This window comes from Aquabacterium sp. TM01 (assembly GCF_057808345.1).
Map to the genome: position 1 here is coordinate 3,240,493 of NZ_AP046529.1, position 113,462 is coordinate 3,353,954.

General features: G+C 66.0%; 102 protein-coding genes (2 of these 102 only partly in view). 61 read left to right on the forward strand and 41 right to left on the reverse strand.

The window, feature by feature from the left end:
- Window positions 1-2, reverse strand: partial view of an IclR family transcriptional regulator domain-containing protein gene (locus tag AC3WW4_RS14970; protein ID WP_488829251.1) — a 2-nt sliver only. Its footprint begins 799 nt before the window's first position; a 2-nt sliver of its 801-nt coding sequence is all that appears in the window; its start codon straddles the left edge of the window (only 2 of its three bases are visible, at window positions 1-2); its stop codon lies beyond the left edge, outside the window.
- A 187-nt stretch (window positions 3-189) separates the two neighbouring features.
- Between AC3WW4_RS14970 and AC3WW4_RS14975 the strand changes: the two genes are divergently transcribed.
- Genes AC3WW4_RS14975 through AC3WW4_RS14995 form a run of 5 tightly spaced genes read left to right on the forward strand, consistent with a single transcriptional unit; the run spans window position 190 to window position 4,862 of the window.
- Window positions 190-888, forward strand: a complete 699-nt coding sequence (locus tag AC3WW4_RS14975; RefSeq protein ID WP_488829252.1) for a 3-oxoacid CoA-transferase subunit A — start codon at window positions 190-192, stop codon at window positions 886-888.
- A gap of 10 nt (window positions 889-898) precedes the next feature.
- A complete protein-coding gene (locus AC3WW4_RS14980; protein WP_488829253.1) occupies window positions 899-1,564 on the forward strand; it encodes a 3-oxoacid CoA-transferase subunit B in 666 nt (221 codons plus the stop codon).
- A 42-nt stretch (window positions 1,565-1,606) separates the two neighbouring features.
- Window positions 1,607-2,812 carry a 3-oxoadipyl-CoA thiolase gene (gene pcaF / locus AC3WW4_RS14985; protein WP_488829254.1) on the forward strand — a complete coding sequence of 402 codons (1,206 nt, stop codon included), beginning with the start codon at window positions 1,607-1,609 and terminating at the stop codon, window positions 2,810-2,812.
- Between the two features lie 13 nt (window positions 2,813-2,825).
- Window positions 2,826-3,635, forward strand: coding sequence for a 3-oxoadipate enol-lactonase (gene pcaD / locus AC3WW4_RS14990; protein WP_488829255.1), 810 nt, complete (start codon window positions 2,826-2,828; stop codon window positions 3,633-3,635).
- Between the two features lie 51 nt (window positions 3,636-3,686).
- On the forward strand, window positions 3,687-4,862 hold the full coding sequence (locus AC3WW4_RS14995) for a benzoate/H(+) symporter BenE family transporter (RefSeq protein ID WP_488829256.1): 1,176 nt from the start codon (window positions 3,687-3,689) through the stop codon (window positions 4,860-4,862).
- A 16-nt stretch (window positions 4,863-4,878) separates the two neighbouring features.
- Here AC3WW4_RS14995 and AC3WW4_RS15000 read toward each other — a convergent pair whose 3' ends face one another.
- Window positions 4,879-5,811: a LysR substrate-binding domain-containing protein gene (locus AC3WW4_RS15000; protein WP_488829257.1), complete on the reverse strand. Its 933-nt coding sequence runs from the start codon at window positions 5,809-5,811 to the stop codon at window positions 4,879-4,881.
- A 100-nt stretch (window positions 5,812-5,911) separates the two neighbouring features.
- Between AC3WW4_RS15000 and AC3WW4_RS15005 the strand changes: the two genes are divergently transcribed.
- From AC3WW4_RS15005 to nth, 15 genes are all read left to right on the forward strand, one after another.
- On the forward strand, window positions 5,912-7,039 hold the full coding sequence (locus tag AC3WW4_RS15005; protein WP_488829258.1) for a muconate/chloromuconate family cycloisomerase: 1,128 nt from the start codon (window positions 5,912-5,914) through the stop codon (window positions 7,037-7,039).
- 37 nt (window positions 7,040-7,076) lie between these two features.
- A complete protein-coding gene (catC, locus tag AC3WW4_RS15010; RefSeq protein WP_488829259.1) occupies window positions 7,077-7,367 on the forward strand; it encodes a muconolactone Delta-isomerase in 291 nt (96 codons plus the stop codon).
- Between the two features lie 52 nt (window positions 7,368-7,419).
- On the forward strand, window positions 7,420-8,334 hold the full coding sequence (gene catA / locus AC3WW4_RS15015; protein WP_488829260.1) for a catechol 1,2-dioxygenase: 915 nt from the start codon (window positions 7,420-7,422) through the stop codon (window positions 8,332-8,334).
- A 41-nt stretch (window positions 8,335-8,375) separates the two neighbouring features.
- A complete protein-coding gene (benA, locus tag AC3WW4_RS15020) occupies window positions 8,376-9,737 on the forward strand; it encodes a benzoate 1,2-dioxygenase large subunit (RefSeq protein ID WP_488829261.1) in 1,362 nt (453 codons plus the stop codon).
- Window positions 9,738-9,745: 8 nt separating this feature from the next.
- Entirely contained in the window at window positions 9,746-10,234 is a 489-nt protein-coding gene (gene benB / locus AC3WW4_RS15025; protein WP_488829262.1) for a benzoate 1,2-dioxygenase small subunit, read from the forward strand.
- Window positions 10,235-10,250: 16 nt separating this feature from the next.
- Window positions 10,251-11,258 (forward strand): benzoate 1,2-dioxygenase electron transfer component BenC, encoded by a 1,008-nt coding sequence (gene benC, locus AC3WW4_RS15030; RefSeq protein WP_488829263.1) that lies wholly within the window; start codon window positions 10,251-10,253, stop codon window positions 11,256-11,258.
- A gap of 65 nt (window positions 11,259-11,323) precedes the next feature.
- Window positions 11,324-12,094 carry a 1,6-dihydroxycyclohexa-2,4-diene-1-carboxylate dehydrogenase gene (locus AC3WW4_RS15035; RefSeq protein WP_488829264.1) on the forward strand — a complete coding sequence of 257 codons (771 nt, stop codon included), beginning with the start codon at window positions 11,324-11,326 and terminating at the stop codon, window positions 12,092-12,094.
- 95 nt (window positions 12,095-12,189) lie between these two features.
- Window positions 12,190-13,545, forward strand: coding sequence for an MFS transporter (locus AC3WW4_RS15040; RefSeq protein WP_488829265.1), 1,356 nt, complete (start codon window positions 12,190-12,192; stop codon window positions 13,543-13,545).
- A gap of 148 nt (window positions 13,546-13,693) precedes the next feature.
- Entirely contained in the window at window positions 13,694-15,049 is a 1,356-nt protein-coding gene (locus tag AC3WW4_RS15045) for a polyhydroxyalkanoate depolymerase (protein ID WP_488829266.1), read from the forward strand.
- Window positions 15,050-15,081: 32 nt separating this feature from the next.
- Window positions 15,082-15,738 carry an electron transport complex subunit RsxB gene (rsxB, locus tag AC3WW4_RS15050; protein ID WP_488829267.1) on the forward strand — a complete coding sequence of 219 codons (657 nt, stop codon included), beginning with the start codon at window positions 15,082-15,084 and terminating at the stop codon, window positions 15,736-15,738.
- A 112-nt stretch (window positions 15,739-15,850) separates the two neighbouring features.
- Window positions 15,851-16,066: a hypothetical protein gene (locus tag AC3WW4_RS15055; protein ID WP_488829268.1), complete on the forward strand. Its 216-nt coding sequence runs from the start codon at window positions 15,851-15,853 to the stop codon at window positions 16,064-16,066.
- 153 nt (window positions 16,067-16,219) lie between these two features.
- The gene (locus AC3WW4_RS15060) at window positions 16,220-16,798 is read left to right on the forward strand and encodes a LemA family protein (protein WP_488829773.1); all 579 of its coding nucleotides are present in this window, start codon (window positions 16,220-16,222) and stop codon (window positions 16,796-16,798) included.
- Between the two features lie 44 nt (window positions 16,799-16,842).
- On the forward strand, window positions 16,843-17,772 hold the full coding sequence (locus AC3WW4_RS15065; protein ID WP_488829774.1) for a TPM domain-containing protein: 930 nt from the start codon (window positions 16,843-16,845) through the stop codon (window positions 17,770-17,772).
- A 9-nt stretch (window positions 17,773-17,781) separates the two neighbouring features.
- Window positions 17,782-18,288, forward strand: a complete 507-nt coding sequence (locus tag AC3WW4_RS15070; protein WP_488829269.1) for a TPM domain-containing protein — start codon at window positions 17,782-17,784, stop codon at window positions 18,286-18,288.
- An 81-nt stretch (window positions 18,289-18,369) separates the two neighbouring features.
- Complete coding sequence (gene nth / locus AC3WW4_RS15075) at window positions 18,370-19,011, forward strand: endonuclease III (RefSeq protein ID WP_488829775.1); 642 nt, start codon at window positions 18,370-18,372, stop codon at window positions 19,009-19,011.
- A gap of 52 nt (window positions 19,012-19,063) precedes the next feature.
- On the opposite strand, the gene AC3WW4_RS15080 is transcribed toward nth, so the two are convergent.
- Window positions 19,064-19,981 carry an SDR family oxidoreductase gene (locus tag AC3WW4_RS15080; RefSeq protein WP_488829270.1) on the reverse strand — a complete coding sequence of 306 codons (918 nt, stop codon included), beginning with the start codon at window positions 19,979-19,981 and terminating at the stop codon, window positions 19,064-19,066.
- Between the two features lie 109 nt (window positions 19,982-20,090).
- Between AC3WW4_RS15080 and AC3WW4_RS15085 the strand changes: the two genes are divergently transcribed.
- Both AC3WW4_RS15085 and AC3WW4_RS15090 read left to right on the forward strand, forming a co-directional pair.
- Window positions 20,091-21,134 (forward strand): CDP-6-deoxy-delta-3,4-glucoseen reductase, encoded by a 1,044-nt coding sequence (locus AC3WW4_RS15085; protein WP_488829271.1) that lies wholly within the window; start codon window positions 20,091-20,093, stop codon window positions 21,132-21,134.
- A 45-nt stretch (window positions 21,135-21,179) separates the two neighbouring features.
- Window positions 21,180-21,599, forward strand: coding sequence for an HIT family protein (locus AC3WW4_RS15090; RefSeq protein WP_488829272.1), 420 nt, complete (start codon window positions 21,180-21,182; stop codon window positions 21,597-21,599).
- A gap of 30 nt (window positions 21,600-21,629) precedes the next feature.
- Here AC3WW4_RS15090 and AC3WW4_RS15095 read toward each other — a convergent pair whose 3' ends face one another.
- From AC3WW4_RS15095 to AC3WW4_RS15130, 8 genes are all read right to left on the reverse strand, one after another.
- Window positions 21,630-22,214: a uracil-DNA glycosylase family protein gene (locus AC3WW4_RS15095; protein WP_488829273.1), complete on the reverse strand. Its 585-nt coding sequence runs from the start codon at window positions 22,212-22,214 to the stop codon at window positions 21,630-21,632.
- A gap of 50 nt (window positions 22,215-22,264) precedes the next feature.
- The gene (locus AC3WW4_RS15100) at window positions 22,265-22,711 is read right to left on the reverse strand and encodes an SRPBCC family protein (RefSeq protein ID WP_488829274.1); all 447 of its coding nucleotides are present in this window, start codon (window positions 22,709-22,711) and stop codon (window positions 22,265-22,267) included.
- Between the two features lie 96 nt (window positions 22,712-22,807).
- On the reverse strand, window positions 22,808-23,557 hold the full coding sequence (locus tag AC3WW4_RS15105) for an ABC transporter ATP-binding protein (RefSeq protein WP_488829275.1): 750 nt from the start codon (window positions 23,555-23,557) through the stop codon (window positions 22,808-22,810).
- Window positions 23,558-23,567: 10 nt separating this feature from the next.
- Complete coding sequence (locus AC3WW4_RS15110) at window positions 23,568-24,344, reverse strand: ABC transporter ATP-binding protein (protein WP_488829276.1); 777 nt, start codon at window positions 24,342-24,344, stop codon at window positions 23,568-23,570.
- Entirely contained in the window at window positions 24,341-25,435 is a 1,095-nt protein-coding gene (locus AC3WW4_RS15115) for a branched-chain amino acid ABC transporter permease (RefSeq protein WP_488829776.1), read from the reverse strand. The genes AC3WW4_RS15110 and AC3WW4_RS15115 overlap by 4 nt, the downstream gene beginning before the upstream one ends.
- A 13-nt stretch (window positions 25,436-25,448) precedes the next feature.
- The gene (locus AC3WW4_RS15120) at window positions 25,449-26,372 is read right to left on the reverse strand and encodes a branched-chain amino acid ABC transporter permease (RefSeq protein ID WP_488829277.1); all 924 of its coding nucleotides are present in this window, start codon (window positions 26,370-26,372) and stop codon (window positions 25,449-25,451) included.
- Window positions 26,373-26,508: 136 nt separating this feature from the next.
- Window positions 26,509-27,984: an aldehyde dehydrogenase family protein gene (locus AC3WW4_RS15125; protein ID WP_488829278.1), complete on the reverse strand. Its 1,476-nt coding sequence runs from the start codon at window positions 27,982-27,984 to the stop codon at window positions 26,509-26,511.
- Window positions 27,985-28,047: 63 nt separating this feature from the next.
- On the reverse strand, window positions 28,048-28,629 hold the full coding sequence (locus AC3WW4_RS15130) for a hypothetical protein (protein ID WP_488829279.1): 582 nt from the start codon (window positions 28,627-28,629) through the stop codon (window positions 28,048-28,050).
- Window positions 28,630-28,784: 155 nt separating this feature from the next.
- On the opposite strand from AC3WW4_RS15130, the gene AC3WW4_RS15135 reads away from it, so the two are divergent.
- The 4 genes from AC3WW4_RS15135 to AC3WW4_RS15150 are packed head-to-tail and all read left to right on the forward strand — an operon-like array spanning window position 28,785 to window position 32,250.
- A complete protein-coding gene (locus AC3WW4_RS15135) occupies window positions 28,785-29,045 on the forward strand; it encodes an RNA-binding S4 domain-containing protein (protein WP_488829280.1) in 261 nt (86 codons plus the stop codon).
- A 58-nt stretch (window positions 29,046-29,103) separates the two neighbouring features.
- The gene (locus AC3WW4_RS15140) at window positions 29,104-30,750 is read left to right on the forward strand and encodes an acyl-CoA synthetase (RefSeq protein ID WP_488829281.1); all 1,647 of its coding nucleotides are present in this window, start codon (window positions 29,104-29,106) and stop codon (window positions 30,748-30,750) included.
- Window positions 30,743-31,519 (forward strand): class II aldolase/adducin family protein, encoded by a 777-nt coding sequence (locus AC3WW4_RS15145; protein ID WP_488829282.1) that lies wholly within the window; start codon window positions 30,743-30,745, stop codon window positions 31,517-31,519. Before AC3WW4_RS15140 ends, AC3WW4_RS15145 begins: the two co-directional genes overlap by 8 nt.
- Window positions 31,516-32,250, forward strand: coding sequence for a hypothetical protein (locus AC3WW4_RS15150; protein WP_488829283.1), 735 nt, complete (start codon window positions 31,516-31,518; stop codon window positions 32,248-32,250). Before AC3WW4_RS15145 ends, AC3WW4_RS15150 begins: the two co-directional genes overlap by 4 nt.
- A 16-nt stretch (window positions 32,251-32,266) precedes the next feature.
- On the opposite strand, the gene yihG is transcribed toward AC3WW4_RS15150, so the two are convergent.
- Window positions 32,267-33,145 carry a 1-acylglycerol-3-phosphate O-acyltransferase, YihG family gene (gene yihG / locus AC3WW4_RS15155; RefSeq protein ID WP_488829284.1) on the reverse strand — a complete coding sequence of 293 codons (879 nt, stop codon included), beginning with the start codon at window positions 33,143-33,145 and terminating at the stop codon, window positions 32,267-32,269.
- Window positions 33,146-33,355: 210 nt separating this feature from the next.
- On the opposite strand from yihG, the gene ppk2 (AC3WW4_RS15160) reads away from it, so the two are divergent.
- The gene (gene ppk2 / locus AC3WW4_RS15160) at window positions 33,356-34,273 is read left to right on the forward strand and encodes a polyphosphate kinase 2 (RefSeq protein WP_488829285.1); all 918 of its coding nucleotides are present in this window, start codon (window positions 33,356-33,358) and stop codon (window positions 34,271-34,273) included.
- A gap of 99 nt (window positions 34,274-34,372) precedes the next feature.
- Window positions 34,373-36,229, forward strand: coding sequence for an ABC transporter ATP-binding protein (locus AC3WW4_RS15165; protein WP_488829286.1), 1,857 nt, complete (start codon window positions 34,373-34,375; stop codon window positions 36,227-36,229).
- Window positions 36,230-36,275: 46 nt separating this feature from the next.
- Here AC3WW4_RS15165 and AC3WW4_RS15170 read toward each other — a convergent pair whose 3' ends face one another.
- On the reverse strand, window positions 36,276-37,310 hold the full coding sequence (locus AC3WW4_RS15170; RefSeq protein WP_488829287.1) for a MerR family transcriptional regulator: 1,035 nt from the start codon (window positions 37,308-37,310) through the stop codon (window positions 36,276-36,278).
- A gap of 138 nt (window positions 37,311-37,448) precedes the next feature.
- On the opposite strand from AC3WW4_RS15170, the gene AC3WW4_RS15175 reads away from it, so the two are divergent.
- Window positions 37,449-37,751: a high-potential iron-sulfur protein gene (locus AC3WW4_RS15175; protein WP_488829288.1), complete on the forward strand. Its 303-nt coding sequence runs from the start codon at window positions 37,449-37,451 to the stop codon at window positions 37,749-37,751.
- Window positions 37,752-37,882: 131 nt separating this feature from the next.
- Here AC3WW4_RS15175 and AC3WW4_RS15180 read toward each other — a convergent pair whose 3' ends face one another.
- Complete coding sequence (locus AC3WW4_RS15180) at window positions 37,883-38,854, reverse strand: Tim44 domain-containing protein (RefSeq protein WP_488829289.1); 972 nt, start codon at window positions 38,852-38,854, stop codon at window positions 37,883-37,885.
- Window positions 38,855-39,226: 372 nt separating this feature from the next.
- Here AC3WW4_RS15180 and AC3WW4_RS15185 point away from each other — a divergent pair, with 372 nt between their 5' ends.
- From AC3WW4_RS15185 to AC3WW4_RS15200, 4 genes are all read left to right on the forward strand, one after another.
- Window positions 39,227-40,027, forward strand: coding sequence for a PEP-CTERM sorting domain-containing protein (locus tag AC3WW4_RS15185; RefSeq protein ID WP_488829290.1), 801 nt, complete (start codon window positions 39,227-39,229; stop codon window positions 40,025-40,027).
- Window positions 40,028-40,208: 181 nt separating this feature from the next.
- Window positions 40,209-41,627, forward strand: a complete 1,419-nt coding sequence (gene dbpA, locus AC3WW4_RS15190; protein WP_488829291.1) for an ATP-dependent RNA helicase DbpA — start codon at window positions 40,209-40,211, stop codon at window positions 41,625-41,627.
- A gap of 168 nt (window positions 41,628-41,795) precedes the next feature.
- Window positions 41,796-43,598 carry a hypothetical protein gene (locus tag AC3WW4_RS15195; RefSeq protein WP_488829292.1) on the forward strand — a complete coding sequence of 601 codons (1,803 nt, stop codon included), beginning with the start codon at window positions 41,796-41,798 and terminating at the stop codon, window positions 43,596-43,598.
- A 134-nt stretch (window positions 43,599-43,732) separates the two neighbouring features.
- On the forward strand, window positions 43,733-46,300 hold the full coding sequence (locus tag AC3WW4_RS15200; RefSeq protein ID WP_488829293.1) for a YgiQ family radical SAM protein: 2,568 nt from the start codon (window positions 43,733-43,735) through the stop codon (window positions 46,298-46,300).
- Window positions 46,301-46,333: 33 nt separating this feature from the next.
- On the opposite strand, the gene AC3WW4_RS15205 is transcribed toward AC3WW4_RS15200, so the two are convergent.
- Both AC3WW4_RS15205 and AC3WW4_RS15210 read right to left on the reverse strand, forming a co-directional pair.
- The gene (locus AC3WW4_RS15205; protein WP_488829294.1) at window positions 46,334-47,536 is read right to left on the reverse strand and encodes a hypothetical protein; all 1,203 of its coding nucleotides are present in this window, start codon (window positions 47,534-47,536) and stop codon (window positions 46,334-46,336) included.
- 100 nt (window positions 47,537-47,636) lie between these two features.
- Entirely contained in the window at window positions 47,637-48,881 is a 1,245-nt protein-coding gene (locus tag AC3WW4_RS15210) for an MgtC/SapB family protein (protein ID WP_488829295.1), read from the reverse strand.
- A gap of 112 nt (window positions 48,882-48,993) precedes the next feature.
- Between AC3WW4_RS15210 and minC the strand changes: the two genes are divergently transcribed.
- The 4 genes from minC (at window position 48,994) to AC3WW4_RS15230 (ending at window position 51,742) form a co-directional block, all read left to right on the forward strand.
- On the forward strand, window positions 48,994-49,758 hold the full coding sequence (gene minC, locus AC3WW4_RS15215) for a septum site-determining protein MinC (RefSeq protein WP_488829296.1): 765 nt from the start codon (window positions 48,994-48,996) through the stop codon (window positions 49,756-49,758).
- Between the two features lie 28 nt (window positions 49,759-49,786).
- Window positions 49,787-50,602: a septum site-determining protein MinD gene (gene minD / locus AC3WW4_RS15220; protein WP_488829297.1), complete on the forward strand. Its 816-nt coding sequence runs from the start codon at window positions 49,787-49,789 to the stop codon at window positions 50,600-50,602.
- Between the two features lie 3 nt (window positions 50,603-50,605).
- The gene (gene minE, locus AC3WW4_RS15225; RefSeq protein WP_488829298.1) at window positions 50,606-50,866 is read left to right on the forward strand and encodes a cell division topological specificity factor MinE; all 261 of its coding nucleotides are present in this window, start codon (window positions 50,606-50,608) and stop codon (window positions 50,864-50,866) included.
- A 96-nt stretch (window positions 50,867-50,962) separates the two neighbouring features.
- Window positions 50,963-51,742: a ParA family protein gene (locus AC3WW4_RS15230; protein ID WP_488829299.1), complete on the forward strand. Its 780-nt coding sequence runs from the start codon at window positions 50,963-50,965 to the stop codon at window positions 51,740-51,742.
- A 60-nt stretch (window positions 51,743-51,802) separates the two neighbouring features.
- Here AC3WW4_RS15230 and AC3WW4_RS15235 read toward each other — a convergent pair whose 3' ends face one another.
- Window positions 51,803-52,741 carry a DUF808 domain-containing protein gene (locus AC3WW4_RS15235; RefSeq protein WP_488829300.1) on the reverse strand — a complete coding sequence of 313 codons (939 nt, stop codon included), beginning with the start codon at window positions 52,739-52,741 and terminating at the stop codon, window positions 51,803-51,805.
- Between the two features lie 60 nt (window positions 52,742-52,801).
- The gene (locus AC3WW4_RS15240) at window positions 52,802-53,683 is read right to left on the reverse strand and encodes an HDOD domain-containing protein (RefSeq protein WP_488829301.1); all 882 of its coding nucleotides are present in this window, start codon (window positions 53,681-53,683) and stop codon (window positions 52,802-52,804) included.
- A 139-nt stretch (window positions 53,684-53,822) separates the two neighbouring features.
- On the opposite strand from AC3WW4_RS15240, the gene AC3WW4_RS15245 reads away from it, so the two are divergent.
- The 4 genes from AC3WW4_RS15245 to AC3WW4_RS15260 are packed head-to-tail and all read left to right on the forward strand — an operon-like array spanning window position 53,823 to window position 58,738.
- On the forward strand, window positions 53,823-55,163 hold the full coding sequence (locus AC3WW4_RS15245; RefSeq protein WP_488829302.1) for a M48 family metalloprotease: 1,341 nt from the start codon (window positions 53,823-53,825) through the stop codon (window positions 55,161-55,163).
- A gap of 10 nt (window positions 55,164-55,173) precedes the next feature.
- Entirely contained in the window at window positions 55,174-56,157 is a 984-nt protein-coding gene (locus AC3WW4_RS15250; RefSeq protein WP_488829303.1) for a tRNA dihydrouridine synthase, read from the forward strand.
- Between the two features lie 35 nt (window positions 56,158-56,192).
- Window positions 56,193-57,173 (forward strand): ribosome biogenesis GTPase YlqF, encoded by a 981-nt coding sequence (gene ylqF, locus AC3WW4_RS15255; RefSeq protein WP_488829304.1) that lies wholly within the window; start codon window positions 56,193-56,195, stop codon window positions 57,171-57,173.
- Between the two features lie 59 nt (window positions 57,174-57,232).
- The gene (locus AC3WW4_RS15260; protein ID WP_488829305.1) at window positions 57,233-58,738 is read left to right on the forward strand and encodes an NYN domain-containing protein; all 1,506 of its coding nucleotides are present in this window, start codon (window positions 57,233-57,235) and stop codon (window positions 58,736-58,738) included.
- Window positions 58,739-58,763: 25 nt separating this feature from the next.
- Here the strand turns inward: AC3WW4_RS15260 and AC3WW4_RS15265 are convergent, their stop codons facing one another.
- The 4 genes from AC3WW4_RS15265 to AC3WW4_RS15280 form a co-directional block, all read right to left on the reverse strand.
- On the reverse strand, window positions 58,764-60,140 hold the full coding sequence (locus AC3WW4_RS15265; protein WP_488829306.1) for a sensor histidine kinase: 1,377 nt from the start codon (window positions 60,138-60,140) through the stop codon (window positions 58,764-58,766).
- A gap of 118 nt (window positions 60,141-60,258) precedes the next feature.
- Window positions 60,259-60,675 carry a YbaN family protein gene (locus AC3WW4_RS15270; protein ID WP_488829307.1) on the reverse strand — a complete coding sequence of 139 codons (417 nt, stop codon included), beginning with the start codon at window positions 60,673-60,675 and terminating at the stop codon, window positions 60,259-60,261.
- A 51-nt stretch (window positions 60,676-60,726) separates the two neighbouring features.
- A complete protein-coding gene (locus tag AC3WW4_RS15275; RefSeq protein WP_488829308.1) occupies window positions 60,727-61,386 on the reverse strand; it encodes a DUF1294 domain-containing protein in 660 nt (219 codons plus the stop codon).
- Between the two features lie 46 nt (window positions 61,387-61,432).
- Window positions 61,433-63,241, reverse strand: coding sequence for a glutamine--tRNA ligase/YqeY domain fusion protein (locus AC3WW4_RS15280; RefSeq protein WP_488829309.1), 1,809 nt, complete (start codon window positions 63,239-63,241; stop codon window positions 61,433-61,435).
- An 81-nt stretch (window positions 63,242-63,322) separates the two neighbouring features.
- Between AC3WW4_RS15280 and ppk2 (AC3WW4_RS15285) the strand changes: the two genes are divergently transcribed.
- The gene (ppk2, locus tag AC3WW4_RS15285) at window positions 63,323-64,210 is read left to right on the forward strand and encodes a polyphosphate kinase 2 (protein WP_488829310.1); all 888 of its coding nucleotides are present in this window, start codon (window positions 63,323-63,325) and stop codon (window positions 64,208-64,210) included.
- Here the strand turns inward: ppk2 (AC3WW4_RS15285) and AC3WW4_RS15290 are convergent.
- Together AC3WW4_RS15290 and AC3WW4_RS15295 are read right to left on the reverse strand one after the other, a co-directional pair.
- A complete protein-coding gene (locus AC3WW4_RS15290; RefSeq protein ID WP_488829311.1) occupies window positions 64,185-64,670 on the reverse strand; it encodes a DUF1289 domain-containing protein in 486 nt (161 codons plus the stop codon). The genes ppk2 (AC3WW4_RS15285) and AC3WW4_RS15290 overlap by 26 nt on opposite strands.
- A gap of 31 nt (window positions 64,671-64,701) precedes the next feature.
- Complete coding sequence (locus AC3WW4_RS15295) at window positions 64,702-66,048, reverse strand: tryptophan--tRNA ligase (RefSeq protein ID WP_488829312.1); 1,347 nt, start codon at window positions 66,046-66,048, stop codon at window positions 64,702-64,704.
- A 67-nt stretch (window positions 66,049-66,115) separates the two neighbouring features.
- Between AC3WW4_RS15295 and purN the strand changes: the two genes are divergently transcribed.
- The 3 genes from purN to AC3WW4_RS15310 are packed head-to-tail and all read left to right on the forward strand — an operon-like array spanning window position 66,116 to window position 68,794.
- Window positions 66,116-66,748, forward strand: a complete 633-nt coding sequence (gene purN / locus AC3WW4_RS15300) for a phosphoribosylglycinamide formyltransferase (RefSeq protein WP_488829313.1) — start codon at window positions 66,116-66,118, stop codon at window positions 66,746-66,748.
- Between the two features lie 44 nt (window positions 66,749-66,792).
- Window positions 66,793-67,422: a glutathione S-transferase gene (locus AC3WW4_RS15305; RefSeq protein WP_488829314.1), complete on the forward strand. Its 630-nt coding sequence runs from the start codon at window positions 66,793-66,795 to the stop codon at window positions 67,420-67,422.
- A 34-nt stretch (window positions 67,423-67,456) separates the two neighbouring features.
- Window positions 67,457-68,794: a leucine-rich repeat-containing protein kinase family protein gene (locus AC3WW4_RS15310; RefSeq protein ID WP_488829315.1), complete on the forward strand. Its 1,338-nt coding sequence runs from the start codon at window positions 67,457-67,459 to the stop codon at window positions 68,792-68,794.
- On the opposite strand, the gene gshA is transcribed toward AC3WW4_RS15310, so the two are convergent.
- The 3 genes from gshA to AC3WW4_RS15325 form a co-directional block, all read right to left on the reverse strand.
- On the reverse strand, window positions 68,761-70,278 hold the full coding sequence (gshA, locus tag AC3WW4_RS15315; protein WP_488829316.1) for a glutamate--cysteine ligase: 1,518 nt from the start codon (window positions 70,276-70,278) through the stop codon (window positions 68,761-68,763). The two genes, AC3WW4_RS15310 and gshA, sit on opposite strands and share 34 nt — an antisense overlap.
- A gap of 140 nt (window positions 70,279-70,418) precedes the next feature.
- A complete protein-coding gene (locus AC3WW4_RS15320; RefSeq protein WP_488829317.1) occupies window positions 70,419-71,465 on the reverse strand; it encodes a DUF2804 domain-containing protein in 1,047 nt (348 codons plus the stop codon).
- The gene (locus AC3WW4_RS15325) at window positions 71,462-72,493 is read right to left on the reverse strand and encodes an AraC family transcriptional regulator (protein WP_488829318.1); all 1,032 of its coding nucleotides are present in this window, start codon (window positions 72,491-72,493) and stop codon (window positions 71,462-71,464) included. The genes AC3WW4_RS15320 and AC3WW4_RS15325 overlap by 4 nt, the downstream gene beginning before the upstream one ends.
- A gap of 154 nt (window positions 72,494-72,647) precedes the next feature.
- Between AC3WW4_RS15325 and AC3WW4_RS15330 the strand changes: the two genes are divergently transcribed.
- Entirely contained in the window at window positions 72,648-73,625 is a 978-nt protein-coding gene (locus tag AC3WW4_RS15330; protein WP_488829319.1) for a sterol desaturase family protein, read from the forward strand.
- Window positions 73,579-74,844, forward strand: a complete 1,266-nt coding sequence (locus tag AC3WW4_RS15335; RefSeq protein ID WP_488829320.1) for an RsmB/NOP family class I SAM-dependent RNA methyltransferase — start codon at window positions 73,579-73,581, stop codon at window positions 74,842-74,844. The genes AC3WW4_RS15330 and AC3WW4_RS15335 overlap by 47 nt, the downstream gene beginning before the upstream one ends.
- A gap of 30 nt (window positions 74,845-74,874) precedes the next feature.
- Here AC3WW4_RS15335 and epsE read toward each other — a convergent pair whose 3' ends face one another.
- Together epsE and AC3WW4_RS15345 are read right to left on the reverse strand one after the other, a co-directional pair.
- A complete protein-coding gene (gene epsE / locus AC3WW4_RS15340) occupies window positions 74,875-75,687 on the reverse strand; it encodes a polysaccharide export protein EpsE (RefSeq protein ID WP_488829321.1) in 813 nt (270 codons plus the stop codon).
- 157 nt (window positions 75,688-75,844) lie between these two features.
- Window positions 75,845-78,217, reverse strand: coding sequence for a putative bifunctional diguanylate cyclase/phosphodiesterase (locus AC3WW4_RS15345; protein ID WP_488829322.1), 2,373 nt, complete (start codon window positions 78,215-78,217; stop codon window positions 75,845-75,847).
- A gap of 213 nt (window positions 78,218-78,430) precedes the next feature.
- On the opposite strand from AC3WW4_RS15345, the gene AC3WW4_RS15350 reads away from it, so the two are divergent.
- Together AC3WW4_RS15350 and AC3WW4_RS15355 are read left to right on the forward strand one after the other, a co-directional pair.
- The gene (locus AC3WW4_RS15350; RefSeq protein ID WP_488829323.1) at window positions 78,431-80,725 is read left to right on the forward strand and encodes an NADP-dependent malic enzyme; all 2,295 of its coding nucleotides are present in this window, start codon (window positions 78,431-78,433) and stop codon (window positions 80,723-80,725) included.
- Window positions 80,726-80,773: 48 nt separating this feature from the next.
- Complete coding sequence (locus tag AC3WW4_RS15355; protein ID WP_488829324.1) at window positions 80,774-81,673, forward strand: DMT family transporter; 900 nt, start codon at window positions 80,774-80,776, stop codon at window positions 81,671-81,673.
- Between the two features lie 88 nt (window positions 81,674-81,761).
- Here the strand turns inward: AC3WW4_RS15355 and AC3WW4_RS15360 are convergent, their stop codons facing one another.
- The gene (locus AC3WW4_RS15360; protein ID WP_488829325.1) at window positions 81,762-82,916 is read right to left on the reverse strand and encodes an acyl-CoA dehydrogenase family protein; all 1,155 of its coding nucleotides are present in this window, start codon (window positions 82,914-82,916) and stop codon (window positions 81,762-81,764) included.
- Window positions 82,917-83,091: 175 nt separating this feature from the next.
- On the opposite strand from AC3WW4_RS15360, the gene AC3WW4_RS15365 reads away from it, so the two are divergent.
- Complete coding sequence (locus AC3WW4_RS15365) at window positions 83,092-83,973, forward strand: SDR family oxidoreductase (RefSeq protein ID WP_488829326.1); 882 nt, start codon at window positions 83,092-83,094, stop codon at window positions 83,971-83,973.
- Window positions 83,974-83,994: 21 nt separating this feature from the next.
- Here AC3WW4_RS15365 and AC3WW4_RS15370 read toward each other — a convergent pair whose 3' ends face one another.
- Entirely contained in the window at window positions 83,995-86,157 is a 2,163-nt protein-coding gene (locus tag AC3WW4_RS15370; protein WP_488829327.1) for a PAS domain-containing protein, read from the reverse strand.
- A gap of 236 nt (window positions 86,158-86,393) precedes the next feature.
- On the opposite strand from AC3WW4_RS15370, the gene AC3WW4_RS15375 reads away from it, so the two are divergent.
- Complete coding sequence (locus tag AC3WW4_RS15375; protein ID WP_488829328.1) at window positions 86,394-87,377, forward strand: sodium-dependent bicarbonate transport family permease; 984 nt, start codon at window positions 86,394-86,396, stop codon at window positions 87,375-87,377.
- A gap of 24 nt (window positions 87,378-87,401) precedes the next feature.
- Here AC3WW4_RS15375 and AC3WW4_RS15380 read toward each other — a convergent pair whose 3' ends face one another.
- From AC3WW4_RS15380 to AC3WW4_RS15390, 3 genes are all read right to left on the reverse strand, one after another.
- On the reverse strand, window positions 87,402-89,123 hold the full coding sequence (locus tag AC3WW4_RS15380) for an isovaleryl-CoA dehydrogenase (RefSeq protein WP_488829329.1): 1,722 nt from the start codon (window positions 89,121-89,123) through the stop codon (window positions 87,402-87,404).
- Window positions 89,124-89,228: 105 nt separating this feature from the next.
- Window positions 89,229-91,016, reverse strand: coding sequence for a S8 family peptidase (locus AC3WW4_RS15385; RefSeq protein WP_488829330.1), 1,788 nt, complete (start codon window positions 91,014-91,016; stop codon window positions 89,229-89,231).
- Between the two features lie 193 nt (window positions 91,017-91,209).
- Complete coding sequence (locus tag AC3WW4_RS15390; RefSeq protein WP_488829331.1) at window positions 91,210-92,226, reverse strand: LLM class flavin-dependent oxidoreductase; 1,017 nt, start codon at window positions 92,224-92,226, stop codon at window positions 91,210-91,212.
- Window positions 92,227-92,354: 128 nt separating this feature from the next.
- Here AC3WW4_RS15390 and AC3WW4_RS15395 point away from each other — a divergent pair, with 128 nt between their 5' ends.
- From AC3WW4_RS15395 to AC3WW4_RS15425, 7 genes are all read left to right on the forward strand, one after another.
- The gene (locus AC3WW4_RS15395) at window positions 92,355-93,164 is read left to right on the forward strand and encodes a DODA-type extradiol aromatic ring-opening family dioxygenase (protein WP_488829332.1); all 810 of its coding nucleotides are present in this window, start codon (window positions 92,355-92,357) and stop codon (window positions 93,162-93,164) included.
- Between the two features lie 88 nt (window positions 93,165-93,252).
- Entirely contained in the window at window positions 93,253-93,987 is a 735-nt protein-coding gene (locus tag AC3WW4_RS15400) for a TetR/AcrR family transcriptional regulator (protein WP_488829333.1), read from the forward strand.
- A 6-nt stretch (window positions 93,988-93,993) separates the two neighbouring features.
- Complete coding sequence (locus AC3WW4_RS15405) at window positions 93,994-95,601, forward strand: carboxyl transferase domain-containing protein (protein WP_488829334.1); 1,608 nt, start codon at window positions 93,994-93,996, stop codon at window positions 95,599-95,601.
- An 11-nt stretch (window positions 95,602-95,612) separates the two neighbouring features.
- Window positions 95,613-96,395 carry an enoyl-CoA hydratase/isomerase family protein gene (locus AC3WW4_RS15410; RefSeq protein ID WP_488829335.1) on the forward strand — a complete coding sequence of 261 codons (783 nt, stop codon included), beginning with the start codon at window positions 95,613-95,615 and terminating at the stop codon, window positions 96,393-96,395.
- Between the two features lie 4 nt (window positions 96,396-96,399).
- Complete coding sequence (locus tag AC3WW4_RS15415) at window positions 96,400-98,394, forward strand: acetyl/propionyl/methylcrotonyl-CoA carboxylase subunit alpha (protein ID WP_488829336.1); 1,995 nt, start codon at window positions 96,400-96,402, stop codon at window positions 98,392-98,394.
- Between the two features lie 45 nt (window positions 98,395-98,439).
- Window positions 98,440-99,360 (forward strand): hydroxymethylglutaryl-CoA lyase, encoded by a 921-nt coding sequence (locus tag AC3WW4_RS15420; RefSeq protein WP_488829337.1) that lies wholly within the window; start codon window positions 98,440-98,442, stop codon window positions 99,358-99,360.
- A gap of 73 nt (window positions 99,361-99,433) precedes the next feature.
- On the forward strand, window positions 99,434-100,612 hold the full coding sequence (locus tag AC3WW4_RS15425; protein ID WP_488829338.1) for an isovaleryl-CoA dehydrogenase: 1,179 nt from the start codon (window positions 99,434-99,436) through the stop codon (window positions 100,610-100,612).
- Between the two features lie 71 nt (window positions 100,613-100,683).
- Here the strand turns inward: AC3WW4_RS15425 and AC3WW4_RS15430 are convergent, their stop codons facing one another.
- The 4 genes from AC3WW4_RS15430 to AC3WW4_RS15445 all read right to left on the reverse strand — a co-directional run bounded on the left by AC3WW4_RS15430 (window position 100,684) and on the right by AC3WW4_RS15445 (window position 106,981).
- Window positions 100,684-102,015, reverse strand: coding sequence for a diguanylate cyclase (locus AC3WW4_RS15430; RefSeq protein WP_488829339.1), 1,332 nt, complete (start codon window positions 102,013-102,015; stop codon window positions 100,684-100,686).
- Complete coding sequence (locus AC3WW4_RS15435) at window positions 102,012-102,935, reverse strand: ABC transporter substrate-binding protein (RefSeq protein WP_488829340.1); 924 nt, start codon at window positions 102,933-102,935, stop codon at window positions 102,012-102,014. The genes AC3WW4_RS15430 and AC3WW4_RS15435 overlap by 4 nt, the downstream gene beginning before the upstream one ends.
- A gap of 28 nt (window positions 102,936-102,963) precedes the next feature.
- Window positions 102,964-104,949, reverse strand: coding sequence for a TonB-dependent receptor plug domain-containing protein (locus tag AC3WW4_RS15440; protein WP_488829341.1), 1,986 nt, complete (start codon window positions 104,947-104,949; stop codon window positions 102,964-102,966).
- Window positions 104,950-105,028: 79 nt separating this feature from the next.
- Entirely contained in the window at window positions 105,029-106,981 is a 1,953-nt protein-coding gene (locus AC3WW4_RS15445; protein ID WP_488829342.1) for a TonB-dependent receptor plug domain-containing protein, read from the reverse strand.
- Window positions 106,982-107,269: 288 nt separating this feature from the next.
- Here AC3WW4_RS15445 and AC3WW4_RS15450 point away from each other — a divergent pair, with 288 nt between their 5' ends.
- Both AC3WW4_RS15450 and rpoH read left to right on the forward strand, forming a co-directional pair.
- Window positions 107,270-107,815, forward strand: coding sequence for a methyl-accepting chemotaxis protein (locus AC3WW4_RS15450; RefSeq protein WP_488829343.1), 546 nt, complete (start codon window positions 107,270-107,272; stop codon window positions 107,813-107,815).
- A gap of 328 nt (window positions 107,816-108,143) precedes the next feature.
- On the forward strand, window positions 108,144-109,070 hold the full coding sequence (rpoH, locus tag AC3WW4_RS15455) for an RNA polymerase sigma factor RpoH (RefSeq protein WP_488829344.1): 927 nt from the start codon (window positions 108,144-108,146) through the stop codon (window positions 109,068-109,070).
- A gap of 64 nt (window positions 109,071-109,134) precedes the next feature.
- On the opposite strand, the gene pgi is transcribed toward rpoH, so the two are convergent.
- On the reverse strand, window positions 109,135-110,781 hold the full coding sequence (pgi, locus tag AC3WW4_RS15460) for a glucose-6-phosphate isomerase (protein ID WP_488829345.1): 1,647 nt from the start codon (window positions 110,779-110,781) through the stop codon (window positions 109,135-109,137).
- A gap of 17 nt (window positions 110,782-110,798) precedes the next feature.
- On the reverse strand, window positions 110,799-111,746 hold the full coding sequence (gene tal, locus AC3WW4_RS15465) for a transaldolase (RefSeq protein ID WP_488829346.1): 948 nt from the start codon (window positions 111,744-111,746) through the stop codon (window positions 110,799-110,801).
- A gap of 165 nt (window positions 111,747-111,911) precedes the next feature.
- Here tal and zwf point away from each other — a divergent pair, with 165 nt between their 5' ends.
- Window positions 111,912-113,381 carry a glucose-6-phosphate dehydrogenase gene (gene zwf / locus AC3WW4_RS15470; protein ID WP_488829347.1) on the forward strand — a complete coding sequence of 490 codons (1,470 nt, stop codon included), beginning with the start codon at window positions 111,912-111,914 and terminating at the stop codon, window positions 113,379-113,381.
- A gap of 36 nt (window positions 113,382-113,417) precedes the next feature.
- Here the strand turns inward: zwf and AC3WW4_RS15475 are convergent, their stop codons facing one another.
- A protein-coding gene (locus AC3WW4_RS15475; RefSeq protein WP_339583123.1) for an STAS domain-containing protein crosses the window boundary here: on the reverse strand, window positions 113,418-113,462 show its end. Its footprint extends 243 nt past the window's final position; the window shows 45 of its 288 coding nt (coding positions 244-288); the start codon falls outside the window, past its right edge; the stop codon is at window positions 113,418-113,420.

Consider the following 113,462-nt stretch of genomic DNA (forward strand, 5'->3'; position numbering starts at 1 on the left):
ATGTCATAAAACCTCTCGGGGCATTTTCACAAGGCGAACGACACACCTAGGGTTAACCCCCACCAATCTTGACAGGCGTGTGACCGCTCTTTAAGCTGGCATTTGTTCGATTGGCGAATACTTGTTCGCAATTAGAACACGAATTAACAAGGCGGCCAAGCCGTTCGCCTCTTTTCCTGAGAGCCTTTCATGATCAACAAAATTGTGGCCTCGGCCACCGAAGCACTGGCCGACATCCGGGATGGCGCCACCGTCATGATCGGCGGTTTTGGCACCGCCGGTCAGCCCAATGAACTGATCGACGCCCTGATCGCCACGGGTGCCAAGGACCTGGTCATCGTCAACAACAACGCGGGCAATGGCGATGTGGGCCTGGCCGCGCTGCTGGCGGCAGGTCAGGTGCGCAAGATCATCTGCTCCTTCCCGCGTCAGGCTGACAGCCACCACTTCGATGGCCTGTACCGCAGCGGCAAACTGGAGCTGGAACTGGTGCCGCAAGGCAACCTGGCCGAGCGCATCCGCGCCGCTGGCGCCGGCATTGGCGGCTTCTTCACGCCCACGGGCTACGGCACCGAGCTGGCCCAGGGCAAGGAAACCCGTGAGATCGACGGCAAGATGTATGTGTTCGAGTCGCCCATCCATGCCGACTACGCCCTGATCAAGGCCGAAAAGGGCGACCGCTGGGGCAACCTGACCTACCGCATGACCGCCCGCAACTTCGGGCCGATCATGGCCATGGCCGCCAAGACCACCATCGCCTCGGTGCACGAGATCGCCGAGCTGGGCTCGCTCGATCCGGAAGCCGTGATCACCCCCGGCCTGTTCGTCCAGCGCATCGTCAAGATCGACCGCACCGCCACCACCGCCGGTGGCTTCAAGGGCGCCTGAGGAAACACACATGACCACATCCAACGCTACTTACACCCGCTGGACCCGCGACGAGATGGCCGCCCAGGTGGCCAACGACATCCCTGACGGCTCGGTCGTGAACCTCGGCATCGGCCTGCCCACCGCCGTGGCCAACCACCTGGGCGCCGACAAGGAAATCGTGCTGCACTCCGAAAACGGCGTGATCGGCATGGGCCCCGCCCCGGCCGAAGGCGACGAGGACTATGACCTGATCAACGCGGGCAAGCAGCCCGTCACCTTGCTGCCCGGCGGCTGCTTTTTCCACCACGCTGACAGCTTCGCGATGATGCGCGGCGGCCACCTCGACGTGTGTGTGCTGGGCGCCTTCCAGGTCTCGGCCACGGGCGATCTGGCCAACTGGCACACCGGTGCGCCCGATGCCATCCCTGCCGTGGGCGGCGCGATGGACCTGGCCATTGGCGCCAAGAAGACCTACGTGATGATGGAGTACCTGACCAAGAAGGGCGAGGCCAAGCTGGCACCTGCGTGCACCTACCCCCTCACCGGCATCGGGTGCGTCAGCCGCATCTACACGGATCTGGCCACCATCGACCTGGGCCCTGATGGCGCGACCGTGCTCGCCCTGGCCCCGGGCTTGACCCTGGCCGCCCTGCAGGACATGACCCCTGGCGTCACCCTGCGCATGGCCGCCTGAGCCGACGTCCGCCCCTCACAACCCCACCAAGGCTGAATCCACATGACCCGTCAAGCTTTCATCTGCGACGCCCTGCGCACCCCTTTCGGCCGCTACGGCGGCAGCCTGTCGTCGGTGCGTGCCGATGACCTGGGCGCCGTGCCCCTGAGGGCCCTGGCCGAGCGCAACCCCAACCTGGACTGGGAACAGGTCACCGACGTGCTGTTCGGTTGCGCCAACCAGGCCGGCGAAGACAACCGCAACGTGGCCCGCATGTCTCTGCTGCTGGCCGGTCTGCCCCAGATCGTTCCGGGCGCCACCCTCAACCGCCTGTGCGGTTCGGGCATGGATGCCATCGGCACCGCGGCCCGCGCCATCAAGTCGGGCGAAGCCGGCATCATGCTGGCGGGCGGCGTCGAAAGCATGAGCCGCGCACCCTTCGTCATGCCCAAGGCCAGCAGCGCCTTTGCCCGTGACAACGCGGTGTACGACACCACCATCGGCTGGCGCTTCGTCAACAAGCTGATGAAGGCCCAGTACGGCGTGGACTCGATGCCCGAGACGGCCGAAAACGTCGCCGACGACTTCAAGATCAGCCGTGAAGACCAGGACAAGATGGCCCTGGCTTCGCAGCTCAAGGCCGTGGCCGCTCAAAAGGCGGGCTTCTTCGACGCCGAGATCACCCCCGTGACCATCCCCCAGAAAAAGGGCGATGCCATCGTGGTGTCCAAGGACGAACACCCCCGCGAGACCTCGATGGAGGTGCTGGCCAAGCTGTGCCCCATCGTGCGCCCTGACGGCACCATCACCGCCGGCAACGCCTCGGGCGTGAACGACGGCGCCTGCGCGCTGATCCTGGCCGGTGAAGCCGAAGCCGCCCGCAACGGCCTGACCCCACGTGCCCGCGTGGTCGGCATGGCCACGGCCGGCGTCGCCCCGCGCATCATGGGCATCGGCCCGGCCCCCGCCACCTTGAAGGTGCTGGCCCAGACCGGTCTGAGCCTGGCCGACATGGACGTGATCGAGCTGAACGAGGCGTTTGCGGCGCAAGGCCTGGCCGTGCTGCGCCAGCTGGGCCTGCGTGACGACGACCCGCGCGTGAACCCCAACGGCGGCGCCATCGCCCTGGGTCACCCCCTGGGTGCCAGCGGTGCCCGCCTGGTGACCACGGCCGTCAACCAGTTGCACCGCACCGGTGGCCGCTATGCCCTGTGCACGATGTGCATTGGCGTTGGCCAGGGCATCGCCCTGATCGTCGAGCGCGTGTGAGCACGGAGGACCGATGAGCACAGCCCAGCTGACGAACAGCGCCCCGCGCCTGTTCTACACCGTGACGGAGCCGCGCAACGGCCAGGCCCCGCATCGCACCTTCCTGCTCAGCCACGCGCTGGGCTGTGATGTGACGATGTGGGATGAGCTGGTCGCGCACCTGTCGGCCGATAACCGCGTGGTCTGCTATGACCAGCGCGGCCACGGTCGCAGCGAGGCCCCGACCGGCCCCTACACCATGGCCGAACTGGCCGATGACGCCGCGCGTCTGATCGACGAGCTGAACCTGGGTGCCATCACCTGGATCGGCCTGTCGATGGGCGGCATGATCGGGCAGGAGCTGGCCTTGCGCCATCCGGCCAAGGTCCAGGCCCTGCTGCTGGCCAACACCACGTCCTTCTATCCGGAGGAGGCGCGTGCCGGCTGGGACCAGCGCATCGCCACCATCGCCCAGGGCGGACTCGCGTCCATCGTGGACGGGGCCATGCTGCGTTGGTTTCACGACGGGTTCCGTGCCGCCCAACCCAACACCGTGGCGTACTGGAAGCAGCGTGTGCTCGCCTGCAGCCAGGACGGCTACATCGCCTGCTGCCACGCGATCCGAGACATGGACACCACCGCCCGGCTACCCACCATCGGTGTGCCGACCCTGGTGATCGCGGGCGAGTTGGACCTGGGCACGCCCCCGGCGATGGCCCGCGCGATCGCGCACCACATCCCGGGTGCGCAACTGGCCATCCTGCCTCAGGCCTCACACCTGAGCGTGCTGGAACAGCCGGCCGCGTTCATCCACACTGTGGACCAGTGGCTCACGGCCCACTGAGCCACCCCGGAGACGGGGCCAGGCCTGCGCCCCCAGACTGACGACACATCCATGCTGCAACGCGACTGGTCCCTCTCCTCGATCACAGCCGGCTTCCTGGCCGTGGCCATCTCCTACGCTGGCCCGCTGATCATCTTTTTCCAGGCCGCGCAAGCGGCCCAGGTCGGGCCGGACATGATGGCCTCCTGGGTGTGGGCCATCTCCATCGGGGCAGCCGTCTCCGGGATCGCGCTGAGCTGGTGGCTCAAGGTGCCGGTGATCACGGCGTGGTCGGCCCCCGGCTCGGCGCTGTTGATCACACTGTTTCCGGGACTGTCGCTTCATGAGGCCGTGGGCGCTTACATCACGGCGGCGCTGATCATCCTGGTGATCGGGCTGTCTGGCTCGTTCGACCGCCTGATGCGACACATCCCCAAGGGGGTGGCCTACGGCATGATGGCCGGCATCCTGTTTCAGTTCGGGGCCCGCGGGTTCAAGGCGGTCGAGTCCATGCCGGCGCTGACCTTGTGCATGATCGCCGGCTTCCTGGTGTTCAAACGCTACTGGCCGCGCTATCACATGGTGCTGGTACTGGCCCTGGGTGTGGCGCTGACCGCCGCGCTGGGCAACATCCCCTGGCAGAACATCCCGTTCGTGGTCACCACGCCCGTCCTCATCTCGCCGAGCTGGTCGTGGGCCTCCACGCTGAGCCTGGCCATCCCGCTGGTGATGGTCAGCCTCACCGGGCAGTTCTTGCCGGGCATGGCCATCTTGCACAGCGCCGGCTACCCGACCCCGGCCCGCCCGATCATTGTCGCCACCGGCCTGACCTCGCTGTTCACGGCGGTGTTCGGCGGCATCACCACCGTGCTGGCCGCGATCACGGCCGCCCTGTGCACGGGCAAGGATGCCCACGAAGACCCCAGCAAGCGCTATGTGGCGGGCATCGCCAACGGCGTGTTCTACCTGATCGGCGGCACCTTTGGCGGCACCATCATCTGGCTGTTCACCTCGCTGCCCAAAGAGTTCGTGGCCGTGCTCGCCGGGCTCGCCCTGATCGGCGCCATCACCGCCAACGTGATGGGCGCGGTGAACGATGCCGAGCACCGCGAAGCCGCCATCATCACCTTCCTGGTGACCGCCTCGGGCATGAGCTTCCTGGGCCTGGGCGCGGCCTTCTGGGGTGTGGTGATCGGCGGGCTGGCCTATGTGATGCTGAGCCCGCGGCGACCGGCAACCCAGGCTTAAGATCCGCCGCCTGGGATCAACTCAAGAAGCGGCGCGTCATGGCGGCGCGCTGTCGCTCGTCGGCCCACTCCCGGTAAATCTCATCGATCAGCGAACGCAGCAGCACGAGGTCGGTGGACTGGTCCTGCAAGCGGGTGCTCATGATGATGGGCGACACCGCCTTGGCTTCCGCCACCGGCCGGTACACCACTTCATCGGGGCGCATCCGGTTGGCACTGGCCGGCACGAGGCACAAGCCCATGCCAGAGGCGACCAGCCCCAGGGCGGTCTGCAACTCTTGCACTTCGTGCACCGCGCGCGGCTCCAGACCCATGTCCCGAAACAGCGTCAGAACCTGATCGGCATAACTGGGACGCGGATTTCTAGGGTAAACCAGATGGTCATGTTTGGCAATTTCGGTCAGACTTATCGGCCCGCTCTCCGTCGCCAGTTCATGCTCCATAGGTATGGCCGCGACCAGGGATTCTTCGCGCAAAATCTCGCGCTTGACGGACGGGTCATCCAGCCTCACCCGCCCGAATCCCACATCGATCCGGCCGTTCTTCAGCGCCTCGATCTGCTCCACGCTTGACATCTCCACCAGCGCCAGTTCGGTCTGCGGTTGTGCCGCCCGAAACAGGCGCACCAGGCGTGGCAGCGCCCCGTAAATCGTCGAGGGAACAAAGCCGATCACCAGACGCCGCTGCATCTGCGCAATGCGCTTGGTGGTGCGGATCGCCTGCGCAGCCTGTTCTAGCAGGCGCGTGGCATGCCCGTAGAAAAACCGCCCCCCTTCGGTGAGCTTCAAGGGGCGTGAGCCCCGCTCGAACAAGGGCAGCCCCAACTCTTCCTCCAGATCCTGAATCTGCCGGCTCAGCGGCGGCTGGGAGATGTGCAATTTCTCGGCCGCTCGGGTGAAGTTCTGCTCGTCGGCTACCGCCACGAAGTAGCGAAGGTGTCTCAGGTCCATTCCATACCTTTTAGATATGGAGTGAGTCTAAAACCGTCTTGGACAGGAAGCAAGGGCGTTCTTACCATTCGCTCACCTTCCAATAAAACAACGTGTTGACATGATTTCCCAAGTCAAGATCCTGGCGGTTGAAACCCTGTTGGTGGACGTGCCCACCATCCGCCCCCATCGCCTGTCGGTGGCCACCATGAACCACCAGACCCTGGTGCTGGTGCGCGTCGAGACGAGCGATGGCCTGGTCGGCTGGGGCGAAGGCACCACCATCGGTGGTCTGGCCTACGGCGAGGAAAGCCCGGAGAGCATCCAGGTCAACATCAACACCTACATCGCCCCAATGCTGGTGGGTCAGGACCCCAGCTTCCCGGCGATGCTGATGGCCTCGGTCAACGGCCACATCCAGGGCAACCGCTTTGCCAAGTGCGCCATCGAAACAGCCCTGTATGACAACCAGGCCAAGCGCCTGGGCCTGCCGCTGAGCGAACTGTTCGGCGGCCGCGTGCGAGACAGCCTGCCCGTCGCCTGGACGCTGGCCAGCGGCGACACCGCCAAGGACATCGCCGAGGCCGAGCGCATGCTGGAACTGCGCCGCCACAACATCTTCAAGCTGAAGATCGGCCTGCGCTCGGTGAAGGGCGACGTGGCCCACGTCGCTGCCATCAAGCGCGCCCTGGGTGACATGGCCAGCGTGCGGGTGGACGCCAACCAGGCCTGGTCGGTGACCGAAGCCCTGGAAGGCATGGCCATGCTGGCCGATGCGGGCGTCGACATGGTCGAGCAGCCCATCACCGCCTCTGACAAGGTCGGCCTGCAGCGCCTGACCCAGGCCAACATCATCCCCATCATGGCCGACGAGGCCCTGCATGGCCCTCGCGATGCCTTCGTCGTCGCCAGCGCCCAGGCCGCCGACATCTTCGCCATCAAGATCAACCAGTCGGGCGGGCTGCGCGGTGCCGCCGAGGTGGCCGCCATCGGCAAGGCCGCCAACATCGCCCTGTACGGCGGCACGATGCTCGAAGGCGCCGTGGGCACGATGGCCTCGGCCCAGCTGTTCAGCACCTTCCACGACCTCGCCTGGGGCACCGAGCTGTTCGGCCCCCTACTGCTGACCGAAGAAATCCTGCGCGAGCCGCTGCAATACCGCGACTTTGCCCTGGAGATTCCCCGCCGTCCCGGCTTGGGAATCGACCTCGATGAAGAGAAGCTCGCCCGCCTGCGGCGCGATCGCTGATCTTTCGTATCCAAGCCCCCTGACCCGAAAGGCAACCATGCTCTTCAAAGTCGAAATGGTGGTGCGTTTGCCGGTTGACATGCCTGTCGCCCAAGCCGATGCCCTGAAGAAAACCGAGCGCGAACTGGCGCACTCGCTGCAACGCAGCGGCAAGTGGCGCCACCTGTGGCGCATCGCCGGCCAGTACGCCAACGTCAGCATCTTTGACGTGGACAGCGTGGACGAGCTGCACCAGCTGCTGACCAGCCTGCCCTTGTTCCCCTACATGGACATCGAAGTCACGGCCCTGTGCCGTCACCCGTCTTCGATCCACGAAGACGACCGCTGAGTTCCTTCCCCCGCCCACGTTCCTTTACAGCCCCACACCGAGGAGACACACCATGGACAAGAAGAGCATTGAAGCCCTGTATGACCGCTTCGAAACGACCGGCGTCACCGGTCCCGGCAACGCACGTGTGAAGACCATCGTGCGTCGCTTGATGATCGACCTGATGTGGGCGATCGAAGAGCTGGACATCCAGCCTGAAGAGTTCTGGACTGGCCTGAACTATCTGAGCGACGCTGGCCGCAACGGCGAGCTGGGCCTGGTCGTTCCTGGCGTCGGTCTGGAGCACTTCCTGGACCTGCGCACCGACGAAGCCGAAGCCAAGGCTGGCTTGACCGGAGGCACCCCCCGCACCATCGAAGGCCCGCTGTACGTGGCCGGCGCTCCTGTGTGCCAAGGCGAAGCCCGTCTGGACGACGGCACGCAGCCTGGCGAACTGGTGGTCATGTCCGGCCTGGTCCGTGACGAAAAGGGCAACCCGATCCCGGGAGCCAAGGTGGAAGTCTGGCACGCCAACCACCTGGGCAACTACTCCTACTTCGACCAGTCGCAAAGCGCGTTCAACCTGCGCCGCACCATCGTCACCGACGCCAACGGCCGCTACAAGTTCCGCTCGATCATGCCCGTCGGCTACAGCGTGCCTCCTGGCGGCTCGACCGACATCCTGCTGCAGCAACTGGGTCGCCACGGCCATCGCCCGGCTCACATCCACTTCTTTGCACACGCTGAAGGCAAGCGCAAGCTGACCACGCAGATCAACATCGAAAGCGATCCGCACCTGTGGGACGACTTCGCTTTCGGCACGCGTGAAGGCCTGGTGCCCCCAGTCAAGACCAACAGCGACGCCGCCGCCATGGCCGCGCTGGGCACCGACAAGCCCTTCTACGAAATCGAATTCAACTTCGACATGCAGCCCACCAAGGCCGAAGCCCCGGTCACGGACTTCGACCGCCCCCGCGCGGCCGCCTGATCGACCCGATCGTTCGCCCCCCAGACACGCTGAGACAAACCATGAGCCACACCGCATCACTTGAAGGCGTCAAGGAACGCCTGGCAGACATGCTCGTCGAAGACCACGACCAGCAGATCTACCAACTCAACCGCGCCGCCTTCACTGATGCGGAGCTCTTTGACCTCGAGATGAAACACATCTTCGAAGGCAACTGGATCTATCTGGCCCACGAAAGCCAGATCGCCAATGTCAACGATTACCTGACGACGTACATCGGCCGTCAGCCCATCGTGATCACACGCAACAAGGCGGGCGAACTCAACGCCATCATCAATGCCTGCTCGCACCGTGGCGCCACCTTGTGCCGCCACAAAAAAGGCAACAAGGCGAACTTCACCTGCACCTTCCACGGCTGGACGTTCAACAACAGCGGCAAGCTGCTGAAGGTCAAGGATGCCAGCAGCGCCGGTTACCCGGAGTCCTTCAACAAGGACTGCAGCCACGACCTGAAGAAGGTGGCCCGCTTTGAAAGCTACCGTGGCTTCTTGTTCGGCAGCCTGAACCCTGACGTCCAACCCCTCGCCGAATTTCTGGGTGAATCGACCAAGATCATCGACATGATCGTGGACCAGTCCGCCGACGGCCTGGAAGTGCTGCGTGGCTCGTCCACCTACACCTTCGACGGCAACTGGAAGCTGCAGACCGAGAACGGCGCTGACGGCTACCACGTCAGCTCCGTGCACTGGAACTACGCGGCCACCACCAACCACCGCAAGCAGTCCGAAGCGGGCGACACCATCAAGGCGATGGACGCCGGCAGCTGGGCCAAGCAAGGCGGCGGCTTCTACTCGTTCGAGAACGGCCACATGCTGCTGTGGACGAAGTGGGCCAACCCCGAAGACCGCCCAGCTTTCAAGATCCGCGACGAGCTGGTCGAGAAGTTCGGCCAGGCACGCGCCGACTGGATGATCAACCACTCGCGCAACCTGTGCCTGTACCCCAACGTCTACCTGATGGACCAGTTCGGCTCGCAGATCCGCGTACTGCGCCCCATCGCCGTCGACAAGACCGAAGTCACCATCTACTGCATTGCCCCTAAGGGCGAATCGGATGAGGCCCGTGCGCGCCGCATCCGCCAGTACGAAGACTTCTTCAACGCCACAGGCATGGCCACGCCGGACGACCTGGAAGAGTTCCGCGCTTGCCAGCAGGGCTACAACGGCATCGCGTTGAAGTGGAACGACATGTGCCGAGGCGCCACGCACTGGGTGCAAGGTCCGGATGAAGCCGCCAAGGAAATCAACCTGAACCCCAAGCTGAGCGGCATCAAGACCGAAGACGAGGGTTTGTACACCGAACAGCACCGCTACTGGCTTGAAACCATGCAGCGCGCCCTTGAAGCCGAGTCCAAGAAAGCCTGAGGCCCCCTATGAGCATGACCATCGAACAAGTTCAGGCCTTCCTGTTCCGTGAAGCCCGCCTGCTGGACGACAAGCAGTGGGACGAGTGGCTGGCCTGCTACCACCTCGACGCCGAGTTCTGGATGCCCTCGTGGGATGACGACGGCCAGCTGGTAAGCGATCCACAGCGCGAGATCTCGCTCATTTACTACCCCAACCGGGGTGGCCTGGAAGACCGCGTCTTCCGCATCAAGACCGAGCGTTCGGCTGCCAGCACGCCCGAGCCCCGCACGAACCACAACATCCACAACGTGGAGATCGTCTCGCAAGAGGGCTCCGAAGTGAAGGTGCGCTTCAACTGGCACACCCTGAGCTACCGCTACCACCACACGGACAGCTACTTCGGCACCTCGCACTACACGATCGACTTGAGCAACGGCCAGCCGCAGATCAAGCGCAAGTACATCGTGCTGAAGAACGACTACATCCACCACGTCATCGACGTCTATCACCTCTGATGCGGAGGATCAAACCATGAGCCACCACATTGCCCTTCAGTTTGAAGACGGGGTCACCCGCTTCATCGACGCCAACCCCACCGAGACCGTTGCCGATGCGGCCTTCCGCCAAGGCATCAACGTGCCGCTGGACTGCCGCGACGGTGCCTGCGGCACCTGCAAGTGCTTTGCCGAATCCGGCTCGTACACGATGGGCGACTACATCGACGACGCACTGAGCGAAGACGAAGCCAAGCAAGGCTTCGTGCTGACCTGCCAGATGCGTGCCACCAGCGACTGCGTGGTCCGCATTCCCGCCTCGTCCGCCGTGTGCCGCACCCAGCAGGCCAGCTTCGACGCCGCCATCAGCGACGTGCGCAAGCTGTCGGACAGCACCATCTCGCTGACCATCGAAGGCGAAGCGCTGAACAAGCTCGCCTTCCTCCCTGGCCAGTACGTGAACCTGAAGGTGCCTGGCAGCGACCAGACCCGCGCCTACTCGTTCAGCTCGATGCCGCGAGATGGCAAGGTCTCCTTCCTGATCCGCAATGTGCCGGGCGGCCTGATGAGCAGCTTCCTGACGGGGCTGGCCAAGACGGGCGACAGCATGACCCTGGCCGGCCCGCTGGGCAGCTTCTACCTGCGCGACATCAAGCGCCCGCTGTTGATGCTGGCCGGCGGCACGGGCCTGGCGCCCTTCACGGCCATGCTGGAGAAGATCGCCGAGCAAGGCAGCCCCTTCCCGCTGCACCTGATCTATGGCGTGACCAACGACAGCGACCTGGTCGATCTGGACAAGCTCGAAGCGTTTGCCCAACGGATCCCCAACTTCACGTTCACCGCGTGCGTGGCCAATCCGGAAAGCCCGTATCCCCACAAGGGCTACGTGACGCAACACATCGAGCCCCAGCATCTCAACGACGGTGAAGTGGACATCTACCTGTGTGGCCCGCCCCCCATGGTCGAAGCCGTCAGCCAGTTCATCCGTGAGCGCGGTCTGAATCCCTCGAACTTCTATTACGAGAAGTTTGCCGCCAGCGCCTGAGCCCCAGCGCGCCCTCACGCCCGTGTCCCTGCGGGCTTTTTTTTGCACAAATTGGGCCGTTTGACATGAATCAACGTTTCAACGACAAAGTGGCCGTGGTCACCGGCACCGCACAAGGCATCGGCCGCCGTGTGGCCGAGCGCATCGTGGCAGAGGGCGGCCGTGTGGTCGCGGTGGACCGCTCCGAGCTCGTGCACGAGCTCAAGGCCGAGTTCGGCGACAAGGTCCTGACGCTGACCGCCGACCTGGAACAGCACACCGACTGCCAACGCGTGATGGCCGAGGCCGTCCAGCACTTCGGTCGCCTCGACATCCTGGTCAACAACGTGGGCGGCACGATCTGGGCCAAGCCCTTCGAGCACTACCAGGCCCACGAGATCGAAGCCGAAGTGCGCCGCTCGCTGTTCCCGACCCTGTGGTGCTGCCACAGTGCCCTGCCCTACATGCTGGCGCAGGGCAGCGGCGCCATCGTCAACGTGTCGTCGGTGGCCACCCGTGGCATGAACCGCGTGCCTTATGGCGCGGCCAAGGGCGGCGTCAACGCCCTGACCGCTTGCCTGGCCATGGAAACCGCCGAACGGGGCGTGCGCGTCAATGCCACCGCCCCCGGCGGCACCGAAGCCCCACCCCGCCGCATTCCCCGCAACACCGCCGAGCAGTCCGCGCAAGAGAAGGTCTGGTACCAAGGCATCGTCGACCAGACGGTGTCGTCCAGCCTGATGAAGCGCTACGGGACCATCGACGAGCAGGTCGGCGCCATCCTGTTCCTGGCTTCTGACGAGGCCTCCTACATCACCGGTGTCACCTTGCCCGTCGCGGGCGGCGACCTCGGCTGAGTTCCGTTTCATCCCGGGGGGCTTCGCAGTCCCCCTTTTTTTGACCCTCGTGTCCGAATTTCCTAAGTATTAACCCTGATCCACAGAGGTAAGCCATGCAGAAAATAGACGCCAACCAAATCATCGACGAGGCCAAGTTCAACCCCTTCCACTGGATGGTGCTGTTCTGGTGTGCCCTCATCATCATCTTCGACGGCTACGACCTCGTCATCTACGGGGTGGTCCTGCCCGTGCTGATGAAGGAGTGGAACCTCAGCCCGCTGGAAGCGGGTGCACTGGGCAGCTATGCCCTGTTCGGGATGATGGCCGGGGCGCTGATCTTCGGCCCCCTGTCTGACAAGATTGGTCGCAAAAAGGCCATCACCATCTGCGTGACGCTGTTCAGCGGCTTCACGGTGCTCAACGGCTTTGCCAGCAACCCCACGGAGTTCGGCATCTGCCGCTTCATCGCGGGCCTGGGCATCGGCGGGGTCATGCCCAACGTGGTCGCCCTGATGAGCGAATACGCGCCCAAGAAGATCCGCAGCACGCTGGTGGCCATCATGTTCAGTGGTTACTCGGTGGGCGGCATGCTCTCGGCTGGTCTGGGCATGGTCATGCTGCCCAGCTATGGCTGGCAGTCGGTGTTCTTCATCGCCGGCATCCCCTTGCTGCTGCTGCCCTTGATCATGAAGTTCATGCCCGAATCGGTCGGTTTCATGGTCAAGCAGGGCCGCACCGACGAAGCCGCCGCCGTACTGGCCCGCGTGCAACCGGGCTTCTCGCTCAAGGCGGGGGAGCAACTGGAAGCTGCTGCCGGCGGCAAGGCCAAGGGCGGCAATGTGCTCGACCTGTTCCGTGAAGGCCGCGCCCTGCAAACCCTGATGCTGTGGGTCGCCTTCTTCTGCTGCCTGCTGATGGTGTACGCCCTGGCCTCGTGGCTGCCCAAACTGATGACCAAGGCCGGCTACGGTCTGGGCTCCAGCCTGAGCTTCCTGCTGGTGCTCAATTTCGGTGCCATCTTCGGTGCCGTGGGTGGGGGTTGGCTGGGGGACAAGTTCAACATGCCGCGCGTGCTGATGGTGTTTTGCACCATCGCCGCAACCTCGCTGTGCCTGCTGGGCTTCAAGAGTTCGACCGGCGTGCTCTACACCCTGATCGCCATCGCTGGCGCCACCACCATCGGCACGCAGATCCTGCTGTATGCCCTGGGCGCGCAGTTCTACAGCATGTCCATCCGCTCCACCGGTCTGGGCTGGGCCTCGGGCATCGGTCGCAATGGCGCCATCGTCGGCCCCATCCTGGGTGGTGCGCTGATGGCCGCTGAACTGCCACTGCAAGCCAACTTCCTGGCCTTTGCCGTACCCGGCGCCATCGCGGCGGTGGCGATGACGGTGTTCAGCCTGCGCGAACGCACACGCCTGCGTCAACCCACCCCGATGAGCCACACGCGTGCCGCCGCCATCGGTTGAGGGATAACGCGTAACAAAGGGGGCGACACCGAGAGGTGAGCGCCCCTTTTTCATGACAGATTGGTGTTGACTCTGTGCATTTGTGACGCAAGCGTGCTCAAAACTCCGCGTGCAATCTTGTCAAAAGTCATTTATGCTGCAATGCAACATGCTGGGTTTTCCCGGCATGTCCACAGACGCCACAGACACAGAAGGTCACGCCATGCTCTACCAACTCTACGAATCCAACCGCGCCTGGCTCAGCCCTTTCTCTGAATTCGCCAGCGCTGCGTCCAAGCTCTACAGCAACCCACTGTCGCCCTTTGCGCAAATGCCCTCGGCGCACCGTTTTTCGGCGGGGTTCGATCTGGCCAGCCGCCTGACCAAAGAATACGAAAAGCCTGAATTCGACATCAACCACGTCACCGTCGATGGCGTCGATGTGGTGATCCAGGAAAAGGTCGTGGAGGCCAAGCCCTTCTGTCGCCTGCTGCGCTTCAAGCGCTTCACCGACGACGCGGCCATGCTCACCAAGATGCGTGACCAACCTTCGGTGCTGGTCGTGGCGCCGCTGTCCGGTCACCATTCGACGCTGTTGCGCGACACCGTGCGCACCCTGCTGCAGGATCACAAGGTCTACATCACCGACTGGATCGACGCACGCATGGTGCCGCTGGAAGAAGGCGCCTTCCATCTGGACGACTACGTCAACTACGTGCAGGACTTCATCCGCAAGGTGGGCCCGAATGTGCACGTGATCTCGGTGTGCCAGCCCACGGTGCCCGTGCTGGCCGCCGTCTCGCTGATGGCCAGCCGCGGCGAACACACACCGCTGACCATGACCATGATGGGTGGCCCCATTGACGCCAGCCGCTCTCCCACTTCGGTGAACAACCTGGCCACCAACAAGTCGTTCTCGTGGTTCGAGAACAACGTGATCTACAAGGTGCCGCAAAACTACCCGGGCGCCGACCGTGAGGTCTACCCGGGCTTCCTGCAACACACCGGCTTCGTGGCCATGAACCCCGACCGCCACGCCACCTCGCACTACGACTACTTCTTGGACCTGATCCGGGGCGATGACGACAACGCCGAAGCGCACCGCAAGTTCTATGACGAGTACAACGCGGTGCTGGACATGCCGGCCGAGTACTACCTCGACACCATCCGGATCGTGTTTCAGGAATTCGCGCTGGTCAAGGGCACCTGGGAAGTGCGCAACCCCGCTGGCAAGAAAGAGTTGGTGCGCCCGCAGGACATCACCAGGACGTCCTTGCTGACCATCGAAGGCGAGCTCGACGACATCTCTGGTTCGGGCCAGACCCGTGCAGCCCAGGATCTGTGCAGCGGCATCCCAGCCAAAAACAAGAAGCACTACGACGTGGTCGGCGCCGGTCACTACGGCATCTTCTCGGGCCGTCGCTGGCGCGAGTTCGCCTACCCGGAAATCCGCGCCTTCATCCTGGCTCACAACAAGGCTGAAGACACCACCGAACGCAAGGCACTCAAGGGCATCGCCGCCTGATAAGCGCCGGGCTTGTACACTGCGGCGCCATCATGGACGCCGAACAGATCAACGCCCTCCTGCCGCAGACGCAATGCACGCGCTGCGGCTTTCCTGATTGTGCCAGCTACGCCCAGGCCATTGCCCAGGGCGAAGCGGGCATCAACCAGTGCCCCCCGGGCGGGGCCGAGGGCGTGCGCCGTCTGGCCGCCCTCACCGGCTTGCCCGAGGTGCCGCTGGACCCCACATACGGCGTCGAGGGGCCACGCACCCTGGCCGTCATCGATGAAGACTGGTGCATCGGCTGCACGCTGTGCATCCAGGCCTGTCCGGTCGACTGCATCATCGGCACCAACAAGCACCTGCACACCGTCATCGAAGATCAGTGCACCGGATGCGAGCTGTGCCTGCCCGTCTGTCCGGTCGATTGCATCACTTTGGTGCCTGTGCACCCTGATCCCGCCCCCACCGGCTGGGCTGCCTGGTCGACCTCGCAAGCCGATGAGGCCCGTGTGCGCCACACCTTCCGCACCGCACGCCAGGTTCAGGCCAAGGCCGACAACGAGGCCCGCCTGCTGGCCAAGGGAGAGCACAAACTGCAGGATCTGGCTGCGGCCTCCAGGCTCACCGATCCAGTTCAACTCGATCACAAGCGCAGCATGATTGAGGCCGCCCTGGCCCGTGCCCGCGCGCGTCGAGCGCCCGGCTGAACGCCCAGGCAAACCCTGGTATGGGGGTCATCCCGCTGTCATTCTTGGCGTGAAAAATGCATGCTATCGCCGTGAACAGCAACAGCGCTGCTGTTCAGCCACTGGAGAAGCCATGCGCGCCCTGATGAACCTTGCCATTGAACCCGCCCTCAAGCTGTTTGAAGTCTCGACCCTGGTCGTGATCACCCCTTCCCAGCAGGCGGTCAAACGCGTCCTCAAAGTGATGGCCGACACCCCGATGGGTGCGGTCAAGATTGTTCGAGACCGCTACCCTCGCTCGCGCCGCCACGAAGTGCTGTCCTGCATGGAGCTGGGCGCGGCATTCTGAACCCGTCCTTGAAAACGCGGTCGTCGACCTGATTTACTCTGTGGGTTGTCCGGCACGGTGTACGCTTGTGACACCGGCCCCTCCTGATCAGAAAGGTTTGCGATGCCCGCGTCCCGATTCGCCTCCGCGCCCCTCACCCGCCGCCTGGCCGGCATGAGCTTGGCAGTCGCCCTGGTCATGCCCCTGACCGGCTGCGGCTACAACGATTTCCAGCGGCTGGATGAAGCCTCCAAGGCTTCGTGGTCCGAGGTACTCAACCAGTACCAGCGCCGCGCTGACCTGATCCCCAGCATCGTCGCCACCGTCAAGGGTGAAGCCAACTTCGAGCAGGAAACCCTGACCAAAGTGGTGGAAGCACGTGCGAAGGCCACCAGCATCCAGGCCACGCCCGAGCTGATCAACAACCCTGAGGCCTTCAACAAGTTCCAGCAAGCCCAGGGTGAGTTGTCGGGCGCCCTCTCGCGCCTGCTGATGGTCACCGAGAACTACCCCAATCTCAAGGCCAACCAGGGCTTTCAGGACCTGCGCATTCAGCTGGAAGGCACCGAAAACCGCATCACCGTGGCGCGCAACCGCTACATCGAGTCGGTGCAGTCCTACAACGTGCTGGCTCGCAGCTTCCCGACCAACCTGACGGCCATGGTCTTCAGCTATAAGCCCAAGGCCAGCTTCACGGTGCAGAATGAAGCGCAGATCACCGTGCCACCCACGGTGGACTTTGGCAAGAAGTGATGTCCGCCCTGCTGCGCTGGCTGCCCCGGCGCCCGCTGGTTTCGATGCCGGACCGCCTGCTGGCGGTCATGCTGATCTGCCTGACTTTCAGCCTGACCTTGGGATGGATGCCGTCGGCCTGGGCTCAGGCAGGTGCCGAGACCGGCACCGGTGGCGTACTACCCGTGCCGGCCTTGAGCGCTCGCGTCATCGACCAGACCGGCACCCTGACGCCCGAGCAGGTGCGCGCTTTGAGCGACAAGCTGCAGACGCTGGAGACCCAGCGCGGCTCCCAGGTGGTCATACTCATGGTGCCCACCACGCAGCCCGAGGACATCGCGGCCTATGCGCAGCGGGTGGGCGACACCTGGAAAATCGGTCGCCGCGAGGTGGGTGATGGCCTGCTGGTGATCGTGGCCCTGCAGGACCGTCGCATGCGCATTGAGGTGGCCAAGACGCTGGAGGGCGCCATCCCCGACCTGATGGCCAGCCGCATCATCGAGCGCACGCTCAAGCCGGCCTTCCAGGCTGGGGCCTATGCGGATGGCCTGTCCACCGCCATCGACCAGATCGACAAGCTGATTGCCGGCGAAGGCCTGCCGGAGCCCGAAGCCGGCCAGGGTGAGCGCACGCAGGGCTTTGACCTCAACCACCTGCTGGTGTTCGGCCTGATGGGCGTGCCCATTTTGTTCGGGGTGCTGAGCGCCATCCTGGGCCGCAAAGCCGGGGCGCTGGGCACGGGCCTGGTCGGTGGTGGTCTGGCCTGGTGGCTCACGGCCAGCCTCTTCATCGGCGTGGTCGGCGCGGTGCTGGCCATCGTGTTTGCGCTGTCGCTGGGCAGTGGTGGTCGCGGGCGCGGTGGCTGGGGCGGCCCACCGGGTGGCTTGGGGGGCGGTGGCTTCGGCGGTGGCGGTGGCGGACTGGGCGGCGGCGGGGGATTCTCCTCCGGCGGCGGAGGCAATTTTGGAGGCGGTGGCGCCTCGGGACGCTGGTGAGGCCGCACGATGAACACGCTGCACCGATGGATGCGACACCTTTGGCTGGACGCCGCTGACAGCCGCCGTTGCCTGACCCGCGCGGGCCTGCAACGCCTGGAACAAGCCGTGGCGCGCAGCGAAGCGCGTCACCTGGGCGAATTGCGCCTGTGCGTGGAAGGCGGCCTGCGGGTGCCTGAGTTGTGGCGAGGCCTGGACGCGCGTGAGCGTGCCGTGCAGCTGTTCAGCCAGTTGCGGGTGTGGGACACGACGCACAACAACGGCGTGCTGATTTACCTGTTGCTGGCCGATCGGCGCATCGAGATCCTGGCCGACCGGGGCCTGCACGGCCGCACGGCCCCCGATTTCTGGACCACACTGGCCAACCACCTGTCCGACACCTTGCAGCAGGGCGACTTCGAGGCCGGCTTGTCGCTGGCGATCGAAGAAATCGGCCTGTTGCTGCACCAGCACTACCCCAACGATGGGCGCGTGCACAATCCTGACGAGCTGCCCAACGCCGTGGTGCTGCTCTGATCCTTCCCCTGTGCATCGCCGCTCCTGAGTGGCCTCACGCACACCCTGCCCCCTGCCCCCCCCAATCCCATGAGCACCCTCATGAAGGCCGCCGACATCGGCCACTTTTTTGCCACGCTGCAAGCCGCCAACCCGCACCCTGAAACCGAGCTGGAATACAGCACGCCGTTCGAGCTGCTGACCGCCGTGCTCCTGTCAGCCCAGGCCACCGATGTGGGCGTCAACAAGGCCACGCGCAAGCTCTACCCGGTGGCCAACACCCCGCAGCAGATCCTTGACCTGGGGCTGGACGGGTTGTGCGAGTACATCAAGACCATCGGCCTGTACAAGAGCAAGGCCAAGCACCTGCTGGAAACCTGCCGCATCCTGATCGAGCAGCACGGCGGGGAGGTGCCCCGCACCCGCGAGGCGCTGGAGGCGTTGCCCGGCGTGGGCCGCAAGACCGCCAACGTGGTGCTCAACGTGGCCTTTGGCGAGCCCACCATGGCGGTGGACACGCACATTTTCCGCCTGGGCAACCGCACGGGTCTGGCCCCCGGCAAGACGCCGCTGGAAGTAGAGCAAAAGCTGCTCAAGCGCATCCCGGCCGAGTACATGCTGCACGCCCACCACTGGCTGATCCTGCATGGGCGCTATGTGTGCCAGGCGCGCAAACCGCGCTGTTGGGAGTGCAGCGTGTCCACCTGGTGCAAGTTCAAGCCCAAGACCGCAGCGCCAGCCTGAGCGCCTCAACCGGCGCGCGCTCAGAGCGCTCTCAGGTCGGACTCACATTCGCCTACCCGCTCAGGCCTTCGCGGATCGTCGGGTAGCGCAAGGCCACCCTCAGCTCGGCTTTCAAACGCTGGTTGCGCAAGCGACGTGACTCGCCCATGAACGACAGTTGCATCGGGCTGAGTTGCTGAGCTGCCTCGGCCCGCGACAAACGGGGCGCGCGCGGCAGCCCGAAATGATCCGCCACCCAGTCGAAGTAATCGCCCATGCGCAACTCGGTGTCGTCGCACACGTGCACGACGCGGCCGGGCCGCCCGCGCCACAGCGCCGCCACGCAGGCGCGCGCCAGGTCATCGGCATGGATGTGGTTGGTGTAAACGTCGTCCTCGGGGCGCAGCAAGGGGCTGCCGCGTCGCACACGCTCACGCGGGTCGCCGCCCACGCGGTCGAGCGCATAGATGCCCGGGATGCGCAGCAGGCTCACCCGCGTGCCCCACTGAGCAGATTGCTGGCGCCCCCACCAGCGCAGACGCGCTTCGGCATCGACCCGACGGCGCCCGCGGTCAGTGGCCGGTTGCACCGCCCGCGTTTCGTCGAACCAGGCCCCGCCCGCATCGCCATAGACGCCCGAGGTGCTGCCGTACACCAGCGATTTCACGCCACCACGACGCCCCAAGGCTTGCAGCAGGCGGGCGGTGCGCGGGTCTTGCGTGCCTGCGGGCGGCGGCGGCGCCAGGTGCAGCACCCGTGTGGCCAGGCCCGCCAGACGCGCCAACGATCGGGGGTCGTCCAGATTGCCCACGATCGGCACCAGGCCTTGCGCCCGCAGCGCGCCCACCCGTTCAGGCTGCGAGGTCAAAGCCAGCACGCGGCACCGGGGGCGCAGCGCCTGAGCGGCACGCTGGCCCACATCCCCGCAGCCCACAATGAGGACACGGGTTTGACGAAATCGGGCCGGACGCGAGGGCTGAGGCTGGAACATGGCAGGTCTGAGCGAAAATCCAGCTTGAGATTCTGAGGCCTCGGGGCGTTTGCCCCGGTTTGTCGCGATGCGGCCTCAGCCGCCCTGTCGTCTTGAGTGTGAGTCCATCATGAGTTTTTCCGTTGCCATCCAGCCCAGTGGCCGTCACTTCACCATGGAAGCCGACGAAACGGTGCTGGGTGCCGCCATCAGTGCCGGCATCGGCCTGCCCTACGGCTGCAAGGACGGCGCCTGTGGCTCGTGCAAGTGCAAGCTGGTGTCCGGCCAGGTCAGCCACGGCCCCCACCAGGAAAAGGCCCTGAGCGCCGCCGACGAAGCCGCCGGTTACCTGCTGACCTGCTGCGCCAAGCCTGAAAGCGACCTCGTGATCGAGGCGCGTCAGGTGGTCGCCCTGGGTGAAAACCCGCCGGTCAAGATGCCCACCCGCGTGACCCGCCTCACCCGCGTCGCCCCCGATGTGATGGTGCTGCGCCTGCAACTGCCGGCCAACAACAGCTTCGGCTTTCGTGCGGGCCAGTACATCGAGTTCATCCTCAAGGATGGCCAGCGCCGCAGCTACTCGATGGCGAACGCGCCGCACGCCGTCAAGGAAGCCGGCCCCGAGGGCATCGAGCTGCACATCCGCCACATGCCCGGCGGTCTGTTCACCGACCAGGTGTTCGGCACGCTGAAAGAAAAAGACATCCTGCGCGTGGAAGGCCCCTTTGGCACCTTCTTCCTGCGCGAGGACTCCGAGCGCCCGATCGTGCTGCTGGGCTCGGGCACCGGCTTTGCGCCGCTCAAGGCCATCATTGAGCACATGCGCCATGCGGGGCTCACACGCCCCACCACGCTGTATTGGGGCTGCCGCAGCAAAGCCGACCTGTATCTGCATGACTGGGCTGCCCAACAGGCGGCCGAGCTGCCCTGGCTCACCTACGTGCCGGTGCTGTCCGATGCCAAACCCGAAGACCAGTGGAGCGGCCGCACCGGCTTCGTCCACCAGGCTGTGCTGGCTGACCTGCCGGATTTGTCTGCCCACGAGGTGTACGCCTGCGGTGCGCCGATCATGGTGCAATCGGCCCGCCAGGACTTCGTCGCCTTGGCCGGCCTGCCCGACGAGTTCTTCTACGCCGACGCCTTCACCAGCGAAGCCGACAAACACGGCGCTTGAGCGCCACCGCGCGCGCACGCCTGTCCATCCTCTTCAGGAGTTTCCATGTCCTACGACTCGAACAACATCTTCGCCAAGATCCTGCGTGGCGAGATCCCCTGCATCAAGCTGTACGAAGACGCCCACACACTGGCCTTCATGGACATCATGCCGCAGACCGACGGCCACGCCTTGGTGATCCCCAAGGAGCCAGCGACGACCCTGTTCGAGCTGTCGGATGCGGCTGCGCAGGCGTGCATGGCCACCGTGCGCAAGATCGGCCATGCGCAGAAAAAGGGCCTGGGCGCCGAGGGCGTGGTGCTGATGCAGCTCAACGGCGAAGGGGCCGGCCAGACCGTGCCGCACTTCCACATCCACGTGATCCCCGGCTCGATCGCCGACCTGCGCAAGCCGCACGCCACGCACATGGCCGACCCGGCCCACCTGAAGGCGCTGGCCGACAAGATCACGTCCGCGTTGGGCTGAAGCCGGTTTCGACCGTGCCGTGGCGGCGAGTCAGTCCGAAAGGACCTCCGCCACGCGGGTGCGCAATGCCGGCAAGACCTCCTCCTCAAACCAGGGGTTCTGTTTCAGCCAACGGTTGTTGCGCGGACTGGGGTGCGGTAGGACCAGCATCTGAGGCCAGTGGCTGCGCCATGCCATCACTGCCTCGGTGACCGAGGGCACGGTTTCACCGTCCGCGCGCGGCCAGTGCCAGGCCAAAGCGTACTGCCCGAGCACCAAGGTGAGCTGCACATGGGGCATGGCCGCCAGCAAGGCGGCGCGCCACGCGGGAGCGCACTCTGGCCGTGGCGGCAAGTCACCCGAAGTGCCGGTGCCCGGGTAGCAAAAGCCCATCGGCAGAATGGCCACGCGCCGCGGGTCGTAAAACACCTCGCGCGAGAGACCCAGCCAAGCCCGCAAGCGATCACCGCTGGCATCATCGAACGGGATGCCGCTGAGGTGCACTTTACGACCCGGCGCCTGCCCTGCGATGAGCAGCTGCGATGTCGCATGGGCCTGGAGCACCGGGCGCGGCCCCAAGGGCAAATGGGCCGCACACAGGGTGCAAGCCCTCACCTTGGGCAACAGGGTGTCCATGTGAGACATCGTCGGCTTCCCGATGCGCGATGTGCCGTCAAACGCCGGACTCAAACCGGGACGTCTGCCTCGACCAGCAGGGCCAGCAAGACCAGCGACTCCTGCCAGCCCAGGTGACACGACTCAGGCGGGATCATCTCGGGGATGCCCTCCTGCACGATGCTCAAGTCGGTGCCGCACGACACATGCGTGAGGTTCACCGTCACCCGCATGCTCCCGGGCAGATTGGGGTCATCAAAGGCATCGCTGTGGCAGATGCGGGTATGGGGCAACAGCTCCAGATATTCGCCGCCAAAGGAATGCGTCTGGCCACTGCCCAAGTGCGTGAACGACATCCGAAAGCGTCCACCCACCCGCGCGTCCATCTCATGGACCTCGCCGATGAAGCCGTGCGGCGGCAGCCACTTGACCATCGCCTTCGGATCCAGGAAGGCGCGATAGACCCGCTCGGGTGGTGCGCGCAGCACACGGTGAAAGTGAACGGTATGGCCTGGCATGGCGGCTCCTTTCGGTGCCTGAGGAGGCATTGCGTCGCAGCCTACCCCGCCATCCCCACCGGGTCAAGACGGCTCTTGGCGCTGCCCCCCTCGGCATCAACCGCCGAGGTACGCCGCCTGCACCTGAGGATTGCCCAATAGCTCGCGAGCCGGGCCTTCCAGCACACACTCACCGGAGTCGAGCACGTAGGCCCGGTCGGCCAGTTCCAGCGCACGATGGGCGTTTTGCTCGACCAGCAGCACGGTCACCCCCTGCTGCGACACCTCGCGCACCACCTCGAAAATGAGATCCACCATGATGGGCGACAGGCCCATCGAGGGCTCGTCAAGCAGCAGCAGCTTGGGGCGGGACAGCAGCGCGCGGCCCATGGCCAGCATCTGCTGCTCGCCGCCAGACAGCGTGCCCGCCAACTGCTTGTGGCGCTCTTTCAAGCGCGGAAAGCGCTGGTACACGGCCGCCAGGTCGGCCTCGACCTCAACGTCCTTGCGCAAGTAAGCGCCCATGCGCAGGTTCTCGTCGATCGTCATGCGTGCAAAGATGCCGCGCCCTTCGGGCACCATCACCAGGCCTTGGCTGACCAGATCCCATGGCCCCTGACCGAGCAGGCTCTGACCCTGGTAACGCACCTCGCCCGACTGGGGCTTGAGCAGGCCGCAGATGGCCTTGAGCGTGGTAGTCTTGCCCGCGCCATTGGCGCCGATCAGGCTGACCAGCTCGCCCGCCTGCAGCACCAGGTCCAGGTGCTTGACGGCCTGGATGCCGCCATAGGCCACGTGCAGATCGCGCACAGCCAGCAAGGGCTCGCTGGCGTTGGAAGAAGCAGAAACAGGAACAGACAGCGTCATCGCCAGGTCCTCAAGCAGGCTGGTGGGACTGGCCCAGGTAGGCCGCGATCACGACCGGATCGCGCTGCACATCGGCGGGCAGACCGTGGGCAATGCGCCGCCCCTGGTCCAGCACCGTCACCTGGTCGCACAGTCCCATGACCAGCTTCACATCGTGTTCGATCAGCAGCACCGCGCGCCCCTGGGCGCGGATGCGCTCGATCAGCTCGCGCAGTTGCACCTTCTCGGTGGCATTCATGCCCGCGGCCGGTTCGTCCAGCGCGAGCAGCTTGGGCTCGGTGGCCAGGGCACGGGCGATCTCTAACCGACGCTGGTCGCCGTAGCTCAGCGTGCGCGCCGTCTGGTGGTGCTTGCCCGACAGGCCCACAAAATCCAGCAAAGCCTGGGCATCGCGAGTGATCAGGTTTTCCTCGTGCACGAAGGCGCGTGTACGCAGCAGCGCCTGCCACCAGCCCACCTTCGTGCGCACATGGCGCCCCACCCGCACATTGTCGAGCGCCGACATGTCGGCAAACAGGCGGATGTTCTGGAAGGTGCGCGCGATGCCGGCCTGCGCCACCTTGTGCACCTCGGTGGGTCGGTAGGCCCGCCCGGCCAGCGCAAAACGACCGCGGTCGGCCGGCACCAGGCCGGTGATCACATTGAAAAAGGTGGTCTTGCCCGCGCCGTTCGGCCCGATCAGGCCGTGGATCTGCCCCGGCTGGATCGTGAGTTCGACCTCGCTGAGCGCCTGCAAGCCGCCAAAGCGCTTGGACACGCCGGAAACCGTCAGCAGCGGGGTGCTCATGCGCGGCCTCCCTGCGCCTCATCAGGAATCAAGCGATCCTCCGGATGTGGTGAGGGCCACAGCCCACGTGGCCGCGCCAGCATGATGCCGATCATGGCCAAAGCAATCAGCAACTGGCGCAAGATGGAAGCATCCAGGCGACCGCCGGTGAGCGCCTGCAAAGGGCCGGCCACATGGCGCAGCACCTCGGGCAAGGCGGCCAGCAGAAAAGCCCCCAGGATCACGCCGGGGATGTGGCCCAGGCCGCCCAGCACCACCATGGCCACCACCAGCACCGACTCCTGCAGGCTGAAAGACTCGGGCGAGACGAAGCCCTGGAAGCTGGCGAACAGCACCCCGGCCACGCCCCCGAACGAGGCTCCCAACCCGAAAGCCAGCAGCTTGAGGTTGCGCGTGTTCAGGCCCATGGCCTTGGCCGCGATCTCGTCTTCACGGATGGCCACCCAGGCACGCCCCAGACGCGAGTCGTGCAGGCGCAGGCTGATGACCACGGCCAGCACCACCACCGCCAGGAACAGGTAGTAATACAGCGTGACCGAATACAGCGTGAAGCCGCCGATCTGCAGCGACTCCCCCAGGTTGAGCGGCCCGATGTGGACAGGCTCGATGCTGGTGATGCCCTTGGGGCCGTTGGTGATGTTGACCGGTGCATCCAGGTTGTTCATGAACACGCGGATGATTTCGCCAAAACCCAGCGTGACGATGGCCAGGTAGTCGCCGCGCAGCTTGAGCGTGGGCGCACCCAGCAGCACGCCGGCCATCGCCGCCACGCCGGCCCCCAGCGGAATGGCCGCCCAAATGGGCAGGTGCAGGCCGTTGGGGAACAGGGCCGCCACGGCCGGCAGATTCTCGACCAGGTGCGGCGAAGCCAGCAGGGCAAACAGGTAGGCGCCCACCGCATAGAAGGCGATGTAGCCCAGGTCAAGCAGACCGGCAAAGCCCACCACGATGTTCAGGCCCAGGGCCAACAGGATGTAGAGCAAGGCGGTGTCGATGATGCGCACCCAAGCCTCACCAGCGCCCTGCAAGACCAGGGGCAGGATGGCCAGGGCAATGGCGCTGGCCAGGAAGACGTGCAGACGGCTCTTCAGCATGACTCGCCCCTCACGCCCGGTCGGCCACACGCTCGCCCAACAGGCCGCGTGGACGCAGAGTCAGCACCAGAATCAGCACCGCGAACGCGAAGATGTCCTGGTAGTGGCTGCCCAGCACGTCGCCGGTCAGCTCGCCGATGTAGCCCGCGCCCATCGCCTCGATGACGCCCAGCAGCACGCCGCCCACCATGGCGCCGCCCAGATTGCCGATGCCGCCGAACACCGCTGCCGTGAAGGCCTTGAGACCCGGCAGGAAGCCCATGGTGTGCTGCACCGAGCCATAGTTTGCTGCCCACATCACCCCGGCCAGCGCCGCCAGCGCCGCGCCAATGATGAAGGTGGCCGAAATGACCTTGTCCGGCTGCACGCCCATCAGCTGTGCCACGCGCGGGTTCTCGGCGGTGGCGCGCATGGCGCGACCCAGCTTGGTGCCATGGATCAGCGCCAGCAGCCCCGCCATGGTCAGCGCCGTCACCCCCAGGATCAGGATCTGCACCAGGTTGATGGTGGCGCCCAGGAACTCATAGGGCTCGTCGTTGAGCAGGATGGGGTAAGGCTTGTAATCGGGCTTCCACAGGATCATGGCCAGGGTCTGCAAGAGCAGCGACATGCCCATGGCCGTGATCAGCGGCGCCAGCCGGGGCGCGTTGCGCAGCGGTCGGTAGGCCAGCTTCTCGATGGCGTAGTTCAGGGCCATGCACACGGCCATGGCGGCCAGCAGCGACAAGGTCAGCAGCACCCAGCCCGGCCAGCCGGTGTCGCCCAGCAGGGTGACCACCGTCCAGCTCACCAGCGCGCCCACCATCAACACCTCGCCATGGGCGAAATTGATGAGGTTCACGATGCCGTACACCATGGTGTAGCCCAGGGCGACGAGCGCATACATGCTGCCCAGCACCAGGCCGTTGATCAGTTGTTGAATGAAGACGTCCACGATCGGTGAGGGATGCAAAAAGCCCGCCAGGCAGGTCGCAACCAGCAGGCGGGCAGTATCGAAATCAGTCGATTGGGATTATCGGCCATTCGCACAGCGTCGCCCCCCCGGTGATCACCCTTCATCGAAGGGTGTGTCAGAACGGCAGGCGGTACTTCAGCATCCCCAGGAACTGCGACACCAGGCGGCGCTTCAGACCGGTGTACGGTGGGTAGAACAGCATCTTGGCGGCATTGATCGACCCGCCCTTGAGCACGCCGCGCTCGTGCGAGAAGGTCTTGAAACCGAACTCGCCGTGGGCATTGCCGATGCCAGAGTTGTTGACCCCGCCGAACGGCAGATTGCCTTGCGCGTAATGCAGCACCACCTGGTTGATGGCCACGCCACCCGAACTGGTCTGCGCCAGGATGCGGCGCGTGCGCACCTTGTCCTGGCTGAACACATACAGCGCCAGCGGCTTGGGGCCCTCGTTGATCTGGCGCACCACTTCGTCCACATTGCGGAAGGTCAGCACCGGCAGCACCGGCCCGAAAATCTCTTCCGTCATGATGGCCGCATCGCGCGGCACCTGGTCGAGCAGGGTCGGCGCGATGTAGCAGCCCGCCACATCCACCTCACCGCCGGTCAAGGCCTTGGCGCCCTTGGACAAGGCATCTTGCAGCAGGTTGGCAATGCGCTGGGTGTGGCGCTGGTTGATCACGCCCGTCAGGTCGCGGTTGACGCGTTGCGCCTCAGGCGTGGCGCCGTAGCGATCGGCCAGCACCTTGCGGCACTCGGCCACAAAGCGCTCCTTGACGGTCTCATGCACGAACACGTGGTCCGGGGCCACACAGATCTGACCGCAGTTGGTCAGCTTGCCCCACAGCATCACCTCGGCCGCCTGGCGCAGGTTGGCCGTCTCGTCCACGATCACGGGCGACTTGCCCCCCAGCTCCAGCGTGACGCTGGTGAGGTGCTTGGCCGCCGCGGTCATCACCACCTTGCCTACGGCCGGCGAGCCCGTGAAGAAGATGTGGTCGAACGGCAGTTCCAGCAAGGCCGTGGACGTGGGCAGGCTGCCCTCGAACAGCGCCACCTCATTGCTGGAGAAGGTGTCGGCAATCACCTGGGCCATCACGGTGCTGACCGAAGGGGTCATCTCCGAGGGCTTGAGGATGACGGTGTTGCCCGCCGCCAGCGCCGAGACAAGCGGGCCAAAGCACAGGTTGAGCGGGAAGTTCCACGGCGCGATGACCAGGCAGCGGCCACGCGGCTGATACTCGATCCAGCTTTCGGTGAACAGCGTGCCGATGGTGGGACGCACCCGCTTGGGCTGGGCCCATTTTCTCAGCGAGCCGATGGTGTGGCGGATCTCTTCGAGCACCGGCATGAACTCGGTGCCGTCCACCTCGATAGCGGGCTTGCGGTAGTCCTTTTCGAACGCGGCATAGAAATCGGCGCGACGGGCCAGCATGGCCTCGCGCAGCTTCTTGAGGCGCGCGATGCGCTCGGCAATCGTGGACTCGCGCCAGGCCAGCGAGGTGGCCAGTTGCGAGTCGAAGACCCGACGGATGTCAGCGGGATCGGACTCCCCGGTCTGGGGATCGACAAGGTGCATCGCGGGTCGGGTCATGGGAACTCCAGATTCAACAAATGAGATCGGCCGGTGTCAGGGGCGGAGAACCGCCCCCGGGAATCAGGCTTTCTTGGCCTTGGCAGGGGTCGCCTTTTGGGAGGGCACCTTCTTGGCGGGCACCTTGGTCGCGGTCGCCTTCTTGGCCACCACGGCTTGGCTGGTCGCCGCCTTTTTCGCCACGGTCTTCTTCGCCACAGCGGGCTTCACTGCCGGCTGGGCCACGCTCCGCGTCGCGGCTTTCTTGGCCGGCGCCTTGGGTGCCGCGGCCGGCTTTGCGGACGTCTTCACCACCGGCAGGGTCGCTGCGGCCTTGCTGGCCACAGGCTTGGCCGCGCTGCTCTTCTTGGCCGCCGGCACGCGCACGCCTTCGGCGCTCAGGCCGGCGCGAATCAGGCGCTCGGTCAGGGCATTCAGGTCACCGCCCTCCTGCTCGGCCAGAGCACGCAGGCGCTGCACCAACTCGTCCTTGAGCTTGCAGGCAAACGGCACCAGCCCGGCCGCCTGGTCCAGGCGACGTTGTTCACGGCGATCAGGCACCGCCGTCGACACCACCCCGAAGCGGGCAGGCACCGGCGCCTTCTGCACGCCCTCGCGGAGCTTGATGGCTTTGCTTTTTTCGATGTCGGTTTTCTTCATGCTCATGGCGAGGCGGTCCCCTCAAGGGACAAAATAGAGGTCAGGCACGCGGATCGCACCGTATCTGAAAACAGCGTGATCCACAATCCCGAGATTGTGCACGGTGAAACCCCTCTTGTGCCCCGTGCTTGCCTCCCCAACAACCCTGAATCGCCCCCACCATGTCCCTGCAACAGATCACCTTCCCCCTGCGCGGCGAATTCATCACCCTGGACCGCCTGCTCAAGGCCTGCGGCCTGGCCGAAAGTGGCGGACGCGCCAAGACCATGGTGGCCGAAGGCATGGTGCAGGTCGATGGCCGCGACGAGCTGCGCAAGACCGCCAAGATCCGCGGTGGCCAGGTCGTGAGCCTGCATGGCGCCCGCATCAAGGTGCTGCCCGATCCTGACCTCGCCCAGACCACCCCTGGCAACGGGGATTGACCCGAGTTCGAATGCCGCCACTTGCGGCACGATGGTGGATTCCCACAAGGAGAAAACGATGCCGAACATCTACGCGCAAGATCTGCCCAAAAACGACGCCAACTTCGCAGCCCTCACCCCCCTGCTGTACCTGGAGCGCTCGGCGCTGATCTATCCCGACCGCGTGGCCGTCGTCCACGGCGCGCTGCGCCAGACCTGGTCACAGACCTATGCGCGCTGCCGCCAGCTCGCCAGCGCCTTGCAGCAGCACGGCATCGGCAAGGGCGACACGGTGGCCGTCATGCTGCCCAACACCCCCCCGATGGTGGAAGCGCACTTCGGCATCCCCATGTCGGGCGCGGTGCTCAACACGCTCAACACCCGTCTGGATGCCGAAGCGCTGGCCTTCATGCTCGACCACGGCGAGGCCAAGGCCGTCATCGTCGACCCCGAATTTGCCGCCGTCATGAGCCGCGCGCTGGCGATGCGCCAGTCCACCCACCCGGTGCTGGTGATCGACACCGAAGACGCGCTGTACGCCGGCACGGTGCAACGCATCGGCAGCCAGACCTATGACGACTTCGTGGCCACGGGCGATGCCCAGTTCGCCTGGCAGTTGCCCGACGACGAGTGGGACGCCATCAGCCTGAACTACACCTCGGGCACCACCGGCAACCCCAAGGGCGTGGTCTACCACCACCGCGGCGCGGCCCTCAATGCCATCTCCAACATCCTGGAGTGGGACATGCCCAAGCACGCCGTCTACCTGTGGACGCTACCCATGTTCCACTGCAACGGCTGGTGCTTCCCCTGGACAGTGGCGGCCCGCGCGGGCGTCAACGTCTGCCTGCGCCGCGTCGACCCCAAAGCCATCTTCGATGCCATCCGGGCCCACAAGGTCACCCACCACTGCGCCGCGCCCATCGTGCTGTCAGCCATGATCGCCGCGCCGGACGCGCTCAAGCAGGGCATCACCCACCAGGTCAAGAGCATGGTGGCCGGTGCCGCGCCGCCCGCCGCCATGATCGAAGGCATGGAGCAACTGGGCTTTGACCTGACCCACGTCTATGGCCTGACCGAGATCTACGGCCCCGCCGCGGTGTGCGTCAAGCACGAAGCCTGGGACGCGCTGGACGTGGGCGAGCGCGCACGCCTGAACGCGCGCCAGGGCGTGAACTACCACCTGCAGCGCAATGTGAGCGTGATGGACACGATGACCATGCAGCCCGTGCCCTTTGATGGCGAGACCATGGGCGAGATCATGTTCCGCGGCAACATCACGATGAAGGGCTACCTCAAGAACCCCAAGGCCACGCAAGAGGCCTTTGCCGGCGGCTGGTTCCACACAGGCGACCTGGCCGTGATGTACCCCGACGGCTACGTCAAGATCAAGGACCGCAGCAAGGACATCATCATCTCGGGCGGCGAGAACATTTCGTCCATCGAGGTCGAAGACGTGCTCTACCGCCACCCCGCCGTGATGGCCGCCGCCGTGGTCGCCAAGCCCGACCCGAAGTGGGGTGAAACGCCCTGCGCCTTCATCGAGCTGAAAGCCGGCGCCCAGGTCACGGCCGAAGACATCGTGGCGCACTGCAAGGCCCACCTGGCCGGCTTCAAGGTGCCCAAGGCCGTGGTGTTCGGCGAGCTGCCGAAAACCTCCACCGGCAAGATCCAGAAGTACGAGTTGCGCAAGGTGGCCGGCTCGTCCGACGCCATTGATGTGTGAGGCCCCGTCCGTGAACATCCCTTCCTTCAAAGATCAGGTCAGCCCGGAAGAATGGCAGCTGCGTGTAGACCTGGCCGCCGCCTACCGGCTGGTGGACCTGTACGGCTGGAGCGATCTGGTCTTCACCCACATCTCGGCGCGCGTCCCCGGGCCCGAGCACCATTTCCTGATCAATCCCTACGGCCTGATGTTCGACGAGATCACCGCCTCCAGCCTGGTCAAGGTCGATGGGCAGTGCAACAAGATCGGTGACTCGCCCTTCCCCGTCAACCCGGCCGGCTTCAACATCCACAGCGCCGTGCACGAGGTGCGCGAGGACGTGGGCTGCGTGATGCACACGCACACGGTGGCTGGCGTGGCCGTGTCAACGCAACGCGATGGCATCTTGCCCATTTCGCAGCAAAGCACCTTTGTGCTGGGCTCGCTGGCGTACCACGACTACGAGGGCGTGGCCTTCCGCGAAGACGAGAAGCCGCGTCTGCAGGCCGACCTGGGCGACAAGCGCTTCCTGATGCTGCGCAACCACGGCCTGCTGGTGGCCTCGCGCACCATCGCCGACGCCTTCCTGAACATGTACCTGTTCGAGAGCACCTGCCGCATCCAGCTGGCGGCGCAGTCGGGGGGCGCCGCGCTCACCGAGGTCGACCCTGGCATCATGGCGGGCGTGTCGCGCGCCAGCAAGGTGCAGACAGGCGGTCAGGGTGGCAACTTCGTGTGGCCGGCCCTGATCCGCAAACTCGATCGGGTGGACCCCAGCTACAAGACATGAAACAGATCTGGATTGTGAGCGGCCTCGTGGTCGCGGCCCTGGGCGCCAGCGCCCTCATCGTGGGCGGGCGGGCGCTGTTCGGCGACGAACCCGCTCCCGCCACCGCCACGCAGGAGCTGCCTTGGCAAGTGACCGCCCTGCCCGGTGGCGGCAGCCGGGTGCTGGGCTTGAGCGTGAGCCCGACCCGGGGCGCGCCAGCCCCAGGCAGCAGCACGCTGGGTGACGTGCTGCAACGCTGGGGCGACAAGGTGCAGATTGCCATCGTGGCCTCACCCAATGAATCGGGCAATCTGGAGGCCTATGTCGATCCGATGCAAGCCGGCTTCATCAGCGGCAAGGCCATCATCACGGCCCACCTGTCGCCTGAGGTGATCCAGGGCATGCGCGAGCGCGCCGCCAAAACCGAATACATGGGCGGCACCACGCGCAAGGCCACGCTGTCCAGCGCGGACCTGGCCGAGGCGCTCAAAGCCCCGGTCACCGCCGTGAGCTTCATCCCGGCAGCCAATCTGGACGAAGAGATCATCCTCACCCGCTTTGGCCAGCCGGCCCAGCGGGTGCGCAGCAACGGCCACCTGGAACACTTCCTCTACCCTGACAAGGGCCTGGACCTGGCCCTGGACAGCGAAGGCAAGGAGTTGCTGCAGTACGTGGCGCCCGCCGACTTTGAGCGCCTGCGTCAGCCCTTGCTGAACGCGGCCAGCGCCTCGGCGCCCGCCTCCGCCCCCTGAGGGGCGCGTCGCGAGATCACTTCGCCTTGTAACGGGCCTTGATCTCGTTGAGCTCGCGATCCTTGGCCTCCCACAGGCCCTGGATCCAGGTCTGCACCGTGGCGCGGCTGGGCGCCTGGCCCCGCTCGTCCACCAGCACCTCACGCGGGATCTTCACTTCCTTGACGTTCACCACCACCTCGTCCACCCGACCCATCAACAGGTCGGTGAAGGTGGGGACACCGTGCGGGTAGACGATGGTGATGTCGAGCATGCAGTCGAACATCTCACCCATGGTTTCCAGGGCCATGCCCACGCCGCCGCTCTTGGGCTTGAGCAGATTCTGATAGGGCGAGCGTTGCTGGTCGTGCTTGGCCTGGGTGAAGCGCGTGCCTTCCATGAAGCTGATCACCGAGGTCGGGATGACGCGGAACTTCTCGCAGGCCTTGCGCGCGGTTTCCAAGTCCTTTTGCGCGCTGCCACCGCCCTTGCGCTTCATGAACGGGAAGTCGAGCGCCCACCAGCACAGACCGATCACCGGCACCCAGATCAGCTCCTGCTTGATGAAGAACTTCAGCAGCGGGATGCGGCGGTTGAACACGTACTGCAGCACCAGGATGTCCACCCAGCTCTGGTGGTTGCTGCTGACCAGATACCAGCCCTGGCGACGATGCCCCTCGTGGCCCGACAGCTGCCAACGGGTGTGGCCCACCATGTCCATCCACCACTGGTTGACCCCGATCCAGTTCTCGGCAATGCCGTTGATCGCGGCGTCAGCCACGCGGCGCGCCGACTTGAACGGCAACACCAGCTTGAGCAGGGCAAACGGCATCATCAAGGTGAAGCCCACCAAGGTGCTGCAAGCCAGTGCCAGCGAGGCCACCGTGGCCTTGATGATTCGAACGATCTGAGACATGGGGGTTCCACAGACGCGCAGCGTCTTCCGAAAAAAGCAACAAGCATGAATTATGTGCACAGATGTGCATCAACTCACCGCCCAGTTGCAGGTTCGCGAGCCGAGCACCGTGCCATGGTCCGCATTCCCCTGGCATGATCGCTGGATTGACACACGCTTGTGGCAAGGTGTGCAACCGCCCTGACTTGCTGCCTTTCTCTGATCTTCCGCATGAGCACCACCCCCAAACCCGTCCTGGACGCCGACATGCTGCGGCGCCTGCAAGATGACGCCATCGACAGCTACGACGAAGAGCTGGAGATGGAGGTCGATGACCGCCTGCTGGAAGGCACCATCGGCATGTCCCCCGAGGCGCGCGACCTGCGCCGCCTGTACTTCCGCGAGCTGTTCCGCCTGCAAGGCGAGCTGGTCAAGCTGCAGGACTGGGTGGTGGCCACCGGCCAGCGCGTCGTCGTCATCTTCGAGGGCCGCGATGCGGCTGGCAAGGGCGGCACCATCAAGCGCATCACCCAACGGCTGAACCCACGGGTGTGCCGCGTGGCCGCCCTGCCCGCCCCCAACAACCGCGAAAAGACGCAGTGGTACTTTCAGCGCTATGTGGCGCACCTGCCAGCGGCCGGTGAAATCGTCCTGTTCGACCGCAGCTGGTACAACCGCGCCGGGGTCGAGGCCGTCATGGGCTTTTGCTCCGACGATGAACTGGAAGAGTTCTTCCGCTCGGTGCCCGAGTTCGAGAAAATGCTGGTGCGCAGCGGCATCCGCATCATCAAATACTGGTTCTCGGTGTCCGACGACGAGCAGGAAGCGCGCTTCCTGGGCCGCATCCACGACCCGCTCAAGCAGTGGAAGCTCAGCCCCATGGACCTGGAAAGCCGCCGCCGCTGGGAGGACTACACCCGCGCCAAGGAAGTGATGCTCGAGCGCACCCACATCCCCGAGGCGCCGTGGTGGGTGGTGCAGGCGGTGGACAAGAAGCGTTCGCGCCTGAACTGCATTGACCACCTGCTCACGCAATTCGACTACCACGAGGTCGAACATGAGTCGGTGGAATTGCCGCCGCGTGAGCGCCGCGAGGACTACATCCGCCAGCCCGTGCCGACGAGCATGTACGTGCCCGAGCGCTACTGAGCTGACTCACCGCTGATGCCGTGGTGATGGCCCTGCCTCAGCGCAGGTGTGCCCGCTCGCGCTACCCTTGAGGGTTTGATCCCTGGCGGAGACCTTGTTGTGCTGAGCTGGTTTGAAAATCTGGTCGACCCCTACCCGGCGGCCCCCCCCAAAGCGCCGCCCAAGGGCTTCTGGGCCTTCCTGTGGGCCGGCACACAGGGCATGCGGCGCTACCTGCTGGGGATGACGCTGCTGACCGCCTCCATCGGCGCGTTCGAAGCCCTGCTGTTCAGCATGCTGGGCAGCATCGTGGACTGGCTCAGCGCGGTCGCACCCCACCAACTGTGGACCACCTCGCGCGAGAAGTTGCTGCTGCTGGCCGGCGTGCTGCTGCTCAGCCCCCTGGCGGTGCTGGTGCAGACCATGCTCAAGCACCAGGCCCTGGCAGGCAATTTCCCCATGCGGCTGCGCTGGAATTTCCACCGCCTCATGCTGGGCCAGAGCATGAACTTCTACCAGGACGAGTTTGCCGGCCGCATTGCCACCAAGGTCATGCAGACGGCACTGGCGGTGCGCGACACCTGCTTCATCGTCGGCGACATCCTGGTCTTCACCACCATCTACTTCGTCACCATGACGGCCGTGGTCGGCAGCTTCAATGCCTGGCTGCTGCTGCCCTTCCTGGGCTGGATCGTGCTGTACGGGAGCGCGGTGTACTTTTTTGTCCCCCGACTCAGCCGCATGGCCAAGTCCCAGGCCGATGCGCGCTCGCTGATGACGGGGCGCATCACTGATGCGTACACCAACATCGCCACGGTCAAGCTGTTTTCACACACGCACCGCGAGGCCGGCTACGCCCGCTCGGCCATGCAGGAGTTCATGAAGACCGTGCACGGCCAGATGCGCCTGGTCAGCGGCTTCGAGGTGGTCAACCACACGCTGAGCATGTTGCTGATCCTGTCGACCGCTGGCGTGGCCTTGTGGCTGTGGACGCAAGGTCTGGTCGGCATCGGTGCCGTCGCCGCCGCCACCGCCATGGCGCTGCGCCTGAACGGCATCTCGCACTGGATGATGTGGGAGGTGGCGGCGCTGTTCGAGCACATCGGCACGGTGCAAGACGGCATCAACACCCTGTCGCGCCCGCACAAGGTGGTGGACGTGCCCGAGGCTGCGCCACTGCAGGTGCCGCACGGCGAGATCCGCTTCGAGGACGTGAGCTTCAGTTACGGCGGCGAGCGCCCGGTGATCGAACACCTGAACCTGCACATCCGAGCCGGCGAAAAAATCGGCCTGGTCGGGCGCTCAGGCGCGGGCAAATCCACCATCGTCAACCTGCTGCTGCGTTTTCACGATGTGGAGAGCGGCCAGATCCGGGTCGATGGCCAGGACATCGCCCGCGTGACGCAGGACAGCCTGCGCGCGCAGATCGGCATGGTCACGCAGGACACCTCGCTGCTGCACCGCTCGGTGCGCGACAACATCCTCTACGGCCGCCCCGATGCCGGCGACCCCGAGATGGTCGACGCCGCACGCCGGGCCGAGGCCGACGACTTCATTCAGGTGCTGAGCGACCCCAAGGGACGCACGGGCTACGACGCGCACGTCGGGGAACGCGGCGTGAAGCTGTCGGGCGGGCAGCGTCAGCGCATTGCGATTGCCCGCGTGATGCTCAAGGACGCGCCCATCTTGCTGCTGGACGAGGCCACCAGCGCGCTCGACTCCGAGGTCGAGGCCGCCATCCAAGCCAGCCTCTACCGCCTGATGGAGGGCAAGACCGTGGTGGCGATTGCCCACCGCCTGTCCACCATCGCCGCGATGGACCGCCTGATCGTGCTGGACCAGGGACGCATCGTCGAGCAGGGCACCCACGCCGAACTGCTGGCTCAGGGCGGGCTCTATGCGCGCCTGTGGGCGCACCAGAGTGGCGGCTTCCTGGGCGAGGAAGACACCGGTGAGGTGGTGCCCTCGGTGCCCTGAGCGGACGCCGAGAACCAGCGATGACGGCAGCGCGCTGCCGTTACGCTCAGCGCGCGGGGCGTCGCACCGGCAAGGCCACCCCCTCGGCCTTGGCCACCGTGGCCAGCGCCTCTTCCATCAGGGCCCGCGCATGACCGGCCACCCGGTACAGGTAGGCGTGCAGCGTGACGTCGGCGGGTTGGCGGCTTTCGCAGTCGGCGCTGTAGGCTTCGAACTGGCCCAGCATGGTCACCAGCTCGGACAGGTGCTGCGGGCACTCACAGGCCACGCGGGGCATGGACTGGGCCAGGCTGACCAGCCCCGGGGCGTCAAAGCGCGGTGGGGGCGCGGGATCCGGCAGGGTGAGCAAGGCCTCGGACACGCTCTGCCAGCCGCGCACGGTGTCGACCAGGGCCTGGCTCAGCTCATCGGGGGCCAGCGGCGAGCGCCTCAGGATCACACCGCGCGCCCGCAAGGCTTCGAGCACCTGGCTGTTGGCAAAACCGTAGATGACACACATCTGGCGCGCATTGACCAGCTTGGTCAGACGCACGAGCCAGTCGACCGTTTCCATGTGCAGCGCGCCCAATTCGGCCACCACCATGTCGGCCTGCAGGTGCTTGACGCGCAATTCAGACTGTGGGCTGGCATCGAGGCTGCCGACCACATCCAGCTCGGGCACGGCTTCCAGCGTGGTGCGCCAGTGCGTGCCGGCATCCGGCCCCACCAGCAGCACGCGCAGGCGGCTCAATGCCTCTGGCACGCGAGCTGGACGACTGGCCACCGGCGCGGCGGAGCGATGCAACAGGCCTTCGGCCAGCTCGGCTTCATGGAGCAGGTCCTGCAGTTGTGGTGTCTGCATGCGCGCCAGCATGCCAATGCCATGGCCCTTGTTCACCAGTTGTTTGATCAGGACCAAGCGCCGCACATCTTGACTTGAGTAAAGTCTATGACCAGAAGCAGCTTGTGCAGGGCCCACAACCTGATATCGTCTCTCCCAGACCCGGAGGGTGGCGACCGGGATGTTGACCATGCGTGCCGCGGCGCTGCTGCGGTATCGTGGGGTGCTGGCGTCTGCCAGCGAGGCATCTTGTTCAGTCATGCATCACCTTCAAGGTTTGTTGACCTCAAATTGAAAACGGATGGCTCATTCTGAGACCGGCACAATCAAGATGACCGGGAAGAAAACGAGTCAAACCAAGGTCAAACCCTTTTCTTTCATCCCCACTGGAGAAAACACATGAGCACACGTCGCCAATTCATGATGACCCTCGTTCCGGCTGCAGCGGCCCTGACCGCCGTGACCGGTGCGCGCGCCCAGGCCGCCAAGATCGATGAAAAGGATCCGGCGGCTGTGGCCCTGGCCTACAAGCACGACGCCACCAAGGTGGACGCCAAGGCCAACCCGACCTACAAGGCCGGCAGCAACTGCGCGAACTGCCAGTTCTACCAAGGCAAGGATGCCTGGGGGGCCTGCCCGATGGTCGGCGGCAAGCTGGTCAACGGCAAGGGCTGGTGCAAGGTCTGGGCGAAGAAGGCCTGATCGGCCTCACGCCACACTGACCGCACTGCCGACAGCACGCGGTCAGACACAAAAAAAGCCCGCTGCGTGCGGGCTTTTTGTTGGGCGGCGGTGGTCAGCGCCAAAGCGGGACCACCCCGGTGGTCATGTCATCAGCCGTTGAGCGGCGTGATGCCGGCAATCGCCCACTCGCCACTGTTGTCCAGCGGCCTGACCAGGTGCCACAGTTCGTCAAACGGCTGGGCGCCAGCGTTGACCTCTTCGCGGATCAGACCGTGGAAGCGCACGGACGCGACCCACTGGCCGTTTTCTTGGGCGGTGTCCACCAGTTCGGCGTCCAGTTGCATCACGTCGGTCTGGTTGGCGGCGCTGCCGCGCTCCTGCAGGTCCAGACGCAAGGACGCGAACAGCTCGGGCGTGGTGAACTTGCGCAGGTCGTCCACATTGCCGGCGTCGTTCGCCACCTGCAAGCGGATGAAGATCATCTTGGCGATGCGCTGGAAGCCTTCGGCGTCAAAGCCGGCAGGCACATTGCTCAGGTTGCCACCGACGGCGGCCCCTGCGGCACCGGCACCCACGGCTAAGGGGGCGGCATCGAAGGCCTGACGCTGCATCGGCTGCGCGAAAGCATCACGGTTGTCGGCCTGGTTGAACTGCTGACCCAAAGGCGCACCAGCACCTGCCAGTTGCGGGCCACGGGCCTGCTGGGCACCACCCTTGAAGCGGCGCATCAGGAAAGTGATCAAGGCCACGGCGGCCACGGCCAGCAGCGCCATCATCAGGAAGTTGCCGAAGGCTTCACCCATGCCCAAGTGGCTCATCAGGGCGGCAATGCCCAAGCCAGCGGCCAGGCCGGCAATCGGGCCCATCCACGAGCGCTTGGCCGGTTGGGCCGCAGCCCCTGCGGCAGCGGGCGCAGCGGCGTTGGAGGGCGCGGCGCTCTTGTTCATCTGGTTGGGCGATGCATCCGGCGTGGCATTGGGCTGCTTGGCCGGCATCTGGCGCTGCATGCCGGACGCACGTCCGCCACCCAGTCGCTTGGCTTCGGCGTCCATCGGAATGGCCACCATGCCCACGCCAGCCATCGTCACAGCCAGTGCCATCAAGATGTTCTTCAATTTCATTGCGAGGTCGGTCCTTGCCCCTTCAGGGCCATTGATCGGTTGATTGCCAGCGCATTGTGCGCAAGATCGAGGCCTGATATTCAGCCAATCCGGACAGGTGGGGGCAACTTTACATAAATCAACATGCGCCATCTGGGAATGCCTGGTTTACGCCCCCGCGTTCCGCAGACCCCGAATTGGGGGTGTCGCGTTACTTTACAGACTTTCTCACGCAAGCACGCCCAGCTCGAGACGGTCAAAATAAACACATATAAATCAACACATTAGAGGAATCGTCAGGCTAGGCATGTTTACTGCTCAAGGAGCCGCGAGGGGTGCAAGTTCACCGATCTAAATCGTTACCTCGCTTCATCTTTACGCAAAGGAGTTTTCATGAATAAAGCCTTGTTGAGCGTCGCCTTGGCCGCTTCCAGCATCTTCGCCACCTCGGTGGCAACAGCTGCCCCGGTCATCTACAACCTGTCGCTGCCAAACATCTCCACCTTCGACAACGTCATCACCGGCACGGGCGCCACAGTGACGACCGCACAAGTTGTCCAGGGACAGTCCACTTACAACTACATCGACAAAGACGGTAACGCCGCCACCGTCACCGTGACACGGCCAGGCAGCACCACCCCGTGGGGCGCCACCTCGTCCGGTTACAGCGATGGTGGTCAATCTCTGTCGGGCGCCGTGTGGGACATCGACCCCAACACCAGCGCCGGTGAACCCATTCCTGGCTACAACTCTGGCTTGAAGTTCACTTTCAGCTCACCGGTGAATGCTTTCGGCTTCGAGATCGGTGACTGGGCCACCTGCTGCACCTCGGTCCCGCGCTCGGCCGCCATTCAGTCCACCTATGGCGTGCCCGCCCTGGGCTCCGGCCTGTGGATCGCCTTCGACGGTGGTGCTGCGACCCTGCCGGCCAACGCGCAATCGGAGGATGACAACCCTGGATTCGCTCAATTTGGCTCGTATACCAACTTCATCGGCGCCATTGATTCGTCCGGCTTCTTCAGCAGCGTGACCTTCTTTGGCGACGGCTTCGGTGAAATTCTGGTTGCGGGCGGCACCCTGCGCTTCGCCTCGGTTCCCGAGGGTTCTGTGGGCACCGTTTCCGAGCCTGCCACACTGGCACTGATCGGTCTGAGTCTGGTCGGCTTGGCCGCCACACGTCGCAAAGCTGCATAAGTCTTCCAGCATGACGTCGAGTTGGGCGACGGGTTCACTCGGTCGCCCAACTTCATCTTTCACTTTCTTCAGGCCATTCAATCGTCCGAAGGTCACCACCTTGACGGCCGTCGCTCGAAGCCGAACGTCAGCGGAAAAATTTACGTCCGTCAACATGCGCCATCTGGGGATAATCCGCCCCATGAGCACACCCCAGACCGACGCCCCTTCTTTCAGCAGCCTGCCGCTGAGCCCCGCCATGCAGGCCACCCTGCAGAGCCTGGGTTACCTGAGCATGACCCCCATCCAGGCCAGCAGCCTGCCCCTGACCCTGGCCGGGCACGATCTGATCGCCCAGGCCAAGACAGGCAGCGGCAAGACCGCCGCCTTCGCCATCCCCCTGCTGCACAAGCTGGACGTGCGCAACCCGGCCGTGCAGGCCATGGTGCTGTGCCCCACGCGTGAGCTGGCCGACCAGGTCTGCCAGGAAATCCGCCGGCTGGCGCGCTCGGAGGCCAACATCAAGGTGCTGACCCTGTGCGGCGGCAGCACCATGCGCCCGCAGATCGAAAGCCTGGCCTATGGCGCCCACATCGTGGTCGGCACACCCGGCCGCATCATGGACCACCTCGAGCGCGGCACGCTCGACCTGCGCCACCTCAACACCCTGGTCCTCGACGAAGCTGACCGCATGCTGGACATGGGCTTTCACGACAGCATCGTCTACGTGGCCCGCCAGTGCCCCAAGGACCGCCAGACGATGCTGTTCTCGGCCACCTATCCCGACACCATCGCCAAGCTGAGCGCCCAGTTCCTGCGCCAGCCCAAGGAGGTGAAGGTGGCGGCCACGCACGAGGCCAGCAAGATCCGCCAGCGCTGGTACCAGGTCGACCGCGAAACCCGCCTGGACGCCGTGACCAAGCTGCTGCTGCACTACCGCCCGGCCAGCACCATCACGTTTTGCAACACCAAGCAGCAATGCCGTGACTTGGTCGATGTGCTGACGGCGCACGGCATCGAGGCCATCGCCCTGCATGGCGATCTGGAGCAGCGCGACCGTGATCAGGTACTGATCCAGTTTGCCAACCGCAGCGCCTCGGTGCTGGTGGCCACCGACGTGGCCGCGCGCGGCCTGGACATCGCCAACCTGGAAGCCGTGATCAACGTGGACGTGACGCCCGACCCCGAGGTGCACATCCACCGCATCGGCCGCACCGGCCGGGGCGACGCCGAGGGCTGGGCCCTGAACCTGGCCAGCATGAGCGAGATGGGCCGCGTGGGCAACATCGAGCTGCTGCAAAAGCGCGAGTCCGAGTGGCACAAGCTGGAAGAGCTGACGCCGGCCAGCGATGCGCCCCTGCTGCCGCCCATGGTCACCATCCAGCTGCTGGGTGGGCGCAAGGAAAAGCTGCGCCCGGGCGACCTGCTGGGCGCGCTGACGGGTGAATGCGGCTTCGTGGGCAGCCAGATCGGCAAGATCAATGTCACTGACTTCCACACCTATGTGGCCGTGGACCGCGACATCGCCAACAAGGTCGTGGACCAACTCAACCGCGTGCCGGTCAAGGGCAAGAAGACCAAGGCGCGTCTGCTGAAAGACGTGCTCACACAGGCACGATAAATGCCGAAAAACATCAATGAGAGAAGATGAATCGCACCTGATGTAGGGTCTGTTCAGACCGACCCCCCGGGCAGGTCTTTCAAGCAACACATTCAGGGGGACCTCATGAACCTCCACATCAAGCAGACGACGGGCAAAGGGGCTTGTGTCACGGCAGTTGTGTTGTGCATGCAGACGGCCACCGCACAACAAATACTGTCCAGCTCCTTTGATTCCGGTGCCATCAGCATTCCTGCTGACCTCTGTTCTTGGAACGTTTCCGGCCCCACCGTGTCCGGCTCGCTCGTACCAGGCTGGGTGGACAACTCTTGTTGGAAGGAGGTAAACGGCGCGGCGATTGCCTATGCAATGGATTCGTCCACCCGGTATGCGGGCACAGCCAGCTTGTCCATCAAGAGCATCAACGTCACCCCCCAATTGACCGCCCCCTTCACCATGAAGAGCGGCAAAGCGTATTCAGCCACGGTCTACCTTCGAGCGCGTCAGCCACAAGAGGTGATGGTGCAACTACGCCTGAACGACCCGCCCTACACGACCTACGGAGTTGCCTCCCAAACCATCGGCACCTCCTGGAAACCCGTCACCGTCACCGCTGATACGCCGCTGACGGACTCGAATGTGGCCGCAGGCCTGTTCGTCCTTCCTAAGGAGCCCGGCACCATCTGGCTGGACAACGCAAGCATCACGGAGTCAGATTCCACGAATGCCATCGCCCGCACGGGCCACAGCGTGACCAGGAGCTTCTTTGGCACCCACACCCATCGGGACCTGCGCTGGCCTGACCTGAGCGACACGCTCGGTGCCGATCGCACCTGGGATGGCAAAGGTATTCAGATGCGAGACATCTTTCCGACCTCAGACCTGAGCAAAGCCAATTGGACGATGTTTGAAGCCCGCATTGCCAGAGCGCAACAAAACGGAGCCGATCTGATCATGACCCTGGGCGGCAACATCCCCACTTGGGCCTCGGCCGATGCGGCAGGCCAATACACCGGATGCAGCCCGTACGGTCCGGGCAGCGGCGCACCTCCCATCAGCCGCACGGTCTGGAAGAACATGGTTTCTGCAGTCGTCAAGAAAGCCAACGGCCGCATCAAGCACTGGGAGATCTGGAATGAGCCTTATGGGTGCGCCCTGTTCAACCTGCGTCGTCCGACGGACTACACCAAGTACCTGGTGGACCTGAGCCAAGACGCCTATAGCATCATCAAGACCAACAACAAGAGCCTGACAGTGCTTTCGCCGACGCTCTACACCTACAAACTGGATTTCGTTGACGAGTTCCTGGGGCTGGGCGGCGGCAAATATGCCGATGTCATTGCCATTCATGCCTACGACGAATACATCGACCAACACTTGGTGGGCACCGGCGGTAACGGCGCGCCCAATGGGCCTGAAATGCTCTTCATCAAAGAGCATGGGGTGCTCAACCTGAAGCACATCCTGGCGCGTCACAACCTGTCCGCCAAGCCCATCTGGAACACCGAATCGGGCTATCTCGCATCTTCCACCCCAGAGGACCAACCCGATGACGCCAAAGGCGCCCCATACGTGGCTCGCCACCTGCTGTTGAGTTCCATCGCTGGCGTTGACCGCAGCTACTACTACAGCTGGGATCTGCGAGGCAACGCGGTGACGCTGGCCCGCGAACTCGATGGCGAGGGCAGCAACAACTACACCAAAACCGCTGCGGGCGTGGCCTACGAGACGATGGCCAAGTGGCTGACAGGCACCACGATCAAAGCTGTGAGCACCCCAGCCGCTGACGGCCAACCTTGGGTCGTTACCCTACAGCGCGTCGCCACCGGCACGACCGAGCTGATCGTCTGGAATCCGGCGGGGGAGGACATCGCCTACACAGTGCCAGCCGGCGTGGCGTTCAGCGCCACACTCCTGGGTGACAAGACTGGTGTCGCTGCCGAAACAAGCATCACCATCAACGGCTGGCCTCAGCTGCTGACCAGCGATTGACCAGCGGGCCTGACTGGTTCGGTTCAGACAGCCAGATCCACACGGCGCATTGCCCTTTCTCAGAATGTGGCTTCTCTCAAAGCCTGACAAGCGACAATAGCGGGTTGCCCGCCTGCCCCCTTTCGCGCCTGCCCATGTCCGATCTGACCGTCGCGTCTCCTGCTGCTCCCGCCATGCCGAGCGCCAAGCCCATCGACAGCTACAAGCCGTTCTGGGCCAAGCGTTTCGGTCCGGCCAAGTTTCTGCCCACCAGCCGTGCCGAGATGGACGCGCTGGGCTGGGACAGCTGCGACGTCATCATCGTGACAGGCGACGCCTATGTAGACCACCCCAGCTTCGGCATGGCCGTGATCGGCCGCGTGCTGGAGAACCAGGGCTTTCGCGTGGGCATCATTTCGCAGCCCGACTGGTTGAGCGCCGAGCCCTTCAAGGTGCTGGGCAAGCCCAATCTGTTCTGGGGCGTGGCGGCCGGTAACATGGATTCGATGATCAACCGCTACACGGCCGATCGCAAAATCCGCAGTGACGATGCCTACACGCCCGGCGGCCAGGGCGGCGCGCGCCCCGACCGCTGCTCTGCCGTGTACGCCCAGCGCTGCCGTGAAGCTTTCAAGGACGTGCCCATCATCATGGGCGGCATCGAGGCCTCGCTGCGCCGCATCGCCCACTACGACTACTGGTCGGACAAGGTGCGCCGCGGCATCCTGATGGACGCCAAGGCCGACCTGCTGCTCTACGGTAACGCCGAGCGCGCCATCATTGAGGTGGCCCACCGCCTGGCCGCCCGCGAGCCGATCGAAAGCCTCACCAACGTGCGCGGCACCGCCTTCCTGCGCCGCCGCCACGACCCGACGGCCGAGGGCTGGTTCGAGCTGGACTCCACCGAAGTGGACCAGCCCGGCCGCATCGACCAGCACATCAATCCCTACCTGACCACCGGGCAGTTGGCCGCTGAAAAGGGCGAAACCTGCGCGATGGAGGAGGCCGGCGCCTTCGATCCGCTGCAGGGTTCGGGGAAGGTGCCCGCGCAAACGGGTGCGGTCCAAGCCGGTCAAGCAGCCCCCTCATCGGCCCAGGCCGACCTGCGCGGCAGCGCCAAGCCCATCCAGATCGTGCGCAACCCGGCACTGAGCAGCAAAGCCGCGGCCCTGCCCGAGCGCAGCGGCAAGATCGCCCTGCCCCCGCGCGAGCGCACCGTGATCCGCCTGCCCGCCTACGAGCAGGTCAAAGACGACCCGGTGCTCTACGCCCACGCCAATCGCGTGCTGCACCTCGAAACCAACCCCGGCAACGCCCGCGCGCTGGTGCAGCGCCATGGCGAAGGCCCCGGCGCCCGGGACGTCTGGATCAACCCGCCCCCCATCCCGCTGACCACGGCCGAGATGGACCTGGTGTTCGACCTGCCTTACGCCCGCGCGCCGCACCCGAAATACGGCGACGCCGTGATCCCGGCCTGGGACATGATCCGCTTCAGCGTGAACATCATGCGCGGCTGCTTCGGCGGCTGCACCTTCTGCTCCATCACCGAGCACGAGGGCCGCATCATCCAGAGTCGCTCCGAGGCCTCGGTGCTCAAAGAGATCGAAGACATCCGAGACAAGGTCAAGGGCTTCACCGGCGTCATCTCCGACCTGGGTGGCCCCACGGCCAATATGTACCGCCTGGGTTGTGCCTCCAAGGCCATCGAGGCGGCCTGCCGCAAGCCCTCGTGCGTCTACCCCGGCATCTGCTCGAACCTGCACACCGACCACGGCCCGCTGGTGCGCATGTACCGCCGTGCCCGCGCCATCCCCGGGGTCAAGAAGATCCTGATCGGCTCCGGGCTGCGCTATGACCTGGCCGTGCGTGCGCCCGAGTACGTTAAAGAGCTGGTAACCCACCACGTGGGCGGCTACCTGAAGATCGCGCCCGAGCACACCGAGTCCGGCCCATTGTCGAAGATGATGAAGCCCGGCATCGGCACGTATGACCGCTTCAAGCAGATGTTCGAGCAGTTCAGCGAAGAAGCCGGCAAGAAGCAGTACCTCATCCCCTACTTCATCGCGGCCCACCCGGGCACCACCGATGACGACATGATGAACCTGGCCGTCTGGCTCAAGCGCAACGGTTTCAAGGCCGACCAGGTGCAGACCTTCTACCCCAGCCCCATGGCCACGGCCACGGCGATGTACCACTCCGGTCTGAACCCGCTCAAGGGCATCAGCCGTCTGGACAACAAGGGCGAGAAGGTGGACATCGTCAAGGGCGAGAAGCGTCGCCGCCTGCACAAGGCCTTCCTGCGCTACCACGACCCCAACAACTGGCCGCTGCTGCGCGAGGCGCTGAAAGACATGGGCCGCGGCGACCTGATCGGCAACACGCCCAGCCATCTGATCCCCACCTACCAGCCGAGCACCGACGGAACGTACGAAAGTGCGCGCCGCAAAAACTCGACCAAGTCGGGCACCAAGACCTCGGTGGTGACCGTGGGGCGTGCAGCAGGCCAGGGGCGAGGCAGCCAGGCCCAAGCCCACGGCGCCGAGCGCGATCCGCGCAATCTGCCGCCCAGCTCAGGTCGCCCGGCCGGCAAAACGGCGCCCCGCCCCGGTCAGATCCTGACCCAACACACGGGACTGCCCCCGCGTCAGCAACAGGTCTCCAGCCGCGACGCCCGCCCTGCGGGCAAGCCGATGGCCCCGCGCGGCGGCAAGAAAGCCCGTTAAGACCAGCGGGGCCGCGACATGCGGCCTCCGGGTTCAGGGCAGGGTGCGTGTCGGCAGGGCCTGACCCTCGTATTGCTGGACGCGCGCTCTCACGCGGGCGATGTCTGCATCCCGCGGCAGAATGAGCATCAGCACGCCCCCGCTGCGCAGGCGGGTGGCCCGCAACAGCACCTGAGCCTCACCCAGTGAGACATGGGCTTCGCGCACCGAGCGGCCCAGCGTGAGGCTGTGGCCGATGCGGCCCACGGCCACCAGCAGGGCATGCCCCTGCTCGGCCATCGCCACGCCATCGGCCCCGTCGGTCTGTGCCCACACCTCCCGGTTGGTCAGCGCGAAAACACAGGCACGCAGGGCCCCGGTCTGCGGGAGCAGCGCGTTCAGGTGCGCCGCCAAGCCCAGCGGGGCAGCCGACACCCCTGCGCCACTCACCACCGGCATCGGGGTCGGCGCGCGCGGTGCCGGTGGCGCCTCGGGCGTCCAGGACAGGGTCAGTCGATCGATCTGTGGCACCGCCCCGGGCGTGGCCGCTTGCGCCAGCCGGTTCCAGTAGGTCGCCATCAGCGTCCAGTTGGCCGCCACGGTCTGGCTGGCCGGCCCGACCTCCACCTGCCAACGCGAGGTGCGCGCCAGGGCCGACAGGCTCATCATCCAGTCAGGGTCACGCACCTGTGGCAGCGCCAGCACCGCCAACGGGCCATAGGGGTGCGCGGCCAGCAACTCGTCCCGCCAGGCAGCCACACGAGCTGCCACATCGGGCGGTGGCTGCAGGGCTCCCATGAGCACATGGGCCGTGGCCGCCCCGTTCAACTGCCGGCGCAAGGCCAACTGCTCGCGCGGCTCGGCCTGCACCGCACTCAGGTAGACCCGCAGCGTCCCGGAAGCCAGCGGACAGTCGAGGTAAGTCAGCGAAGCCAGCACCGTGCCAAAACCCTGACGTCGGATGCTCAAGGTCTGCAAGCGCCACCCCGAGCGCTCGCTCAAACCCTGCAAAAAGCTGTGCCCTGCCCCGGTGCCCAGGTCGTGCAGCAGCACGAAGGGGGCCACGCCCAGCTCGAAATGCTGTCGCAGGGCCTCGGACGGATCGCACACCACAAACAGCTCGCGCAAAGTGGGTGACACCTGCTTGCCCAGATCGCGCAAGGCCTGCGCCGGCGCCTGCTCTTCCATGATCTGTGTGGCGACCTGCGTGTGGCCACCCCAGCCGTCACGGCGGTCGCTGTCTTGTTCGTGTGCCATCCCTGCCCCTGTGCTTGATGTGTGCCAACGCGCCGCTGCGGCCACGCCCGCCTGATTGTTCTGTTTATTTTAATGGTTGGCGCGGCCTGGCTGCCTCAGATCAAAGCATGAACCACGCCACCCACGCCCACCCCATCGCCATGTTGAGGGCCAGCGCGCCCGACACCACCACGCCGAATCGCCAACCGCCCGACACCCAGGCCACCGAGCCCCGGGTGGTGCTGTTGACCGTCAAGGCCACCATCAAGCCCATCAACAGATGGCCTGCCGGCAAGGTGCCCGCCCCATACATGGCCAGCAGACTGGCCATGGGCGCTTGGGCATCGGCAATGGCGGCCACCCCGGTGCCCAGCAGCAAGCCGCCCACGCCCTGCTTTTGCGCATAACTCACCACGATGGCCCCGCCCACCAGCAGCAACGCCACCATCACCGCCTCACGCAGGCGCAGCACGCCCCCCTGACCCGAGGCAGCCACCGTCTCGCCCCCACCGTGTTGCCACAGCAGCGCCCCCAAGGACAACGGCAGGGCCACGCCCACAGCCATCAAGGGCAGAGTCACCGACAGGGCCGACGGCGCCACCACCAGGATCATCAGCACGATCTGCATCCAGGTGGCCGCTGTGGAGAGAATGGACGCGCACAGCGTCATGCGCAAAGGCACCTCGCGCTGACGAGCCAAGCTGCCCATGGCGCCAATGGTGGCCGTGCTCGACACGAATCCCCCCAGAAAGCCCGATACCGCCAGACCCGAGCGGGCGCCCAACAGGCGCTGGGCCACGTGGCTGGCGCCTTGCAGCACCAGAATGACGATGAGCAGCATGAGGCCGCGCTGAGGCGACAACTCGCCCAGCCAGCTCACCGGCTCACTGGGCATCAGCGGCAGCAACACCAGCGCCAGGGCCGCCAGCAACAGGCCGTCGTACAGCTCTTTTTCACTCAGCCAGGTGTGGGCGAAGTGGTGCAAACGGTCGCGTGCGGCCAACACCCCGGCCAGCAAGGCCGCACACGCGGCCGAGAGCACGGGCTCGGACACGGCCATCATGCCAATCAAGGTGGTGGCAATCAGCGACATTTCGGTGGTGATGCCCGGGTCGTCGTCACGCGAGCGCCAGTAGGACAAGGCCGCCATCACGGCCACGCTGCCCAGCGCGACGGCGGACAGCCACACCGACACGATCTGGGCGATCGCGCCCAGCAAAGCCACCACGGCGAAGGTGCGCAAACCGGCCGCGGCCCGATCGTGCCCGGTCCCCTTGCGACGTTCACGCTCCAGCCCGATCAACAGACCACAACCCAGCGCCACCGCCAGCCCCATCTGGGCCGGTGACAGAGAAAAACCGTCCACCTCGCGTGCTCCTTCATGCCATCGCTGCCAGTATGGCCCGTCCAGGGGGGATCGGGGTCAGGAAGTGCCCTGTGCTGCCTTAAACTGCGGTCTTTCCACGTGCCTGTCGTCCATGTCTGCCGCCTCCCCCGGAAACGCCTCCGCCCTGTTTGATTTCAAGAGCGCCACGCTCTCCCTGGAAGCCTTCCTGCTCCGCACGGCCAACCTGACATCGCTGGCCCAGGCGCTCGAAGAGCGTTTTGGCAGCACCCCCGACCTGTTCAATGGCGAGCCCGTGGTGATCGACCTCAGCCACCTCGCCAGCCTCGACCTGCACGTCAACTTCGCCGAGCTGATCGCGCTGCTGGCCCGCTTCAAGCTCAAGGTCATCGCCGTGCGCGGGGGCACCGTGGCCCAGACCCACTCGGCCCAGGAGGCCGGCCTGATCGAAGCCCCGGAAAGCCATGCGCATGCCGCCCGCGTGGAAACGGTCGTGCAGGAAGTCGTACGCGAGGTGATCCGCGAGGTGCCAGTGGAAGTGCCCGTGCACGTGCCCATGGCCGCCAGCACCATGTTCATCGACAAACCGCTGCGCTCAGGCCAGCAGGTCTATGCCAAGGGCGGCGACCTGATCGTGCTCGCGGCCGTCAACCATGGCGCCGAGGTCATTGCCGACGGCTCCATCCATGTGTATGCGCCCCTGCGCGGCAAGGCCATTGCCGGCGCCAAGGGCAACACCGAAGCCCGCATTTTTTCCACCTGCATGGAGCCGGAGTTGCTGTCGATTGCCGGCACCTACCGCACCACCGACAACCCGCTGCCCGACGACGTGACGGGCAAGCCTGCCCAAATCCGTCTGGAGGGTGAGCGCCTGGTTTTCGACCCCATTGCTCTCTGATTACTCGCATCTGAAAGGACCGCCAGACATGGCCAAGATCATCGTGGTGACCTCCGGCAAGGGGGGCGTTGGCAAGACGACCACCAGCGCCAGCTTTGCAGCCGGCCTCGCTTTGCGTGGCCACAAGACCGCCGTCATCGACTTTGACGTCGGCCTGCGCAACCTCGACCTGATCATGGGTTGCGAGCGCCGGGTGGTGTACGACCTGATCAACGTGATCCAGGGCGAAGCCAACCTCAACCAGGCCCTCATCAAGGACAAGCAGTGTGACAACCTGTTCATCCTGGCCGCCTCGCAGACCCGCGACAAGGAAGCCCTGACGCAAGAGGGCGTCGAGAAGGTCCTGCGTGATCTGGAGAAGATGGACTTCGAGTACATCATCTGCGACTCGCCCGCCGGCATCGAAACTGGCGCGCTGATGGCCATGCACTTTGCCGACGAGGCCGTGGTGGTGACCAACCCCGAAGTCTCATCCGTGCGCGACTCCGACCGCATCCTGGGCATGCTCAACAGCAAGACCAAGCGGGCGCAAGATGGTGCCGAGCCGATCAAGGAACACCTGCTGATCACCCGCTACAACCCCAACCGGGTCGAAGGCGGTCAGATGCTCTCGCTCGACGACGTGCACGATATCCTCAAGGTCAAGCTGATCGGCGTGATCCCCGAGTCGGAGACGGTGCTGAATGCCTCGAACCAGGGCATCCCGGCCATCCACATGAAGGGCACCGATGTGGCCGAGGCCTACAGCGACGTGATCGACCGTTTCATGGGGCAGGACAAGCCCCTGCGTTTCGTGGAAGCCGAGAAGCCCGGTTTCTTCAAGCGCCTGTTCGGAGGCAAGTGAGTCATGGGATTCCTCAACTTTTTCCTCGGCGAGAAGAAGCAGACGGCCACCGTGGCCAAGGAACGCCTGCAACTGATCCTCGCGCACGAGCGCAATGGGCGCTCGGCCAGCCCCACCTACCTGCCCGATTTGCAGCGCGAGTTGGTGGCGGTCATCTCCAAGTACGTGTCCATCAATGCCGATGACATCAAGGTGAACCTGGAGCGTCAGGACGACCTGGAAGTGCTGGAAGTGAAGATCGAACTGCCCGACGGCACCCGCTGACGGCATGGATCGCGACGGCCGGCGTGTCCGGCTGTCGCCCTGGTCTTGTTGCAGTGCACAATAGGCACTGTCATTGCGTCACGAGGGATTCGGGTCATGCGTTACGTCGTCTTCAACCAGAAGGGTGGAGTGGGCAAGTCCACCATCACCTGCAACCTGGCCGCCATCAGCGCCGCACAGGGCCTGCGCACCCTGGTCATCGACCTGGACCCGCAGGGCAACTCCACGCAGTACCTGCTGGGGGGGCCGCAGGAAGACGCCGAGGTCAGCGCGGCCGAGTTCTTCGACCAGACGCTCAAGTTCAGCGCCCGCCCCAAGGGGGCCGACGCCTATGTGGTGGGCACGCCGTGGGATGGGCTGGATGTGATGCCCTCGCACCCCAGCCTGGATGAGTTGCACAGCAAGCTCGAGTCGCGCTACAAGATCTACAAGCTGCGCGATGCGCTGGCCGAGCTGGCCGACACCTACGAGCGCATCTACATCGACACGCCCCCGGCGCTGAACTTCTACACGCGCTCGGCGCTGATCGCCGCGCAAGGCTGCCTGATCCCGTTTGACTGCGACGATTTCTCGCGCCGCGCGCTCTACACCCTGCTCGACAATGTGCAGGAGATCCGCGCCGACCACAACGACGAGTTGAAGGTGGCCGGCATCGTGGTCAACCAATTCCAGCCGCGCGCCACCCTGCCCCAAAAGCTGGTGCAGGAGCTGATCGACGAGGGCCTGCCCGTGCTGCAGCCCTATCTGAGCAGCTCAGTGAAAATCAAGGAATCACACCAGCAGGCGCGCCCCATGATCCACCTGGACGCCCGTCACAAGCTGACGCAGGAAATGATCGCCTTGCACGAGGCGCTGGCTGCCCGCGAAGCGGCCTGAGCGCGGCCACAACAGGCACAGCAAGGCACCGCTTCGCCCCCTCGCATCAGCAGCGCTGCCTCAAGCGCGCCGGACGAGGCGCCACAGGCGCTGCCCCAGCGTCACCAGAGCCAGCGTCACCGCCCCCACGATCACCCCGCCCACCCCATCGAGCACGGTGGGCGTGATTGCCTCCAGCAAGCCGCCCACCCCCGGCACGGTGCCGGCCGCGTGCGCGATGCCGTGCATCACGTCGTGCGCCCCGGGCAGGCCGTGCAGCACGATGCCACCGCCCACGAGGAACATGGCGGCGGTGCCCACCACGGACAGCGTCTTCATCATCACCGGTGCGGCGGCCAGCAAGCCCCGGCCCACGGCGGCTTTCAGCGCGCCACCGCGTTGCTGCAGGTACAGGCCCACATCGTCCATCTTCACGATGGCCGCGACCAGGCCGTAGACGCCTGCCGTGACCAGCAAGGCCACGCCAGACAGCACCAGCAACTGCTGGGTGAACGAGGCCGCCGTGACGGTGCCCAAGGTGATGGCGACAATCTCGGCCGAGAGGATGAAATCAGTGCGCACCGCGCCCTGGATCTTGTCGCGCTCGAAGGCCACCAGGTCCACGGACTCGTCTTTCAGCGCGGCGCTGAGCGCCTCGTGATGGGCGACATCCTCCTCGGAGCTGTGCAGCAGCGGGTGGGCGAGCTTTTCCACCCCTTCGAAGCACAGGTAGGCGCCGCCGATCATCAGCAGCGGGGTCACGGCCACGGGCAACCACGCGCTGATGGCCAGGGCCGCCGGCACCAGGATCACCTTGTTGCGCACCGAGCCCTTGGCCACGGCCCACACGACCGGCAGCTCGCGCTCGGCGCGGATGCCGGTGACCTGCTGGGCGTTGAGCGCCAGATCGTCGCCGAGCACCCCCGCGGTCTTCTTGGCAGCCAGTTTGGACATGGCCGCCACGTCATCGAGCATCAGGGTGATGTCATCGATCAGGATCAGCAAACTGGTACCTGCCATGGTATGTCTCTCCGTTTTTTTGTTTGAATGGGGTGGCGCCGCGCCAATCTCAGTGCGGCCTCACAGAGCGTCCAGGCTGTCGCGCAACTCGTCTTCCCAGCTCAGCAGCTCTTGCATGGACAGGTGCAGCCAGGCCATGGCCGCCTCGCCATGGGCGTGCCAATCCGCATCGGGGTCCAGGCCCTCGTGGCGGCGCATCAGCAACTCGGCCAGCAGGCCCACGGCGATGAGGGTGTGCACATCCGGGTCAATGCGTCCTTCACCAATGGCGTACAGGTCGTGGTGCAGGCGGATGGCCGCGGCCACGGTGGGCGAGAGGCGCCACACGCGGGCCACCAGCCCGCCCACCACGGCATGGTCGGTGCGGTGGTTGGCGTTCTCGGTCGCCACGTAGGAGCGGTCGATGCGGGCCGCAGCCTCCACCATGGTGGAAGGGTAGCCCTTGACACTTTGCACCAGCACCGGCAGCCCGACGTGGCAGAACAGGCCATAGGTGTGGGCCACATCGGCCGACATGCCCGGCAAGTGCCGCGCCATGAAGGCCATGGCCACGGCCCGCTTGGCCGAGCGCTCCCAAAAGCGCTGCAAGGCCGGGTGGTTGACGCGGATGGCACGCTGGGCCAAAAAGCGGGTCATGACCGTGGCGGTTTCATCCAGTCCCAGCAGGTTCATGGCCTGGCCGATGGTCTGCACCGGCTGGCCCACGTTGTACACCGGGCTGTTGGCGCAGCGCAGCAAGGTGGCCGACATGGCCACATCGCTGCCAGCAATGCGCGCCACCTCATTGAGATCAGGCTCAGGCTCGGCCATCACCTGCTGAAGGCGGGTCAACAACTGCGGGCAAGGCGGGATGACAATGTGCTGCAAAGGGCCGCTTTTACGGGCGCTGTCCAGTTCCAGCAAAATGTCACTGGTGCGCGTGGCGGGCGAGGCGAAAGTCATGTGGCGTTGAGGTTCTGCGAAATCAGTGTCGGCGCCCCTTGTCAGACGGCGCAGCGCCTCCAACGTGGACACGGCTGTCATCGTAGCCGTCCCGCCTTCGTTTTCTAAACCCAACTCGCGCATTGTGCGCATTGCGACCATGTCTGAGCTGCATCCTCATGCCCTGGCCGAGCGACTGGCCCGTAACCGCCTGAGCCGCCGCGACGCGATCTGGCTGTTTGGCGCTGCAACCGCCTCGCTGCAGGGTTGCGCGGTCTCGCCCGTGACCGGCGAACGCATCCTGGTGGGCATGAGCGAGGCCCAGGAGCAAGCGGTGGACCAGCAGCAGGCGCCCCACCAGTTTTCGCAAGACCTGGGCGCGATCCAGCACGCGCCGGTCAATGCCTATGTGAGCGAGGTCGGGCAGCGCTTGCAGAGCGTCAGCCACCGCCCGAACATGCCCTACTCCTACCGGGTGCTCAACGCCAACTACGTGAACGCCTACACCTTCCCGGGTGGGGCGATGGGGGTGACGCGCGGCATCATGGTCGACATGGACGACGAGGCCCAGCTGGCGGCCCTGCTGGGGCATGAGCTGGGCCATGTGAACGCCCGCCACACAGCGCAGCGTCAAGGCCAGTCCATGATCGTGCAAACGGTGATGGCTGGCGTGAGTGCCGCTGCGCAGAATTCCGGCTGGGCACCCTTGATCGGCCTGGGCAGCCAGGTGGGCGCCAGCGCGCTGCTGGCCAACTACTCGCGCAGCAACGAGCACGAGGCCGATGCCCTGGGGCAGGCCTACATGGTGCAGGCCGGCTACCCGGCCACGGGCATGACCCGCCTGCACGAGATGCTGGTGGGTGAAGAGAAAGAAGCGCCCTCGACCCTGGCCACGATGTTCTCGTCGCATCCGATGAGCACCGAGCGGCGCGACCGCGCGCGTGAAGCGGCCGAGACCACGTACGCCAGTAGCCTGAAGGCCACGACGCGACGTGAGCGTTTCATGGACAACACGGCCCCGCTGCGCCAGATCAAGCCTGCGATCCAGGCTTGCCAGAAGGGCGAGAGTGCGATGTCGGCCCGCCAGCTCGACGAGGCCTCTGGCCAGTTCCTCACCGCCCTGAAGCAAGCGCCCCGCGACTATGCAGCCAACCTGCGCATGGCCCAGTGCCTGCAAGCCCAGGGCAAGGCGGCCGACGCCCGCGCCTATGTCGACAACGCCCGCAACATCTACCCGCAGGAAGCGCAGTCGCACAAGCTGCTGGCCTCGCTGTCGCTGCAACAGCGCAACCCGCAAGCGGCTCTGCAGGCGCTCAACACCTTTGACCGCCTGCTGCCGGGTGACAGCGGCGTGCTCTTTCTCAAAGGCGTGTCGCTGGAGGCCATGGGACAGCGCGAGCAGGCGGCGCAGCACTATGCGGGCTACCTGAAGCAGGTGCGCGCTGGCGATGCCTCTCAGCACGCCTACACACGGCTCAAAGCCTGGGGCTACGCGAAGTAAAATCGTCGACATGGCCCTGCTGCTCGCGCCCATGGAGGGCCTGCTCGATTTCACGCTGCGCGATGCCCTGACCCGGGTGGGCGGGCTCGACCGCTGCGTCTCCGAGTTCATCCGCGTCACCGATGCCGTGCTGCCCGAGCGGGCCTATGTGCGCGTCATCCCTGAACTGCGACAGGGCAGCCGCACGGCGGCGGGCGTGCCCGTTCGGGCGCAGCTGCTCGGCTCCGACCCCATCTGCCTGGCCGACAACGCGGCTTTCCTGGCCACGCTGGGCCCGGCCGGCATTGATCTGAATTTCGGCTGCCCGGCCAAGGTGGTGAACCGCCACGGGGGCGGCGCGGCACTGTTGCAGGAGCCCGAACTGGTGCACCGCATCGTGCGCGAGGTGCGCCGTGCCGTGCCGGCCGACATGCCGGTGTCCGCCAAGATGCGCCTGGGGTTCGATGACGATGCGCAAGCCGAGGACTGCGCCCGCGCCATCGCCGAAGGCGGGGCCGACGAGCTGGTGGTGCATGCCCGCACCAAGGCCGATGGCTACCGCCCGCCCGCCTATTGGGATCGCATCGCCGATGTGAAGGCGTGCGTGAGCATCCCGGTCGTCGCCAACGGTGAGATCTGGACGGTGGCCGATGCGCGCCGCTGCATCGCCGTGTCGGGCTGCACCGACCTGATGCTGGGCCGCGGCATCGTCGCCGACCCCGGCCTGGCGCTGGCCATCCTGGCCGAGCAGGGCCTCACCCCGGACGCCCATGCGCCCACCTGGGAGACGCTGCAGCCGGTGTTGTGGCAGTTCTGGGAGCTGGTGCAAACGCGCATCGAGCCGCGCGCACGCACCGGGCGCATGAAACAATGGCTCAATTACCTGCGGCGGCGTTATCCTCAGGCCGAAACCGCGTACCAGGCTCTGCGCACGGTCACCGATTCGCGGCTGATGACGGACTGGCTGCAGACGCACCTGACCGCGCTGCACGCCCCGGACCGGCTTGCCGCCTGAACCTCACCCGCACACAAGAAGAAAGCCCCTGCCCGATGGCCATCCAATGGTTCCCCGGTCACATGAACGTGACCAAAAAAGCCATCACCGAACGCATGAAGGACATCGACGTGGTGATCGAGTTGCTCGACGCCCGTCTGCCCGGCTCCAGCGCCAGCCCGATGCTGGCCGAGCTCACCGGCCATCGCCGCAAGCTCAAGGTGCTCAACAAGCAGGACCTGGCCGACCCGGTGCGCACCGAGGCCTGGCTGGCCTGGTACAACGCCCAGCCCGACACCCGTGCCATCGCACTGGACGCCAGCGACACCGCCCCGGCCCAGCGCCTGATCAAGGCCTGCCGCGAACTGGCCCCCAACCGGGGCGGCATGGACAAGCCCTTGCGCGTGCTGATCTGCGGCATCCCCAACGTGGGCAAGTCCACCTTGATGAACACCCTGGTGGGCAAGAAGGCCGCCAAGACCGGCGACGAAGCGGGCGTGACACGCATCGAGCAGCGCATCAACCTGGCCAGCGACTTCTACCTGTTCGACACGCCCGGCATGCTGTGGCCCAAGATCACGGTGGAGCGCAGCGGCTACCACCTGGCCGCCAGCGGGGCCGTGGGCCGCAATGCCTACGACGAGGAAGAGGTGGCGCTGGAGTTGCTGAGCCGCCTCAAAGGGCCTTATCCTGAGCTGCTGGCCGCGCGCTACAAGCTCGACGATGCCAGCGCCATTCCCGGCCTGCACGACGACGTGCTGCTGGAACTCATCGGGCGCAAGCGCGGTGCCGTCATGAGCGGTGGACGCGTCAACCTGACCAAGGCGGCCGAGATCGTGCTCAACGACTTCCGCAGCGCCATCATGGGCCGCATCACCCTCGAATCTCCCGACGAGTTCGAGGTGTGGTGGGCCGAAGGGGTGGCGCTGGAAGTGGAGCGGCAGCGCAAGAAGGCAGCGCGCTTGCACAAGAAAAAGAAGGGCCCGGCCACCACCGCGCCCGCCGACGAATTCAACGAACCCGACGATGAGGCCTGAGCCTTCCCGTGGCCGCGTGCCCGAGGCTCATGCCCTGATCCACCCACACAAGGACCTTCATGGCTTCCACCCCTGAACACATCAGCATGGCGCTGTTTTGCGACTTCGAAAACGTCGCACTCGGCGTGCGCGATGCCAATTACGAGAAGTTCGACATCAAGCGCGTGCTGGAACGCCTGCTGCTCAAAGGCAGCATCGTCGTCAAGAAAGCCTATTGCGACTGGGAGCGCTACAAGGGTTTCAAGGCCGCCATGCACGAGGCCAATTTTGAGCTGATCGAAATTCCGCACGTGCGCCAGTCGGGCAAGAACTCGGCCGACATCCGCCTGGTGGTGGACGCGCTTGACCTTTGCTATACCAAGTCGCACGTCAACACTTTCGTGATCATCTCGGGCGACTCGGACTTTTCACCGCTGGTCTCCAAGCTGCGCGAGAACGCCAAGTACGTGATCGGTGTGGGCGTCAAGCAGTCCACGTCCGACCTGCTCACGGCCAACTGCGACGAGTTCATCTTCTACGACGACTTGGTGCGTGAGAGCGCCCGCGTGGACGCCCGTCGCAACACGCGCAACAACCAGCCCGCCGTCAAGCGCACGCCCGAGGAAGAGCAACGCCGCCGCGCCGAGTTGGATGCCCGCCGCACCAAGGCGGTGGAAATGGCCTTGGAAACCTACGAAGCGCTGGTCACCGACCGCGACGAAGGCGGCAAGATCTGGGCCTCGGTGCTCAAGGAAGCCATCAAGCGCCGCAACCCCGGCTTCAACGAGAACTATTACGGCTTTCGCACCTTCGGCAACCTGCTGGAAGAGGCCAAGGCCCGCGGGTTGCTGGAATTTGGTCGCGATGAGAAGTCGAGCGCCTTCGTGTTCCGCGGCACCGGCCTGATCGCCTTGCCCGAGGCCTTGAGCCCTGAAGCGTTGGCCGAAGACCTGGCTGACAACGGCCATACCGAGCTGGTTGCACCGACCGACACCAGCGATGAGCACGGCGCGCCCGCACAAGAGGCCGTCGTCTCGGAACGCGAACCGCGTGGCGAAGCCGGCCGCACCAGCACGCGTGAGGGTGAAGGGCGCGGACGCCGTCGTGGACGCGGCCGTGACCGCGACCGTGACCGCGGTGAAGCCGGGGACGGCGCACGGAGCCCGTCACGCGAGACCGCGCCCGTGCCGACGCCTGCCCAGGAGGCCCCTCAGGCTGAAACGTCGGTGTCCACCTCGGCGGCGCCCGCTCAGGAGCCCCGCACGGCCGCAGAGCCTGTCTTGAGCGCACCTGAGCAGGTACCCAGCACTGGGGAAGCGGGCGAGGCACGTCGCCGCAGCCGCGGTGGACGCGCCGGCACGACGACCCGTCGCGGCAAGGCCGACGCCGCCACGGCCGAAGCCCCTCGCGTCGCAGCGCCTGAGCCCGCCCCGGTGGTGGCCGATGCCCCCGCCGCGCGCGCTGAAGCACCCGATACCGCAGCCGCCCCCAAGGCAGCACCTGCAGCCAAGAAAACCCGACGGGCACCGGCCAAGAAGGCCGCCCCGCGTGCGCGCAAGACCAGCGCGCCCAGCGAAGACGCTTGAGTCGCCGAAGGGGCCCTCAGCCCCTTCAGGTGGCCGACTCGGTGTCCGGCAGCCAGAACCAGAATGTGGCGCCCTGCCCCACCTGGCTTTCGGCGCCCACACGGCCGCCGTGTCGCGCCACGATGCGCTGCACCAGCGTCAGCCCCAGACCGGTGCCTTCGAATTCGCGGTCCTCATGCAGGCGCTTGAAAGGCGCAAACAGATCCGAGCGCCGCGCCGCATCAAAACCCACGCCGTTGTCCTGCACGGTCACCTTCACCCCGCCGTCGTGCGTCTCGGCCCACACCCGCACCTGCGGCTGGTCCGCGCGCCGTGAGAACTTCAAGGCATTGCCCAGCAGGTTGATCAGGGCCTGGCGCAACAAGGCCTTATCGCCGTGCACCACCGGCAAAGGTGCCACCTGCACTGGGCGAGCATGCCCCTCACCGTGAGACAGTTCCAGCTGCTGAACCGACTCCTCGACCAGGGCTTCCAGAGCGACCGGCTGACAGCGCACCTCGACGTTGACCACGCGCGCCAGCGCCAGCAGGTCGGACACCAGATCGGACAGGTTCGCGGACTGCTTCTGGACAGCTTCAAACAGGCGACGGGCGCGTGGGATGTCCCCCACTTCCAGCGCAGACAGGGCCACCCCCGACAGGCCCGACATGCCGCCCAAAGGCCCGCGCAGGTCGTGCGACACCATGCTGTTGAAGGACTCGAGCGAGGCGATGATCTCGCGCATCTCGCGGGTGCGCTCCAGCACCCGCTGCTCCAGCGACTCATTGAGGTCACGCAGGTGTGCGCGCATGCGCCCCATGGTGCCCGACATCACGCCCATCCCGGCCAAAGCAAAGGGCACCGCCGACCAATACCGCAGCTCGACCTGGTTCAGGCCCAGCGCGGCCGCCCCCGCGACCATCGGGATGTACAGACACAACATGGCCGCCGCAATGCCATGCCCGGCCCCAGGCTCGCGGCGCATCGCACCGAAGCTCAGGGACCCCAGATAGGCAAAGACAAGGGCGGTCAGCGCATTGGCCATGAGGTTTTCGTACCCTGGCCACAAGGGACGGGCCGCGATCAGGCTCAGGTAAGCCAGCCAGGTCAAGCCGAAGGCGGCCCAGGGGCCGGGCCGCGCATGCCCGGTGTACAGGCGACCACCCGCCACCAACGCCCCCATGGTCGAGAAGCCCAGCACCAAAGTGACCAGCTGGAAGCCATCTCCCAGCGGCGAATGCATGGCGGCCAGCAGCACCGGTGCGGCGGTGTTCATGATGCCGGCGGCCAGATAGGTGACACCCCACCAGCCCAAGCCCCACTCCGGACGGCCATGGCGAAAACGTAAAAAAACTGCGGCAACGAACAACTGCACCAAACCGGCGGCAATCGCGAAACCTTCCGAGAACGTCAATGGAGGCATGCTGTGACCGAGAAATTCAGACAGTCAGTGTCGTCGCATTCTTCGCGCCAAGCGGTCGGCTTTTCCCTCGCACCCCACCCAAATGGGGGATACACCCACGCTGAAAGACCCGCGACCTTCAACGCCGCGTGGGGATGCGCCAAACGACGACGCAGCCGATCAGGCCGGCGATCAGCACCGCCGCCTGTACCCCGGGCCGCTCGGCCAGTTGCCAAGCGGACACGCCCACCATCAAGGCCATCATCCCCGAGGCCAGCCATTTGATGCGCAGCGGCAGGGTGTGGTGCGCCTCCCAGTCACGCACCATCGGGCCCAGCCAGCGGTGCTGCACCAACCATTGGTGCAAGCGTGGCGAGGCTTTGGCAAAACAGGCGGCGGCCAGCAGCACGAAGGGCGTGGTGGGCAGGCCTGGCAACACCGCTCCCAGCAGACCCAGCAGCAACGAGAGCAGACCCGCCCCCACCAGCAAGGCGCGCTGCAGGCGGGCACGGGCCGAGATGCGGTCCGATGACAGGGCGGGCTCAGGCGTGGGCATGCCGAGCATTGTCACCCAGCCGTGTGACGGCCAGCGCGTACGCCCACAGGCTCACCTCAGCACGAGGGCGCCCTGGTACAGCAAGCCGACCCCAAGCGCGACATGGGCGAGCACCGTGACCCAGTAGGTGGCCTGGAAGGCCGCCTTGCGAGACTTGTGGCGCAGCATCTGCTGGGCGATCCGCGCCCCTGGCCAGCCACCCAGCAAGCTCCACAGGTGCAGGGTTTTTTCAGGGATGCGCCATTGCCCCTTCTGCGCCGCCCACTTGTCGCGCCAGTAGACGACAAAGGTCCAGACATTGAGCCCTAGCCACGCGGGCACCACCCAGGCAGGCAGGCGCTGCGTGGCACTGGCCCAGCCCAGCACGGCGCCCCAGAGCAAGGCGGCCAGCAGAATCGGCCGCAACCACGGATCCCGAGGCGCCGGCGGGCGAGCTTCGGGGGGCGCTCTGCGCCGCGCTGGCGTGGCGGCGGGCGTGGACGTCGGCACCCGATCGCGGGTGCGCGACACCATCTCTCGCACCGCCACGGCACGCGGGCCCTTGCCGCCCACATGGACCAGCTCATACATCACAAGCTGCCCCACCTGGGGCGTCCAGCCCCGCTGCACATCCTTCACATGGAAGAACACGTCCTGCGTCCCTGCCGCGCCTTGGATGAAACCGAAGCCACGGTCCACCTCCCAACGGATCACTTTGCCTGTCTTGTTCATGATGTAAAAAAAGGGGCCGAAGCCCCTGGTGTGTCTCAAGCCGTGATCACTTGGCCCAATTGCCGTCCTTCAGGCCCGTGATCTTGTTGAACACAGGCTTGCCAGGCTGATGGTCCAGGCGGTCAGCGACGAAGTAGCCGTGGCGTTCGAACTGGAACTTCTGATCAGGCTGCGCGGCGGCCAGCGAAGGCTCGACGTAGGCTGTGACCACCTTCTTGCTGTCCGGGTTCAGCGCGGCCAGGAAGTCCTTGCCGCCGGCATCGGGCTGTGGGTCGGTGAACAGGCGGTCGTAAATGCGCACCTCGGCAGCGACGCCATCGGCCACGCCCACCCAGGTGATGGCGGCCTTGACCTTGACCGAGTCGGCGCCGGGCGTGCCGCTCTTGGTGTCGGGCACCAGGGCGGCCAGCACCTCGGTGACGCGGCCGTCGGCATCCTTGGTGCAGCCCGTGCACTCGATGACGTAGCCGCCCTTCAGGCGCACCTTGTTGCCCGGGAACAGGCGCTTGTAGCCCTTGGGCGGCACTTCTTCAAAGTCCTCGCGCTCGATCCACACTTCCTTGCCGATCGAGAAGTGACGCGTCGGGGCTTCCTGGCCTTCTGGCGGATGCGGCAAGGCCGGCAGCGCGCAAGGCTCCAGATGCCCGGCGCCCATCACTTCGTCCCAGTTGCTCAGGGTCAGCTTGACGGGGTCGAGCACAACCATGCCGCGGTGCGCCTTGTTTTCCAGGTCGTCACGCAGGGCGATGTCGAGCGTGCTGTAGTCGATCCAGCTGTCGGACTTGGTCACGCCAATGCGCTCGGCAAACAGCTGCAGCGACTCGGGCGTGTAGCCACGGCGACGCAGGCCGACAATGGTGGGCATGCGTGGGTCGTCCCAACCGCTCACCGTGCCTTCGTCCACCAGTTGCTTGAGCTTGCGCTTGCTGGTGATGACGTAGGTGAGGTTCAGGCGCGCGAACTCGTACTGGTGCGGCGTGGGCTGCTGCAGCAGGCCACCTTCGGCCAGACGCACCAGCAGCCAGTCATAGAACGGGCGCTGGTCTTCGAATTCGAGTGTGCAGATCGAGTGGGTGATCTGCTCGAGCGCGTCCTCGATGGGGTGCGCGAAGGTGTACATCGGGTAGATGCACCACTTGTCGCCCGTGTTGTGGTGGGTCGCACGGCGGATGCGGTAGATGGCCGGGTCACGCAGGTTGATGTTGGGCGAGGCCATGTCGATCTTGGCGCGCAAGACCATGCTGCCATCGGCGTGCTGACCGTCGCGCATCTCGCGGAAGCGCGCCAGATTTTCGGCCGGGGTGCGGCTGCGGAACGGGCTGTCCTTGCCGGGGGTGGCGAAGTCGCCTCGGTTGGCGCGCATCTCTTCGGGCGTCTGCTCGTCCACATAGGCCAGGCCGGCTTCGATCAGGTACTCGGCGGCGCGGTACATGAAGTCGAAGTAGTTGCTGGCGTAGTAGAAGTGCTCTTGCGCCTGGCCGTTGAAGTTCGATTGCCAGTCAAAGCCCAGCCACTTCACCGCATCGATGATGGCGTTGACGTATTCGGTCTCTTCCTTCTCGGGATTGGTGTCGTCAAAGCGCAGGTGGCAGACGCCGCCATAGTCACGCGCCAGCCCGAAGTTCAGGCAGATGCTCTTGGCGTGGCCGATGTGCAGGTAGCCATTGGGCTCGGGCGGGAAGCGGGTGCGGATCTTGGCCGGGTCCGGCTCGCCGGCGGCGTGGTGGGCGGCATCGCCCGGGGTGCCGGCCCAGCGGCGGCTGGCGTAGGTGCCCTGTTCCAGGTCGCGGTCGATGATCGCGCGCAGGAAGTTGCTGGACTTGGCGGGGGTGTTGTCGTCGGTCGGGGCGTTCATCCCTCGATTCTACGGGGCCCCTGGTCAGATGAGGCTGTGCGCGCTATAAGGAAACCCTGTTCACCTGCACTCTCGACCACCATGGGCAACGGCAAAGACAAGGGCAAAAGCAAGGACAGCAGCAGCAAGGCCAGCGACAAGGGCAACGGCAAAGCCGGCAAGAACGGCAAGGAGCCGGGCACCTTGAGCAAGAAGGACTACGAGGATCTGCTGGAGCCCTTGCAGATCGAACTCAACGGCATGGCGCGCTGGCTGGCCCACCACGGCAAACGTCTGGTCGTGCTGTTTGAAGGTCGCGACACCGCCGGCAAGGGTGGCGCCATCAACGCCATCGCCGATTGCCTGAGCCCGCGCCAGTGCCATGTGGTGGCCATGAGCAAGCCCTCCGAAGAGGAGCAAGGGCAGTGGTATTTCCAACGCTATGTGCCGCACCTGCCCACCGCCGGGCAGATCACCTTGTTTGACCGCAGCTGGTACAACCGCCCCGGCGTGGAAACCGTGATGGGGTTTTGCAAGCCACAGGACACGGAGCACTTCTTCAAGCAGGCCCCGGTGTTCGAGCAGCTGCTGGTGGACGATGGCATCTTGCTTTTCAAGTACTGGCTCACGGTGGACCAGGCCCAGCAGGAAGAACGCTTTGCCGAACGCCGCGAAGACCCGCTCAAGCGCTGGAAGCTGTCACCGATTGATCTGGTCGCGCGTGAAAAGTACGAAGACTATGGCCGCGCCCGCGATCGCATGCTGGAGGCCACCCACACCAAGCAGGCCCCGTGGACGCTCGTGGACTTCAATGACCAAAAGCTGGGGCGCCTGACCCTGATCCGCCACCTGCTTGATCACCTGCCCGACACCCAGGTGCCTGAGCAGACCATCGACTTCCCGCCCCTGCCTGGCAAGCCCACCCAGGAGTCCTTCAAAGGGCCCCTGAAACCGATTGTCTCGTTCAAGCTGCCGAAGCCGGCGGATTGAGGGGCGCAGGCGAGCAGGTGCCGTCCGCGTCCGGAGCGGCAGGTTGGGACTGGCTCCTCTCCTGGGCCCGCTCCGCATAGCGGTTGAAACGCCAGGCCGTGCCTTCGGCCGTGATGCGTCGCCAGGTGGCGCGCTTCTCGGCGGGGCTCATTTCGGGCCAGTGCTGCACCTCGGCAAAGGTGCGGCCGCAGCCTTTGCACAGGGCGTCGCCCTGGCTGGTCGAGCAGATGGCGATGCAGGGCGTGTCGGGCAGGCTGTCGTACCAGGCCAGCCATGGGCCGTGGAACTGCGCGGGCATGCTGGCCTCGTCACACTCCACTTCTTGATGCTGGTCGAGCAGCGCCAGCAAGGTGCTCAACTGCGCAGTTGCGTCCTGCGGCGTCCAACCTGCGACCGGCACATCGCGGCCGTGCCACCAGTGCAGCGCAGCCTCAATGTCGGTACGGTGGATGCCAGCCATGGCGACAGGGTTCAGCAGCGGGCTCCGGCCCTCAGGCCTGGGCCGCCTTGCTCGCCTTGGCGGCCAGCTCGTCGGCCTCGTGGGCTTGCAGGGCTGCCAGCGCGGACGCGACGGCTTCGCGGCTGACGCCTTCGGCCAGGCTCACGGGGGCTTCGGCCAAAGGCGCAGCGCCTTCGGTCTTGAAGCGCTTGACCCAGCCCCCGGCCGCGCGGCCTTCGGCAAAGGCCTGACTTTGCAGCAGCAGGTCGCCGTGGGCGGTGGTCAGCTTGAAGTAAAACTGGCCATCGGCCTCGCGGTATTGCTTGAACACGGCCAGCTCGGCCTTGTGAGCCGTGTGCGACTGGGCCTCCACGGCGCCCGAGGCCACCATGCGGCGCAGGCCCACGGCATGGCGCAGCTCTTTCAGGAAAGGGGTGGCGCGGGCACGGGCCTTGTCGGCACCGGCCTGCAGCACGGCTTCGACCTGCTCGGGGTGGGCCACCAAGTGAGCATAGCGCTCACGCATCGGGCCCACATGGACTTCGATCAGCTCGACCAGCCGCTGCTTGGCCTCGCCCCAGGCCAGGCCAGCACGCAGGTCGGCGCGGAAGGCCTCGCGCTGGGCGGCGTCGGCAAAGGCGTCGAACAGGGTGACGAGGTGGGCGCCCTCGGGGTCCTTGGGCTCGCCCGGCAGCTTCGAGTCGGTGACGATGCGGGCCACCGCGTGTTGCAGCGCCTTGGGGCCGCCTTCGAACAAGGGCACGGTGTTGTCGTAGCTCTTGCTCATCTTGCGTCCGTCCAAGCCGGGCAAGGTGGCCACAGCCTCTTCGATTTCGGCCTCGGGCAGCACGAACAGGTCCTTGCCCGCGCCGTAGAGGTGGTTGAAACGCAGGGCCACATCGCGCGCCATCTCGATGTGCTGGATCTGGTCACGGCCCACGGGCACGCGGTGGGCGTTGAACATCAGGATGTCGGCCGCCATCAGGATGGGGTAGCAGTACAACCCCATGTTGATGTTGGCGTCCGGCTCCTCGTCCTTGGCCACGTTGGCGTCCACCGAGGCCTTGTAGGCGTGGGCGCGGTTCATCTGGCCCTTGGCGGTGACGCAGGTCAGCAGCCAGTTCAGCTCGGTGATCTCGGGGATGTCGCTCTGGGCGTAGAAGGTCACGCGCTCGGTGTCCAGGCCGGCGGCCAGCCAGGTGGCGGCAATTTCCAGGCGCGAGCGGGCGATGCGGGCCGGGTCGTCGCACTTGATGAGCGCGTGGTAGTCGGCCAGGAAAAAGAAGCTCTCGACCCCCGGCTCGCGGCTGGCCGCAATGGCCGGACGGATGGCGCCGACGTAGTTGCCCAGGTGAGGGGTACCCGTGGTGGTGATGCCGGTGAGAACGCGTTGGGTCATGGGAGCGCAGACGAAGGACAGGACAAGGGCCAAATTGTAGGATGCCCCCCGCTACACTCTAGGCCGCATGAAAAACATCGTCATCCTGATCTCCGGCCGCGGCTCCAACATGGAAGCCATCGTCAACGCCTGCCAGCGTGAAGGCTGGCCCGCCCGCGTCGCGGCGGTGATCAGCAACAAGGCCTCGGCCAGCGGCCTGCAGTTTGCGGCCAGCCATGGCATCGCCACCGCCGTGGTCGACCACAAGGCCTTTGACAGCCGCGAGGCCTTCGATGCCGAACTGGCCCGCGTGATCGACGGCTACCAGCCCGATGTGGTGGTGCTGGCCGGCTTCATGCGCATTCTCACCGAGGGCTTTGTGCGCCATTACGAAGGCCGCCTGCTCAACATCCACCCCTCGTTGCTGCCGGCTTTCCCGGGCCTGCACACGCACCAGCGCGCCATCGAGGCCGGCTGCAAGCTGGCGGGTGCCACCGTGCACTTCGTGACGCCCGAGCTCGACCACGGCCCCATCGTGCTGCAGGCCGCGGTGCCGGTGCTAGCCGATGACACGGAAGACCGTCTGTCGGCCCGTGTGCTGACGCACGAGCACGTGATCTACCCGCAGGCTGTGCGTTGGGTGGTGGAAGACCAGCTGAGCGTGACCGACGGCGTGGTGCGCCAGCTGCAAGGCGCCACCCAGGTACGCTGGGGCGGCTGAGTGCTGTGACGGCCGGGGCGCCCACCGCCGCATCCTCTGAGGCCATGCATCCGCTGCCGATCCTGTTCTCTTACCGCCGTTGCCCTTATGCCATCCGGGCGCGCCTGGCGCTGTGGCAAGCCGGTGTGACCGTGCAGGTGCACGAAGTGTCGCTGCGCGACAAGCCGGCCGAGCTGCTACGCCTGTCGCCCAAGGGCACGGTGCCCGTGCTGTGGCTGCCCGACGGCACGGTGCTGGAGCAGAGCCTGGACATCATGCGCTGGGCCCTGGCGCAGCACGACCCCGAGGGTTGGCTGCACGCCGCCCCGATGGACGAGATGCTGGCCCTGATCGCCCGCAACGATGGCCCGTTCAAAGCGCTGCTCGACCGCTACAAGTACGCCGAGCGGCATCCGGAACGCTCGGCGGCTGACTGGCGCGACGAGGCCGTGCGCACCCACCTGGCCGATCTGGAAGCCCGGCTGCACAACCGGCCTTGGCTGTTCGGCACCCGCTGCTCGCTGACCGACATGGCCCTGCTGCCCTTTGTGCGCCAGTTTGCCCAGGTCGACCGCGCTTGGTTCGATGCCACCCGGGCCTTGCCTGCCCTGCGTGCCTGGCTGCAACGCGGCTTGGCCCTGCCCCTGTTTGCCACCGTGATGGCCAAGCCGGATCATCGCGCCGCACAAGGCTGATCGCCCCTGGATCGGCCCCGCTCACGCCCCCACCATGTCCATCGACACCCTGAACCGACTGCGCGCAGGCCAACTGGCCGACATCACCCGACTCGACCTGTCGTGCGGCCTGACCGAACTCCCCGACGAGGTGTTCGCCCTGGCCGACACGCTGGAAGTGCTCAACCTCAGCGGCAACCGCCTGCGCGAACTGCCCGACCTGAGCCGCCTGCATCGCCTGCGCGTGCTCTTTTGCTCGGACAACGCGTTCACCCATGTGCCCGAGCACCTGGGCGCCCATCCCAGCCTGCGCATGGTGGGCTTCAAGTCCAACCGCATCCGCCATGTACCCGCCTCGGCCTTGTCCCCCCATTTGCGCTGGCTGATCCTCACGGCCAACGAGATCGAGATCCTGCCCGACACCATCGGCCGATGCACCGGTCTGGAAAAGGTGGCGCTGGCAGGCAACCGTCTGCGCACCCTGCCCGAAAGCATGGCCGCCTGCCGCCAACTGGGTCTGCTGCGGATCTCGGCCAATGCCTTGACCGCCCTGCCTGACTGGCTGCTGACGCTGCCCCGGCTCGCGTGGCTGGCCTATGGCGGCAACCCGTTTGAAGCGACACCCACCTCTGCATCCCAATCCTGGCCGGCCATCCCGTGGTCAGCGTTGACGCTGGGGGCACTGCTGGGCGAAGGTGCCTCCGGCCACATCCATGCGGCCAGCTGGCAGCGCGATGCGACCGCATCGACCGAGCCGGTGGCCGTCAAACTGTTCAAAGGCGCCCTCACCAGCGATGGCCTGCCCGAACAGGAGCTGCAAGCCTGCCTGGCAGCGGGCGCGCACCCGCATCTGATCCCGGTGCATGGCGTGCTGCACGGGCATCCAGACGGTCGGCAAGGATTGGTGATGCCCCAGTTGGATGCCCAGTGGTGCGTGCTGGCCGGACCACCCAGTCTGGACAGCTGCACCCGCGATGTGTACGCGCCCGACGCACGCTGGTCGATGGACACGGCCTGGCAGCTGGCCCACGGCATCGCCGCGGCCACCGCGCATCTGCACGCACGCCGTATCCTGCACGGCGACCTGTATGCCCACAACATCCTGTGGCGCGGCGCCGGTCAGGCTGTGCTGGGTGACTTCGGGGCGGCGTCGGTCTTGCCGAGTGCGGCCGGCCAGGCGCCGATCTCTCACGCGCTGCAACGCCTGGACACGCTCGCGTTCGGGCACCTGCTCGAAGAACTGCTGCAACGCGTCGACGCGGCCGACCGCTCCGACCCGCGCTTCGCCACACTGACGCAGTGGCACGCCCGCTGTGTCGATCCGGACTCGCAGGCCCGCCCTCTGATGCGCGAGGTGGCTCAGGCCACTGTCAAGCCAGCCGGGTCCACATAAGCCTTGCGAAAGGCCTCAAAGTCCAGGGTGTCGGCTGCCTCGATCTGCGCCTGATCGGCCAGCGAGGCTTGCGCTTGCGCACGCCATGCCGCTTGTTCAGCATCCGACAAGGGCTGGGCCAGCACGCTCTGCTTGACCGCTTGCGAACAGGCCAGACCGAAGGCGTCAAACCGCCCGGCGTGCTGCGCCCGGATGGCGTCGAGCACCCGTGCCGACGGCAGCTGCTCGGGTGCCAGGAAATCACGGCGCGCCTGCGCCCAGGCCGTCTGGTAGGCGTCGCCGCCTTGTGCCTGGTCCAGCGCCTCGGCCACGGCCACGCCCTCGTCGAGCAGCGCCAAGCCCCAGTCCTGCAAGCTCACGGGGGTCCCATCACGCATCAGCATCAGGCCGGGCTCACGTCCTCGTGAAGCCGCCAGCAGATGGTTGGCCTGCAGGGTGCGCACCTCTTCCGTGCTGTCGGGCGGACTGTCAGACAACAGTGCGTGCAGCAGGAACACGTCCAGCACACGCGCGGTGTGCGCGTCGATGCCCACGTCCAGGAAGGGATTGAGGTCCATGCAGCGCACCTCCACGTACTCCACGCCGCGCTCGCGCAGGGCATGCAACGGGCGTTCGCCCGAGCGGATCACGCGCTTGGGCCGGATCGTGCTGTAGAACTCGTTTTCGATCTGCAACAGGCTGGTCGCCAGTTGGCGGTAGCCGCCCTGTTCGTCGCGAATGCCGATGGCCTCGTAAGCTGGATATGGCACGGTCATGGCTTCGTGCAGCGAGTTGGCATAGCCTTCCAGGTCGTTGTAGCTCACGCACAGGGCCGACTGCGCATCGCTCTGGTAACCCAGACGCCCCATGCGCAACGAAGTGGCGTGAGGCAGATAGAGCGTGTCGTCGCTCAAGGTGTCCAGCCCGTGAGGCTGCCCTGCCGCAAAGGCCGAGGTCACTGCGGGCGAGGCGCCAAACAGGCACAGCAGCAAGAAGGAATGCCGCCGGAAGTTGCGGATCAGCGCGAAGTAGTCGGCGCTGTCGGTGCCCGGGAACGACCAGTTGTAGTGGATGCCCGAAATTGTCTGCATCCGCGAGCCGTAGCGATGCGACAGCCCCAGGCGGTACACCCGCTTGGCCTGGCCGACGTTCGAGCTGCCGTAGTAGCCGATCGGGATCTCCGCGTCAGGCGGCAGCTGGCCGGGCATGCTCGCGGCCCACATGCACTCGTCGCCCAGCGACTGCAGCACCACACGGTGCACAGCGGTGAGTTCGCTCAGGCAGTCTTCGACCCGGTCGTGCACACCCGTCACCAGTTCCAGCTGCGATTCGCTGAAATCGGTGGTGATGTGCGGATGGGTGAGGGCCGAGCCCAACGCCACGGGGTGCGGCGTGCGCGCCAAAGTACCGTCCGACGCGACGCGCAGGCCTTCCTTCTCGATGCCACGCTTCATGCCACGCAGGCGTGCGGCATCCAGGGTGCGCAAGCGTTGATGCAGGGTCATACCGGGCAAAGTCCTCTCCTCTCGACACAGGTGAGCGCCCGACAAGGTGCTGCACGGGCGCCGATTGTGCGCCAAGCGGCCAACACGTGCATGACAGCCCCAAATGCCCTTTTTGGACCTGCATCAAAGACCGTGTGATCTCACCAGCGCGAGCGATGGTCTTCCGTCACCCCCAGCAGACCCTCGACCGGAATGGCCAGCCCATCGGGTGCGGCACGGACCCAGCCATGGAAGGTGCCCACGGGCTGGATGTAGTCACTGGCCGCGATCCAGACATCGCGCCGCGCCTGACGCGCCCCTTCGGGCCGGAACCGCAGGTCCAGCCTGCCATCGTCGGTGTGGATGTGCCAGGGACTCATGGGCTGAGCCGGGTCGAACTCGAACTGCGCGGCACCCAAGGGCAGCAAGGCCCCATCCAGCCACAGCACATTTTCCTGGTTGCCAAAGTAGCCCTGCTGCAGGTTGAAGCCCAGGCGCCGGTCATGCGCCGACGCCCAGCGCCACGCCGTCTCACGCGCCAGCAGCCCGTTCGAGCTGTCCAGGCTGCCCGTGGCCCCTTGCAATGCATGTCGCTGCCCGTTCAGCTCGAACCAGCCGGTGGCCGGCAGGCCCGGGGACTTCTGTGTGGCATGCCCCAGGCCGCCCTGCACCGGCCCCACCGCCAGCAGAAACGGAGGAGCAAGGCTCAGGTCCAGCTCCACCTGCAGACGCAGCCCCCCTGCCACCACACGAACGGCCAGCGCGTCCGGCGCCACCTCTGGCGCCATAGGACGGATGCACAGCTCAGCGCCCAGGCCCCGAAACCGCGCCTCGCCGCCTTGCACGGGCTGATCGCTCACCCCACCAGACAGCCAGGGCAAACCGTCTTGCGACCAGTCCAGCACCACCTGCCGGCGCTGGCGGTCGAACACATAGACAAAGGCCGACATGGCCCAGCCCAGGTCCACGATGGCCAGCCCGATGAACCAGTGCTCGGCGGCCAGGCCCACGTACTGCCAGCGCTTGTGGTGACATCGGCGCCACCAGGCCGAGCGCTGTTGCGACGCCGCCAGACTCGACCAGTCGATGCGTGGAATGCAGCCGGCATAACGCCCCGTGGCGACCTGGCCCGCGTGCACGACCGACGGCGGCGGTGCGGGCAGATCGGACATGCATGTTGGTGGCGCGGCGCGCGTCCCAGTGCTCATCGTTCCATCCTGTTCATGTGCTTCGGTTCATCTGCGGCGCGGTTCAGTTGCCGCTGCCGACGCCATTGCACCGGGGGCATCCCCGTCCAGCTGCGAAACGCGCGAGTGAAAGCACTTTGTTCAGAGTAGCCCAGCAGCAGCGCGATCTCGGCCACGTCCAGCCGGGCGTTTTTCAGATGGCCTTCGGCCAGGTGGCGGCGAGTGTCATCGAGCAGTTGCTGAAACGAGGTGCCTTGCTCGGCCAGCCGACGCTGCAGGCTGCGCACACTGGTGTGATGGGCCTCGGCCAGGGCTGCCAGGGTGGTACGCCCCTCGCGGATCAAGGGCACCAGGGTGCGGCGCCAGGCATCCACCACCGCCGGCACCCGCGACACCTCGGCCAGCAACGCCTCGGCCTCTCGGTCCAATTGCGCCAGCAGGACCGGGTCCGATTTGCGCAGCGGCAGGCTTAGCACCTCGGCACTGAACACCAGGCGGGTGCATTCGGCCTCAAACCGCACCTCGCCCCCGAAGAAATCGGCATAGGGCTGGACCACCGCGGGGGACGGGTTCACGAAACTCACCTCGCGCACCGGCCAATACCGCCCGGTCATGTCACGGGCCAGTTGCACGAGCGAGGCGATCGCGGTCTCGTCCACCAGCGGCCCCGGTCGCCCACGCGCCACCCCCCACTCCACGGTCACCCCTTTCGGCCCCAGTTGCACCTGGGCAGGGTTGGCGTCATACACCGAGGCGTGAAATCGCTCCAGGCGCTGCAGGGCCTCGCCCAGCGTGGCACACGCCAGCGCCGCATGGCCCAACACCCCAAAATGCCGCGGCCCGATGCCTTCGGCGATGCGCAGCCCCAGGCCGGGCCGCTGCTCCCGCGCGTCCACCCGGGCCAACCAGCGCTGCCAGGTCGACATCGGCACGAAATGAGCCTCGGGATCCGGCGCCTCGCCCAGCACCCGCAGCGGGTCCAGCCCCTGGTGCACCAGGTACTCCTGCAAGAGCTGAACGTAAGACGAGGCAACGCGGGTATCGACCATGGGGCTTTCACAAATCCTGCACGCATCATGCAGCGCGTGGCGACGCCGGACCATCGGGACGAGCCTCATGGCGCCCGCCCCAATTTGGCGTGATCGGTCAAGAAAGGTACGCCACGGCACGGCAAGCTGAACGCCTGTTTGCCACCTGACCACCATGACCGACCTCGCCACCCTGCTTGCCGCCTGGCACATCCAGCTGCCGTTCGTGCTGCCCACCTGGCTCGGCCACTCCGACCTGCGCGAGTGGCTGCTGGTGCTGCTGGCCCCGCTGTTCCTGTTGACGGTGTTGATCGAGTGGCTGCGCTTTCGGCGCCGCGACCGACAGTCCGACCGGCCCGTCTATGCGCTGCGCGATGCGCTCGACAGCCTCAACCTCGGCGGCGTCTACATGCTGCTGGACGTGGTGATCGTGCTCACGCTGGTGCTGCCGGCCATGGCCTTCGTCTACGGCCACCGCCTCACCACCATCGACATCACCCCCTGGACCTTCGCCGCCCTCTTCTTGGGCGTGGAGCTTTGCTATTACGCCTTCCACCGCGCCAGCCACCGCATACGCTGGTTCTGGTGTGCGCACGTGGTGCACCACGCTTCGGAGCACATGAACTTCACCACTGCCATGCGCCAGAGCTGGCTCTACAGCTTTGCGGGCAACTGGCTGTTCTACACCCCGCTGGTGTGGCTGGGCTTCGAACCGCGCTGGGTGCTGTTTGCCCTGTCCATCAACCTGGCCTACCAGTTCTTCGTCCACACCCAGTGGATCGGCAAACTGCCCGCCCCCATCGAGTTCATCTTCAACACGCCCTCGCACCACCGCGCCCACCACGGCCGCAACCCGCGCTACATCGACAAGAACTACGGCGGCACCCTGATCGTGTTCGACCGCCTGTTCGGCACCTTCGTGCCCGAGACCGAAGCGCCCGACTACGGCCTGGTGCGCCAGGTGCACAGCCACAACCCGATCTGGCTGACGATCCACGAGTGGGTGGCCATGCTGCGCGACATGGCACGCCCGGGTCGGTGGCACGAACGACTGAAACACGCGTGGGCGCCCCCCGAATGGGAGCGAACGCGGGATAATCCGCCCCATGCATCCGAACGCCCTTCTCGACCTCACCGCACGGCTCGTCCATGAGGTGCTCAAGCTTGACGCCCCCGCCGACAGCATCGTTTCCTACTTTTTCCGCAGCCACAAGGAGTTGGGGCAGCGCGAGCGCCACGCCCTGGCCGAAACCGCCTACGCGGTGCTGCGCCAGCGCCTGCTGTGGGCCAATCTGGCCCAGTCCGGACATGGCCCCATGGAGCGCCGTCTGGCCATCCTGGCCTGGCAAGGCGAACCGCACGTCCTGAAGAAGGCCATGACGGTCGACGAAGCCACCTGGGTCGCCCGCACCCAGGCGGTCGATCGCGACGCCATGCCCGACAAGCTGCGCCACAACCTGCCCGACTGGCTCTCCAACAGCCTGCGTGCGCAACTGAGCGACGAAGAGTTCTGGGCGCTGGTGGCCACCTTCTCGGCCGGCGCCCCGCTGGACCTGCGTGTCAACGCCGTCAAGGCCAAGCGCGAAGCCGTGATCGAAGCGCTGGCCGCGGCCAACATCATCGCCGAACCCACGCCCTACTCGCCCATCGGCATCCGCATCCAGGGCAAGCCGGCGCTGCAAAAGCTGCCGCTGTACACCGGCGGCGACGTCGAGGTGCAGGACGAAGGCAGCCAGTTGCTGGCCCTGCTCACGGGTGCCAAGCGCGGTGAAATGGTCGTGGACTTCTGCGCCGGCGCCGGTGGCAAGACCCTGGCGCTGGGCGCCATGATGCGCAACACCGGTCGCCTCTACGCCTTTGATGTCTCCGGCCATCGCCTGGAAAACCTCAAGCCGCGTCTGGCCCGCAGCGGCCTGTCGAACGTGTACGCCACGCAGATCGCGCACGAGAACGACGAGCGCATCAAGCGCCTGCGCGGCAAGATCGACCGCGTGCTGGTGGACGCGCCCTGCTCGGGCCTGGGCACCCTGCGCCGCAACCCCGACCTGAAGTGGCGTCAAAGCCCCAAGGCGGTGGAAGAGTTGCAGGTCAAGCAGACCGCCATTTTGAACAGCGCCGCGCGCCTGCTCAAGCCGGGTGGCCGCCTGGTGTACGCCACCTGCAGCCTGATGCCGGCTGAGAACGAAGTGATCGCCAACGCCTTCAGCGAAAGCCACCCGGACTTCGTGCTGCTGAACGCGAAAGAGCAGCTGGAGAAGGCGGGCGTGGCCCAGGCCGACACCCTGGTCACGGAAGCAGGCCACCTGCGCCTGTGGCCACACCGTCACACCACCGACGGCTTTTACGCCGCGGCGTGGGAGCGCAAGGCCTGACGCGTCAGGCCTTGATGCCGGAAAGCCTGATCAGAACAGGCTTTCCTTGATGTAGATGATGTCGGACGGCTGCAGCTTGTCGTTCATGCCCGGCGAGATGATCTTGACTTGGCCGGACTCATCGCGGCGGTGCACCTTGATGCCCCGCTCGGTGCCGCGCAAGGTCAGGCCGCCAGCGGTGGCCAGCGCCTGCAGCACCGTCGTGTCACGCACCAGCACCTGGGCGCCGGGGCGCTGCACTTCGCCGTACACATAGATCTGCGGGGCGCGGTCCACCCAGATGGTGTCACCGTTTTGCAGCTGCATGTCCTCTTCCGTGCCCTGGGACGCAAACACCTTGGGGAAATCGACCTCCATGCGGAAGGCGTCGCCATTGCGGACGCCCGACACCACCACGATGTCGGAACCCGCGCCCGCCACGATGCCGCCTGCCAGTGCCAGCACCTCGCTCAAGCGCGAGTTGCCGGCCTCCAGCGGATAGCGGCCCGGACGGTTGACCTGCCCCAGCACCGACACCTGGTTGGCCTTGACGGCGATCACCAGGATGGACACCTGGGGTTTCTTGAGGAAATTGCCGTCTTTCAGACCGGTGGCGATCTTCTTTTCAGCATCGGCCACAGTGAGCCCACCGATCTCCACGCTGCCCAGCAGCGGGAAGGTGATGACCCCACCTTCAGGGATGCGGGTCTCGACCAGCAAATCCGCGTTCTGGTACACCGTCACCCGGATCTGGTCGCCCGGGCCGAGCACATAGGCGTTGCTCTCTTGCGCCCAGGCACCCAGGCTCACGGCCATCAGCAGCGTGGCCATCAGCCACTTCAGCACATCACGCATTCTCGTCATCGCTCGGTCCTCACATCAACAGGTCGGGCCGGCCCTGTGTGGGCCACCCTCATGCGCCTCAATGTAGCAGTGGCAATTGGATGAAAACGCGTCAGAAGCCCGCGGACACCATGAGTCGGGGCTCTCGCTTTCCCTGATGTGCCGACCGCGCGGCCCCTCAGGCCAGGCTCATGTTGGTGCGGTCCAGATAGGCGTTCACCTCATGGCCCGGCATCGGCCGAGAAATCAGGAAGCCTTGCACGTCGCCACAGCCCAGCGCGCGCAGCATCACGAGCTGCTCGGCCGTCTCCACACCTTCGGCCGTGATGTCCAGGCGCAGGGCCTGCGCCAGTGTGATGATGGCGGTGACCACCGCCTGGGCGTCCTGATCGCTGTCGAGCGAGCGCACGAACATGCCGTCGATCTTGAGCTTGTCCAGCGGGAAGCGCCGCAGATAGGCCAGTGAGGAATAGCCGGTGCCGAAATCGTCCATCGCCACGCGCACACCGCGCGCACGCAGGGCCATCAGCGTGGCCTGTGCGCCGTCGTGGTCCTCGATCAGGGCCGACTCGGTGATCTCCAGCTCCAGGCGCTCGGGTGCCAGGCCGCTTTGGTACAGGGCCTCGTCCACCAGATCGAGCACCGACGAGCTGCGGAACTGCACCGCCGAAAGGTTGACCGCCACGCGCAGGTTCTCGGGCCACTTGGCGGCGGCCAGGCAGGCCTCACGCAGCACCCAGTTGCCCAGGGGCACGATCTGGCCGGTTTCCTCGGCCACGGGAATGAACTCGCCCGGGCCGATCAGACCCCGCTCGGAATGCTGCCAGCGCACCAGGGCCTCAAAGCCGATGACCTCGCCGCTCTCCAGATGCATCTGCGGCTGGTAGTAAAGCTGGAACTGCTCGGCCGCCAGGGCCTGCCCCAGCTCGCTTTGCAGTCGCACCCGCGCCCGCGCACTGTCGGCCAAGCCGATGTCGAAGAAACGGAAGGTGTTGCGCCCCGCAGCCTTGGCGGCGTACAGCGCCAGGTCGGCACACTGCAGCAGCGACTGCGGATCGCGCCCATCGCGCGGGGCCAGGGCCACGCCGACGCTGGCGCGCACCTCCACCAGCACGTCATCGAGCTGGATGGGCTCGTTGAGCAGGTTGAGCAGGCGCTCGGCCAGCGCCCCGGATTTCTTGGGGCTGGTGTAGCGCCAGGTCAGCAGGGCGAACTCGTCGCCGCCCAGGCGGGCCAGCAAGTCGCCTTCGGCCAAGATGGTCTTGAGCCGCCCGCCCACCCGGCGCAGCAGCTGGTCGCCCACGCTGTGGCCCAGCGTATCGTTGATGTGCTTGAAATTGTCCAGATCCAGAAACAGCAGCGCACAGGGCCGTGGCTCGGCGTCGGGGGCGGCCTTGAGTCGCTCCAGCTCGGTGCTGAAGCGGTGGCGGTTGGCCAGGCCCGTGAGCGCGTCGTAATTGGCCAGGCGGGCCAGTTCGTCACGCGCCTGACGGGTGTGGGTGATGTCGGAGCCGACACCGCGCCAGCCCGCCGCCCGTCCCTTGTCGTCGAACAGGGGCTTGGCCGAGAGCGACCACCAGTGGATGTCGTGCGCCACCTCGACCGGGATTTCCAGGTCACGGAAGGGCTGACCCATGCGCAGGCAGGTGGTGAGCCGGTGCAGGGCCTCGGCTGCCTCTTCGTCGTCGGGCGGCACCATCAGGGCCAGCAGCTCGGTGAACGATTGCTGCAGCAGCTGTTTGGGCGGCAGACCGAAGGACTCGGCCAGGCGGCCCGAGACATGGCGCAGGTGACCGGTGGGTGAAACCTCCCACAGCCAGTCGGAGGCGTGCTCTTCGAAATCGCGCAGAAGCAGGTCGATCAGCTGCTTTTGACGGTCGGTTTCGGCCTCGGCCCGCAGGCGGCTGACGAACACCTTGCCGCTGGAGTAGCTCACGGCGCACATGATCACGGCGTAGACGACCAGCAGCAGCAGCAGGGTGCGGTTGTCGGCCACACCGGATCGCGCCAGGCCCACGATGCTGGCGGTGGAGAGGGTCAACACATAGGCCCACGCCACCGGCACCATGGGGCTGAGCAGGAAAGCCCCGCCGCAGATGGTGCCCACCACGACGGCGGCAATCAGCAAAGAGCCTGCGTGATCGGCTCCGGGAAACACCAGGGCGGGGAGCACCGCCCACAAGGCGGCAAACCACACAACCTGGACCACGATGAGCTGGGCCGCCCCCCGCGAGGCCACCGGGCGGGGCGCTGACTTGATCAGGCGCCGCCACCACACGGCGGCCACCGGCAAGGACAGCACCACCGCAAAGCACCACAAGGCGAGGATCAGGTGCGGCAGCCGGCCCCAGAACACCCAAGAGATGCCCATGACGTTGACGGCGTTGCCCGCCGTGACCAGGGGCAGCATGCGCAGCAGGGCCTTGATCTGACGGGCCCGGAAATGCGCCGCCAGCGGCCCATCGACCGCCTCGTCGGGCACCACGTCATGGCGCCACTGCGCCCAGCCTTTTGGCCCATGCTGCTTACCGGAATCGTGCGCTTGGTACATCCCTGCCATTCGTGCCCAATACAGGCCTTCAGCCTAACCCGATATAGCCACACTTCGCGGTTCGCGAGGCTGGCAAATGCGATTTCAGCACGGGATTTTCGGGAAATCCTCGGCCCTCCCCCCCAAGTCAGGTCAGGTGCAGACCCTTGTCCGCCGGGCAGGGGCTGACAGATGTCGTACCATCATCGCCCCCTCCGCGTGAAATAGACGATCATGAGTTCTGATAAGCCCTTGTCCGACGCCGAACAGTCCCTGCGCGACGCCGCCAACGAATACCACCGCCTGCCGACCCGCGGCAAGATCTCGGTGACGCCCACCAAGCCGCTGTCCAACCAGCGTGACCTGGCCCTGGCTTACTCGCCCGGCGTGGCCTATCCCTGCCTGGCCATCGAGCAGGATCCGGGCAAGGCCTTCGACTACACCTCGCGCGGCAACCTGGTCGCCGTGATCACCAACGGCACGGCCGTGCTGGGCCTGGGCGACATCGGTCCGCTGGCCTCCAAGCCGGTGATGGAAGGCAAGGGCTGCCTGTTCAAGAAGTTTGCCGGCGTCGACGTGTTCGACATCGAACTGGCCGAGCGCGATCCGGACAAGCTCATCGAGATCATCGCCGCGCTGGAGCCCACGCTGGGCGGCATCAACCTCGAAGACATCAAGGCGCCCGAGTGCTTCTACATCGAGAAGGAACTCAGCGCCCGCATGAACATCCCCGTCTTCCACGACGACCAGCACGGCACGGCCATCATCTCGAGCGCCGCCCTGCTCAACGGTCTGGAACTGGTGGGCAAGCAGATTGACCAGGTGAAGGTGGCCGTCTCCGGCGCCGGGGCCGCGGCGATTGCCTGCCTGGACGTGATGGTGGGCCTGGGCGTCAAGCGCGAAAACATCTTCGTGTGCGACTCCAAGGGCGTGATCCACCACGAGCGCACCGACAAGCTTGACGTCTCCAAGCAGCGTTACCAGCAGACCACCACGGCCCGCACGCTGGCCGATGCGGTCGATGGCGCCGACGTGTTCCTAGGCTGCTCGGCCCCTGGCGTGCTGACGGCCGAGATGGTCAAGACCATGACCGACAAGCCGCTGATCCTGGCGCTGGCCAACCCCGAGCCGGAGATCCGTCCGGAGGTGGCCAAGGCCGCCCGCCCGGATTGCATCATCGCCACCGGCCGCTCCGACTACCCGAACCAGGTCAACAACGTCCTGTGCTTCCCCTACATCTTCCGTGGCGCGCTCGACTGCGGCGCCACCAAGATCACCGAAGCCATGAAGCTGGCCTGCGTGCGCCAGATCGCCGACCTGGCCAAGGCCGAGATCTCGGACGAAGTGGCCGCCGCCTACCCGGGCGTCGAGCTGCGCTTCGGCCCGGACTATCTGATCCCCACGCCGTTTGACTCGCGTCTGATCCTGCGCATTGCCCCGGCCGTGGCCGAGGCCGCCGCCGCCTCGGGCGTGGCCACCCGCCCGATCACCGACCTGAAGGCCTACCGCGACTCGCTGACCCAGTTCGTGACCAACACGGGCCTGTTCATGCGTCCGCTGTTCCTGGGTGCCAAGGCCGCGCCCAAGCGCATCGCCTACGCAGAGGGCGAGGAAGAGCGCGTGCTGCGCGCCGCCCAGATCGCCGTGGACGAAGGCATCGCCAAGCCCATCCTGGTGGGTCGCCCCGACATCATCCTGGCCCGCATCGAACGCGCCGGCCTGCGCCTGGCACCCGGCGTCAACTGCGAGATCGTCAACCCCGCCAAGGACGAGCGCTTCAAGCAGTACTACGAGACCTATCACAAGCTCAAGGCGCGGGACGGCATCTCGCCCGACCTGGCCAAGGTGGTGGTGCGCCGCTCCAACTCGCTGATCGCCACGCTGATGGTCAAGATGGGCGATGCCGACGGCATGATCTGTGGCGTCATCGGCCGCTACGACTTCCATCTGGAACACATCCGCGACGTGATCGGTGTGCGCGATGGCGCCCATGGTCTGGCCGCCCTGAATGCGCTGATCCTGGACAACCACAACCTGTTCATCGCCGACACCTTCGTCAACGAAGACCCGACGGCCGAACAGCTGGCCGACATCGCCGCGATGGCGGTGGAAGAGGTGCAGCGCTTTGGCCTGCCCCCGCGCGTGGCCTTCCTGTCGCACTCGATGTTCGGCTCCAGCAGCCGTCCGTCGGCGCGCAAGATGCGCGAAGCGCGTGACATCTTCGTGGCCCGCATGCCCCACATCCCCGCCGATGGCGAGATGCAGGGCGACGCGGCGCTGAGCGAGGCGGTGCGCAGCAAGCTGTTGCCGGAGTCGACGCTCGATGGCAGCGCCAACATCCTCATCTGCCCGAACCTGGATGCGGCCAACATCCTGTTCAACGTGCTGAAAATGACCGGCGGCAATGGCATCACGGTGGGCCCGATCCTGCTGGGTGCCGCGGCGCCGGTGCACATCCTCAACCCGTCGGCCACGGTGCGCCGCATCGTGAACATGACGGCGGTGGCCGTGGCGCACGGCACGAAGTAAGTCCCTGAGGACCGGTAGAGGGTGCCGCACGCTAGACTGGCGGCACCCATGAACGCACCGTCCCGACCCGCCGCCCTGCAGGGCTACCTCGCTGCCCTGGCCACCGTCGTGATCTGGGCCGGTTTCATGCTGCTGGCCCGGGTGGCCGGCCAGCACGCCCTGACCAGCTGGGACGTGGTGGCGCTGCGCCTGGGCACGGCTGCCTTGGTGCTGCTGCCCTTTTGCTTCACCCTGCCGCCGGGCACCTGGCGCAACCTGCGCCTGTGGGGCCTGTCGCTGACGGGTGGGCTGCTGTTTCTCACCCTCGTGTATGCCGGACTGAGCCGTGCGCCTGCGGCCCATGGCGGGGTGTTCCTGTCAGGCATGCAGCCCTTCATGATCACGATGCTGGCCTGGGGCATTCTGGGCGCCCGCCCCGCGCGGGCGCGCCTGTGGGGGCTGCTGGCCATTGCCCTGGGCGTGGGCTGTGTGGCCACCCCTCAGTTGCTGGGCCGCCATGCGGGCGAAAGCACCCTGGGCGGCGATGTGCTGCTGGTGTGCGCTTCGCTGGCCTGGGCGACCTACAGCGTGATGGTGCGCAAGTGGGTGTTCGACGTGTGGGTGCTGACGCGCTTTCTGGCGGTGGCCTCGGCCCTGGTCTACATCCCGATCTACCTGCTGTGGCTGCCCAAGAACCTGTCGGCTGCGCCCTGGTCGATGCTGGCCTTGCAGGCGCTCTACCAGGGCGTGATCACCACCATCGTGGCGATGCTGCTGTTCCTGCGCGCCATCTCGATTCTGGGGCCCGAGCGCACCGGGGCCATCGTGGCGGTCGTGCCGGTGGTGGTGGGCTTGGCGGCCGTGCCGCTGCTGGGTGAGCCACTGACGGGGTGGTTGATCGGCGGCATGGTACTGGTGTCGGGCGGTGCCTACCTGGCGGCGCGGCCTTTGCCGCAGCATCAGCGCTAAAGCGACACGGGCAAAAAAAGGCCCCGCACGCGTGTGCGAGGCCCAACCTGTCACTGACCGCGGATGACGGTCAGATCCCCCCCAGGATTCAAAGACCCAGTTGCTTGACGATGATCTCGTTCATGATCTCGTGCGTGCCCCCGCCGATCGACAGGATGCGGTTGTCGCGGTAGAGGCGCTCGACCACCGATTCGCGCATATAGCCCATGCCGCCAAAGATCTGCACCGCTTCGTGGGTGACGTAGTCGGCCACGTCGGTGGCGAAGTTCTTGGCCATGCACACCTCGTTGATGGCGGGCTGACCGGCCTGCATGCGCGCAGCCACGCGGTAGCTGTATTCGCGGGCCACCTCGACACGGGTCGCCATCTCGGCGAGCTTGTGGCGGATAACCTGGTGCTTGCTCAGCGGCTTGCCGAAGGTGACGCGGTCCTTGACGTAGTCCAGGCAGGCTTCCAGTGCCATCTGGGCGGTCATGTAGGCCATGATGGCCAGCGACAGGCGCTCGGCCTGGAAGTTGGCCATGATGAACATGAAGCCCGCGTTTTCCGGGCCGATCAGGTTGCCGACCGGCACGCGGCAGTCTTCGAAGAAGAGCTCGGCGGTGTCCGAAGCCCACCAACCCATTTTCTTGAGGTTACGCCCCACGCTGAAGCCCGGCGTGTCTTTCTCGATCAGCAGCAGCGAGACGCCACTGAAACCTTCACCGCCGGTGCGCACCGCCACCGTGTAGTAGTCGGCACGGGTGCCGGAGGTGATGAAGGTCTTGGAGCCGTTGACGATGTAGTGGTCGCCGTCGCGCACGGCGCGGGTGCGCAGGTTGGCCACGTCCGAGCCGCCGCTGGCCTCGGTGATGGCCAGCGAGATGATCTTGTCGCCGGCGATGACGCCGGGCACCACGCGTTGCTGCAACTCGGCCGAACCGCCGCGCCACACCGGAGGCAGGCCGATGTCGAGCGAGCCCAGGCTGGCCACCAGGCCGCCCGAGGTGCTGCGCATCAGCTCTTCGCTGACGGCCACCTTGAGGAAGACATCGTCTTCACCGGCACCGCCCAGGCGTTGCGGGTGACCGATGCCCAGCAGGCCCAGCTCGCCGGCCTTCTGGTAGAGCTCGCGCGGAAAGGTGCCCGCCTCTTCCCACTCGGCGATGTGGGGCTTGACCTCCTGCTCGATGAAGCGCCGCGCCGTGGCGCGTGCCATCTGGTGCGTTTCGTTGAAATAGGTGGGGTACACAGCGTCGGTCATGGTGGCCTCGGGTGGATGCGGGCAAAAAGGCAGAAGCGGCTCAAGGCCGTTCAGAATGGACAGCGTAGTGAGGCCGATGTGGGGTGACCATCGGTAATTAACCTTAATGGCCATTGATTGACGTATACGTCACCCAGGTTTAGAGTGGCCTCATCTTTTGTCTGCCTCCCCCGCCATGACCACCTCTTCGCACTACGACAGCATCTTCCGTCCCGGCCTGTTTCAGGGTCAGGTCCATGTGATCACCGGCGGCGGCAGTGGCATTGGCCGCTGTGTGGCGCACGAGTTGGCCGCGCTGGGCGCCACGGTGGTGATCACCGGGCGCACGCAGGAGAAGCTGGACACGGTGGCCGCCGAGATCCGCGAAGACGGCGGGCAGGTGGACACGGCCGCCTTTGACATCCGCGACGAGGACCAGGTGAAGGCGGCGGTGGCGCGCATCGTCGAGACGCATGGCCGCATCCACGGCCTGGTGAACAACGCGGGCGGGCAGTTTCCGGCGCCGATGGAGATGATCTCCAAGCGCGGCTTCGAAGCCGTGGTGGCCAACAACCTGACGGGCGGCTTCCTGATGGCGCGCGAGGTGTTCAACCAGTCGCTGAGCAAGCACGGCGGCGGCGCGATCGTGAACATGGCGGCCGACATGTGGAATGGCATGGCGGGCATGGCACACTCCGGTGCCGCGCGCGCGGGCATGGTCAACCTGACCAAGACGGCGGCCTTCGAGTGGGCGCGTTCGCACGTGCGCGTCAATGCGGTGGCGCCGGGTTGGGTGGCCTCCAGCGGCATGGACTCGTACGGGCCCGCGATGGCGCCCATGATCCTGAGCCTGAGGGACAACCTGCCGATGCGCCGCCTGGGCCTGGAGGCCGAAATCAGCTCGGTCATCTGCTTCTTGCTGAGCCCGGGCGCGGCGTTTGTGACCGGCGTGACCGTGGCCATCGATGGCGGCGCGGGCGTGAACAACCCGGTGTGGCCCAAGGCCCCGCACGAACCAGCCCCCAGCTTCAACGGCTTTCATCGCGCCACCACGCCCAAGGTCTTGCAGGGTCTGTGAGGCCCTCTCAGCCGCCCGGTTTCAGGGCTGGTGCGGGGGCAGCCAGCGCCGCAACAAGGCCCACAGGGCTTCCGGGCTGAAGGGCTTGGCGATGTAGTCGTTCATGCCGGCGGCCAGGCAGCGTTCGCTGTCTTCGACCATGGCATTGGCGGTCATCGCCACGATGGGCAGGCGCTCGCGCCCCGGCAACAGGCGGATCAGGCGTGTGGCTTCCAGCCCATCCATCACGGGCATCTGCATGTCCATGAAGACCAGGCCGTAGTCGGCTGCGCGGCCGGATTCGACTTCAACCAGGCGGTCCACGGCCTGTCGGCCGTTGTGGGCAAAGTCCACCGTCAGGCCGACGCCGCGTAGCAACTCGCCGGCCAGCAGGCGGTTGAGTTCGTTGTCTTCGACGACCAGCACCCGGGTGCCGTGCAGCGCCTGCAAGGCCTCACGCGCCTCGCTCAGGGAGGTGGGCAGGCGTGCCGTCGCATCTGAGAGGGTGGGGTCGGCCTCGGCGCGCTCCAGGCTCAGCGTGAACCAGAAGACGCTGCCTTGTCCGGGCTCGCTGTGCACGCCGACGGCCCCGCCCATCTGCTCGGCCAGGTGCCGGGAGATGGCCAGGCCCAGGCCCGTGCCACCGTACTGCCGGGTGGTGGAGACGTCTGCCTGCTGGAAGCTCTGGAAAAGCTGGGACTGTTCGGCCTCGCTCAGGCCAATGCCGGTGTCGCGCACCTCGAAGCGCAGCGTCACGTCGCGGTCGGTGTGGGCCTGCACCAGCACGCTCAGGTCGATGCGGCCTTGCTCGGTGAACTTGACCGCGTTGCTGCCGAAGTTGAGCAGCACCTGCCCGATGCGCAGGCCGTCGCCCACCAGCCGTGCGGGGAGCGCCGGGTCCACGTGCCACTGCAAGGCCAGGCCCTTGGCCTGCGCCTTGTCGATGAGTTGCGCATGGACGTCACGCAGGATCTGGGCAATGTCCACGCTGAGGCACTCCAGCTGCAGCTTGCCGGACTCGATCTTGGAGAGGTCCAGCACGTCGTTGACGATGCCCAGCAGGTGCTGGCTGGCCCCCTGGATTTTCTGCAGGTAGTCGCGCTGGGTGTCGTCGAGCGCGGTGTCCAGGGCCAAGTGGGTGAGCCCGATGATGGCGTTCATCGGCGTGCGGATCTCGTGGCTCATGTTGGCCAGGAACGCCGATTTGAGGCGGGTGGTGGCTTCGGCCGCCTCCTTGGCCTCGCGAAGGGCCTCGATCGTGGCCCGTTCGACACTGATGTCTTCCATGATGCCCAGCACGCCTTTGCCCGGGTCACCGAGGTCGATCAGACGGGCGGTGATGCGCGCCCAGAACAGGCTACCGTCCTGGCGCATCAATTGCTCGTCGCGCCAGTGCAGTGCGCCGCGCTGGAGGATCTCGTAGACCTTGCGCCCGCCGGCTTCGTAGGCGGCATCGTCGGGATACCAGACCCGGGTGGAGCGGCCGACCATGCCCCCCGGCTCGAAGCCGAACATCTGGTCGAGCCGCTGGTTGCAGTAGACGACCTGGCGGTCTTTGAGCAGGCCGATGCCGACGGGCACGGCGTCGATGATGGTCTTTTGTTCGGCATGGGCCCGGCGCAGCGATTCGGCCAGATCGGCCAGCTGGCGGGTGCGCTCGTCCACCAGCTCGGTGAGGTGGTGACGCAGGCGCTGGAGCTCTTGCGCGGCTTTCTCGCGCTCGGTGATGTCGCGGGAGACACCCAGCACGCCGATGACCTCACCTTGGCCGTCGAGCATGGGACTCTTGATCGTCTCGACCAGGCGGGGCTCGGTGCTGCCGGCAAAGGTGATCCACTCCTCGTTCAGGTGAGGCTGGCCCGAGGTCATGGCCAGAAAATCGTTCTCGCGGAACAGGGCGGCCTGCTCGGGCGAGACGAAGTCGGCATCGGTCTTGCCCACGATGTCGGCCTCTGCGGCCCCGAAAAAGCGCTCGAACGGCGCGTTGCAGGCCAGGTAGACACCCTCGGTGTCCTTGAGCCAGACCAGATCAGGGATGTTGCGCACCAGGTTCTGCAGCAAACTGCGGCGGTCTTCCAGCACCTTGATGCGCCGTCGAGCGTGCTCGCGCCTGCTCAGGCCCCACAGGGCGACGGTGGCGCCCAGAGCCAGGAGCAGCACGGCCACCACCGTGTTGATCAGCCACCAAGGTAAATCCGAAAACATGTCTCACTGTCGCGCAGATCACGCGCCCCGTCTTGTCTCGAAAACCCCCGAGCGTATCTCGGCCACCACCGGGCTAAGGCAAGTGCCCCGACAGCCCCCCATGCCGCCCTCATGACCCTGGACGTGACCCGCCTTTGCCGCGGCACCTCACCGCAGAAAAACCTGAACTGCTACAGTCGATTTCCGGTCGCCACCCAGGGTTTGCCCGGCATCGTGGTGTGACCAACGCTCACATCATGCAAAGTATTCTTGATCCGGCCATTCTCTTTTTCGTGTTTGGCCTGCTGGCCGGTGCCCTGCGCTCCAACCTGGAGATTCCCCCGCAGATCGCACGTTTTCTCTCCCTGTACCTGCTGATGGCCCTGGGCCTGAAGGGCGGCTTTGCGCTGCACCAGTCGGGTCTGACGATGGACGTGGCGGTGAGCCTGGGCTGCGCGCTGCTGCTGGCCACGGTGGTGCCGCTGCTGGGCTATCACCTGCTCAAACGCTTCCTGAGCGGCTACGACGCCGCCGCGATCGCAGCCACCTATGGCTCGGTCAGCGCGGTGACCTTCATCACCACCGTGCAGTACCTGGACAACCACAATCTGCCCTATGGGGGCCACATGGCCGCCGCCATGGCTTTGATGGAGTCGCCGGCCATCATCATGGCGGTGCTGCTGGCCAACATGGTGCGCCAGCGCGAGAAGGAGCAGTCGCTGGCCGCCGAGTCACGCACGGTGCGCAACACGCCGCTGGGCCGCATCCTCCACGAGTCGGTGACCGATGGGGCGCAACTGGTGCTGCTGGGCGCGATGGTGATCGGCATCGTCACCGGGCAATCGGGCCACGACGCCATGCAGCCGTTTGCCGGCGACCTGTTCAAGGGCATGCTGGCCTTCTTCCTGCTGGACATGGGCCTGAATGCGGCGCGCAACATGGGCGAGCTCAAGGGCAAGTCGCCGTGGCTGCTGGCCTATGGCCTGATCGGGCCATGGTTCCATGCGGCCCTGGCGCTGGGCCTGTGTGTGCTGCTCGACATCCCGGCGGGCAATGGCGCCTTGCTGATGGTGCTGGCCGCGAGTGCGTCCTACATCGCTGTGCCGGCTGTGGTGCGCCATGCCATCCCGGAGGCCAACCCCTCGCTGTACATCGGCATGTCGCTGGGCTTGACCTTCCCGTTCAACATTCTGGTGGGCATCCCGCTGTACGTGGGCGTAGCGCACCAGGTGCTGCGCTGAGCGCCGGCAGGGCTCACGCGCGCGTCACGCTTCGCACTGCGGGGTGGCGCGCGCGATGAGCGCGGCGCAGTCCACACCGCGTGGCAGGGTGCCGTAATGGTGGTGGCTGTCGCCACTCAGACGTGAGGCACAGAAGGCATCGGCCACCACGGTGGGGGCGTGCTGCACCAGCAGCGCTGCCTGCACCGCCAGCGCCATGCGACCGACCACATCACGGGCGCGGTACTCAAGCTCAGACAGGTCGGTGAAGGCGCGCTGCAGCTCAGCCACGTAACGGTCGAGCTGCGCATGGCCACCACGGGCCTTCGCCACTTCGCCGAAGAAGGCCTGCACTACGTCCGGGGTTTTCTGCATGGCGCGCAGCACGTCCAGGCACTGCACGTTGCCGCTGCCTTCCCAGATGGCGTTGACGGGCGACTCGCGGAACAGGCGCGGGAAGGGGCTGTCCTCCATCACCCCACTGCCGCCGATGCACTCCATGGCTTCGTAGGCATGCTGAGGCGTGCGCTTGCAGATCCAGTATTTGCCGACGGCGGTGAGCAGGCGAGCGAGCTGGTCTTCGTGCGGATCGGTGGCGCGCTGGTCCATGGCGCGGGCCATGCGCATTGTCAGCGCCAGCGAACCCTCGCTTTCCAGCACCAGGTCGGCCAGCACGTTCTGCATCAGCGGCTGCTGGTTGAGCACGTTGCCAAAGGCCGAGCGCAGCGAACAGTGGTGCAGCGCCTGAGACACGGCAGCGCGCTGGCCGGCGGAGGAGCCAATCATGCAGTCAAAGCGTGTCATGGACACCATCTCGATGATGGTGCGAACGCCCCGCCCTTCTTCGCCCACCATCCAGGCCAAGGCGCCCCGCAGCTCGGTCTCGCTCGATGCGTTGGAGACGTTGCCCATCTTGCGCTTGAGGCGCAGCACCTGCAGCGGGTTCTTGCTGCCATCGGGCCGCCAGCGCGGCAGCAGGAAGCATGACAGACCGCCCGGCGCCTGGGCCAACACCAGGAAGGCGTCGCACATGGGGGCCGACACGAAGAACTTGTGCCCCACCAGCTCGTACGCTTCACTGGGACCCGAAGCGGCCACCGGGTAGGCCCGGGTGGTGTTGGCGCGCACATCGGAGCCGCCCTGCTTCTCGGTCATCGCCATGCCGATGGTCAGGCCCTGCTTGGCCGCATCGGGCACATTGCGCGGGTCGTACACCGGGGCGGTGATCTTGGGCACCCACTGCGCGGCCAAAGCGGGCGTGGTGAGCAAGCTGGGCACGGCCGCGAAGGTCATCGTGATCGGGCAACCGTGGCCGGCCTCCACCTGCGCCTGCAGGTAGAACTTGGCGGCACGCGCCACATGGGCGCCCGACTTGGGGGCGGTCCAAGGAGAGGCGTGGATGCCCTCCTCGATGGCCGTCTTCATCAGCGTGTGATACGCCGGGTGGAAGCGCACCAGATCGACGCGGTGGCCAAAACGGTCGTGGGTGTCGAGTTCGGGCGGATACCGGTTGGCCAGAGCCCCCAGCTCCAGGTAGTCGGCCGAGCCGGTGAGCTGGCCAAAACGGCTCAGGTCGGCCTGCGCCCAGGCCGCACCTTCACGCTGCACGGCCTCTTGCAAGGCCGCATCTTGCGTGTACATGTTGTAGCCGGCCAGTTCAGACGAGACGTTGATGACCTCATGCGTCTGGTCCAGAAAGCGGGACGGGGTCTGCGCGGCGCGGGTCGCAGCGCCAGGAGCAACAGGAGATGCAGCAGGAGTGGACATGGTCAGCCGATGGGGTGATGAGACGACAGATCATGTCACCACCCATCGGGTCTTGCCAACCCGCGTCATACCCTGAGGTCAGTCGGGCGTGACCACCCCGCTCAGTTAATTGCCCAAGCCCAAGGTGTAAGTGCCGGCGGCACCGGTCGCACCGCTGACATACACCACGCGCCAGTAGACCGTGGCCGCCGTGGTGCCAGTGTTCGTCACCGTGAACACGTCTGGCAGGCCGGTGCCCTGGCTGCTGCTGCCCAGCAATTTGCCAGACGCGTTGTACACCGACAGGTTGTAGTTGGAGGTGCTGTTGGGCGTGAGGGTGCCCACCAGACGCCCCCCGGCTGCCACGGTGGTCTTGAAGTAATCAGTGTCCGACTTGCTCGACAGCGTGCCGTTGATCAGCACCGGCGTGGTTGCGATGCTCTGGGCGGCGCGCGTGCTGTTGTTGGACTCGACCTCGGCCACGGTGGCCACTGGTGGCGTCACGGACGCAGGGACCGCATCGACCGCCGCCGAAGCGTTGACGATGCCGGCGCCGCATTGCGTGCACGTTGCCGGGAAAGGGCGGGCCGTGGACTGCAGGGTGGACGCGACCTGATCGGGGCTCAAGCTGGGGTTCTTGGCGAGCATCAGCGCCACCACGCCGCTGACATGGGGCGTGGCCATGGACGTGCCCAGGTAGGCGGCATAGCCGTCTGCGCCGGGGCCTGTGGTGCCGGCGTTCCAGGTGGACACCACCCCGTAGCTGCCATCGCCCCCGGGAGCGGCCAGCGACACCACCGAACCATAGTTGGAATAGGACGCCTTGCCCCCGGCTTTGCCCGTGGCGGCCACCGTGACCACCCCCGCACAGCTGGCTGGCGAGAACTGGCTGGCGTCGGCATTGCTGTTGCCTGCGGCAACCACCACGGTGGCCCCGCGCGCGCGCGCCGCGTTGATGGCGTTTTGCGAGGTGACATCACAGGCCCCCGCCCCACCCAGCGACAGGTTGATCACCTTGGCCGGCGTCGGGTTGGCCGGCACGCCGGTGACGGTGCCCCCTGCCGCCCAGATCATGGCGTCGGCAATGTCGGAGGTGTAGCCGCCGCAGCGGCCCAGCACGCGCACCGGCAAGACCTTGGCGCCAAAGGCCACGCCCGCCACGCCGCTGGCATTGTTGGTGACTGCGGCGATCGTGCCGGCCACGTGGGTGCCGTGCCAGCTGCTGTTGCTGGCGGGCGAGCCGCTGTAGCACAGGCCCGCCGTCGTCGCATCGCCCGGGTCGCTGGCATCGGCATCCCGGCCATTGCCGTCGTTGGACAACAAGGTGTCAATGATGAAGTCGTACCCCGGCAGCAGGTTGGCGGCCAGGTCAGCATGGGGTCGCACCCCGGTGTCCAGCACCGCCACCACCACGCCCGCCCCGGTGACCTTGTCCCAGGCGGCGGGTGCGTTGATCCCGCCCACGGCATCAAAGTAATGCCACTGCTGGGCGTACATGGCATCGGTGGGCGTCAGCTGGGGCTGCAGGATGCGGTCGGGTTCGGCGTACTCGATCGTGGCATCGCCCGCTTTCAGATCGCGTGCCAGGGCCCGCGCCTGCTCCAGGCTCATGCGCTTGTCGAGCTTGATCACATCGGCGCCCTGCCCGGTGCGCCGCACATGGCTGAGCTGCACGCCCTGGCGGTTACCGGCCACGCGCGCCTTGGTCCAGGCCGACTGCGAAGGGCCGGTTGCGAGGTCGGCGTCCTTGTACTTCACGATCACGCGGTCGGTCAGCCCCTCAACGGGCAGGGGCGCCGAGGCACCGGCGGCCCCTCGGCCTTGCCACGCGATCGCCGAGGACGTGCCGCCCAAGGCCAGCACGGCCATCAACACGGCGCGATTTGTGAAACGAGACAGAGGAAAACTCAACATGGCAAACCACCAGAAAATCGGACATGCCACTGTACCAAGTGCCGGACTTCAGGCCGTGTGACGAATCTCGCGAACCGTGTCCATTTGTCAGCGGTCGTCGCACGCATTGGCGGCGGCCGAACCGCCAAGCCCCCACAGCCACAGCCACAGCCACAGCCACAGCCACAGCCACAGCGCCAGCACCGCCCCCGCGTCAACCCGGTGAGCGAGGCAAGCCCATCACCTCGGCGGTGATCGCCATGGAACGCCAGCGCAGCGCGGGGTCGAACACGTCGGACACCATCATGACTTCGTCGGCCTGGGTGAGCTGCAGCAGACGCGTCAGGCCGCCGCGCACGGTGTCGGGCCCGCCGATCACGGCCGCGCCCAGGAAATCGCCGATGCCTGCCTGCTCGGACGGCGACACGCTCGACAGGAAGTCCGCCACGGGCGGGGGCAGACGGCCGCGTTCGCCCCGCAGAATGCCCAGCACGCGCTGGTAGGTGCTGGTAGCCAGAAACTCGGCTTCGTCGTCGGTGTGCGCGGCGATGACCGGCACGCCGATCACCACATGGGGTTGCGCCAGTGTTTTGGAAGGTTTGAAGCGCGCCCGGTACAGCTCCACCGCCTGCAGCAGCATGCGCGGCGCAAAGTGCGAGGCGAAGGCGTAGGGCAAGCCCTTTTCTGCCGCCAGCTGTGCCGAAAACAGGCTGGAGCCCAGCAGCCAGATCGGCACCTCGGTGCCCGCCCCCGGCATGGCCACGATGGCCTGGCCCGGCTGCACCGGCCCGAGCAGGCGCTGCAGTTCGCTCACCTCGCGCGGGAAGTCGTCTTCGGTTTCGACATGGTGGCGGCGCAACGCACGCATGGTCGCGCGGTCGGTGCCCGGTGCACGCCCCAGCCCCAGATCGATGCGACCAGGGTAGAGCTCGGCCAGCGTGCCGAACGCCTCGGCCACGACCAGCGGCGCGTGGTTGGGCAGCATGATGCCGCCCGATCCGACGCGGATGCGCTGCGTGCCACCGGCAATGTGCCCCACCAGCACGGCCGTGGCCGAACTGGCGATGCCGGGCATGTTGTGGTGTTCGGCCAACCAGTAGCGGGTGAAGCCCAGGGCTTCGGCGTGCTGGGCGGTGCGCAGGGCGATGGACAGGGCCTCGGCCACCGTGCCGCCTTCGCGCACGGCCACCAGGTCCAGCATGGACAGGGCAATGTCTTGGAGCGCTTTCATCGGGTCATTGTCCCGCCGCGGGCTTGTCCCTGCAGGTGTGTGCCCATTCGCCCTTGCCCGATACTGTCAGGGTTACCACCCGGTTCGCCGAGTCTCACTCAGAGGCATCGCTCAGAAAGGCCCTTCGCATGTCCACGTCCCCCCGCATGCCCACCTATTTCATCCCGCATGGCGCCGGGCCCTGTTTCTTCATGGACTGGAACCCGCCCACCACCTGGCACCGCATGCGCGATTTCCTGATGGGCATTGCCGACACCCTGCCCTCGCGCCCCACCGCCATCGTCATGGTGTCGGGCCACTGGCTCACGGCTGGCTTCAACGTCACCAGCGGCGCCCAGCCGGAGCTGATCTACGACTACGGCGGCTTCCCGCCCCACACCTACGAGCTGCGCTACCCCGCGCCGGGTGAGCCCCAGCTGGCCGAGCGCATCACGCAACTGTTGCACGCCGCAGGCCAACCCTCCCAGGCCGACGCGCAACGGGGCTTCGACCACGGCATGTTCATCCCACTCAAGCTCATGTTCCCCGACGCCGACGTGCCCGTGGTGCAGCTGTCCTTGCGGCACGACTTGGACCCGCAGGCGCACCTGCAAGCCGGCCAGGCCTTGACCACGCTGCGCGACGAGGGCGTGCTGATCGTCGGCAGCGGCATGAGCTTTCACAACATGCGAGGCTATGGCGACCCACGCTTCGGCCCGATCTCCGACACCTTCGACGCCTGGCTGACCGCCACAGTCGAGGCCGATCCGGCCACGCGTGCGCAAGGCCTCGCGCACTGGGACCAGGCCCCCTCGGCCCGACTGTGTCACCCGCCCCGCGCCGAAGAGCACCTGCTGCCCTTGATGTTGGCGGCCGGCGCTGCCAGCGAAGGCCGGGGCCAGCGCGTGTTCACCGACCGCGTGCTGGAAACCACCCTGTCGGCCTACCGCTTCGACTGACACACTGCCGTTTGACCCGGGTTTTCCCGGGTCGTTGAGGAGTGGTTCAGCGCTGGCCCCACGCTCATTTCTGAGTCATACTCAAAAAATGAGTTCCAGCACCCTGGCCCGCACCACCCCGAAGAGCAGCAAGTCCCAGCACAGGCTGAAGGATTTGTTGAGCGCCGCTCAAGCCGTGTTCACCGAGCACGGCTACCAGCGCGCCACCATGGCCCAGATCGCCGAGACCGCCGGCGTGTCCGAGGCCACTGTGTTCACCTATTTCGCCAGCAAGCGCGAGCTGTGCATCCAGGTCATCACCCGCTGGTACGACGAGATCAGCAGCGAGTTGGAGCGCGACGTGCCCACTTTGCCCGGCGTGCACGCCAAGCTCAGCCACGTCGTGCGCGCCCACCTGGTCACCCTGCTGGCCGATGGCTCGGGCATGTGCGCCCTGGTGCTGGGCGAAGGCCGCGCCGCCGGCTCGGCCGAACCCGAGCTCGCCGAGGTCATCGCCGAGTGCAAGCGCCGCTACACCGCCCCCTTGATGGACGCACTGGCCGAAGCGCAAGCGCAAGGCCAGGTCCGCGCCGACATGCCCCTGCGCCTGCTGCGCGAGCTGGTGTACGGCTCGATGGAGCACGTGCTGTGGGACGCCATCACCTCGGCCAAGCGCCCCAGCATCGACACCACCGCCACCCAACTGACCGAACTGATCTGGAGCGCGCTGGTGCCCCGTGAAGCCGCCCTGGCCTCGCTGGCGGCGCTGAGCCGCTTCCACGATGAAGTCCACGATGCGCTCAGTCGCGTCCCCCCTCCCCCTTTGCCGCCGCTCCAGGCCTGATCGACCATGCCCGTCATCGAGACCCAACTCAATCCGCGCAGCGAAGCCTTCAAGGACAGCGCCCGCGCCATGCAGGCCCTGGTGGCCGACCTGGAAGCGCAACTGGCCCGTATCGCCCTCGGCGGCGGTGAAGCCCCGCGCGCCAAACACCTGGCCCGTGGCAAGCTGCTGCCGCGTGACCGCGTGGAACAGTTGCTCGACGCCGGCTCGCCCTTCCTGGAAGTGGGCGCCCTGGCCGCGCTGAACGTGTACGACAACGCCGCGCCCAGCGCCGGCATCATCACCGGCATCGGCCGCGTGGCGGGCGTCGAATGCATGATCGTGTGCAACGACGCCACCGTCAAAGGCGGCACCTACTACCCACTCACCGTCAAGAAGCACCTGCGTGCGCAGGAGATCGCCGCGCAGAACCGCCTGCCCTGCATCTATCTCGTGGACTCGGGCGGCGCCAACCTGCCCAACCAGGACGACGTCTTCCCCGACCGCGACCACTTCGGCCGTATCTTCTACAACCAGGCCAACCTGAGCGCCGCCGGCATCCCGCAGATCGCCGTGGTGATGGGCTCGTGCACGGCAGGCGGCGCCTATGTGCCCGCCATGAGCGACGAGACCATCATCGTCGCCAACCAGGGCACCATCTTCCTGGGCGGGCCGCCGCTGGTCAAAGCCGCCACCGGCGAGGTCGTGACCGCCGAAGACCTGGGCGGCGGCGATGTGCACACCCGCCTGTCCGGCGTGGCCGACCACCTGGCCCGCGACGACGTGCACGCGCTGACCCTGGCCCGCCAGGCCGTGGCGCGCCTGAACTGGCGCAAGACGCCCGAGCTGGCCCTGGTCACGCCGCGCGCCCCGCTGTACGACGAGGCCGAGCTCAACGGCATCATCCCCACCGACACGCGCAAGCCCTTCGACGTGCGCGAGGTGATCGCCCGCCTGGTCGACGGCTCGGAGTTCGACGAGTTCAAGGCCCGCTACGGCAACACCCTGATCACCGGCTTCGCCCACATTGAAGGCATGCCCGTGGGCATCGTGGCCAACAACGGCATCCTGTTTGCCGAAAGCGCCAACAAGGGCGCGCACTTCATCGAGCTGTGCTGCCAGCGCAAGATCCCGCTGGTCTTCTTGCAGAACATCACCGGCTTCATGGTGGGCCGCAAGTACGAAAACGACGGCATCGCGCGCGCCGGCGCCAAGATGGTGACGGCCGTGTCGTGCGCCGCTGTTCCGAAGTTCACCGTCATCATCGGCGGCTCGTTTGGTGCCGGCAACTACGGCATGTGCGGCCGCGCCTTCAACCCGCGCCTGATGTGGATGTGGCCCAACGCCCGCATCAGCGTGATGGGTGGCGAGCAGGCCGCCAGCGTGCTGGCCACCGTCAAGCGCGATGGCATCGAGGGCAAGGGCGGCACTTGGTCGGCCGAGGAAGAAGAAGCCTTCAAGGCCCCGGTGCGCGATCAGTACGAGGCGCAAGGTCACCCCTACTACGCCAGCGCCCGCCTGTGGGACGACGGCGTGATCCGCCCCACCGACACCCGCCGCGTGCTGAGCCTGGCCCTGAGCGCCGCGCTCAACGCCCCGATTCCCGAGACGCGTTACGGCGTCTTCCGCATGTGAGGACGCCCGCCATGTCGAACCTGGACATCCGCCATGAAGGCCCCATCAGCCATGTGTGGCTGAACCGCCCGACGCTGCGCAACGCCTTCGATGCCGCCACGATTGCCGAGCTGACGCACACCTTCACCGAGCTGGCCAATCGCCCCGGCTTGCGCGTGGTGGTGCTGGGCGCCCACGGCAAGGCCTTTTGCGCCGGCGCCGACCTGAACTGGATGCGCGAGATGGCCGGCTACAGCTGGGACGAGAACCATGCCGACGCCACTGGTCTGGCCGACATGCTGTGGGCCATCGCCAGCTGCCCGGTGCCGGTGATCGCCCGCGTGCAGGGGGACGGCTACGGCGGCGGCGTGGGCCTGGTCGCCGCCTGTGACATCGCGGTGGGCACACCGGCCGTGGGCTTCAGCCTGTCGGAAGTCAAGCTGGGCCTGACGCCGGCCACCATCAGCCCCTATGTGCTGCGCGCCATCGGGGAACGTGCCGCGCGCCGCTACATCGTCACCGCCGAGCGCTTCGATGCGGCACAGGCTCATCAACTGGGCTTGCTGCATGAGGTCGTCGAGCCCGAGGCGCTGGACGCCACCGTCGACCGGCTGGTGCAGGCCATCGTCGCCAACGGCCCGCAGGCCGTTCGTGCGGGCAAGCGCCTGATCAGCGAGGTGGCCGGGCAGAACCTCACCCCTGCCTTGCGCGACCACACCGCTCGCCACATCGCCGACATCCGCGCCAGCGAAGAAGGCCGCGCCGGCCTGCACGCTTTCCTGAACAAAACCGCGCCCACGTGGCAGCAAGGTTGAGCCCATGTTCACCAAGATCCTGATTGCCAATCGAGGCGAAATCGCCTGCCGAGTCGCCAGCACCGCACGCCGCCTTGGCATCGGCACCGTGGCCGTCTACTCCGACGCCGACGCCCTCTCCCGCCACGTGCAACTGTGTGACGAAGCCGTGCACATCGGTGGCGCCAGCCCGCGCGAGAGCTACCTGTGCGCCGACCGCATCCTCGCCGCCGCCTTGGCCACGGGCGCCCAGGCCGTCCACCCCGGCTATGGCTTCCTGAGCGAGAACGACGCCTTTGCCCAGGCCTGTGTCGAAGCGGGCATCGCCTTCATTGGCCCGCCGCCCTCGGCCATCGCCGCCATGGGGAGCAAATCGGCAGCCAAAGCGCTGATGGAGCGCGCGCAGGTGCCCCTGGTGCCGGGCTACCACGGCGACAACCAGGACCCTGCTTTCCTGCAAGCTCAGGCCGACCAGATCGGCTACCCGGTGCTCATCAAGGCCAGCGCCGGCGGTGGTGGCAAGGGCATGCGTCTGGTGCAGCAATCCAGCGATTTCATCGCCGCGCTGGCCTCGTGTCAGCGTGAGGCCCAGGCCAGCTTCGGCAACGCCCATGTGCTGGTCGAGCGCTACGTCACCCGCCCCCGCCACATCGAAATCCAGGTCTTTGGCGACACCCACGGCCACTACGTGCACCTGGGCGAGCGCGACTGCTCGGTGCAGCGCCGTCACCAGAAGGTGCTCGAAGAAGCCCCGGCGCCCGGCATGACGCCGGAGCGTCGTGCCCAGATGGGCGACGCCGCCATTGCCGCCGCCCGCAGCGTGGGCTATGTGGGCGCAGGCACCGTCGAGTTCATCTGTGAGCAAGACGGACGTTTTTACTTCATGGAGATGAACACCCGCCTGCAGGTCGAACACCCGGTGACCGAGGCCATCACCGGCCAGGACCTGGTCGAGTGGCAACTGCGCGTGGCCGCCGGCGAGGCCCTGCCCCTCACGCAAGACCAGATCACCTTCACCGGCCACGCCATCGAAGCGCGCATCTGCGCCGAGAACCCGGCCCAACAGTTCCTGCCCGCCACCGGCAAGCTGCAGGTTCTGCGCACCCCGGCGTGCAGCACCTTCTCGGTCGCCCCGGTGCGCATCGACAGCGGCGTGCGCGAGGGCGATGCCATCACCCCGCACTACGACTCGATGATCGCCAAGCTCATCGTGCACGGCGACACCCGCGCCACCGCGCTGGCCCGTCTGGACACCGCCCTGGCCGAGCTGCACATCACGGGTCTGAGCCACAACGTGGCCTTCCTGCGCCGCGTGGCCGCCACCCACTCCTTCTCCCACGCCGAGCTGGACACGGCCCTGATCGAGCGCGAGCACAGCGCCCTGTTCGAGGCCCCCTCTCTGCCCATCGCGCACGCCGTGGCCGGCGCCCTGCTGCGCCTGCAAGCCGACGAACAGCACCACGCCCACCGTGACCCCTGGTCGCGCACCGACCACTGGCGCCTGCATGGCGATGCACGCCAGTTGATCAAGCTCCACATCGACGGCCAGACCCTCGCCGTCACGCTCGACATCCAACGCGACGGCACCTGGCAACTCAGCTGGGACGCGGTGAACGTGACCGTGCAGCCCCTGTGCCGCACCGATGGGGGCGGCGAGCAGTTCGAAGCCGATGTGCACGGCCAACGCCTGCGCCTGCGCGTGTACCGCCACGGCAACGAGCTGGATGTGTTTACCAGCGAAGGCCACGCCCGCGTGCAACGCGTGGATCCACTGCGCCAAGCCGACAAAAGCGCAACAGGCGGCCGGCTGACCGCGCTGATGCCCGGCAAGGTCGTGGCCATGCTGGTCACCGAGGGCCAGCAGGTCAAACAAGGCGACGCCCTGGCCGTGACCGAGGCCATGAAAATGGAGCACACACTGACCGCCCCGCACGACGGCACCGTCTCGGCCATCCTGTGCGCCGTGGGCGACCAGCTGGCCGAAGGCGTCGAGCTGCTGCGCCTGGAAGCCGCCGCTTGACGCCCTCACATCAGGATCACGCCAGGATCATCACCGGATCACATCATGAGCCACCTCACCTTCCCCAGCCACGTCACCCTGGTCGATGTCGGCCCGCGTGACGGCCTGCAAAACGAAGCGCAGCCCGTGGCGGCCGCCGACAAGATCGAGCTCGTGCACCGCCTGCAAGCCGCTGGCCTGCGCGAGATCGAGGTCACCAGCTACGTCAGCCCCAAGTGGGTGCCGCAGATGGCCGACAACGCCCAGGTCATGGCCGGCATCCAGCGCCAGCCGGGCGTGCGCTACAGCGTGCTCACCCCCAACATGAAAGGCTTTGAAGGCGCCCTCGCCTCCCAGGCCGACGAGGTGGTCATCTTTGCCGCCGCCAGCGAAGCCTTCAGCCAGCGCAACATCAACTGCTCCATCGCCGAGTCCATCGAACGCTTCCGCCCGGTGGCCGAGGCCGCCAAGGCCCACGGCATGAAGGTGCGCGCCGCCGTGTCGTGCGCGCTGGGCTGTCCCTACCAGGGCGAGGTCTCGCTCGACGCCGTCGAAGACGTGGTGCAGCGCCTGCTCGGCATCGGCACCGACCACGTGGGCATTGCCGACACCATCGGCGTGGGCACCGCCGGCCGCGTCACCGCCGTGATGGAGCGCGCCCTCCAGCACGTCCCGCTGGACGAACTCAGCGGCCACTTCCACGACACCTACGGCCAGGCGCTCACCAACATCTACGCCAGCCTGGCCCTGGGCATACACACCTTCGACACCAGCATCGCCGGCCTGGGCGGCTGCCCCTATGCCAAGGGCGCCACGGGCAACGTCGCCACCGAAGACGTGGTCTACCTGCTGCACGGCCTGGGCATCGCCACCGGCATCGACCTCGACCAGCTCGTCGACGCCGGAGCCTTCATTTCCAACGTCCTGGGCCGCAAGCCCGTCTCCCGCGTCAGCAACGCCCTGCTCGCCAAGCGCGCCCACGCCTGAGGCGAGCGCCCGTTTCCTTGCCTTCTGTTCGACCCGACACCTGTACCGACCCCGATACCGAGGAGTGACCACCATGAACCTGCCAGGCCTGAACCACCAACTGGGTAACGACATCGATGCCTTGCGCGAAGCCGTGCGCGCCTTTGTGCAAAAAGAACTCGCACCCCGCGCCGCCGACATCGACCGCGACAACCTCTTCCCCGCCGACATGTGGAAGAAGCTGGGCGACCTCGGCGTGCACGGTCTGACCGTCTCCGAAGAATACGGCGGCACCAACCTGGGCTACCTCGCCCACATGGTCGCCATGGAAGAAGTCAGCCGCGGCAGCGCCTCGGTGGGCCTGAGCTACGGCGCGCACTCCAATCTGTGCGTCAACCAAATCAACCGCAACGGCACCGAGGCGCAGAAGCAGAAGTACCTGCCCAAACTCATCAGTGGCGACTTCGTCGGTGCCCTGGCCATGAGCGAGCCCAACGCCGGCTCCGACGTCGTCAGCATGAAGCTGCGCGCCGACAAACAGGGAGACCGCTATGTGCTCAACGGCAGCAAGATGTGGATCACCAACGGTGGCGACGCCGATGTGCTCGTCGTCTACGCCAAGACCAATCCGGAAGCCGGCGCCAAAGGCATGACCGCCTTCCTGATCGAAAAGGGCATGAAGGGCTTCAGCAAAGGCCCGCACCTCGACAAGCTGGGCATGCGCGGCTCCAACACCTTCCCGCTGTTCTTTGAAGACTGCGAAGTGCCTGTTGAGAACGTGCTGGGCGGCGAAGGCAACGGTACCAAGGTGCTGATGAGCGGCCTGGACTACGAACGCGCCGTGCTGTCCGGCGGCCCGCTGGGCATCATGCAGGCGGTGATGGACAACGTCATCCCCTACATCCACGAGCGCAAGCAGTTCGGCCAGGCGATCGGCGAGTTCCAGCTCGTGCAAGGCAAGGTGGCCGACATGTACACCGTGCAGCAGGCCGCCCGCTCGCTGGCTTACACCGTGGCCAAAAACCTCGACGCCCTGGGCGCCCAGCACGCCCGCCACGTGCGCAAGGACTGCGCCGCCCTGATCCTGTGGACCGCCGAGAAAGCCACCTGGATGGCCGGCGAAGGCATCCAGATCTTCGGGGGCAATGGCTACATCAACGACTACCCGCTGGGCCGCCTGTGGCGCGATGCCAAGCTCTACGAAATTGGCGCCGGCACCAGCGAGATCCGCCGCATGCTGATTGGCCGCGAGCTGTTTGCCGAGACGGCCTGATCGGCCACGCCACACCTCCACCGGAGTCATCCGGTGGGGTCACGGGCACCGGCGGCAAACCGGTGCCCCGCTCACACCTCGCTCATGTCCAGCACCACGCGATTGCGCCCCTGCGCCTTGGCCTGGTACAGCGCCGCATCGGCGCGTGCCAGCCACCCCGTCAGGCTCAGCTCGCGGCGATCAAACTGCGCCACGCCGACGCTCACGCTGAACTGCAGCGGCTTGCCATCGACCAGCAAGTGGCTGTTGTGCACCGCCTCGCGAATGCGCTCGGCCAAGGCCGTGGCCTGCTCGGCCGTGATGTTGGGCAGCAGCACCACAAACTCCTCGCCACCCAAGCGCGCCACCATGTCGACCTTGCGCACCAGTTGCTGCACCGTCTGTGCAAAGCTCACCAACACCGCATCGCCCGTCACGTGACCATGGGTATCGTTGACCACTTTGAAGTGGTCCAGGTCCATCATCAGCAAGGACAGCTCGGTGCGATAACGCAGCGCACGTTGCATTTCTGCCTCGGCAGCCTCCGAAAACGCCCGCCGGCTGGACACTCCCGTCAGCGAGTCCGTGCGTGCAGCCTGCTCCGCAGCATCCTTCTGATCACGCAACTCCTGCGTGGCATGGGCGATCTGCTGCTGCAACTCTTCCTGCGTGGTCGCGATCCGCGCCACCATCGCATTGATCCCCACCGCCAGGGGGCGCAAGATGCCGCTGCGCGCCACGTCCACGCGCTCGCCCAACTGCCCTTCCCCCACCAACTCCACCACGCGGTTGATGCGGCCAATCTGGGACGACACCAGGTCGGCCAACACCGAGGCCATCACCCCGGCCAGCATCAAGCCCCCCACGGCGGTCGCCAGCGACCAGATCAGCAGGTCGCGTCGCTGCTGCGCCAACGCTTCCAGCGACATCTCGACCACGGCATAGCCCAGCAAACGGCTCTCCGTGGCCAGGACACCGTTGGCAGCGTCCGGCACTGGCACATACACATCGTCCACGGGCACGGCCGCCGTGGCGTAAATGGGCTGTGCCACCACCAAGGCCCCCTTCGCCTGCACGATCTGAATGGCACCATCCAGGCGCGGCGCCGGGGCCTTCATCTGGCCGGCTGCGGCCCTCAACTGACCCTGTGCGTTATAGATGATCACCCCACGCAGCTGCACATCGCTGCGCATGGCCGCCTCGGCCAGACGTGCCAACGCTTCGCGATCACCGGCAAACAGACTGAACTCGGCTGCACTGCCCAACTGACGGGCCGAAGCCACGCCACGGTCCTTCAGCGCCTCGGCCATCCGCCCGCCGTACTGCGATGCAAATCCCACCACCAGCAAGGCAATCACCAGCATGGCAGGCATGGCCGTCGCCAACCACAATCGCACCCGCACGCCACCTAATTTGAGCTTCACCGCATGCCCTCCTCACGCCGCAAGGCATCGGTCACCACAGCCACATCGGGCACATCCAGCCCCAAAGATCGGCACACCTGGTCATTGATGGCGATGGTGAACCCATCTGCCAACCGCGCGGCCGGCCAGGCAGGTCCGATGGCAGGGGCATTCAAAGCCCCCTTCAACATCGCCGCCACCTGACGCCCCGCCTGAGACGGACTGGCATACAAGCCCATCGCCGCCCCGGCCTTGACCAAGGCCGGTGAGTAAGCAACCACCGGCACACGCTGCCGATAGGCCATGATCAGCATGTGCTGCAAAGCCGACACATCGGCCACGGCGCTGTCAGGCAAGATGAGCAGCACATCCGCATCGGCCAGCACCGAGCGCAGCGTCGCGGACAAGGTGTCCGGTTCACCGACCGCCCCCACGAGCAGGCGCAAGCCACGGTCCTGCGCCGCCTTGAGCAGCGCCTGACGCTGCGGGATCGCATCCTCGTCCAGCAACACCCCCACCTTCAACAAGCGTGGCATGGTGCGGCGAATCAAGGCCAGATAGCGGTCCACCGGCTGGTCCAGATACGCGGCCGACACCCAGGCCGGCGGACGCTTCCAGACCGCCACAAATCCATCTCGCGGCAACAGAGCGCTCAACACCGGGACACGGGCCCACTCCGGCTGGGCCGCAGCCCGCTCCATCACCAGACGCAAGGCCGCGGCCCCCAAGGTGACCACCGCGGCGGGCGGGGCTCCAGCCGGCAAGTCACGCGCCGCCAGCACCGTCAGCTCACGCCCGCGCCCCACCTGCCGCCACTCGGCCTGAAGGGCCGCGGCCGCTTCGGTGTAGGCCCACGAGGCATCCGAAGGCAAGACCCATACCGCCTCACTCGCAGCCTGCACCAGCCCCGTCCTGAGCAACAGGGGGGCGCCGGTGGTCAAGGCAAGTGATTGGCGACGCGTGATCAGATCACATCTCCATGCGCAGGGTCAGGAAGCTCTTGCGAGCGAGTTGGAAGTTGTACTTCGGACGGACCAGGAAAAATGGCCGATCCCCCTCCACCGACTGCACCGCGAAAGCGATCTCGCTTTTGCTCGTGCCGATGCGGAAAGGATACGCCAGACGCACATCGGTACGGTGCGAAAACGCCAACCAGTCTCGCCTGTCACGCCAGGTCATCCCGCCAAGACGCTCGTGGATCACGCTCAGTTGCAGTCCGCCGGGCAAGCGCTGAAACAAAGCCACCAGGGTTGCGTGTTGAGGTGGCCGACGCTCGTCTTTCGCGTCCAAGCTGGGCTCATCCCAGTTCAAGTCTGAAAAACTCTGGTTGAGCCACAGTTCGGTGCTGCTGAAGGGCTTCCAACGCAATTGATACTCCAGACCCACCATGGTCAACGCGGTGAGGTTGACGTAATCCCGCGTATTGAACCCCGTCTGCGGGTTGTTGTAGGTGTCCACCTTGATGATCTTGTCCATGCGCTCGTGATACAGGCGCGCATCCAGCGTGAGGTTGTGAGGCGTGAAACGACCCACATAGCCAATCTCCGTGCTGCGCAACCTCTCGGGCTTGACGCGCCCCGTGGCGGCAAACTCCTGCGCCAGCAACACGCCCCCCGGACTGTAAATGCGCACATCCGCCTGATACTCAGACAAGTTGGGGGCGCGAACGGACTCTGTCACCCCGACCCGGAACGTGTGTTCGGCAGAGGGCAACCAGTTCACCATGAACCTGGGGGCGAAATAGGCGTCTGCGCGGCTGTGGTGCCCCACAAACAATCCCGTGTTGATCAACCACTGCGGCGTCGCTCGCCATTCCACCGTCCCGAAAACCCGACTTTCGCTGAAAGCGACCCAATCATTCGTGGCGTAGAGCGGGTAGGACTGTGCCTTCTCCTCCTTGTAGCCCATCCCGATCACCGCCCGCAGATGGTCGGACAACGTCGTCTTGTACTGAACCTCCGCGTTGTATCGATGCCCCGCACCGCTGTAGTCCATCACCACCCCGGGAACGCCGGGCACTGGCGCGACATCCTGCAACCGGTCTTCCATGAAGTTGGCGGAGACCTTCAGTTCGTCCACATCACTCAGTTGCCGACGCCATTCCGTCTGCACATGTGTGTCCCGGGTATGGACCGTGTGAAATGGGTTGCCCTGGTCTGTCGCAGAATAACCCTCCCCCGCATCCAGATACGACACCCCCATCGCCACCATCACATCATCAGCCACTGACGGCTTGAAATCGGCCCTCAGGTTGGCCTGTCCCAGGCGTCGGTCGTCATAGGCATTGATGTAGCCCGAGTCGCGCTGCTCGCCCACCGACAGGCGGAAGCTGGCAGTTTCATCACCGACCCCGATGCGGGCACGTCGCTCTCGGATGCCGTTGTCGCCCGAGGTCACCGAGACCTCACCACCGACCGTGTCGGCACTGTGCCGGGTGATGATGTTGATGACCCCGAACATGGCGTTGGCACCGTAGGCCGCCGAATTGGCACCGCGCAGCACCTCAATGCGCTCGATGTCCTCCAGCATCACGTCCATCATGCCCCGGTGCGTGTCGCCCAGATAACTGGTGGCATACACCGATCGACCGTCGATCAGCACCAGATTACGCGTCCCGTAGTCATCGATCGGGATGTGGTACGCCGCCACCGGGTTGGCCCCATTCCAGCCCCCCGCCAGATAACCTGGCACCAGCCGCATCACCTCGACCAAGGTGCGCGCACCCGACAAGCGGATCGTGTGCCGATCGATGACGGTAATGGCCCCCGGTGCCTCGTTGAGCGGCTGATCCAGCCGGCTGGCCGTCAACACCACCGGCACATGGGCAAAGTAGTCCTCTTCCGTCGGTGCCCGCTCAGCCGCACGCGCGCCGACGCCAGTGAACCCCACCAGGGCCAAGCCCAGCCCCAGGCTTTGGCACACCTGGCGAACACGAAAGACCGGAAACGACACCATCACACACCCATTCACCACACGTCCGCAATTATGAGCGTGACGCGCTCGTGCCCACATCAGGGATGGCGAGAACGATTGCTCACATTTCCAGCTGCAAGGTCAAGAACCCCTGACGACCACGCCGGTAGTTGCGCTGGGGTTCGAAGAACAGCTGATCCCCTTCCACAGACTGCACCGTGAAGGCGGCCTCGGCTTTGTAGCCCTCCCAACGGAAGGTGCGCGCCAGGCGAATGTCCGTGCGGTGTGTCGCCGCCATCCAGTCTGACTTCGTGCGCAAGGTCATCGAGCCCACACGCTCGTGCAGCACGCTGATCTGCCAGTTGTCAGGCAGTTTCTGAAACAAGGCCACGGTGGTGACATGCCGAGGTGGACGACGCTCCGCCTTGGCCTCATAGTCGGGGGCGTCCCACTTCATGCGCGAGAAATTCTGATTCAGCCACAGCTCCGTGTGGGGCGTGGCCTTCCAGCGCAACTGATACTCCAGCCCCACCAGCGTCAGCGCATGGCGGTTGACAAAATCTTTGGCCGGCGCGCCCAGCTGGTTCGGCAGCAAGGTCGCGCCCTCGCCATCATCGTCCACAACCACATCGCGCATGCGCTCGCGGTACAGGCGCGCATCCAAGGTCACCTGCGCTTCAGGCCAGCGCCCCAGATACCCGATTTCCTGACTGATCAAAGTCTCGGGCTGCACCGTCCCACTGGCGGCATAGGGGCGCGAGAAGTAGGGCGTACCGGGCAGATAGACGCGAACATCGCTCTTGTACTCAGACAGACCGGGGGCGCGCATCGACTCGGTCACGCCCATGCGCCAGGTCTGATGGGGCGTCGCCAGCCAGTTGACCATCAGGCGCGGCGCGGTATAGGTGCCGGCCAGCGTGTGGTCCCCCACAAACAGTCCGGCATTGAGCAGCCACGCCGGGTTCACACGCCACTCTGCCGTGCCGAACAGACGGGCCTCCCCCACCGAGACCCAGCCCTGGCCGTAATACATCGTGTCCGAGCGTGCCCGCTCGCCCTTGTACCCCACCCCCACCAGGGTGCGCCAGGCAGGGCTCCAGACGGTCTGCTGTTGCACCTCCACGTTGTTGCGCTGCCCCCAGGTGCCGTAATCCACATCCAGAGAGACCGATGGAACAGGCTTCAGGGTCACTGGCTCCCACCGGCGGTCTTCCATGTAATTGACGGACACCTGCAACGCGTTGCGGTCATCGAGTTGACGTCGCCATTCCACCTGTGCGTGGCTCGTACGGGAACGAAGCTGATGAAAGGGATTACTTTCGTGTGTGGCCGAATAGCCTTCTCCGGCCAGCAACTCTGACACCCCCAGCGAGACCATCACGTCATCGGCCAGTGAGGGCTGCAGATCCGCACGCACATGCACCTGACCCAGGCGCTTGTCATCGAAAGCGTTCAAGTAGCCCCGGTCGCGCTGCTCGCCCACCGACAGCCGCACGTTGTTCGCCCCGGTGCCCACACCCAGGCGAGCATAAGTGTCGCGGATGCCGTTGTCACCCACCGAGAGCGCGGCGGCACCACCCACGGTGTCGGCACTGTGCCGGGTAATGATGTTGATGACCCCGAACATCGCGTTGGCACCGTAGGCCGCAGAGTTGGCCCCACGCAGCACCTCGATGCGTTCAATGTCCGGCAACAGCACGCCCATCATGCCGTAGTGGGTGTCCCCCAGGTAGCTGCTGGCATACACCGACCGACCGTCGATCAGCACCAGATTGCGCCCACCAAAATCATCCAGGGCCACGTGGTACGACGCCAGCGGATTGGCGCCGTTCCACCCACCCAGCACGTAACCGGGCACCAGGCGCAGCAGCTCGGCCACGGTGCGCGCCCCCGACTGGCGGATCGTGTCACGGTCGATCACCGTCATGGCGCCAGGCGCTTCGTTGAGCGGCTGATCGAGCCGGCTGGCGGTCAGCACCACCGGCACCTGGGCGAAATAGTCTTCCTCTGTGGGGGCTCGCTCGCCGGCCTGCGCGCGCAAGCCTGCCAGACCTGCCATTGACAAGCCCAGCATCACGCCCTGGCACACCTTCCGAATCCGACATCCTGGCAACGCAACCATCTCACACCCGTTTACTGCACGCCCGCTATTATGCGCATGGGGGTATCGCCTCATGACGACGGCCGCCGAGAAAGCGTGGGCAGGGCATGCCCTCGTGACAGTGTGAAGATTGACACGCTTCACCTCAACCGATGCCGACTCAAAACGGCGTCAACGCGAATTCATCTCCGTTTCAAACCGAAACCCCGCTCACGTTCTCCGAATTCAATCCCACCAACCACGAATCTTCAGCAGTTATCCGTGGGCAAGCAGGTGAGTGTCATCAACGCCGCCCTGCACGCCAACAGCGACGAACACACCGACCTCCAGCGCTACGCCATCAACTTCCGCGGCTCGGCGCACGACCGCGCCATCGCCATCCGCGACGTGGTGCTGAGTACCAGCGAGGTCGAGCAGCAAAAGGAGGTCGCCTCCGAGGTGCGCAGCCTGGCCCAACGCAGCGCCGAAGCCGCCCGGGAGATCAAATCCCTGATCGGCGACAGCGTCACCAAGGTCGAACTGGGCACCCAACTCGTCAACGATGCCGGCGCCACCATGGACGACATCGTCACGCAGGTAAAGAACATGTCCGACCTGATCCACGAGATCGGCGCCTCCACGCAAGAACAGACCGATGGCATCGACCGGGTCAACGACGCCGTCAGCGAGCTCGACCGCAGCACGCCGCAGAACGCCGCCCTGGTGGAAGAAAGCGCCGCGGCGGCCGAAAGCCTGCAGCATCAGGCCCGCCGCTTGGCGGAGCTGGTGCGGCTGTTCCAGTTGACGGCCGCGGACACGGGGCGGTGAGCCGCGCCTGATCCCGCCCGCCTCACCACCCCCACACGAGGCTGCGCGCCACCCAGCCCTGCACGCCTGCGTCGGTGCGCACCTGCACTCATTTGGGCTGCGCGGTCACGGTGCGCACCACCTCACCGTGCGCCAACTTGGCGATCAGCTGGTAATGGGCACCTGGCCCGCTGCGCAGATTGAGTCTGCTGAAAGTGGTCACGTTTCCATCATAAACATTTGTTCAAATGCAAAATACCACACTGCGCCTGGGAACTTTGGCACGCTTTAGCACTCTGACCCTACGAGTGCTAACATTGCCCGAGAAGGATCCACGAAAGGACCAGCCATGACCCTGACGACCGCCCTTGCCCCCCGTGACCCTTGGAGTGTGGTGCCCTCACTGGGCAACTTGGACGCGTACATCCGCTCGGTCCAGGCCATCCCCATGCTGGAGGCCGACGAGGAGCAGTCCCTGGCGCGTCGTCTGCGTGACCAGCAGGACCTGCAAGCCGCCTCCAAGCTGGTGCTCTCGCACCTGCGTCTGGTCGTGTCCATCTCCCGTCAGTACCTGGGCTACGGCCTGCCGCAAGGCGACCTGATCCAGGAAGGCAACGTCGGCTTGATGAAGGCCGTCAAGCGCTTCGATCCGGATCAAGGTGTGCGCTTGGTGAGCTACGCCATGCACTGGATCAAGGCCGAGATCCACGAATACATCCTGAAAAACTGGCGCATGGTCAAGGTGGCCACCACCAAGGCGCAGCGCAAGCTGTTTTTCAACCTGCGCTCGCTCAAGCACCAGTTCAAGGGTGAAGCCGACGCGGTGAACGTGGGCCGGGCCTGCCTGTCCGAACACGACATCCAGCGCATGGCCACCGAGCTCAACGTGCGCCCGGAAGACGTCATCGAGATGGAAACCCGCATGGCCGGCGGTGATGTGGCCCTGGAAGCCCCCACCGATGACGACGGAGATGCCCCTGTGGCCCCGCTGGCCTACTTGGCCGACGAAGTGCATGAGCCGACCCGCGTGATCGAAGCCCATCGCCGCGACTGGCTGGCCAGCGATGGCATCGCCCTGGCGCTCGACCAGCTGGACGCCCGCAGCCGCCGCATCGTGGAAGAGCGCTGGCTGCAGGTCAATGACGACGGTTCGGGCGGCATGACCTTGCACGAGCTGGCCGCCGAGTACGGCGTCAGCGCCGAACGCATCCGTCAGATCGAGGTGGCCGCCATGAAGAAAATGCGCAAGGCCCTCACCGAGGTCGTCGACGCCTGATCCAGCGCAGCAGCGCCAGCCTGCGAGCTGGCGCACTTGCTGTCACGGCTGGGGTGGGCCTGATTCAGGCGCCGCGCAGCCGCGCGATCATCGCCGCCGTGGCCGGATCCAAGCCGCTCACATCACCGCTGTCCAGACGCGGCAGCAGGTCGTTGCTCATCGCCTTGCCCAACTCCACGCCCCATTGGTCAAAGGAGTTGATGCCCCACAGGGCGCCACTCACGAGCACCCGGTGCTCGTGCAGCGCGATCAGGGCGCCCAGAGAGCGCGGGGTCAGCGCGTCGATCACCATCGTCAGGCTGGGGCGGTTACCCGGAAATGTGCGATGGCGCGCAATGACCTGGGGCGGCACATCTTTCGAGGCGGTCGGTGCCACCTCATGCGCAGCCTGTTCGGTGGTCTTGCCCCACATCAGCGCCTGAGCCTGCGCCAGCCCGTTGGCCAGCAACATCTGGTGCTGACGGTGCAGCATCTCCTGCACGGCGGGTGACAGCTGCCCGGCATCGCGCAGGGGCAGGCCCTTGAAGAGGATGAACTCCACCGGGATCACATCGGTGCCCTGGTGCAGCAGCTGGAAAAACGCATGCTGGCCGTTGACGCCCGGCTCGCCCCACACCACCTCACTGGTGGCATAGGTGAGCGGCTGCCCATGACGGTCCACGCCCTTGCCATTGCTCTCCATCACCAGCTGCTGCAAATAGGCTGGCAAACGGCGCAACCCATGGTGATACGGTGCCACGCAGCGGCTGGTGTAGCCCTTGAAGTTGCGATTCCAGACGTCCATCAGGCCCAGCCACAGCGGCAGGTTCGCCTCGGACGGGGCCGACGCAAAGTGCCGGTCCATCGCGTGGGCGCCATCAAGCAGCGCGCGAAAATGCCGACTACCCAGCGCCAGCGCAATGGGCAAGCCAATGGCCGACCACAGCGAAAACCGCCCGCCCACCCAGTCCCAGAATCCGAAGGTACGGGTGATGCCAAAGGCGGCGGCGGCCTCGACATTCGAGGTCGTGGCCACAAAGTGGCGGGCAATGTCCGTGCCACCTTGGTCCAGAAACCACTGGCGCGCCGTGCGTGCGTTCACCATGGTCTCTTGCGTCGAGAAGGTCTTGGACGCCACGATGAACAGTGTGTGCTTCGGGTCAACCTGCCGCAACACGCCCGCCAGGTCCTGACCATCGATGTTCGAGACGAAATGGCAGCGCAGGCGCGGGTTGGCAAAGGCTTCCAGCGCCATCACCACCATCTGCGGCCCCAGGTCGGAGCCGCCGATGCCGATGTTCACCACATCGTGGATGTCGCCCGGGTTCGGCCCACCGGCGCTGGCTGCCACCCCATCGGCGAAGGCCAGCATCTGGTCGAGCACCGCGTGCACCTCGTCGCTGAACGGGCCCTGGCCGCGTGGCGCGCGCAGGGCCGTATGCAGCACCGCCCTCCCCTCGGAGCCATTGACCAGCTCACCGCGCAACATCGCGTCGCGCCGCTCGGTGAGCCGGCACTCGTGCGCCAGGTCCAGCAGGTGGCGACGCGTGGCCACGTCCCAGTGCACCCTTGACAGGTCCACCACCACCTCGGGCGCCTCGAAGGTCAGGGCCTCCACGCGGCGCGGGTCGTCGGCAAACAGGGTGCGCAGGTCCAGCGTGGCCCCATGGGCCTGGTAATGCCCATGCAAGGCCGCCCAAGCCACGGTCTGGTCACAACGGGGAGACGTCATGCTCTCACTCTCCCCGCTCAGCGCTGCGCCTCGATCAGGGCGTCCAGCTTGCCCGCATCGACGGCGAACGCGCGGATGCCCTCGGCCAGCTTCTCGGTGGCCATCGCATCGTCGTTGAGCGCGTAGCGGAAGGCCGCCTCGCTCAAGGGCGCCTCGGCGGCCTCCACGTGGGTGGGGGACACCAACTGACGCACCACCGGGGCCTCGCTGGCCTGCAACTGCGCCAGCAGGTCCGGGCTGATGGTCAACAGATCGCAACCGGCCAGGGCCAGAATCTGCCCCACATTGCGGAAGCTCGCCCCCATCACCTCGGTGCGCACCCCATGGGCCTTGTAGTAGCTGTAGATGCGGCTGACCGACTGCACGCCCGGGTCGTTGACACCGGCCTGCGCGGTCTCGTCCCAGGCGGCACCGGCCGACTTCTTGTACCAGTCGTAGATGCGGCCCACGAAGGGCGAGATCAGCCGGACGCTGGCGTCGCCACAGGCCCGCGCCTGCGCAAAGGCGAACAGCAGCGTCAGGTTGCAGTGAATGCCCTCTTGCTCCAGCACGCGGGCGGCCTGGATGCCTTCCCAGGTGGCGGCAATCTTGATCAGCACACGGGCGCGGGCAACGCCGGCCGCTTCGTACAGGGCGATCAGGCGCCGCGCCCGCACCAGCGTGGCCTCGGTGTCAAAGCTCAGGCGGGCGTCCACTTCGGTCGACACGCGACCGGGCACCACCTTCAGGATCTCCAGCCCAAAGCGCACCAGCACCTGGTCCACGATCGCATCCAGCGGCGCACCACGGTGCGCGGCCACCACCTCGGCCAGCAAGGGCGCGTACTCGGGCTTTTGCACCGCCTTGAGGATCAAGGAGGGGTTGGTCGTGGCGTCTTGCGGGGTGAACTGGGCCAATTGCTTGAAGTCACCGGTGTCGGCGACCACTGTGGTGCAGGCCTTGAGCTGATCGAGTTGCGAGGTCATGGGAAAACAAGGTGAAATGGACTGGCTCCGACCCCGCATCGAACCGAGATCGACCAGCATCCTGAATTTGGCTTATCGTGAAGCCACATTCTGTCTCCAAAATCATGACAGGCGCGCCGTGCGGCCCCTGGAATGAGCGCACTCCCCCTTTATCAGGCCCCTTCGATGTCCTTTGATCTGGTTTTTTTCGGTGGCACGGGCGATCTGACCTGGCGCAAGCTCATGCCAGCGTTGTTCCAAGCCTGGCGCCACGGCAAGCTGCCCGCGCAAGGTCGCATCCTCGCGGTCGCCCGCGACGAGCGCACCGATGCCAGCTACCGCCAGTGGCTCAAAGACAAGCTCGCCACCGGTGACGACCGCGCCAAGCGCCCCACCGAAGACGAGTTCGAGCGCTTTGCCGCCCAAGTGCATTACCTGCGCATGGACCTGTCCCAGCCCAACGATTACCAGTTGCTGAAGCAGTGGCTGGACGGTCGCAGCGCCGACACCGTGGTGATGTACCTCGCCACCAGCCCGCACCTCTTCCCGGTCATCTGCGAGCAACTCGGTGCCGCCGGGCTCAACCACCCCGGCGTGCGCGTGGTACTGGAAAAGCCCCTCGGGCATGACCTGGCCTCGGCACAAACCATCAACCGGGCTGTGCGGGCCGTGTTCAGCGAACGCCAGGCCCTGCGCATCGACCACTACCTCGGCAAGCCCTCGGTGCAGAACCTGATGGCCTTGCGCTTCGGCAACGTGCTGTTCGAGCCCCTGTGGCGCCGCGAGAGCATTGCCAACATCCAGATCACGCTGGCCGAAAGCCTGGGCGTAGGCACCCGGGGCGACTTTTACGACCGCACCGGCGCCCTGCGCGACATGATCCAGAACCATGCGCTGCAGTTGCTGACCATGGTCGCGATGGAGCCCCCGTCCAGTGCCGATGCCGACGCGATCCGCGACGAAAAGCTCAAGGTGCTGCGCTCGCTCAAGCCCTTCGACGCCGCCTCGGTGGCGCGCGATGTGGTGCGCGGCCAGTACCGTGCCGGCACGGTCGAGGGTGTGGCCGTCCCTGGCTACCTGGACGAGGCCAAGGTGCCGCCAGGCAGCGTCACCGAAACCTTCGTGGCCCTGCGCTGCGAGATCCAGAACTGGCGCTGGGCGGGCGTGCCCTTCTACCTGCGCACCGGCAAGCGCCTGGCGCACCGCCATGCCGAGATCGTGGTGAACTTTCGCCCCACGCCCCACTCGATCTTCTCGGGCACCCAGGCGCCCAACAAGCTGGTGATCAAACTACAGCCTGACGACGGCCTGCAATTGCACCTGTTGGCAGCCAAAGGCGCCGTCGGCACCGACCAGACGATCGGCCAAGCCGAGCACCTGTTTCCGGTCTCGCTGGACCTGGATTTCGACCAAGCCTTCCCCACCGACCGGGTGGGGGCTTACGAGCGCATGCTGCTTGATGCCTTGGCGGGCCGGTTGAACCTGTTTGTGCGCTCGGACGAGCAAGAACAGGCCTGGCGCTGGGTCGAACCCATTTTGGAGGCCTGGCATCAGGATGCCAGCGGCCTGCGCCCCTACAGCGCCGGCACCTGGGGCCCCGCCGCAGCCAGCGCGCTGGTCGCCCGCGATGGCTTCACCTGGACGGAAGAGAGCTGAAGCAGTCAGCCCCGAAGTGACCCGGGGTGACGACGATCAAGCTGATTGCAAGAGCCCGTCGACGCCGTACAGGCGGGCCAA

Bases quoted from the DNA above. Each gene is read 5' to 3' on its own strand.
- AC3WW4_RS15180 (WP_488829289.1), bottom strand. From the start codon at position 38,854: ATGAAATTGAAGAACATCTTGATGGCACTGGCTGTGACGATGGCTGGC.
- AC3WW4_RS15080 (WP_488829270.1), bottom strand. From the start codon at position 19,981: ATGTTCCAGCCTCAGCCCTCGCGTCCGGCCCGATTTCGTCAAACCCGT.
- AC3WW4_RS15305 (WP_488829314.1), top strand. From the start codon at position 66,793: ATGCATCCGCTGCCGATCCTGTTCTCTTACCGCCGTTGCCCTTATGCC.
- AC3WW4_RS15325 (WP_488829318.1), bottom strand. From the start codon at position 72,493: ATGGTCGATACCCGCGTTGCCTCGTCTTACGTTCAGCTCTTGCAGGAG.
- AC3WW4_RS15105 (WP_488829275.1), bottom strand. From the start codon at position 23,557: ATGACGCTGTCTGTTCCTGTTTCTGCTTCTTCCAACGCCAGCGAGCCC.
- AC3WW4_RS15140 (WP_488829281.1), top strand. From the start codon at position 29,104: ATGCCGAACATCTACGCGCAAGATCTGCCCAAAAACGACGCCAACTTC.
- minE (WP_488829298.1), top strand. From the start codon at position 50,606: ATGGGATTCCTCAACTTTTTCCTCGGCGAGAAGAAGCAGACGGCCACC.
- AC3WW4_RS15345 (WP_488829322.1), bottom strand. From the start codon at position 78,217: ATGTACCAAGCGCACGATTCCGGTAAGCAGCATGGGCCAAAAGGCTGG.
- AC3WW4_RS15275 (WP_488829308.1), bottom strand. From the start codon at position 61,386: ATGAACAAGACAGGCAAAGTGATCCGTTGGGAGGTGGACCGTGGCTTC.
- minC (WP_488829296.1), top strand. From the start codon at position 48,994: ATGTCTGCCGCCTCCCCCGGAAACGCCTCCGCCCTGTTTGATTTCAAG.
- AC3WW4_RS15425 (WP_488829338.1), top strand. From the start codon at position 99,434: ATGAACCTGCCAGGCCTGAACCACCAACTGGGTAACGACATCGATGCC.
- purN (WP_488829313.1), top strand. From the start codon at position 66,116: ATGAAAAACATCGTCATCCTGATCTCCGGCCGCGGCTCCAACATGGAA.
- AC3WW4_RS15125 (WP_488829278.1), bottom strand. From the start codon at position 27,984: ATGACCCGACCCGCGATGCACCTTGTCGATCCCCAGACCGGGGAGTCC.
- AC3WW4_RS15440 (WP_488829341.1), bottom strand. From the start codon at position 104,949: ATGGTGTCGTTTCCGGTCTTTCGTGTTCGCCAGGTGTGCCAAAGCCTG.
- AC3WW4_RS14995 (WP_488829256.1), top strand. From the start codon at position 3,687: ATGCTGCAACGCGACTGGTCCCTCTCCTCGATCACAGCCGGCTTCCTG.
- AC3WW4_RS15365 (WP_488829326.1), top strand. From the start codon at position 83,092: ATGACCACCTCTTCGCACTACGACAGCATCTTCCGTCCCGGCCTGTTT.
- AC3WW4_RS15245 (WP_488829302.1), top strand. From the start codon at position 53,823: ATGTCTGAGCTGCATCCTCATGCCCTGGCCGAGCGACTGGCCCGTAAC.
- nth (WP_488829775.1), top strand. From the start codon at position 18,370: ATGAAGGCCGCCGACATCGGCCACTTTTTTGCCACGCTGCAAGCCGCC.
- AC3WW4_RS15045 (WP_488829266.1), top strand. From the start codon at position 13,694: ATGCTGGGTTTTCCCGGCATGTCCACAGACGCCACAGACACAGAAGGT.
- catC (WP_488829259.1), top strand. From the start codon at position 7,077: ATGCTCTTCAAAGTCGAAATGGTGGTGCGTTTGCCGGTTGACATGCCT.
- AC3WW4_RS15110 (WP_488829276.1), bottom strand. From the start codon at position 24,344: ATGAGCACCCCGCTGCTGACGGTTTCCGGCGTGTCCAAGCGCTTTGGC.
- AC3WW4_RS15310 (WP_488829315.1), top strand. From the start codon at position 67,457: ATGTCCATCGACACCCTGAACCGACTGCGCGCAGGCCAACTGGCCGAC.
- AC3WW4_RS15335 (WP_488829320.1), top strand. From the start codon at position 73,579: ATGCATCCGAACGCCCTTCTCGACCTCACCGCACGGCTCGTCCATGAG.
- AC3WW4_RS15330 (WP_488829319.1), top strand. From the start codon at position 72,648: ATGACCGACCTCGCCACCCTGCTTGCCGCCTGGCACATCCAGCTGCCG.
- AC3WW4_RS15375 (WP_488829328.1), top strand. From the start codon at position 86,394: ATGCAAAGTATTCTTGATCCGGCCATTCTCTTTTTCGTGTTTGGCCTG.
- AC3WW4_RS14980 (WP_488829253.1), top strand. From the start codon at position 899: ATGACCACATCCAACGCTACTTACACCCGCTGGACCCGCGACGAGATG.
- benC (WP_488829263.1), top strand. From the start codon at position 10,251: ATGAGCCACCACATTGCCCTTCAGTTTGAAGACGGGGTCACCCGCTTC.
- AC3WW4_RS15150 (WP_488829283.1), top strand. From the start codon at position 31,516: ATGAAACAGATCTGGATTGTGAGCGGCCTCGTGGTCGCGGCCCTGGGC.
- AC3WW4_RS15230 (WP_488829299.1), top strand. From the start codon at position 50,963: ATGCGTTACGTCGTCTTCAACCAGAAGGGTGGAGTGGGCAAGTCCACC.
- gshA (WP_488829316.1), bottom strand. From the start codon at position 70,278: ATGACCCTGCATCAACGCTTGCGCACCCTGGATGCCGCACGCCTGCGT.
- AC3WW4_RS15240 (WP_488829301.1), bottom strand. From the start codon at position 53,683: ATGACTTTCGCCTCGCCCGCCACGCGCACCAGTGACATTTTGCTGGAA.
- AC3WW4_RS15385 (WP_488829330.1), bottom strand. From the start codon at position 91,016: ATGTTGAGTTTTCCTCTGTCTCGTTTCACAAATCGCGCCGTGTTGATG.
- AC3WW4_RS15005 (WP_488829258.1), top strand. From the start codon at position 5,912: ATGATTTCCCAAGTCAAGATCCTGGCGGTTGAAACCCTGTTGGTGGAC.
- pcaD (WP_488829255.1), top strand. From the start codon at position 2,826: ATGAGCACAGCCCAGCTGACGAACAGCGCCCCGCGCCTGTTCTACACC.
- AC3WW4_RS15270 (WP_488829307.1), bottom strand. From the start codon at position 60,675: ATGCCCACGCCTGAGCCCGCCCTGTCATCGGACCGCATCTCGGCCCGT.
- AC3WW4_RS15265 (WP_488829306.1), bottom strand. From the start codon at position 60,140: ATGCCTCCATTGACGTTCTCGGAAGGTTTCGCGATTGCCGCCGGTTTG.
- AC3WW4_RS15445 (WP_488829342.1), bottom strand. From the start codon at position 106,981: ATGCTGGGCTTGTCAATGGCAGGTCTGGCAGGCTTGCGCGCGCAGGCC.
- AC3WW4_RS15095 (WP_488829273.1), bottom strand. From the start codon at position 22,214: ATGGACACCCTGTTGCCCAAGGTGAGGGCTTGCACCCTGTGTGCGGCC.
- AC3WW4_RS14975 (WP_488829252.1), top strand. From the start codon at position 190: ATGATCAACAAAATTGTGGCCTCGGCCACCGAAGCACTGGCCGACATC.
- AC3WW4_RS15415 (WP_488829336.1), top strand. From the start codon at position 96,400: ATGTTCACCAAGATCCTGATTGCCAATCGAGGCGAAATCGCCTGCCGA.
- AC3WW4_RS15035 (WP_488829264.1), top strand. From the start codon at position 11,324: ATGAATCAACGTTTCAACGACAAAGTGGCCGTGGTCACCGGCACCGCA.
- AC3WW4_RS15130 (WP_488829279.1), bottom strand. From the start codon at position 28,629: ATGAGCATGAAGAAAACCGACATCGAAAAAAGCAAAGCCATCAAGCTC.
- AC3WW4_RS15055 (WP_488829268.1), top strand. From the start codon at position 15,851: ATGCGCGCCCTGATGAACCTTGCCATTGAACCCGCCCTCAAGCTGTTT.
- tal (WP_488829346.1), bottom strand. From the start codon at position 111,746: ATGACCTCGCAACTCGATCAGCTCAAGGCCTGCACCACAGTGGTCGCC.
- AC3WW4_RS15380 (WP_488829329.1), bottom strand. From the start codon at position 89,123: ATGTCCACTCCTGCTGCATCTCCTGTTGCTCCTGGCGCTGCGACCCGC.
- epsE (WP_488829321.1), bottom strand. From the start codon at position 75,687: ATGACGAGAATGCGTGATGTGCTGAAGTGGCTGATGGCCACGCTGCTG.
- AC3WW4_RS15065 (WP_488829774.1), top strand. From the start codon at position 16,843: ATGCCGGACCGCCTGCTGGCGGTCATGCTGATCTGCCTGACTTTCAGC.
- AC3WW4_RS15040 (WP_488829265.1), top strand. From the start codon at position 12,190: ATGCAGAAAATAGACGCCAACCAAATCATCGACGAGGCCAAGTTCAAC.
- rsxB (WP_488829267.1), top strand. From the start codon at position 15,082: ATGGACGCCGAACAGATCAACGCCCTCCTGCCGCAGACGCAATGCACG.
- AC3WW4_RS15410 (WP_488829335.1), top strand. From the start codon at position 95,613: ATGTCGAACCTGGACATCCGCCATGAAGGCCCCATCAGCCATGTGTGG.
- dbpA (WP_488829291.1), top strand. From the start codon at position 40,209: ATGAGCACACCCCAGACCGACGCCCCTTCTTTCAGCAGCCTGCCGCTG.
- pgi (WP_488829345.1), bottom strand. From the start codon at position 110,781: ATGACGTCTCCCCGTTGTGACCAGACCGTGGCTTGGGCGGCCTTGCAT.
- benB (WP_488829262.1), top strand. From the start codon at position 9,746: ATGAGCATGACCATCGAACAAGTTCAGGCCTTCCTGTTCCGTGAAGCC.
- AC3WW4_RS15070 (WP_488829269.1), top strand. From the start codon at position 17,782: ATGAACACGCTGCACCGATGGATGCGACACCTTTGGCTGGACGCCGCT.
- AC3WW4_RS15185 (WP_488829290.1), top strand. From the start codon at position 39,227: ATGAATAAAGCCTTGTTGAGCGTCGCCTTGGCCGCTTCCAGCATCTTC.
- AC3WW4_RS15135 (WP_488829280.1), top strand. From the start codon at position 28,785: ATGTCCCTGCAACAGATCACCTTCCCCCTGCGCGGCGAATTCATCACC.
- AC3WW4_RS15395 (WP_488829332.1), top strand. From the start codon at position 92,355: ATGTCCACGTCCCCCCGCATGCCCACCTATTTCATCCCGCATGGCGCC.
- AC3WW4_RS15145 (WP_488829282.1), top strand. From the start codon at position 30,743: ATGTGTGAGGCCCCGTCCGTGAACATCCCTTCCTTCAAAGATCAGGTC.
- AC3WW4_RS15175 (WP_488829288.1), top strand. From the start codon at position 37,449: ATGAGCACACGTCGCCAATTCATGATGACCCTCGTTCCGGCTGCAGCG.
- ylqF (WP_488829304.1), top strand. From the start codon at position 56,193: ATGGCCATCCAATGGTTCCCCGGTCACATGAACGTGACCAAAAAAGCC.
- AC3WW4_RS15000 (WP_488829257.1), bottom strand. From the start codon at position 5,811: ATGGACCTGAGACACCTTCGCTACTTCGTGGCGGTAGCCGACGAGCAG.
- catA (WP_488829260.1), top strand. From the start codon at position 7,420: ATGGACAAGAAGAGCATTGAAGCCCTGTATGACCGCTTCGAAACGACC.
- AC3WW4_RS15420 (WP_488829337.1), top strand. From the start codon at position 98,440: ATGAGCCACCTCACCTTCCCCAGCCACGTCACCCTGGTCGATGTCGGC.
- AC3WW4_RS15100 (WP_488829274.1), bottom strand. From the start codon at position 22,711: ATGCCAGGCCATACCGTTCACTTTCACCGTGTGCTGCGCGCACCACCC.
- AC3WW4_RS15400 (WP_488829333.1), top strand. From the start codon at position 93,253: ATGAGTTCCAGCACCCTGGCCCGCACCACCCCGAAGAGCAGCAAGTCC.
- rpoH (WP_488829344.1), top strand. From the start codon at position 108,144: ATGACCCTGACGACCGCCCTTGCCCCCCGTGACCCTTGGAGTGTGGTG.
- zwf (WP_488829347.1), top strand. From the start codon at position 111,912: ATGTCCTTTGATCTGGTTTTTTTCGGTGGCACGGGCGATCTGACCTGG.
- AC3WW4_RS15085 (WP_488829271.1), top strand. From the start codon at position 20,091: ATGAGTTTTTCCGTTGCCATCCAGCCCAGTGGCCGTCACTTCACCATG.
- AC3WW4_RS15360 (WP_488829325.1), bottom strand. From the start codon at position 82,916: ATGACCGACGCTGTGTACCCCACCTATTTCAACGAAACGCACCAGATG.
- yihG (WP_488829284.1), bottom strand. From the start codon at position 33,145: ATGTCTCAGATCGTTCGAATCATCAAGGCCACGGTGGCCTCGCTGGCA.
- AC3WW4_RS15235 (WP_488829300.1), bottom strand. From the start codon at position 52,741: ATGGCAGGTACCAGTTTGCTGATCCTGATCGATGACATCACCCTGATG.
- AC3WW4_RS15205 (WP_488829294.1), bottom strand. From the start codon at position 47,536: ATGGCACACGAACAAGACAGCGACCGCCGTGACGGCTGGGGTGGCCAC.
- AC3WW4_RS15260 (WP_488829305.1), top strand. From the start codon at position 57,233: ATGGCTTCCACCCCTGAACACATCAGCATGGCGCTGTTTTGCGACTTC.
- benA (WP_488829261.1), top strand. From the start codon at position 8,376: ATGAGCCACACCGCATCACTTGAAGGCGTCAAGGAACGCCTGGCAGAC.
- AC3WW4_RS15320 (WP_488829317.1), bottom strand. From the start codon at position 71,465: ATGAGCACTGGGACGCGCGCCGCGCCACCAACATGCATGTCCGATCTG.
- AC3WW4_RS15355 (WP_488829324.1), top strand. From the start codon at position 80,774: ATGAACGCACCGTCCCGACCCGCCGCCCTGCAGGGCTACCTCGCTGCC.
- AC3WW4_RS15170 (WP_488829287.1), bottom strand. From the start codon at position 37,310: ATGACTGAACAAGATGCCTCGCTGGCAGACGCCAGCACCCCACGATAC.
- AC3WW4_RS15390 (WP_488829331.1), bottom strand. From the start codon at position 92,226: ATGAAAGCGCTCCAAGACATTGCCCTGTCCATGCTGGACCTGGTGGCC.
- AC3WW4_RS15090 (WP_488829272.1), top strand. From the start codon at position 21,180: ATGTCCTACGACTCGAACAACATCTTCGCCAAGATCCTGCGTGGCGAG.
- AC3WW4_RS15250 (WP_488829303.1), top strand. From the start codon at position 55,174: ATGGCCCTGCTGCTCGCGCCCATGGAGGGCCTGCTCGATTTCACGCTG.
- AC3WW4_RS15350 (WP_488829323.1), top strand. From the start codon at position 78,431: ATGAGTTCTGATAAGCCCTTGTCCGACGCCGAACAGTCCCTGCGCGAC.
- AC3WW4_RS15280 (WP_488829309.1), bottom strand. From the start codon at position 63,241: ATGAACGCCCCGACCGACGACAACACCCCCGCCAAGTCCAGCAACTTC.
- AC3WW4_RS15405 (WP_488829334.1), top strand. From the start codon at position 93,994: ATGCCCGTCATCGAGACCCAACTCAATCCGCGCAGCGAAGCCTTCAAG.
- AC3WW4_RS15290 (WP_488829311.1), bottom strand. From the start codon at position 64,670: ATGGCTGGCATCCACCGTACCGACATTGAGGCTGCGCTGCACTGGTGG.
- AC3WW4_RS15295 (WP_488829312.1), bottom strand. From the start codon at position 66,048: ATGACCCAACGCGTTCTCACCGGCATCACCACCACGGGTACCCCTCAC.
- AC3WW4_RS15195 (WP_488829292.1), top strand. From the start codon at position 41,796: ATGCAGACGGCCACCGCACAACAAATACTGTCCAGCTCCTTTGATTCC.
- AC3WW4_RS15200 (WP_488829293.1), top strand. From the start codon at position 43,733: ATGTCCGATCTGACCGTCGCGTCTCCTGCTGCTCCCGCCATGCCGAGC.
- AC3WW4_RS15060 (WP_488829773.1), top strand. From the start codon at position 16,220: ATGAGCTTGGCAGTCGCCCTGGTCATGCCCCTGACCGGCTGCGGCTAC.
- minD (WP_488829297.1), top strand. From the start codon at position 49,787: ATGGCCAAGATCATCGTGGTGACCTCCGGCAAGGGGGGCGTTGGCAAG.
- pcaF (WP_488829254.1), top strand. From the start codon at position 1,607: ATGACCCGTCAAGCTTTCATCTGCGACGCCCTGCGCACCCCTTTCGGC.
- AC3WW4_RS15370 (WP_488829327.1), bottom strand. From the start codon at position 86,157: ATGTTTTCGGATTTACCTTGGTGGCTGATCAACACGGTGGTGGCCGTG.
- ppk2 (WP_488829310.1), top strand. From the start codon at position 63,323: ATGGGCAACGGCAAAGACAAGGGCAAAAGCAAGGACAGCAGCAGCAAG.
- ppk2 (WP_488829285.1), top strand. From the start codon at position 33,356: ATGAGCACCACCCCCAAACCCGTCCTGGACGCCGACATGCTGCGGCGC.